At 54.6% G+C, this 114158-nt stretch carries 105 protein-coding genes and 4 tRNA genes (2 of these 109 running past the window's edge); 50 read left to right on the plus strand and 59 right to left on the minus strand.

Annotated features, from left to right (window positions below; genetic code table 11):
- The 3 genes in view from QOT07_RS08850 to lpxK are tightly spaced (at most 35 nt apart) and all read left to right on the plus strand, a layout consistent with a single transcriptional unit that may run on beyond the window.
- Nucleotides 1-887, plus strand: partial view of a ComEC family protein gene (locus QOT07_RS08850; RefSeq protein ID WP_283604331.1) — the 3' end only. It extends 1378 nt beyond the left edge of the window; the window shows 887 of its 2265 coding nt (coding positions 1379-2265); the start codon falls outside the window, past its left edge; it ends in the stop codon at nucleotides 885-887.
- Nucleotides 888-922: 35 nt separating this feature from the next.
- Nucleotides 923-2671, plus strand: a complete 1749-nt coding sequence (gene msbA, locus QOT07_RS08855; RefSeq protein WP_207977616.1) for a lipid A ABC transporter ATP-binding protein/permease MsbA — start codon at nucleotides 923-925, stop codon at nucleotides 2669-2671.
- Nucleotides 2671-3651, plus strand: coding sequence for a tetraacyldisaccharide 4'-kinase (lpxK, locus tag QOT07_RS08860; protein WP_283602943.1), 981 nt, complete (start codon nucleotides 2671-2673; stop codon nucleotides 3649-3651). Before msbA ends, lpxK begins: the two co-directional genes overlap by 1 nt.
- A gap of 1 nt (nucleotide 3652) precedes the next feature.
- Here lpxK and hglS read toward each other — a convergent pair whose 3' ends face one another.
- Nucleotides 3653-5059, minus strand: a complete 1407-nt coding sequence (gene hglS, locus QOT07_RS08865; protein WP_261426944.1) for a 2-oxoadipate dioxygenase/decarboxylase HglS — start codon at nucleotides 5057-5059, stop codon at nucleotides 3653-3655.
- A gap of 527 nt (nucleotides 5060-5586) precedes the next feature.
- Between hglS and cspE the strand changes: the two genes are divergently transcribed.
- The 6 genes from cspE (at nucleotide 5587) to QOT07_RS08895 (ending at nucleotide 9840) form a co-directional block, all read left to right on the plus strand.
- On the plus strand, nucleotides 5587-5796 hold the full coding sequence (cspE, locus tag QOT07_RS08870; RefSeq protein WP_085116076.1) for a transcription antiterminator/RNA stability regulator CspE: 210 nt from the start codon (nucleotides 5587-5589) through the stop codon (nucleotides 5794-5796).
- 221 nt (nucleotides 5797-6017) lie between these two features.
- On the plus strand, nucleotides 6018-6239 hold the full coding sequence (locus tag QOT07_RS08875) for a cold-shock protein (protein WP_006320799.1): 222 nt from the start codon (nucleotides 6018-6020) through the stop codon (nucleotides 6237-6239).
- Nucleotides 6240-6348: 109 nt separating this feature from the next.
- The gene (locus QOT07_RS08880; protein ID WP_283602944.1) at nucleotides 6349-7575 is read left to right on the plus strand and encodes a winged helix-turn-helix domain-containing protein; all 1227 of its coding nucleotides are present in this window, start codon (nucleotides 6349-6351) and stop codon (nucleotides 7573-7575) included.
- 292 nt (nucleotides 7576-7867) lie between these two features.
- The gene (locus tag QOT07_RS08885) at nucleotides 7868-8050 is read left to right on the plus strand and encodes a Trm112 family protein (RefSeq protein WP_006320791.1); all 183 of its coding nucleotides are present in this window, start codon (nucleotides 7868-7870) and stop codon (nucleotides 8048-8050) included.
- Entirely contained in the window at nucleotides 8047-8796 is a 750-nt protein-coding gene (gene kdsB, locus QOT07_RS08890; RefSeq protein WP_085116078.1) for a 3-deoxy-manno-octulosonate cytidylyltransferase, read from the plus strand. The genes QOT07_RS08885 and kdsB overlap by 4 nt, the downstream gene beginning before the upstream one ends.
- A 147-nt stretch (nucleotides 8797-8943) precedes the next feature.
- Entirely contained in the window at nucleotides 8944-9840 is an 897-nt protein-coding gene (locus tag QOT07_RS08895; RefSeq protein WP_085116079.1) for a YcbJ family phosphotransferase, read from the plus strand.
- Nucleotides 9841-9845: 5 nt separating this feature from the next.
- On the opposite strand, the gene elyC is transcribed toward QOT07_RS08895, so the two are convergent.
- On the minus strand, nucleotides 9846-10619 hold the full coding sequence (elyC, locus tag QOT07_RS08900; RefSeq protein WP_085116080.1) for an envelope biogenesis factor ElyC: 774 nt from the start codon (nucleotides 10617-10619) through the stop codon (nucleotides 9846-9848).
- Between the two features lie 150 nt (nucleotides 10620-10769).
- Here elyC and cmoM point away from each other — a divergent pair, with 150 nt between their 5' ends.
- The 7 genes from cmoM to QOT07_RS08935 all read left to right on the plus strand — a co-directional run bounded on the left by cmoM (nucleotide 10770) and on the right by QOT07_RS08935 (nucleotide 21537).
- On the plus strand, nucleotides 10770-11555 hold the full coding sequence (gene cmoM / locus QOT07_RS08905; protein WP_012006149.1) for a tRNA uridine 5-oxyacetic acid(34) methyltransferase CmoM: 786 nt from the start codon (nucleotides 10770-10772) through the stop codon (nucleotides 11553-11555).
- A complete protein-coding gene (gene mukF, locus QOT07_RS08910) occupies nucleotides 11552-12874 on the plus strand; it encodes a chromosome partition protein MukF (RefSeq protein ID WP_099061735.1) in 1323 nt (440 codons plus the stop codon). The genes cmoM and mukF overlap by 4 nt, the downstream gene beginning before the upstream one ends.
- The gene (mukE, locus tag QOT07_RS08915) at nucleotides 12855-13583 is read left to right on the plus strand and encodes a chromosome partition protein MukE (RefSeq protein ID WP_099061734.1); all 729 of its coding nucleotides are present in this window, start codon (nucleotides 12855-12857) and stop codon (nucleotides 13581-13583) included. Before mukF ends, mukE begins: the two co-directional genes overlap by 20 nt.
- Nucleotides 13580-18028, plus strand: a complete 4449-nt coding sequence (mukB, locus tag QOT07_RS08920) for a chromosome partition protein MukB (protein ID WP_261415744.1) — start codon at nucleotides 13580-13582, stop codon at nucleotides 18026-18028. Before mukE ends, mukB begins: the two co-directional genes overlap by 4 nt.
- Nucleotides 18029-18251: 223 nt before the next feature.
- On the plus strand, nucleotides 18252-20093 hold the full coding sequence (ldtD, locus tag QOT07_RS08925) for a L,D-transpeptidase (RefSeq protein WP_099061732.1): 1842 nt from the start codon (nucleotides 18252-18254) through the stop codon (nucleotides 20091-20093).
- Nucleotides 20094-20274: 181 nt separating this feature from the next.
- Nucleotides 20275-20823, plus strand: a complete 549-nt coding sequence (mepK, locus tag QOT07_RS08930; RefSeq protein ID WP_099061731.1) for a peptidoglycan L,D-endopeptidase MepK — start codon at nucleotides 20275-20277, stop codon at nucleotides 20821-20823.
- A 66-nt stretch (nucleotides 20824-20889) separates the two neighbouring features.
- Nucleotides 20890-21537, plus strand: coding sequence for an MBL fold metallo-hydrolase (locus QOT07_RS08935; RefSeq protein ID WP_099061730.1), 648 nt, complete (start codon nucleotides 20890-20892; stop codon nucleotides 21535-21537).
- A 69-nt stretch (nucleotides 21538-21606) separates the two neighbouring features.
- On the opposite strand, the gene QOT07_RS08940 is transcribed toward QOT07_RS08935, so the two are convergent.
- From QOT07_RS08940 to QOT07_RS08960, 5 genes are all read right to left on the minus strand, one after another.
- Nucleotides 21607-22797 (minus strand): amino acid aminotransferase, encoded by a 1191-nt coding sequence (locus tag QOT07_RS08940; RefSeq protein WP_261426939.1) that lies wholly within the window; start codon nucleotides 22795-22797, stop codon nucleotides 21607-21609.
- 244 nt (nucleotides 22798-23041) lie between these two features.
- The gene (gene ompC / locus QOT07_RS08945; RefSeq protein ID WP_099061728.1) at nucleotides 23042-24166 is read right to left on the minus strand and encodes a porin OmpC; all 1125 of its coding nucleotides are present in this window, start codon (nucleotides 24164-24166) and stop codon (nucleotides 23042-23044) included.
- A 302-nt stretch (nucleotides 24167-24468) separates the two neighbouring features.
- Complete coding sequence (gene asnS, locus QOT07_RS08950) at nucleotides 24469-25869, minus strand: asparagine--tRNA ligase (protein ID WP_099061727.1); 1401 nt, start codon at nucleotides 25867-25869, stop codon at nucleotides 24469-24471.
- 224 nt (nucleotides 25870-26093) lie between these two features.
- Entirely contained in the window at nucleotides 26094-27299 is a 1206-nt protein-coding gene (gene pncB, locus QOT07_RS08955) for a nicotinate phosphoribosyltransferase (RefSeq protein ID WP_283602945.1), read from the minus strand.
- Between the two features lie 254 nt (nucleotides 27300-27553).
- Nucleotides 27554-29254, minus strand: a complete 1701-nt coding sequence (locus tag QOT07_RS08960) for a GGDEF domain-containing protein (RefSeq protein WP_219015820.1) — start codon at nucleotides 29252-29254, stop codon at nucleotides 27554-27556.
- 446 nt (nucleotides 29255-29700) lie between these two features.
- On the opposite strand from QOT07_RS08960, the gene pepN reads away from it, so the two are divergent.
- Nucleotides 29701-32316, plus strand: a complete 2616-nt coding sequence (gene pepN / locus QOT07_RS08965) for an aminopeptidase N (protein ID WP_283602946.1) — start codon at nucleotides 29701-29703, stop codon at nucleotides 32314-32316.
- A 31-nt stretch (nucleotides 32317-32347) separates the two neighbouring features.
- Here the strand turns inward: pepN and ssuB are convergent, their stop codons facing one another.
- Genes ssuB through ssuE form a run of 5 tightly spaced genes read right to left on the minus strand, consistent with a single transcriptional unit; the run spans nucleotide 32348 to nucleotide 36661 of the window.
- Entirely contained in the window at nucleotides 32348-33124 is a 777-nt protein-coding gene (gene ssuB, locus QOT07_RS08970) for an aliphatic sulfonates ABC transporter ATP-binding protein (RefSeq protein ID WP_207977633.1), read from the minus strand.
- Entirely contained in the window at nucleotides 33121-33915 is a 795-nt protein-coding gene (gene ssuC / locus QOT07_RS08975) for an aliphatic sulfonate ABC transporter permease SsuC (RefSeq protein ID WP_283602947.1), read from the minus strand. The genes ssuB and ssuC overlap by 4 nt, the downstream gene beginning before the upstream one ends.
- An 11-nt stretch (nucleotides 33916-33926) precedes the next feature.
- A complete protein-coding gene (gene ssuD / locus QOT07_RS08980) occupies nucleotides 33927-35075 on the minus strand; it encodes an FMNH2-dependent alkanesulfonate monooxygenase (RefSeq protein WP_099061720.1) in 1149 nt (382 codons plus the stop codon).
- 16 nt (nucleotides 35076-35091) lie between these two features.
- On the minus strand, nucleotides 35092-36057 hold the full coding sequence (locus tag QOT07_RS08985) for a sulfonate ABC transporter substrate-binding protein (RefSeq protein ID WP_099061719.1): 966 nt from the start codon (nucleotides 36055-36057) through the stop codon (nucleotides 35092-35094).
- Between the two features lie 25 nt (nucleotides 36058-36082).
- Nucleotides 36083-36661, minus strand: coding sequence for an NADPH-dependent FMN reductase (gene ssuE, locus QOT07_RS08990; RefSeq protein ID WP_099061718.1), 579 nt, complete (start codon nucleotides 36659-36661; stop codon nucleotides 36083-36085).
- Between the two features lie 259 nt (nucleotides 36662-36920).
- Here ssuE and pyrD point away from each other — a divergent pair, with 259 nt between their 5' ends.
- Nucleotides 36921-37931 carry a quinone-dependent dihydroorotate dehydrogenase gene (gene pyrD, locus QOT07_RS08995; RefSeq protein WP_099061717.1) on the plus strand — a complete coding sequence of 337 codons (1011 nt, stop codon included), beginning with the start codon at nucleotides 36921-36923 and terminating at the stop codon, nucleotides 37929-37931.
- A 175-nt stretch (nucleotides 37932-38106) separates the two neighbouring features.
- The gene (locus QOT07_RS09000; RefSeq protein ID WP_012006168.1) at nucleotides 38107-38655 is read left to right on the plus strand and encodes a cell division protein ZapC; all 549 of its coding nucleotides are present in this window, start codon (nucleotides 38107-38109) and stop codon (nucleotides 38653-38655) included.
- Nucleotides 38656-38661: 6 nt separating this feature from the next.
- On the opposite strand, the gene QOT07_RS09005 is transcribed toward QOT07_RS09000, so the two are convergent.
- The gene (locus tag QOT07_RS09005) at nucleotides 38662-39765 is read right to left on the minus strand and encodes a YcbX family protein (RefSeq protein ID WP_261415749.1); all 1104 of its coding nucleotides are present in this window, start codon (nucleotides 39763-39765) and stop codon (nucleotides 38662-38664) included.
- 103 nt (nucleotides 39766-39868) lie between these two features.
- On the opposite strand from QOT07_RS09005, the gene rlmKL reads away from it, so the two are divergent.
- The 6 genes from rlmKL to rmf all read left to right on the plus strand — a co-directional run bounded on the left by rlmKL (nucleotide 39869) and on the right by rmf (nucleotide 47919).
- The gene (rlmKL, locus tag QOT07_RS09010; protein ID WP_112350452.1) at nucleotides 39869-41989 is read left to right on the plus strand and encodes a bifunctional 23S rRNA (guanine(2069)-N(7))-methyltransferase RlmK/23S rRNA (guanine(2445)-N(2))-methyltransferase RlmL; all 2121 of its coding nucleotides are present in this window, start codon (nucleotides 39869-39871) and stop codon (nucleotides 41987-41989) included.
- A gap of 5 nt (nucleotides 41990-41994) precedes the next feature.
- Nucleotides 41995-43899 carry an ABC transporter ATP-binding protein gene (locus QOT07_RS09015; protein WP_099061715.1) on the plus strand — a complete coding sequence of 635 codons (1905 nt, stop codon included), beginning with the start codon at nucleotides 41995-41997 and terminating at the stop codon, nucleotides 43897-43899.
- Between the two features lie 74 nt (nucleotides 43900-43973).
- Entirely contained in the window at nucleotides 43974-45290 is a 1317-nt protein-coding gene (pqiA, locus tag QOT07_RS09020; protein WP_099061714.1) for a membrane integrity-associated transporter subunit PqiA, read from the plus strand.
- A complete protein-coding gene (gene pqiB / locus QOT07_RS09025; RefSeq protein WP_099061713.1) occupies nucleotides 45277-46923 on the plus strand; it encodes an intermembrane transport protein PqiB in 1647 nt (548 codons plus the stop codon). The genes pqiA and pqiB overlap by 14 nt, the downstream gene beginning before the upstream one ends.
- The gene (gene pqiC, locus QOT07_RS09030; RefSeq protein ID WP_099061712.1) at nucleotides 46920-47477 is read left to right on the plus strand and encodes a membrane integrity-associated transporter subunit PqiC; all 558 of its coding nucleotides are present in this window, start codon (nucleotides 46920-46922) and stop codon (nucleotides 47475-47477) included. Before pqiB ends, pqiC begins: the two co-directional genes overlap by 4 nt.
- 271 nt (nucleotides 47478-47748) lie before the next feature.
- Nucleotides 47749-47919, plus strand: coding sequence for a ribosome modulation factor (gene rmf, locus QOT07_RS09035; protein WP_013812328.1), 171 nt, complete (start codon nucleotides 47749-47751; stop codon nucleotides 47917-47919).
- A 67-nt stretch (nucleotides 47920-47986) separates the two neighbouring features.
- Here the strand turns inward: rmf and fabF are convergent, their stop codons facing one another.
- The 4 genes from fabF to QOT07_RS09055 all read right to left on the minus strand — a co-directional run bounded on the left by fabF (nucleotide 47987) and on the right by QOT07_RS09055 (nucleotide 52252).
- Entirely contained in the window at nucleotides 47987-49261 is a 1275-nt protein-coding gene (fabF, locus tag QOT07_RS09040) for a beta-ketoacyl-ACP synthase II (RefSeq protein ID WP_099061711.1), read from the minus strand.
- Nucleotides 49258-49785 carry a winged helix-turn-helix transcriptional regulator gene (locus QOT07_RS09045; protein WP_207977636.1) on the minus strand — a complete coding sequence of 176 codons (528 nt, stop codon included), beginning with the start codon at nucleotides 49783-49785 and terminating at the stop codon, nucleotides 49258-49260. Before QOT07_RS09045 ends, fabF begins: the two co-directional genes overlap by 4 nt.
- Nucleotides 49786-49913: 128 nt before the next feature.
- Entirely contained in the window at nucleotides 49914-50432 is a 519-nt protein-coding gene (gene fabA, locus QOT07_RS09050; RefSeq protein WP_012006178.1) for a bifunctional 3-hydroxydecanoyl-ACP dehydratase/trans-2-decenoyl-ACP isomerase, read from the minus strand.
- An 83-nt stretch (nucleotides 50433-50515) separates the two neighbouring features.
- A complete protein-coding gene (locus QOT07_RS09055) occupies nucleotides 50516-52252 on the minus strand; it encodes a Lon protease family protein (RefSeq protein WP_261147964.1) in 1737 nt (578 codons plus the stop codon).
- 209 nt (nucleotides 52253-52461) lie between these two features.
- Here QOT07_RS09055 and matP point away from each other — a divergent pair, with 209 nt between their 5' ends.
- Nucleotides 52462-52920 carry a macrodomain Ter protein MatP gene (matP, locus tag QOT07_RS09060; RefSeq protein WP_099061708.1) on the plus strand — a complete coding sequence of 153 codons (459 nt, stop codon included), beginning with the start codon at nucleotides 52462-52464 and terminating at the stop codon, nucleotides 52918-52920.
- A gap of 113 nt (nucleotides 52921-53033) precedes the next feature.
- Here the strand turns inward: matP and ompA are convergent, their stop codons facing one another.
- Both ompA and sulA read right to left on the minus strand, forming a co-directional pair.
- On the minus strand, nucleotides 53034-54110 hold the full coding sequence (gene ompA / locus QOT07_RS09065) for a porin OmpA (RefSeq protein WP_207977639.1): 1077 nt from the start codon (nucleotides 54108-54110) through the stop codon (nucleotides 53034-53036).
- 357 nt (nucleotides 54111-54467) lie between these two features.
- Nucleotides 54468-54974, minus strand: coding sequence for an SOS-induced cell division inhibitor SulA (gene sulA / locus QOT07_RS09070; RefSeq protein ID WP_099061707.1), 507 nt, complete (start codon nucleotides 54972-54974; stop codon nucleotides 54468-54470).
- 232 nt (nucleotides 54975-55206) lie between these two features.
- On the opposite strand from sulA, the gene QOT07_RS09075 reads away from it, so the two are divergent.
- On the plus strand, nucleotides 55207-55866 hold the full coding sequence (locus QOT07_RS09075) for a TfoX/Sxy family DNA transformation protein (RefSeq protein ID WP_283602950.1): 660 nt from the start codon (nucleotides 55207-55209) through the stop codon (nucleotides 55864-55866).
- Here the strand turns inward: QOT07_RS09075 and yccS are convergent, their stop codons facing one another.
- Nucleotides 55867-58002 (minus strand): YccS family putative transporter, encoded by a 2136-nt coding sequence (gene yccS / locus QOT07_RS09080; protein WP_283602951.1) that lies wholly within the window; start codon nucleotides 58000-58002, stop codon nucleotides 55867-55869. It abuts the gene before it with no gap.
- A 26-nt stretch (nucleotides 58003-58028) separates the two neighbouring features.
- The gene (locus QOT07_RS09085; protein WP_283602952.1) at nucleotides 58029-58481 is read right to left on the minus strand and encodes a YccF domain-containing protein; all 453 of its coding nucleotides are present in this window, start codon (nucleotides 58479-58481) and stop codon (nucleotides 58029-58031) included.
- Between the two features lie 166 nt (nucleotides 58482-58647).
- On the opposite strand from QOT07_RS09085, the gene helD reads away from it, so the two are divergent.
- Complete coding sequence (helD, locus tag QOT07_RS09090) at nucleotides 58648-60702, plus strand: DNA helicase IV (RefSeq protein WP_283602953.1); 2055 nt, start codon at nucleotides 58648-58650, stop codon at nucleotides 60700-60702.
- A gap of 33 nt (nucleotides 60703-60735) precedes the next feature.
- On the opposite strand, the gene QOT07_RS09095 is transcribed toward helD, so the two are convergent.
- Together QOT07_RS09095 and QOT07_RS09100 are read right to left on the minus strand one after the other, a co-directional pair.
- The gene (locus QOT07_RS09095; protein WP_112350356.1) at nucleotides 60736-61194 is read right to left on the minus strand and encodes a methylglyoxal synthase; all 459 of its coding nucleotides are present in this window, start codon (nucleotides 61192-61194) and stop codon (nucleotides 60736-60738) included.
- Between the two features lie 124 nt (nucleotides 61195-61318).
- Nucleotides 61319-61987, minus strand: coding sequence for a DUF2057 family protein (locus QOT07_RS09100; protein ID WP_283602954.1), 669 nt, complete (start codon nucleotides 61985-61987; stop codon nucleotides 61319-61321).
- Nucleotides 61988-62248: 261 nt separating this feature from the next.
- On the opposite strand from QOT07_RS09100, the gene QOT07_RS09105 reads away from it, so the two are divergent.
- On the plus strand, nucleotides 62249-62662 hold the full coding sequence (locus QOT07_RS09105; protein WP_283602955.1) for a CoA-binding protein: 414 nt from the start codon (nucleotides 62249-62251) through the stop codon (nucleotides 62660-62662).
- A gap of 59 nt (nucleotides 62663-62721) precedes the next feature.
- On the opposite strand, the gene hspQ is transcribed toward QOT07_RS09105, so the two are convergent.
- Together hspQ and rlmI are read right to left on the minus strand one after the other, a co-directional pair.
- Nucleotides 62722-63039, minus strand: coding sequence for a heat shock protein HspQ (gene hspQ / locus QOT07_RS09110; RefSeq protein ID WP_085116120.1), 318 nt, complete (start codon nucleotides 63037-63039; stop codon nucleotides 62722-62724).
- A gap of 61 nt (nucleotides 63040-63100) precedes the next feature.
- Nucleotides 63101-64291 carry a 23S rRNA (cytosine(1962)-C(5))-methyltransferase RlmI gene (rlmI, locus tag QOT07_RS09115; protein ID WP_283602956.1) on the minus strand — a complete coding sequence of 397 codons (1191 nt, stop codon included), beginning with the start codon at nucleotides 64289-64291 and terminating at the stop codon, nucleotides 63101-63103.
- Between the two features lie 92 nt (nucleotides 64292-64383).
- Between rlmI and yccX the strand changes: the two genes are divergently transcribed.
- Nucleotides 64384-64662, plus strand: coding sequence for an acylphosphatase (gene yccX / locus QOT07_RS09120; RefSeq protein WP_085116122.1), 279 nt, complete (start codon nucleotides 64384-64386; stop codon nucleotides 64660-64662).
- Between the two features lie 7 nt (nucleotides 64663-64669).
- On the opposite strand, the gene tusE is transcribed toward yccX, so the two are convergent.
- Complete coding sequence (gene tusE, locus QOT07_RS09125) at nucleotides 64670-64999, minus strand: sulfurtransferase TusE (protein WP_261462259.1); 330 nt, start codon at nucleotides 64997-64999, stop codon at nucleotides 64670-64672.
- 111 nt (nucleotides 65000-65110) lie between these two features.
- The gene (yccA, locus tag QOT07_RS09130) at nucleotides 65111-65770 is read right to left on the minus strand and encodes an FtsH protease modulator YccA (RefSeq protein ID WP_004942825.1); all 660 of its coding nucleotides are present in this window, start codon (nucleotides 65768-65770) and stop codon (nucleotides 65111-65113) included.
- Between the two features lie 228 nt (nucleotides 65771-65998).
- Between yccA and QOT07_RS09135 the strand changes: the two genes are divergently transcribed.
- A tRNA-Ser gene (locus tag QOT07_RS09135) sits at nucleotides 65999-66086 on the plus strand.
- 138 nt (nucleotides 66087-66224) lie between these two features.
- On the opposite strand, the gene QOT07_RS09140 is transcribed toward QOT07_RS09135, so the two are convergent.
- The gene (locus tag QOT07_RS09140; RefSeq protein ID WP_085116149.1) at nucleotides 66225-68219 is read right to left on the minus strand and encodes a BCCT family transporter; all 1995 of its coding nucleotides are present in this window, start codon (nucleotides 68217-68219) and stop codon (nucleotides 66225-66227) included.
- Between the two features lie 462 nt (nucleotides 68220-68681).
- Between QOT07_RS09140 and QOT07_RS09145 the strand changes: the two genes are divergently transcribed.
- Nucleotides 68682-68897: a hypothetical protein gene (locus QOT07_RS09145; protein WP_020826186.1), complete on the plus strand. Its 216-nt coding sequence runs from the start codon at nucleotides 68682-68684 to the stop codon at nucleotides 68895-68897.
- A gap of 98 nt (nucleotides 68898-68995) precedes the next feature.
- Here the strand turns inward: QOT07_RS09145 and QOT07_RS09150 are convergent, their stop codons facing one another.
- From QOT07_RS09150 to QOT07_RS09190, 9 genes are all read right to left on the minus strand, one after another.
- On the minus strand, nucleotides 68996-70405 hold the full coding sequence (locus QOT07_RS09150) for a cytochrome c (RefSeq protein ID WP_283602957.1): 1410 nt from the start codon (nucleotides 70403-70405) through the stop codon (nucleotides 68996-68998).
- Entirely contained in the window at nucleotides 70402-72057 is a 1656-nt protein-coding gene (locus tag QOT07_RS09155; RefSeq protein ID WP_283602958.1) for a GMC family oxidoreductase, read from the minus strand. Before QOT07_RS09155 ends, QOT07_RS09150 begins: the two co-directional genes overlap by 4 nt.
- Before the next feature lie 15 nt (nucleotides 72058-72072).
- A complete protein-coding gene (locus QOT07_RS09160) occupies nucleotides 72073-72633 on the minus strand; it encodes a sorbitol dehydrogenase family protein (RefSeq protein ID WP_283602959.1) in 561 nt (186 codons plus the stop codon).
- A 231-nt stretch (nucleotides 72634-72864) separates the two neighbouring features.
- Nucleotides 72865-73662 (minus strand): DNA/RNA non-specific endonuclease, encoded by a 798-nt coding sequence (locus QOT07_RS09165; RefSeq protein WP_283602960.1) that lies wholly within the window; start codon nucleotides 73660-73662, stop codon nucleotides 72865-72867.
- A gap of 167 nt (nucleotides 73663-73829) precedes the next feature.
- Nucleotides 73830-75290 carry a TrkH family potassium uptake protein gene (locus QOT07_RS09170; protein WP_099061691.1) on the minus strand — a complete coding sequence of 487 codons (1461 nt, stop codon included), beginning with the start codon at nucleotides 75288-75290 and terminating at the stop codon, nucleotides 73830-73832.
- A 137-nt stretch (nucleotides 75291-75427) separates the two neighbouring features.
- A complete protein-coding gene (locus tag QOT07_RS09175; protein WP_085116193.1) occupies nucleotides 75428-75739 on the minus strand; it encodes a hypothetical protein in 312 nt (103 codons plus the stop codon).
- 239 nt (nucleotides 75740-75978) lie between these two features.
- Nucleotides 75979-76578, minus strand: coding sequence for an NAD(P)H:quinone oxidoreductase (gene wrbA, locus QOT07_RS09180; protein WP_085116155.1), 600 nt, complete (start codon nucleotides 76576-76578; stop codon nucleotides 75979-75981).
- Nucleotides 76579-76707: 129 nt separating this feature from the next.
- On the minus strand, nucleotides 76708-77181 hold the full coding sequence (locus tag QOT07_RS09185) for a helix-turn-helix domain-containing protein (RefSeq protein ID WP_283602961.1): 474 nt from the start codon (nucleotides 77179-77181) through the stop codon (nucleotides 76708-76710).
- A 130-nt stretch (nucleotides 77182-77311) separates the two neighbouring features.
- Entirely contained in the window at nucleotides 77312-77887 is a 576-nt protein-coding gene (locus tag QOT07_RS09190) for a helix-turn-helix domain-containing protein (protein ID WP_099061687.1), read from the minus strand.
- Between the two features lie 67 nt (nucleotides 77888-77954).
- Here QOT07_RS09190 and QOT07_RS09195 point away from each other — a divergent pair, with 67 nt between their 5' ends.
- Nucleotides 77955-78872, plus strand: a complete 918-nt coding sequence (locus tag QOT07_RS09195; RefSeq protein ID WP_283602962.1) for a DMT family transporter — start codon at nucleotides 77955-77957, stop codon at nucleotides 78870-78872.
- Nucleotides 78873-78900: 28 nt separating this feature from the next.
- Here QOT07_RS09195 and rutG read toward each other — a convergent pair whose 3' ends face one another.
- The 6 genes from rutG to rutA are packed head-to-tail and all read right to left on the minus strand — an operon-like array spanning nucleotide 78901 to nucleotide 83942.
- Entirely contained in the window at nucleotides 78901-80220 is a 1320-nt protein-coding gene (gene rutG, locus QOT07_RS09200; RefSeq protein WP_283602963.1) for a pyrimidine utilization transport protein G, read from the minus strand.
- A 51-nt stretch (nucleotides 80221-80271) separates the two neighbouring features.
- On the minus strand, nucleotides 80272-80817 hold the full coding sequence (rutF, locus tag QOT07_RS09205) for an NADH-dependent FMN reductase RutF (RefSeq protein WP_085116160.1): 546 nt from the start codon (nucleotides 80815-80817) through the stop codon (nucleotides 80272-80274).
- Nucleotides 80818-80832: 15 nt separating this feature from the next.
- The gene (gene rutD / locus QOT07_RS09210) at nucleotides 80833-81636 is read right to left on the minus strand and encodes a pyrimidine utilization protein D (RefSeq protein WP_283602964.1); all 804 of its coding nucleotides are present in this window, start codon (nucleotides 81634-81636) and stop codon (nucleotides 80833-80835) included.
- Between the two features lie 24 nt (nucleotides 81637-81660).
- The gene (gene rutC / locus QOT07_RS09215) at nucleotides 81661-82047 is read right to left on the minus strand and encodes a pyrimidine utilization protein C (protein WP_283602965.1); all 387 of its coding nucleotides are present in this window, start codon (nucleotides 82045-82047) and stop codon (nucleotides 81661-81663) included.
- Between the two features lie 48 nt (nucleotides 82048-82095).
- Entirely contained in the window at nucleotides 82096-82842 is a 747-nt protein-coding gene (gene rutB / locus QOT07_RS09220; RefSeq protein WP_283604334.1) for a pyrimidine utilization protein B, read from the minus strand.
- The gene (gene rutA / locus QOT07_RS09225) at nucleotides 82842-83942 is read right to left on the minus strand and encodes a pyrimidine utilization protein A (protein ID WP_085116164.1); all 1101 of its coding nucleotides are present in this window, start codon (nucleotides 83940-83942) and stop codon (nucleotides 82842-82844) included. The genes rutB and rutA overlap by 1 nt, the downstream gene beginning before the upstream one ends.
- 288 nt (nucleotides 83943-84230) lie before the next feature.
- Between rutA and rutR the strand changes: the two genes are divergently transcribed.
- Nucleotides 84231-84905, plus strand: a complete 675-nt coding sequence (gene rutR / locus QOT07_RS09230) for an HTH-type transcriptional regulator RutR (protein WP_207977665.1) — start codon at nucleotides 84231-84233, stop codon at nucleotides 84903-84905.
- A gap of 47 nt (nucleotides 84906-84952) precedes the next feature.
- Here the strand turns inward: rutR and cycA are convergent, their stop codons facing one another.
- Nucleotides 84953-86353: a D-serine/D-alanine/glycine transporter gene (gene cycA, locus QOT07_RS09235; protein ID WP_099061681.1), complete on the minus strand. Its 1401-nt coding sequence runs from the start codon at nucleotides 86351-86353 to the stop codon at nucleotides 84953-84955.
- A gap of 682 nt (nucleotides 86354-87035) precedes the next feature.
- Nucleotides 87036-87860, minus strand: a complete 825-nt coding sequence (locus QOT07_RS09240; RefSeq protein WP_219015837.1) for an endonuclease — start codon at nucleotides 87858-87860, stop codon at nucleotides 87036-87038.
- Nucleotides 87861-88130: 270 nt separating this feature from the next.
- On the opposite strand from QOT07_RS09240, the gene tolA reads away from it, so the two are divergent.
- Nucleotides 88131-88544 (plus strand): cell envelope integrity protein TolA, encoded by a 414-nt coding sequence (gene tolA, locus QOT07_RS09245; RefSeq protein ID WP_430523271.1) that lies wholly within the window; start codon nucleotides 88131-88133, stop codon nucleotides 88542-88544.
- A gap of 15 nt (nucleotides 88545-88559) precedes the next feature.
- Here tolA and QOT07_RS09250 read toward each other — a convergent pair whose 3' ends face one another.
- Nucleotides 88560-89054 (minus strand): DedA family protein, encoded by a 495-nt coding sequence (locus QOT07_RS09250; protein ID WP_099061678.1) that lies wholly within the window; start codon nucleotides 89052-89054, stop codon nucleotides 88560-88562.
- A gap of 157 nt (nucleotides 89055-89211) precedes the next feature.
- Here QOT07_RS09250 and QOT07_RS09255 point away from each other — a divergent pair, with 157 nt between their 5' ends.
- The gene (locus QOT07_RS09255) at nucleotides 89212-89511 is read left to right on the plus strand and encodes a putative quinol monooxygenase (protein ID WP_283602966.1); all 300 of its coding nucleotides are present in this window, start codon (nucleotides 89212-89214) and stop codon (nucleotides 89509-89511) included.
- 105 nt (nucleotides 89512-89616) lie between these two features.
- Here the strand turns inward: QOT07_RS09255 and QOT07_RS09260 are convergent, their stop codons facing one another.
- The 5 genes from QOT07_RS09260 to QOT07_RS09280 are packed head-to-tail and all read right to left on the minus strand — an operon-like array spanning nucleotide 89617 to nucleotide 95475.
- Entirely contained in the window at nucleotides 89617-90336 is a 720-nt protein-coding gene (locus QOT07_RS09260; protein ID WP_283602967.1) for an enoyl-CoA hydratase-related protein, read from the minus strand.
- Complete coding sequence (locus QOT07_RS09265) at nucleotides 90329-91501, minus strand: MFS transporter (protein ID WP_099061675.1); 1173 nt, start codon at nucleotides 91499-91501, stop codon at nucleotides 90329-90331. Before QOT07_RS09265 ends, QOT07_RS09260 begins: the two co-directional genes overlap by 8 nt.
- A complete protein-coding gene (hemA, locus tag QOT07_RS09270; protein ID WP_099061674.1) occupies nucleotides 91498-92709 on the minus strand; it encodes a 5-aminolevulinate synthase in 1212 nt (403 codons plus the stop codon). Before hemA ends, QOT07_RS09265 begins: the two co-directional genes overlap by 4 nt.
- Nucleotides 92710-92724: 15 nt before the next feature.
- Nucleotides 92725-93936, minus strand: a complete 1212-nt coding sequence (locus QOT07_RS09275) for an acetyl-CoA C-acyltransferase (RefSeq protein ID WP_283604338.1) — start codon at nucleotides 93934-93936, stop codon at nucleotides 92725-92727.
- A 9-nt stretch (nucleotides 93937-93945) separates the two neighbouring features.
- Nucleotides 93946-95475, minus strand: a complete 1530-nt coding sequence (locus QOT07_RS09280) for a 3-hydroxyacyl-CoA dehydrogenase NAD-binding domain-containing protein (protein WP_283602968.1) — start codon at nucleotides 95473-95475, stop codon at nucleotides 93946-93948.
- A gap of 348 nt (nucleotides 95476-95823) precedes the next feature.
- On the opposite strand from QOT07_RS09280, the gene QOT07_RS09285 reads away from it, so the two are divergent.
- Both QOT07_RS09285 and QOT07_RS09290 read left to right on the plus strand, forming a co-directional pair.
- Complete coding sequence (locus QOT07_RS09285) at nucleotides 95824-96540, plus strand: autoinducer binding domain-containing protein (RefSeq protein ID WP_283602969.1); 717 nt, start codon at nucleotides 95824-95826, stop codon at nucleotides 96538-96540.
- A gap of 177 nt (nucleotides 96541-96717) precedes the next feature.
- A complete protein-coding gene (locus QOT07_RS09290) occupies nucleotides 96718-97146 on the plus strand; it encodes a universal stress protein (RefSeq protein WP_085116177.1) in 429 nt (142 codons plus the stop codon).
- Between the two features lie 53 nt (nucleotides 97147-97199).
- Here the strand turns inward: QOT07_RS09290 and QOT07_RS09295 are convergent, their stop codons facing one another.
- The 5 genes from QOT07_RS09295 to QOT07_RS09315 form a co-directional block, all read right to left on the minus strand.
- The gene (locus tag QOT07_RS09295; RefSeq protein ID WP_099061670.1) at nucleotides 97200-98213 is read right to left on the minus strand and encodes an Ldh family oxidoreductase; all 1014 of its coding nucleotides are present in this window, start codon (nucleotides 98211-98213) and stop codon (nucleotides 97200-97202) included.
- 18 nt (nucleotides 98214-98231) lie between these two features.
- Complete coding sequence (locus QOT07_RS09300) at nucleotides 98232-99797, minus strand: APC family permease (RefSeq protein ID WP_085116179.1); 1566 nt, start codon at nucleotides 99795-99797, stop codon at nucleotides 98232-98234.
- 44 nt (nucleotides 99798-99841) lie between these two features.
- A complete protein-coding gene (locus QOT07_RS09305; protein WP_283602970.1) occupies nucleotides 99842-101452 on the minus strand; it encodes an aldehyde dehydrogenase (NADP(+)) in 1611 nt (536 codons plus the stop codon).
- A 57-nt stretch (nucleotides 101453-101509) separates the two neighbouring features.
- On the minus strand, nucleotides 101510-102430 hold the full coding sequence (locus tag QOT07_RS09310) for a dihydrodipicolinate synthase family protein (RefSeq protein ID WP_099061667.1): 921 nt from the start codon (nucleotides 102428-102430) through the stop codon (nucleotides 101510-101512).
- 208 nt (nucleotides 102431-102638) lie between these two features.
- Nucleotides 102639-103484 carry an AraC family transcriptional regulator gene (locus tag QOT07_RS09315; protein WP_099061666.1) on the minus strand — a complete coding sequence of 282 codons (846 nt, stop codon included), beginning with the start codon at nucleotides 103482-103484 and terminating at the stop codon, nucleotides 102639-102641.
- 285 nt (nucleotides 103485-103769) lie between these two features.
- Between QOT07_RS09315 and QOT07_RS09320 the strand changes: the two genes are divergently transcribed.
- From QOT07_RS09320 to QOT07_RS09335, 4 genes are read left to right on the plus strand one after another with little or no spacing between them, the layout of a single operon-like run.
- Complete coding sequence (locus tag QOT07_RS09320; protein WP_099061665.1) at nucleotides 103770-104717, plus strand: 4-hydroxyproline epimerase; 948 nt, start codon at nucleotides 103770-103772, stop codon at nucleotides 104715-104717.
- Nucleotides 104717-105841, plus strand: a complete 1125-nt coding sequence (locus QOT07_RS09325; protein ID WP_283602971.1) for an NAD(P)/FAD-dependent oxidoreductase — start codon at nucleotides 104717-104719, stop codon at nucleotides 105839-105841. Before QOT07_RS09320 ends, QOT07_RS09325 begins: the two co-directional genes overlap by 1 nt.
- Complete coding sequence (locus QOT07_RS09330; RefSeq protein WP_099061663.1) at nucleotides 105838-106098, plus strand: (2Fe-2S)-binding protein; 261 nt, start codon at nucleotides 105838-105840, stop codon at nucleotides 106096-106098. The genes QOT07_RS09325 and QOT07_RS09330 overlap by 4 nt, the downstream gene beginning before the upstream one ends.
- Entirely contained in the window at nucleotides 106091-107353 is a 1263-nt protein-coding gene (locus QOT07_RS09335) for an NAD(P)/FAD-dependent oxidoreductase (protein WP_283602972.1), read from the plus strand. The genes QOT07_RS09330 and QOT07_RS09335 overlap by 8 nt, the downstream gene beginning before the upstream one ends.
- A 101-nt stretch (nucleotides 107354-107454) precedes the next feature.
- Here QOT07_RS09335 and QOT07_RS09340 read toward each other — a convergent pair whose 3' ends face one another.
- The gene (locus QOT07_RS09340; protein WP_283602973.1) at nucleotides 107455-107811 is read right to left on the minus strand and encodes a hypothetical protein; all 357 of its coding nucleotides are present in this window, start codon (nucleotides 107809-107811) and stop codon (nucleotides 107455-107457) included.
- Between the two features lie 411 nt (nucleotides 107812-108222).
- Between QOT07_RS09340 and QOT07_RS09345 the strand changes: the two genes are divergently transcribed.
- Together QOT07_RS09345 and QOT07_RS09350 are read left to right on the plus strand one after the other, a co-directional pair.
- Nucleotides 108223-108579, plus strand: a complete 357-nt coding sequence (locus QOT07_RS09345) for a hypothetical protein (RefSeq protein WP_198404385.1) — start codon at nucleotides 108223-108225, stop codon at nucleotides 108577-108579.
- A gap of 229 nt (nucleotides 108580-108808) precedes the next feature.
- The gene (locus QOT07_RS09350; protein ID WP_207977685.1) at nucleotides 108809-109240 is read left to right on the plus strand and encodes a hypothetical protein; all 432 of its coding nucleotides are present in this window, start codon (nucleotides 108809-108811) and stop codon (nucleotides 109238-109240) included.
- An 86-nt stretch (nucleotides 109241-109326) separates the two neighbouring features.
- Here the strand turns inward: QOT07_RS09350 and QOT07_RS09355 are convergent, their stop codons facing one another.
- Nucleotides 109327-109551 (minus strand): DUF2594 family protein, encoded by a 225-nt coding sequence (locus tag QOT07_RS09355; protein ID WP_006321715.1) that lies wholly within the window; start codon nucleotides 109549-109551, stop codon nucleotides 109327-109329.
- A gap of 764 nt (nucleotides 109552-110315) precedes the next feature.
- Between QOT07_RS09355 and uvrY the strand changes: the two genes are divergently transcribed.
- From uvrY to QOT07_RS09385, 6 genes are all read left to right on the plus strand, one after another.
- Nucleotides 110316-110972 (plus strand): UvrY/SirA/GacA family response regulator transcription factor, encoded by a 657-nt coding sequence (gene uvrY / locus QOT07_RS09360; RefSeq protein ID WP_012006273.1) that lies wholly within the window; start codon nucleotides 110316-110318, stop codon nucleotides 110970-110972.
- Nucleotides 110965-112797 carry an excinuclease ABC subunit UvrC gene (uvrC, locus tag QOT07_RS09365; protein WP_219015849.1) on the plus strand — a complete coding sequence of 611 codons (1833 nt, stop codon included), beginning with the start codon at nucleotides 110965-110967 and terminating at the stop codon, nucleotides 112795-112797. The genes uvrY and uvrC overlap by 8 nt, the downstream gene beginning before the upstream one ends.
- A gap of 58 nt (nucleotides 112798-112855) precedes the next feature.
- Nucleotides 112856-113404 (plus strand): CDP-diacylglycerol--glycerol-3-phosphate 3-phosphatidyltransferase, encoded by a 549-nt coding sequence (pgsA, locus tag QOT07_RS09370; protein ID WP_017892379.1) that lies wholly within the window; start codon nucleotides 112856-112858, stop codon nucleotides 113402-113404.
- 145 nt (nucleotides 113405-113549) lie between these two features.
- Nucleotides 113550-113625: transfer RNA gene (locus QOT07_RS09375), tRNA-Gly, on the plus strand.
- A gap of 57 nt (nucleotides 113626-113682) precedes the next feature.
- Nucleotides 113683-113756 (plus strand) — tRNA-Cys (locus tag QOT07_RS09380).
- 10 nt (nucleotides 113757-113766) lie between these two features.
- Nucleotides 113767-113852, plus strand: a tRNA-Leu gene (locus tag QOT07_RS09385).
- Nucleotides 113853-114102: 250 nt separating this feature from the next.
- Here the strand turns inward: QOT07_RS09385 and QOT07_RS09390 are convergent.
- Nucleotides 114103-114158, minus strand: partial view of a biofilm development regulator YmgB/AriR family protein gene (locus tag QOT07_RS09390; RefSeq protein ID WP_099061659.1) — the final stretch only. 175 nt of this gene lie beyond the right edge of the window; only the last 56 of its 231 coding nucleotides appear in the window; its start codon lies off the right edge, out of view; its stop codon occupies nucleotides 114103-114105.

Raw genomic sequence — 114158 nt, forward strand, 5'->3', positions numbered from 1 at the left:
CCGGTTGGCTGCTGGTGATTTTCTGGCGTTTTCACTGGTGGTGGCGTTATGCATCGGTGCTGGCAACTTTGGCGGTGTGTGGCTTACTGTGGCGCGAGAGAGAGCCCACATACTCTTGGCGTGTAGATATGCTAGACGTTGGGCATGGTCTGGCAATGGTGGTTGAAAAGAACGGTCGGGCAATATTGTATGATACTGGCCCCCGTTGGGGGACAGGGAGTGCCGCTGGTCGGAATATTTTGCCGTTTCTTCACTGGCGAGGATTACCTGTGGAGCAAATCATTATCAGTCACGATCATCTGGATCATATCGGTGGTCTTGAAGAGATGCAGCGGGCATTTCCGCAAGCGGCCGTAAGAAGTCCACGTCTTGATGCAGGTCATTTACCCTGCGTGGCCGGGGAGCGCTGGCAATGGCAATCGTTACAGTTTCAAGTGTTGTGGCCGCCAAAGAGGGTAAAAATGGCAGGAAACGATGATTCATGCGTAATTCGTATTGATGATGGCAAATATAGCCTGTTGCTAACCGGCGATGCAGAAAAAAGGACGGAGGCACAGCTGGTACGGCATCAACGTCCTTTATTGAGCGCTACAGTGTTACAGGTACCGCATCATGGCAGTAAAACCTCGTCCACGCCGCCATTTTTGCGGGCGGTAGCGCCGAAGGCAGCAATAGCTTCGGCATCGCGTTACAATAAATGGCGTTTACCTGCGGTTAAAGTTGTCACCAGATATCTGGCAAATGACATCATATGGCGCGATACTTCGCGCTCCGGTCAGTTATCCGTACTTTTTTTCGACAACGATTGGCAAATTAAAGGCTTTCGTGAACAATTAATGCCCCGTTGGTACCATCAGCGGTTTGGCGTAGAGGGTGATAATGAGTAAAATGGGCCGCTATTTCTTCCGATGCTGGTATTTGCATGATGAATGATAAAGATCTCTCCACCTGGCAGACTTTCCGTCGCCTCTGGCCGATGATCACACCTTTTAAGACCGGACTGATCGTGGCCGCCATTGCGTTGGTACTTAACGCGGCCAGCGACGCCTTTATGTTGTCTTTGCTTAAACCTTTATTGGATGACGGTTTTGGGAAAACGGAAAGCAACATTCTGCTGTGGATGCCATTGGCAGTAATTGGCCTGATGGTGGTGCGCGGGGCGACTGGCTTCGTTTCCAGTTACTGTATCTCCTGGGTATCCGGTATGGTGGTGATGCATATGCGCCGCCGGCTGTTTGGCCATATGATGAGAATGCCGGTATCGTTCTTCGATCAGCAGTCTACCGGGACCTTGCTGTCGCGGATCACCTATGATTCCGAACAGGTCGCGTCATCGTCTTCCAGTGCGCTGGTGACCGTGGTGCGTGAAGGGGCGTCGATAATCGCGCTGTTCACCATGATGTTCTACTACAGCTGGCAGCTGTCGGTGATCCTGATCGTACTGGCCCCTATTGTCTCTATTGCTATCCGCATCGTTTCCAAACGCTTCCGTAATATCAGCAAAAACATGCAGAACACTATGGGACAGGTGACGACCAGCGCAGAGCAGATGCTTAAAGGCCATAAGGAAGTGCTGATTTTTGGCGGTCAGCAGGTTGAAACCGATCGCTTCAATTCGGTCAGCAACCGCATGCGCCAACAAGGTATGAAACTGGTTTCCGCTTCCTCTATATCTGACCCCATTATTCAGCTTATCGCGTCACTGGCGCTGGCCTTCGTGCTGTATGCCGCCAGCTTCCCTAGCGTAATGGCTACCCTGACTGCCGGTACTATCACCGTGGTGTTCTCTTCGATGATCGCCCTGATGCGCCCGCTGAAGTCACTGACCAACGTCAACGCTCAGTTCCAGCGTGGGATGGCGGCGTGCCAGACCTTATTCTCGATTTTGGATATGGAACAGGAAAAAGATACCGGCACCCGTGAAGTTGCACGTGCGAAGGGCGATATCGAATTCCGTAATGTCACTTTCTACTATCCAGGCAAAGAAACTCCTGCGTTGCGCGATATCAATCTGAGCATTTCAGAAGGTAAAACCGTGGCGTTGGTAGGGCGTTCCGGTTCAGGCAAATCGACGATCGCCAATCTGCTGACCCGTTTTTATGACGTCCAGGAAGGCGAGATCCTGATGGATGGTCATGATTTGCGCGAGTACACACTGGCATCGCTGCGTGATCAGGTAGCGCTGGTTTCGCAAAACGTGCATTTGTTCAATGACACTATTGCTAACAACATCGCTTACGCGCGTGAAGAACGTTATAGCCGCGAAGAGATAGAAAAGGCTGCGCGCATGGCTTATGCCATGGACTTCATTGAAAAAATGGAGAACGGTCTGGATACGGTGATCGGTGAGAACGGCGTAATGCTGTCCGGCGGTCAACGCCAACGTATCGCTATCGCCCGTGCCTTGCTGCGTGACTGCCCGATCCTGATCCTCGATGAAGCTACTTCGGCACTGGACACAGAATCGGAACGTGCTATTCAGGCCGCGCTGGATGAATTACAGAAGAACCGTACTTCACTGGTGATTGCGCACCGTCTGTCGACCATTGAGAAGGCTGATGAAATCCTGGTGGTTGAGGATGGCCGTATCGTTGAGCGTGGCGAGCATGCGGTCTTGCTCGAAAAGCGGGGGGCTTATGCCCAGCTTCACCGTATGCAGTTTGGTCAATAATGATTGAGCGCATCTGGTCAGGCAGTTCGCTGGTTTATTTGCTGCTGTTACCGCTGTCCTGGCTGTATGGCCTGGTCAGTGGTCTGATTCGGCTCAGCTACCGTTGCGGCCTGCGTAAAAGCTGGCGCGCACCGGTGCCGGTGGTGGTGGTGGGGAACCTCACTGCCGGTGGCAACGGCAAAACTCCGATGGTGATCTGGCTGGTAGAACAGTTGCAGCAGCGCGGATACCGGGTGGGTGTGGTTTCTCGCGGTTATGGTGGTAAAGCCGAGGCTTATCCGCTGTTACTTAACGCGAGCACGACCACCCAGCAGGCGGGCGATGAGCCGGTGCTGATTTTTCAGCGTACCACTGCACCAGTGGCAATCTCACCCAAGCGTTGTGAAGCGGTTCAGGCGTTGCTTAAGCAGCAGCCACTTGATGTGGTGATTACCGATGACGGTCTGCAGCATTACGCTTTGCAGCGTGATTTTGAACTGGTGGTGATCGACGGAGTACGCCGCTTTGGCAATGGATGGTGGTTACCGGCAGGCCCGATGCGCGAACGTGCTTCGCGGCTAAACAGCGTTGATGCCCTGATTGCCAACGGTGGTGTGGCCCAGCAGGGTGAGATCGCCATGCGGTTGCAGGCACGTGACGCGGTTAATGTTGCCAGCGGTGAGCGCCGCCCGGCAGTCGAACTGCCGCATGTAGTGGCAATGGCCGGTATCGGTCATCCCCCACGCTTCTTCGCCACCTTGGAAAAGCTGGGTGTGGAGGTTGAAAAGGAAGTGGCATTTGCCGATCATCAGGAATATCAGCATGACCCCTTGGCGGCGCTGGTATCTTCAGGGCAAACGCTGTTGATGACTGAGAAAGATGCGGTCAAATGTCGTGCTTTTGCCCAGCCCAACTGGTGGTATTTACCGGTTGACGCGGTACTTCCCCCCGAACAGGCTGAGCAACTGCTGCACAGCATTGAAACTCTGCTAAAAAAATAATTCAGATTGCCAGCGCGTGAAGCCCCAGTGCTTGCGCGCAGGCGTCTATCGAACGCTGTTGCGTTTGCTGATATAACGCCAATTCATCAACCACTTCTGCACCCAACGCCAGTTCAAATGCTGCCCTGCTTGAGGTTGCGTTGTACTGCGTGTGGCCACTGTCGCCCAAATTCGATTGGAAAATGCCTGCGGCACTGACCGGCAGAAAATCTTCATAGACCAGCGGCTGGAAACGGATATATTCCTGAGCGATCAGCTGTTCCAACGTGCTGTGGTGATCCAGAGTTTCTTTAGCTGCCAGCCCACATTCGGTCGGGAAGTAGCGGAACCAGGCCAACTGCTGCTCACGCAGGGTGGCATAGTCATCTGGAAACGCCTGGAAATTTTCCGCCAGTAACTGGTTGTAGCGCTCAGCATTTTTTTCGCTCGGCGGGGCCTGCAAAGCATCATTGGTCGCCTGTAGCAAGCGATCGTACAGTGTACGGCCTTTGGTTGTCAGTGCCACTCCGCGCTGTTCAATTTCGCCGAAGCGTGCCGTGTGATGCCCGGCTACGGCGCTACCATCATGTTCAACAAAATCAACGTTCTCTTCCAGCGCTTTAAAACTGGTTTGGCGCAGCAGGATAGGGCGGCGACGTGGCGGCGGGCCTTCAATCACCGCTTTGGGGGTGATACCCCGGCCGGGCATGGCTTGCTGGACCAAATCGATATCGAGAGTGCGTGGTGTTAAATGGTTAATGTGCGGGCCTTTAAAGGCCACGACATCGGCGATCAAACGGTGCTGGTCATGCAACTGTTGATATTCGGCTGCGCTGACCGTCGCCCGGCTGTGCCAACGGAAGGTTTCCAGCGCCTGTTCGACAAATTCATTTGCCTGGCTGTCATCCAGCCCGCCCTGAGCTTCCTGCAATACGATCAGCTCCAGTGCTCGTTCGGTAAAAATACGGCGACGGGCCAACAGGCGTTGTGCCAGTTCGCGTAACTCTGGGTTTTCAATCAGTTCAAGCCGTAATAATGAGGTGAACACCCGAAATGGACTGATCTGCAGCGCATCTTCGTGTACTGCCCGAAACGCGGTGGAGTGTACCGGGACACCTGCGACGGCCAGGTCGTAGTAGCCGACCGGAGACATGCCCATCACATTAAACAGCCGCCGCAGGGTGGCCAATTCTTCTGAGGTACCCACCCGAATTGCCCCATGGCGTTCCATGGCCAGACGTTCGATTTCGCCGGTAATTTGTAATTGATGAGCCAGTGCGGCATCTTCGCGCAGGACCTGTCGGTTGGTTTCCGCCACCAATTCCAGCAAATCGCCATACAGAGGTACCTCGTTTTGGTACATTTCTGACATGGCGTGGGAGAATCTGGCGCGGATTTCATTCGGTGAGACGAACTGCTGGGCGGTCATGCGCATAGCTCCTTTATTCAGTATAATCTGAAAAATATCATTCTTGGCGGCAAAAGTGCTGGCTGAAAGGCCATTAGCCTTGTTTTCACCTCAAGTTTAGCTATGTCGATTAGGTTTTGTTATAGCTAGGGCAAGCATATTAGATTTTTATGCGTTAGCTCTCATTTGAACAGGAAATAACGGAAAGTACGGCCGTCCGGAAGGCAATGACGCCAAGCGATTCTCGTAAAAAAAGATAAATAAATCCATTAGCAATCATAGATATAAAAACAAATGTGGCCTTATGATAAAAATAAGGCAATAAACCTCTTGTGCAAAAGATAGATTTATGAGTAAATGCAAGTCGGCCTGTGATACAGACCTATTTATGTTCGAGTTTAGAGTTAAGCAGTTCCTCCAAAAACGTTATCATCTGATTCCGCTTCAAAGACGAACCTTCTAAGTATCTCCCATAAGTAATGTTTCTAAGAACGGCCAAAATTGCCTTATGGCAGGTTTTGTATATATATTTAAAAGGTAAATGAGTAATGTCTAAGAAGACGGGTCAAGTGAAGTGGTTCAATGAAAGCAAAGGTTTTGGTTTTATTGAACAGAACGACGGTGGTAAAGATGTATTCGTACACTTCTCCGCAATCGCGACCGACGGTTTCAAAACTTTGGCTGAAGGCCAGCGTGTTGAGTACACCGTAGAAGACAGTCAGCGCGGGCCGGCTGCAGCTAACGTTGTTGCTCTGTAAATAAACAGGGAATAACGTAAAGAGATATTAATACAACCATGATGACGCATTTACGCTGATTCATTGCGGAAGATATTAATTTCAACAAGCCCGCCAGAGTGCGGGTTTTTTATTTTTTGCTCACGAGAGGTTTCTTACGAAAAACTTTAGGATGGGCTGGTAGCGTCCAACAATAATAAAAATGACGTTGTTAAGGATGCTCAAGTAAAAGGATATAAGTTATGTTTAAAAATACTGTGTTACAAATGGGCCGTGTGAAATGGTTTGATCAGGCTGCAGGCTATGGTTTTATTTCACCGGTTGATGGTAGCGACGAAATCTATGTAAGCCGTCGTTCTATCGCCAATACTAAAAATAAATCGTTAAACGAAGGTCAGAACGTTGAGTTCTCGATCTATCGCAGCTCCCACGGGCTGTCAGCGGCAGACGTTATCGCGTTCTGACCCACCCCTTCCTCGCCAGTGCCGGTGCCGCCACCCCAAGCACTGGCGAAGATAAATCTCCCGATATCCACTACTATCAAGCGATTGCTCAATCACTTCGGATGTCAGGATGAACACCCCAGTTATTTCTCTTACTGCCGCCCGTGCGCTTCACCTCGCCGCACAGGGGCTGCTATCCCCGATGAAACGCAAAGCCAAACCCGATGACGTGGTTGCCGCTATTGGGCGTATGGGTTTACTGCAAATCGATACTATCAGTGTGGTCGCACGCAGTCCCTATCTGGTGCTGTTCAGCCGCCTGGGTGACTACCAGCCTGAATGGCTGGAGCAGGCACTGGCGAGCCGCCGGTTGTTCGAGTACTGGGCGCACGAGGCCTGCTTTTTACCCATCGAAGATTTTGGCCTGCTGCGTCACCGAATGCTGCAGCCGCAAGGTATGGGCTGGAAGTATTCCGAAGCGTGGATGCAGGAACATCAGGTGGCAATAGACGCCCTGCTGCAACACATTGAAACCGGTGGGCCGGTACGCTCGGCGGATTTCAGCGCCGAGAAGAAGGGCAACAGCGGCTGGTGGGATTGGAAACCGGAAAAGCGCCATCTCGAAATCCTGTTCACCGCCGGCAAACTGATGGTAGCCGAACGGCGCAATTTCCATCGCGTTTACGACCTGACAGGAAGATTGTTACCCCACTGGGATGATAGCCGGCATGCGTTACCTGTCGAAGATGCACGACAGGAAATGCTTAGCCGCAGCTGCCGTTATCTTGGGATCTTCAGAGCCGAATGGTTGGCGGATTACTACCGTCTGAAGCGGGTGGCGCCGAAAGCGCTACTGACGTCGTTACAACAGCAGGGCGAAGTGCTACCCGTGCTGATCGAGGGTTTGGACGGGGAGTTTTATGTGCACCATTCGTTGTCGGCAGAGCTAAAGCTGGCAGAGCAAGGGGCGTTAAAATCCACCGTGACCACGTTGCTTTCTCCGTTCGATCCAGTGGTTTGGGATCGCCGTCGTGCGCTGGAGCTGTTCAATTTTGATTACCGGTTGGAATGTTACACGCCGAAAGAGAAACGGCAGTATGGCTACTTTACATTGCCGGTGTTGCAGCGCGGCGAACTGATTGGCCGTATTGATGCAAAAATGCATCGCCGACAGGGCATTTTCGAAATTATCAGCTTTCACCCACAGGCGAAGGTACGCTTCGGTAAACAACGGATGCAGGATATTCGGCAAGCAATAACCCGCAGTGCAAAATGGCATGGTGCCAAACAGGTTACTTTGGGTGATATTCCGGCGACACTGGCTATAGAGTGGGGCGCTGGCTGGGAAGTGGAATAACGAACGGCGTTGTCGGCTTGGGTAAAACGAATGTTCAGCGCCGCTCGTTACAATGGGGATGCCTTAGTTGCTGAAGTTGGCAAACAGGGCGATGATTTTGTGAAGACGTTTGATCATGTTAACTGTCTTTTTGTGATTTGCATCACAAAATTCTACGCCTGAGCCGGGGGCAATTCAATCCCCCTCGAAAGATTAAAATGCAGCGACAAAACAGCCGGTGATTAACCTGGCGCATAGCGTTATGCTATCCTCACGCACTTTCCTTACGTTAAATCTCCACCCTGGAGGAAGCATGGATCACCGTTTACTCGAAATCGTTGCCTGTCCGGTCTGCAACGGTAAGCTTTATTTCAATAAAGAAAACCAGGAGTTGGTCTGCAAAGTGGATGGTCTGGCCTATCCGCTGCGTGACGGCATTCCCGTCCTGTTGGAAAATGAAGCGCGAGCGCTGTCATTGGATGAGAAACACGCATGAGTTTTATCGCTATTATTCCAGCCCGTTATGCATCAACCCGTTTACCGGGTAAACCCCTGGCCGATATCCACGGTAAGCCCATGGTGGTGCACGTAATGGAGCGTGCGCGCGAGTCGGGGGCCAGCCGCGTTATCGTCGCGACCGATCATCCGGCGGTGGCCGAAGCGGTTAAAGCGGCAGGCGGTGAAGTCTGCATGACCCGGGCCGATCACAATTCCGGCACCGAGCGTTTGGCCGAGGTGATCGAGCACTATGGTTTCGCTGATGACGAAATCATCGTGAATGTCCAGGGTGACGAGCCATTGATCCCACCGGTGATTGTGCGCCAGGTGGCTGAAAATCTGGCGGGAAGTCAAGCCGGTATGGCCACCCTGGCGGTGCCGATCGAAAGCGCTGAAGAAGCCTTTAACCCCAATGCGGTCAAAGTGGTGATGGATGCGCAGGGTTATGCGCTCTATTTCTCGCGCGCCACAATCCCATGGGATCGTGAACGTTTTGCCCAATCCAAAGAAAACATCGGCGACAGCCTGTTGCGTCACATCGGCATTTACGCCTATCGCGCCGGTTTTGTGCGTCGTTACGTCACCTGGGCACCAAGCCAACTGGAGCAAATTGAGCTGCTGGAACAGTTGCGGGTGCTGTGGTACGGCGAAAAAATCCACGTGGCAGTGGCCAAGGCGATGCCGACGGTGGGTGTTGACACGCCGGAAGACTTGCAGCGCGTGCGCGACAGTATCCAAGGCTGAGCATTGAACGCCGGCGTGTTACACAACGCGCCGGCGATATGATTTCCCTTCTTATATCCCCGTTTTGTTGATCTGCGTTGAAGAATTTTTCTGCTCCCCGTTCGATGATGTCAGCGTCTCTTCCTTTCCTCTTGAGGCCATTTTCTTATGGAGCAGTTACGCGCCGAACTGAGTATTGTGCTGGGTGAGTCCATCAGCCGGCTGGAACGCGTCAGCGAACAACCTTATGCGCACATGTATTCACTGTATGACCAACAGGGCCATGCTATTCCCCTGATGGCAAAAAGTTTTGTCTGTCAGGGCATTGCCCAGCAGGAGGCTTACAAACTGTCGATGCTGTCGCGTGAAGGAGATATTCGCCTGCCGACGGTATATGGCGTGGTCTATACCCACCAGGCTCCCTATAAAGAGATCTTGTTGATCGAACGTTTACGGGGTGTGTCGGTGGAAGCGCCGACGCGTACGCCGAACCGCTGGAATACCCTGATGGAGCAGATTGTCGATGGCGTATTGGCCTGGCACCGCATTGACAGCCACGGCTGTGTGGGCACGGTAGACAGTACTCAGGAGAACGACTGGTTCTGTTGGTATCAACAGCGGGTCGAAGTGCTGTGGTCAACGCTGAGTAATCTCAACTCGCCGCAGCTGACGATGGCGGATCGCCGTTTGTTGTACCGCACGCGTGAAGCCCTGACCCATTTTTTTGTCGGTTTCGACGATCCCTGCGTGCTGGTTCACGGCAACTTGTCATTGCGCAGCATGCTGAAAGATCCGAAAAGCGATCAACTGCTGGCGATGCTCAACCCGGGAATGATGCTGTGGGCACCGCGTGAATATGAGCTTTTCAGGCTGTGTGAGGCGGGAATGCCGAGCCAGTTGCTGTTCTATTATTTGCAACGGGCACCGGTAGCGGAATCTTTCCTGATGCGGCGTTGGTTGTATGTGGTGTGGGAAGCGGTAGGGCGGTTGATTCATACCGGCAAACTGGAGCGGCAGCCGTTTGACTATGCGTCCAAACAACTGCTGCCCTGGCTTGCCGGTTAACCCGGTTAGTCGACAGAAACCTCATCGGCACCTTTCAGCCATTGCCACAGGCTGCCCAGCGTTTCATACCAGGCGCGTTCGCTGTGGCCAAGGAACATGGCAGACGGCACCACGCGATCCCAGATATTCAACCGCGAACTGATGGCCAACTGATTGGCCGGTGCCGGGATCGGGTGCAGCCCCTTGGCTTCAAAGAAGCGCATGGCCCGCGGCAAATGGTTGGCTGAAGTCACCAGAATAAACGGCTGCTGGCCGACCAGCTTCGACACCTGCAATGCCTCCTGCTCGGTATCCATCGGGCGATCCAACAGGACAATGTCACTGCCTGGTACTCCCAGACTTTCCGCCACCCGCGCCGCCGTTGCCGCGTTACTTAGCGTTTTCGGGCCTCCGGCACCGGTGAACACCATTTTCGCCCCAGGGTGAGCGAGATATAAGCGCACGCCTTCCGTGACTCGTGGCAGACTATTGCCGATCAAGTTGGAACTTGGCGCCCAATCCGGATTAAAGGTGTAGCCGCCACCCAGCACCACGATATAATTCACCGGGTCATTGCCACGATAGGTGACATACTCAGATTCGATGGGACGCAGCAACCTGTCGGCCACTGGTTGCAGGCTGAAAAGCAGTAAAAACAGCCAGCTCAGCGTGAAAATGACCTTGCCGCTTTTTTGCCAACGGGTGAACCACAGCAGTAACAGCGCCAGTCCCATCAGTAGCAACATCGCAGGTAACGGCATTAAAATAGCGCCAATGAACTTTTTCAGGTTAAACAGCATCAAAAATCAGGTCCTTTTGGGCGAAAAAACGACATCCGGGCACAATCAGGCCGCAAGAAGATTCATTCTAAGCCAGTCTGTGCCAAAATAGCAGGTTTGAATGGGCTGGCACTTTGCCCCAGCCGGATAAGATCAGCGGAGCCGTTGTCCATGCAGGATCGCAATTTTGACGATATTGCTGAAAAGTTTGCGCGTAATATTTACGGCACCACCAAAGGGAAAATCCGCCAGGCTGTGGTTTGGCAGGATCTGACCACGCTGTTGGCCCAGTTGCCGCAGCGGCCGCTGCGCATTCTGGATGCCGGCGGCGGCGAAGGCCATATGGCCTGCCAATTGGCAGAATTAGGACATCAGGTGTTGTTGTGCGATCTTTCTGGTGAGATGATCCAACGCGCCGCGTTGCTGGCAGAGCAGAAAGGTGTGAGCCAGAACATGCAATTCATACAAAGTTCAGCACAGGACATTGGTCAACACTTGGAACAGCCGGTTGATCTGATATTGTTCCATGCAGTGCTTGAATGGATCGCCGAACCTGAGGCCGCGCTGCAGGCGTTATTTAACTGTTTGCTGCCGGGTGGCGCACTGTCATTGATGTTCTTTAACGCCAATGGCCTCTTGATGCGTAACGTGGTGTTGGGTAATTTCCAACTGGTGAACCCAGAGGTCAGAAGGCGCAGAAAGCGTTCGTTGTCGCCGCAGTATCCACATAGCCCGCCGCAGGTGTATGGCTGGTTGGAGCAACTGGGCATGCGCATCAGCGGAAAAACCGGCGTGCGGGTGTTCCACGATTATCTGCAGAGCAGGCAGCTACAGACACAAAAATTTGAAGAGTTACTGGCGCTTGAACAGCACTATTGCCGGCAGGAGCCGTACGTGAGTTTGGGGCGCTATATTCACGTCATGGCGCATAAACCAAACCTGAAGGACGAACTATGAGTGAATTTTCCCAGACAGTACCCGAACTGGTCGCCTGGGCACGGAAAAATGATTTCTCTATTTCGCTCCCTACGGAGCGTCTCGCGTTTTTGCTCGCTATCGCCACGTTAAACGGCGAGCGGCTGGACGGCGAGATGAGCGAAGGTGAGCTGGTTGATGCATTTCGCCATGTCAGCAAGGGTTTCGAACAGACGCATGAAACGGTGGCCGTCCGCGCCAACAATGCGATTAATGACATGGTGCGCCAGCGCCTGTTAAACCGTTTTATCAGCGAACTGGCGGACGGTAACGCGATTTACCGTCTGACGCCGCTGGGCATCGGTATCACCGATTACTATATCCGTCAGCGCGAATTCTCCACGCTGCGTCTGTCGATGCAGTTGTCGATCGTGGCGCAGGAGCTCAAGCGTGCTGCCGACGCTGCCGATGAAGGCGGTGATGATTTCCACTGGCACCGTAACGTGTTTGCACCGCTGAAATATTCGGTGGCGGAAATCTTCGACAGTATCGATTTGACCCAGCGGATTATGGATGAACAACAGCAAGGCGTGAAGGACGACATCGCCGCATTGCTGAACAAAGACTGGCGTGCGGCGATCTCCAGCTGTGAGATGCTGCTGTCCGAAACTTCGGGCACCCTGCGTGAGTTGCAGGATACGCTGGAGGCGGCGGGCGATAAACTGCAGGCCAACCTGCTGCGTATTCAGGATGCCACGCTGGGTGGGGCAGAACTGGGCTTCGTCGACAAGCTGGTGTTTGATCTGCAAAGCAAGCTCGACCGCATTATCAGTTGGGGCCAGCAGGCGATTGACCTGTGGATTGGCTACGACCGTCACGTGCATAAATTTATCCGTACCGCGATCGACATGGACAAAAACCGGGTGTTTGCCCAGCGTTTGCGTCAGTCGGTGCAAAACTATTTCGACAATCCATGGACACTGACCCATGCCAACGCCGACCGTCTGCTGGATATGCGAGACGAAGAACTGGCGCTGCGCAGTGAGGAAGTGACCGGGGAACTGCCGCCGGATCTGGAGTTCGAAGAGTTCAGCGAAATCCGTGAACAGCTGGCATTGATGATCGAACAGGCACTGAAGATTTATCAGGAACAACAGATGCCGCTCAACTTAGGGGCGGTAATGCGCGATTATCTGGCGCAATATCCGCGTGCTCGTCATTTCGACGTGGCACGTTTAGTGGTCGACCAGGCAGTGCGCCTTGGTGTGGCTGAAGCAGATTTTTCAGGGTTGCCGGCACAATGGCAGGCAATCAATGATTACGGAGCCAAGGTCCAGGCCCATGTCATCGACAAATATTGAACAAGTAATGCCAGTCAAGCTGGCCAAGGCATTGTCTAACGCGCTGTTCCCGGCGCTGGACAGCCAACTGCGTGCGGGTCGCCACATCGGTATCGATGAGCTGGACAACCACGCTTTCTTAATGGACTTCCAGGATGAACTGGAAGAATTTTACACCCGCTACAGCGTAGAGCTAATCCGCGCGCCGGAAGGTTTTTTCTACCTGCGCCCGCGCTCTACCACGCTGATCCCGCGTTCGGTGCTGTCTGAACTGGACATGATGGTGGGGAAAATCCTGTGCTATCTGTACCTCAGTCCAGAGCGTCTGGCCCACGAAGGGATCTTCAGCCAACAGGAGCTGTATGACGAGCTGCTGAGCCTGGCGGACGAGAGCAAATTGCTGAAGTTCGTTAATCAGCGTTCTACCGGCTCGGATCTCGATCGTCAGAAGCTGCACGAAAAAGTGCGTACTTCACTGAACCGTCTGCGTCGTTTGGGCATGGTCTACTTCATGGGCAACGACAGCAGCAAGTTCCGTATCACCGAGGCGGTGTTCCGCTTTGGCGCCGACGTGCGCAGCGGTGACGACCCGCGTGAAGCGCAGTTGCGTATGATCCGCGACGGCGAAGCAATGCCGGTTGAAAACAGCCTGTTGCTGAATGATGAGAGCGATGCAGAAGATTCGCCGCTTGATACCACACCGGACAGTGCAGAGGATGAACAGGAATGATTGAACGCGGTAAATTTCGCTCGCTGACACTGGTTAACTGGAACGGCTTCTTTGCCCGCACCTTTGATCTGGATGAGCTGGTGACCACGCTGTCCGGCGGTAACGGGGCAGGGAAATCCACCACCATGGCGGCCTTCGTCACTGCGTTGATCCCCGATTTGACGCTGCTGCACTTTCGTAACACTACTGAAGCCGGTGCCACCAGTGGCTCGCGCGACAAGGGCCTGCACGGTAAGCTTCGCGCCGGGGTGTGTTATTCGACTCTCGACGTGCTCAACTCGCGTCACCAGCGTGTGGTGGTGGGTGTCCGTCTGCAGCAGGTCGCCGGCCGTGACCGCAAGGTGGACATCAAGCCGTTCGTTATTCAGGGCCTGCCGACCGCAGTGCAGCCGACGGAGCTTTTGACCCAAACGGTGGGTGAGCGCCAGGCACGTGTATTGTCGCTGCAAGAACTGAAAGATCGCGTTGAAGAGATGGAAGGGGTGCAGTTCAAGCAGTTTAACTCCATTACCGATTACCACTCATTAATGTTCGATCTGGGCGTGATCCCAAAACGCCTGCGTTCATCGTCCGATCGCAGCAAGTTCTACCGCCTGATCGAAGCCTCACTGTACGGCGGTATCTCCAGCGCCATCACCCGCTCCTTGCGTGACTACCTGTTGCCGGAAAACAGCGGCGTGCGCAAGGCATTCCAGGATATGGAAGCGGCGCTGCGTGAAAACCGCATGACGCTGGAAGCGATCCGCGTTACCCAATCCGACCGTGACCTGTTCAAACACCTGATTTCCGAGGCCACCTCTTACGTGGCGGCGGACTACATGCGCCATGCCAATGAGCGACGCATTCATTTGGACGGGGCACTGGCACTGCGCAACGATCTGCTGGGTAGCCGCAAACAGTTGGCTGCCGAGCAATACCGCCATGTAGAAATGGCGCGTGAGCTGGCGGAGCAGAGTGGGGCGGAATCCGATCTGGAAACCGACTATCAGGCCGCCAGCGATCACCTGAATCTGGTTCAGACGGCGATGCGCCAGCAGGAAAAGATCGAGCGCTATGAAGGCGATCTGGAAGAGCTGACCTACCGACTGGAAGAACAGAATGAAGTGGTTGCGGAGGCCAGTGAACAGCAGGCCGAAAACGAAGCACGCGCCGAAGCGGCCGAACTGGAAGTGGATGAGCTGAAAAGCCAGCTTGCCGACTACCAGCAAGCGCTCGACGTGCAGCAAACCCGTGCCATTCAATATCAGCAGGCGTTGCAAGCATTGGAACGTGCGCGTGCGCTGTGCCAACTGCCGGAACTGACTGCCGAAAATGCCGAGCATTGGCTGGATACATTCCAGGCGCGTGAGCAGGAAGCGACCGAAGCTTTGCTGATGCTGGAACAAAAACTGAGCGTGGCCGATGCCGCGCACGGTCAGTTTGAACAGGCTTATCAGCTGGTGGGTAAAATCGCCGGTCAGGTCAGCCGCAGTGAAGCCTGGCAGTGTGCGCGCGAATTGCTGCGTGACTGGCCATCACAGCAACACCTTGCCGAGCGCGTGCAGCCTTTGCGTATGCGCCTGAGCGAGCTGGAACAGCGCCTGCGCTCCCAGCAGGATGCCGAGCGTCTGCTGCAGGAGTTCTGCAAACGCCACGGCCAGCAGTATCAGCCGGATGAACTCGATGCCCTGCAACAAGAGCTGGAAGAGCGTCTGGAATCGCTGTCACAAAGCGTCAGCGATGCCGGCGAGCGTCGGATGGAAATGCGCCAGGAACTGGAGCAAATTCAGCAACGCATCCGCGAACTGACCTCCCGTGCCCCTGTCTGGTTGGCAGCGCAGGATTCGCTGAGCCAGCTTGGTGAGCAAAGCGGTGAAGCGCTTGAAAGCAGCCAGCAGGTGACTGAGTACATGCAGCAACTGCTGGAGCGCGAACGTGAAACTACCGTTGAGCGTGACGAAGTGGCTGCCGGTAAACGTGCCGTGGAAGCGCAAATCGAACGTCTCAGCCAGCCTGGGGGTGCCGAAGATCAGCGCCTGGTCACGCTGGCCGAACGTTTTGGTGGCGTGCTGCTGTCCGAAATCTACGATGACGTCACTATCGACGATGCGCCGTACTTCTCCGCCCTGTACGGCCCGTCGCGCCACGCGATTGTGGTGCCGGACCTGTCGTTGGTGCGCGAGATGCTGGAAGGTCTGGAAGACTGCCCGGAAGATCTCTATCTGATTGAGGGGGATCCGCAGTCGTTCGATGACAGCGTATTCGCCGTCGAAGAACAAGACCGGGCGGTGTTGGTCAAAACCGCTGAGCGCCAGTGGCGTTACTCGCGCTATCCGGCAGTGCCTTTGTTTGGTCGTGCCGCGCGTGAGAACCGCCTGGAAATACTGCATGCCGAGCGGGAAAAGCTGGCAGAACGTTATGCCACGCTGTCGTTCGACGTGCAGAAAACCCAGCGTTCGCATCAGGCCTTCAGCCGCTTTATCGGCAACCATCTGGCAGTAGCGTTTGACGCCGATCCAGAAGCCGAAATCCGTGGCCTCAATACCCGCCGCGGTGAAATCGAACGTGCTCTGAATAACCATGAAGCGCAGAACCAGCAGCAGCGTCAGCAGTACGATCAGGCGAAAGAGGGCATCTCTGCGCTGAACCGCCTGATGCCGCTGGTTTCATTGTTAAACGATGAAACCCTGCAGGATCGCGTGGAAGAAATCCGTGAGGAGCTGGAGGAGGCGCAGGATGCCGCGCGTCATATTCAGCAGCACGGCGTTTCCCTGACCAAACTTGAGCCGCTGTTGTCGGTGCTGCAGAGTGATCCGCAGCAACATGAGCAGCTGCAACAGGATTACTCTCAGGCGCAGAGCGTGCAGCGTCAGGCTAAACAGCAGGCGTTTGCCCTGATTGAAGTGGTGCAACGTCGTGCTCACTTCAGCTATACCGATTCCGCCGGCATGCAAAATGCCAATAACGATCTGAACGACAAGCTGCGCCAGCGTCTGGAGCATGCGGAAGCGGAACGTACCCGTGCCCGCGAGCAACTGCGCCAGTATCAAACCCAGTTTACCCAGTACAGTCAGGTGTTGGCATCGCTGAAAAGTTCGTATGACGCCAAGCGCGACATGCTGAAAGAACTGAGCCAGGAACTGGTAGACATCGGCGTACAGGCGGATGCCAATGCCGAAGCCCGCGCGCGTACTCGTCGTGATGAATTGCATGCGGGTCTGAGCACCAATCGCGCACGCCGTAACCAGTTGGAAAAACAGCTGACCTTCTGCGAAGCGGAAATGGACGGCCTGCAGAAGAAACTGCGCAAGCTGGAACGTGATTATTATCAGCTGCGTGAGCAGGTGGTTACCGCCAAAGCGGGCTGGTGCGCAGTGATGCGCCTGGTGAAAGACAACGGGGTTGAGCGTCGTCTGCATCGCCGTGAGCTGGCCTATATGGACGGTGATGAACTGCGCTCAATGTCGGATAAGGCGCTCGGTGCGTTGCGTCTGGCGGTATCGGATAACGAACACCTGCGCGACGTACTGCGCCTGTCGGAAGATCCGAAGCGTCCGGAACGCAAGATCCAGTTCTATATTGCGGTCTATCAGCATCTGCGTGAGCGTATTCGTCAGGATATCATTCGCACCGATGACCCGGTTGAGGCCATCGAACAGATGGAGATCGAACTGGGCCGTCTGACCGAAGAGCTGACTGCGCGTGAGCAGAAGCTGGCGATCAGTTCCAAGAGCGTGGCGAACATCATTCGCAAAACCATCCAGCGCGAACAGAACCGTATCCGCATGCTCAACCAGGGCCTGCAGGCGGTTTCCTTCGGTCAGGTGAAGAGCGTGCGATTGAACGTCAACGTACGTGAAGCGCATGCGACTCTGTTGGACGTGCTCTCCGAGCAGCAGGAACAACATCAGGATCTGTTCAACAGCAACCGACTGACCTTCTCAGAGGCTCTGGCCAAGCTGTATCAGCGCCTGAACCCGCAGATTGATATGGGGCAACGCACGCCACAGACCATCGGCGAAGAGTTGCTGGATTACCGTAACTACCTGGAGCTGGAAGTGGAAGTCTTCCGCGGCTCTGACGGTTGGTTGCGTGCCGAGAGTGGCGCGCTGTCTACCGGGGAAGCGATCGGTACCGGGATGTCGATTCTGGTGATGGTGGTGCAGAGCTGGGAAGAAGAGTCGCGCCGTCTGCGCGGCAAAGATATCTCCCCATGCCGTCTGTTGTTCCTTGATGAAGCGGCGCGACTGGATGCCAAATCCATCGCCACGCTGTTCGAGCTGTGTGATCGTCTGGAAATGCAGCTGATCATCGCGGCACCGGAAAATATCAGTCCGGAAAAAGGCACGACTTATAAGCTGGTACGTAAGGTGTTCCAGAACCATGAACACGTACACGTCGTGGGCCTGCGTGGTTTCGCTAACGAACCCCCGGTACTGGGGATTACGGCGGCAGAAACACCTTAAAGGTGAAAAAAGCCCGCTAATAATCTGAAAATAGCCGCCCTGGGGTGGCTATTTTTTTGTGCGAGTGGATGATAGTCGTGCTTTTTTCTGCGCGGGAAACCGAGTAGCCTGATGAAATACAGTTATTCATAAGTGCCAAAAGGCAAAATGGCTTTTCTGTTCGTATACTGAAACTAATAAGCTGTCTTGGTTATATTTTTTGTGAGCATACAGGGGGCAATGGATGTTGCTTAGAAATGGAAACACTGTACGGCGGCTGGCGTTAAGTTGCGCAATCGCATGTGGTCTTGCGTCGTCGTTACCCGTATGGGCAACCGTTCCTGCGTTTCCGGTAGCGTCATCCGGCATGTCAGTGGCGCAAAGCCGTTCGGAAATACTGGCGGCCTTGCCGAAGGGTATCACACCGAATTACCTTTCGACGCTGGCTCCTTTGTACGCGGCGAACCGTATGCAATTGATGTGGCAAGATCGCGACGCGGTTCAGCAATTCCAGCAGCAACTGGCCGAATTGGCGATGTCCGGCGTACAGCCACAGTTCACCCAATGGGTGAAATTGCTGACCAATCCGGCGATTACCGACGTGGCGCGTGATGTGGTGCTGTCTGATGCGATGCTGGGATATTTACAGTTCGTTTCGTCCATCGGAGCCAACGGTAATAATTGGTTGTACAGCAATATTCCTTACAAGCTCGGCTTGCCGCCGAATACGGTGATTAACCAGTGGCAGTTGGCGGTGCGTCAGGGCAAAACTCTGGCTTATGTCAACACGTTGGCACCGCAGCACCCGCAGTACGCCAAGATGCATCAGGCTCTGCGGGACATGCTGGCCGACGGCCATCCGTGGCCGCAGATGGCCAATGGCCCTAGCCTGCGTCCAGATCAACTGAGTGATGACATTCCGGCCTTACGCGAGATCCTGGCGCGTAACGGCATGCTGTCCACTGCGACGGCACCGGTGGAAGCACAGGATCCCCCTGCGGTATTGACCGGCTCGCGCAATGAGCCCGACGATGGCGGCCTGTCGGTCGATGAAGAAAAAAGTCGTGAGAGCCAGAGTGTCGTAGTCAGTCCGGCCGCCGCGCCGGTGAAAGATCTGGCTCCTTCACCGCAATCGCCATTTTCGCAGCAGCCGGAAAACCCGGTTACCGTCATCGATAATCGTTATACCCCCGATCTGGTGGAGGGGGTTAAGCGCTTCCAGCAATGGCAGGGGCTGAGCGCAGACGGGGTGATCGGCGTGCGCACTCGCGAATGGCTCAACGTGACGCCGCAAATGCGTGCCTCGCTGTTGGCGCTGAATATTCAGCGTTTACGTATTCTGCCCGGCCATGTCGATACCGGCATTATGGTTAACATTCCCAACTACTCATTGACCTACTATCAGAACGGTAATGAGGTGCTTTCCTCGCGGGTGATTGTCGGTCGACCTAGTCGCAAGACGCCGTTGATGAGTAGTGCTCTGAACAATGTGGTGGTGAATCCTCCGTGGAACGTGCCGACCACGCTGGTGCGCGAAGATATCGTGCCGAAGGCGATGCGTGACGGCAGCTACTTCCAGAAGCATGGCTATACCGTACTTTCCGGCTGGAGCAACGATGCCGAAGTGATCAATCCGGCGATGATCGACTGGAACATGGTCTCTGCCCGTAATTTCCCGTACCGGATCCGCCAGGCACCGGGCGCTACCAACTCGCTGGGGCGTTTTAAGTTCAACATGCCGAGTTCGGACGCTATCTATCTGCACGATACGCCTAACCATAATCTGTTCCAGAAGGACATTCGTGCACTAAGCTCCGGCTGCGTGCGAGTCAACAAGGCATCGGATTTGGCGAATATGCTATTGCAGGATGCCGGTTGGAATAACACCCGCGTTTCGTCCACCCTTAAACAAGGGAATACCACCTTCGTCAATATCCGCCAGCATATTCCGGTTAAATTGTATTATTTAACCGCCTGGGTCTCTGATGATGGAAAGCCACAATTCCGTACAGATATTTACAATTATGATGATACGGTGAGATCGGGTGCACAAATTTTGGCTCAGGCCGAAAAATTAATGCAATAAATGCAGTAATTATAAATAAATAACGGTCTGAATATCGGGCCATGATGCAGGCACTCATTACGTGAGTGCCTGCAAACCGCGGGACATCACGGGTTGACTCAGCCAGTGTGGGCGGTTATGGTTCGGGCAGTGCGCTGTTTTGTGCATATATTTTGATATTCTTGCCGGGTTTAACAGAAACATGGACAAAATTGATCATCATCGCCGTAAATGGCTGGCGTTAGGTAGCGCCGCTGTGGGCATAGCGCTGCTCCCTGGGCAAGCCTTTGCCAGTCTTTCTACTTCACGCCCTCGTATTCTGGTTGTAAATAACATGCATACGGGCGAATCGTTGAAAGCCGAATTCTTCGACGGTAAGGGATATAATAAAGACGAGTTAGTCCGTCTTAATCATCTCTTCCGTGATTATCGCGCCAATAAGATTAAGTCGATTGACCCTCGTCTGTTTGATCATCTCTATCGCTTGCAAGGCCTGTTGGGTACCAACAAGCCGGTACAGTTGGTTTCAGGCTACCGCTCGCTGGATACCAACAATGAGCTGCGTGGACGCAGTCGCGGTGTGGCCAAGCACAGCTACCACACCAAGGGCCAGGCGATGGACTTCCATATTGAAGGCATCCAGTTGAGTAATATCCGCAAAGCGGCGTTAAAAATGAGCGCCGGTGGTGTAGGATATTACCCACGTAGCAACTTTGTACACATCGATACCGGCCCGGTGCGGACCTGGTAATCGCTGTGCACCATGAGTGAGTAGCGCCAGCCCGTCAGGGTATGGCGCTGTTGTCGTTGGAGCCTTATGAAATACCATATTATTCCCGTTACCGCTTTCAGTCAGAACTGCAGCCTGATCTGGTGTGAGAGCACCCAGCAGGCGGCGTTGGTCGATCCCGGCGGTGAGCCTGAAAAACTGAAGGCCGAAATAGCCAGACAGGGCGTGACGGTTACGCAGATCCTGCTGACCCATGGTCATCTCGATCATGTTGGCGCAGCGGCTGAGCTGGCAGAGCATTATCAGGTGCCGATCTACGGCCCGGATAAGAGAGATGCTTTCTGGCTGGACGGCTTGCCTGCGCAGAGCCGCATGTTTGGACTGGAAGAGTGCGCACCGCTGACGCCAACCCAGTGGCTGGAAGAAGGGGATAGCGTGCAGGTGGGCGAGATGACGCTCAAGGTGCTGCATTGCCCGGGCCATACTCCTGGCCATATCGTCTTTATTAACGAACAGGCGAGATTGGCGCTGGTGGGTGACGTGCTGTTTAACGGTGGCGTTGGGCGCAGTGATTTCCCACAAGGTGATCACCAGGCGTTAATCAACTCGATCCGTACCAAGTTATTACCGCAGGGTGATGACATGGCGTTCATTCCAGGCCATGGGCCGATGTCTACCTTCGGTCAGGAACGTGAAACCAACCCGTTCCTGCGTGAAGAGCCGGCCATCTGGTAAGGTTATTTCCGGCAGAAATAACTAAGGGGCGCATTGAGCGCCCCTTTTGCTACGTGTCGCGTGCCGGTTTTACAGCACGGCGACGATGGCTTCGCACAACGGCGCCATATTGTCCGGCGTCATGCCGGCAACGTTAACGCGGCCAGAGTTAACGGCGTAGACGCCAAACTCATCACGCAGGCGCAGCACCTGTTCTTTGGTCAGCCCGCTGAACGAGAACATGCCGTTCTGATTGATGATAAAGCTGAAGTCCTGCTCAGCACCTTTCTCCTGCAGGGTATTCACGAACAGCTGACGCATGCGGTGAATGCGTTGACGCATGTCGGTCAGTTCCTGCTCCCACAGCGCACGTAGTGCGTCGTCACCCAGGATGGTCGCTACAACGGCAGCGCCGTGTGACGGTGGGTTGGAGTAGTTGGCGCGAATGGCGGCTTTAACCTGGCTGAAGGCGCGATCGGCGGTCTCTGCATCCGCGGCAACCACAGTACAGGCACCTACACGTTCGTTGTATAGACCGAAGTTCTTCGAGTAAGAGCTGGCAACGATCAGTTCCTGGTGTTTGGCGGCAAAAATACGCAGGCCCTGAGCATCTTCTTCCAGTCCTTTCGCGAAACCCTGGTAAGCAAAGTCAAACAGCGGCAACCAGCCGTTAGCCACAGACAGCTCGGCCAACTGGGCCCATTGCTCCGCCGTTGGGTCAATACCGGTTGGGTTATGGCAGCAGCCGTGGAACAGTACCACATCGCCTGCCTGAGCCTGTTTCAGGCTGTTCAGCAGGCCATCGAAGTCCAGCGCATGATTGGCCGCGTCGTAGTAGTCATATTCCAGCACTTCCAGACCGACAGCCCCGAACACGTTGTTGTGGTTCGGCCAGCTTGGGTTGCTGATCCAGATGCGTTTTGCGCTGGTCTGGTTGGCGATGAAGTCAGCTGCTACACGCAGAGCGCCGGTGCCACCAGGAGTTTGTGCGGTGCGCGCACGCTTGTCGGCGATGATTGGGCTTTGTTTGCCGAACAGCAACTCTTGCGTGCAGTTGGCGAACGCCGGGATGCCTTCAATGCCGAGATAGTTTTTGGTGGTTTCATTTTCCAGCAGATACTGCTCAGCTTTTTTAACGCTGGTCAGCACCGGAGTCTTACCGGTTTCATCTTTATAAACCCCAATCCCCAGGTTGATTTTGTTAGGGCGGGCGTCAGCGCGGAAAATGTCGGTCAGACCCAGGATCGGATCGGCAGGTGCAGCAGTGATTTTTTCAAACATGTCAGGTGCTTCCATGGCTCGGAGTTAAGCAGACAGAAGCATCAGGGTAGCGCCAGTTATGCCCTTTGCCAACCGTTTGCGAGAAAAACACCTCGATCTTGTGAAGGACGCATATTCAGCATAAAAAATGAGGGAGAAGGGGGGATTGGCAGGATAAAAATTCAGGAGAATGCAAAAACAAAAACAGGGCCGAAGCCCTGTTTTTTAACTTGTCCGACGGTGAACCGTCGTTAAGTGTGACAACTTAGAACTGGTAAACCAGGCCTACACCAACGATGTCGTCGGTAGCAGTGCCAGTGGCTTTAGTGAATTCGTTGTCGTCCAGCAGGTTGATTTTGTAATCAACATAGGTAGACATGTTTTTGTTGAAGTAGTAAGTGGTACCAACAGAAACATATTTAACCAGATCCTGGTCAGAACCGGCGCCCGGGACGTTCAGGTTCTTGCCTTTAGACTGCAGGTAAGATACTTCTGGACGCAGGCCGAAGTCGAACTGGTACTGTGCAGTCACTTCGAAGTTCTGAGTTTTGCTGGCGAAACCGCCGCAATCGGTAGACGCATTACAGGTTGAGCTGAAGTTGCCGCCGCCGTATGGGGTCATGTTGCGGGTTTCTGAGTACATGGTAGCCAGGTAAACGTTGTTCGCGTCGTATTTAGCACCTACAGTCCATGCATCAGCCTTGTCACCACGTTCGTTAGAACGCAGTTTCTGATCGTCGGTACGGTTGGAAGAAGCATATGCAGCACCTACGCTGATACCTTCGCCGATGTCATAAGTTGAAGACAGGCCCCAACCGTCGCCGTTTTGTTTCTTAACGTCACGGCCGTCGTTCTGGTTTTTGCCCTGGTACTGAACGGCGAAGTTCAGACCGTCAACCAGACCGAAGAAGTTGTTGTTACGGTAAGTAGCAACGCCGTTGGTACGGCCAGTCATGAAGTTGTCAGTAACAGTGTAAGTATCGCCACCGAACTCTGGCAGCATATCTGTCCAGCCTTCCACGTCGTACAGTACGCCGTAGTTACGGCCGTAGTCGAATGAACCGTAGTCAGCGAATTTCAGACCTGCGAAGCCCAGACGAGTCTTGGTGCCTTCGGTGCCTTGAGATTCAGCGTGGTTAGCCTGAACGTTGTATTCCCACTGGCCGTAACCGGTCAGTTGGTCAGTAATCTGGGTTTCACCTTTGAAGCCGAAACGAACATAGGTCTGATCGCCATCATTGCCTTTGTCGTCTGAGAAGTAGTGCAGACCGTCAACTTTACCGTACAGATCCAGTTTGTTGCCGTCTTTGTTGTAGATTTCAGCAGCGTTTGCTGCACCAGCTGCTAACAGAGCTGGGATTACCACTGCAAGAATGTTGCGCTTCATCATTATATTACCCTCATTGGTGTTATTCGGACACCTTTGCCACTGCCGCCAATAATTCTTTTGAACTATTGTTGATAGATTGGTGTCGTCCTGTGTCTGCACGCAGTGTTCCATTCGTCGCCGGGTTAATCTAGAACGAAAATGCTACCAATGTCCTAATGAGGTTTCAAAAAGAAAGTATTTGTAACAATATGTAATATTCAGGGAACTTTGTGACGTGCGTCAATATTAAAAAATGCGAAAGGCCAGCAAAGCTGGCCTTGGTTTTGTAACTAAATTAATTAGAAAATGGATTATCTGATTAATTAAAAGCTTGCATTACGTGGCGTACGTGGGAATGGAATAACATCACGCACGTTTTGCACACCGGTCACATAGGCGATTAAACGCTCAAAGCCCAAACCGAAGCCGGCATGTGGCACGGTGCCGTAACGACGCAGGTCACGGTACCACCAGTAGTCTTCTTTATTCAGACCCATCGCTTCCAGACGCTGATCCAACACGTCCAGACGTTCTTCACGCTGAGCGCCGCCGATGATCTCGCCGATGCCCGGGGCCAGCACGTCCATCGCCGCAACGGTTTTGCCGTCTTCGTTCATACGCATATAGAAAGCTTTGATGTCTTTCGGGTAGTTTTTCACTACCACTGGCGCTTTGAAGTGTTTCTCGGCCAGATAACGCTCATGCTCGGAAGACAGATCGATACCCCAGGAAACCGGGTTTTCGAACGTCTGGCCGGAGGCGATCAGGATTTCCACCGCTTCGGTGTAATCAACCTGAGCAAAATCGGAAGAAACAAAACGCTGCAGGCGATCAATCGCATCCTTGTCTACGCGCTCGGCGAAGAACTGCATGTCATCCATACGCTCGTTCAACACGGCCTGGAACACATACTTCAGCATTTTTTCCGCCAACTCGGCGATATCTTCGAGATCGGCAAACGCCACTTCCGGTTCGATCATCCAAAACTCCGCCAGGTGGCGGCTGGTGTTGGAGTTCTCGGCACGGAACGTTGGGCCGAAAGTATAAATTTTCGATAGGGCACAGGCATAGGTCTCGCCGTTCAACTGACCGGAAACGGTCAGGAAGGCTTCTTTACCGAAAAAGTCTTCGCTGAAATCGACAGTGCCTTTATCGGTACGCGGCAGGTTTTCCAGATCCAGCGTCGAAACGCGGAACATCTCGCCAGCGCCTTCGGTATCGGAGGCGGTGATCAGTGGGGTGGAAACCCAGAAGAAGCCGTTCTCGTGATAGAAGCGGTGAATGGCCTGCGCCAGCGTATGACGCACGCGGGCAACGGCACCAATCAGGTTGGTACGTGGTCGCAGGTGAGCGACCTCGCGCAGGTATTCGATGCTGTGGCGTTTGGCCGCCATTGGGTAGGTATCTGGATCGTCAACCCAACCCACCACTTTAATCGCAGTTGCCTGCAGTTCGAAACTCTGGCCATCGCCCGGAGAGGCCACCACTTTGCCGGTGACTTCAATTGAACAGCCCGTGGTCAGATGCAGCACTTCATCCTGATAATTCGGCAGAGAATTATTAACGACGGCCTGTAACGGATCAAAGCAGGAACCGTCATAGACGGCCAGGAAGGAGATACCAGCTTTAGAATCTCTCCGGGTACGCACCCAACCGCGTACGGTGACTTCACTGTCAACCGCAGCACGGCCTTGCAGTACGTCGACTACAGGCACAACGCTCATAGATTTCTCTCTTTAATAATTTGGTTTAGAAATAGCTTACAACCCAAGAATATGGGGATGTTGCTATGTTACTTGCCGCGGTGCAGAGCACAAGCAGAAATCGCCGGATTGGTGCAACATTTCTTGGGGCAGAGTGAAAAGGGGGCTGCGGGAAGTGTCTTATAAAGAAGAAAAAAGCCGGCGTGAAGATTTCAGCCGGCTTTTTGGCGTTCGCAGGGCGGGGCTTAGCTCGCTTTTTTCACCAACGGCAGATCGAAGGCTTTGCGCAACGCTTTGACAAAGGCCTGATCCTGGCAGATGGTTTTGCCTGGGCTGTCGGAGAGTTTAGCCACCGGTTTGCCTTTGCATTCGACCAGCTTGATAACGATGTTCAGCGGTTTGACACCGGGAATATCACAGGTCAGACGCGTACCTATGCCGAACACCAGGTTAACGCGTTGGTAGAAGTGACGGTAAAGCGCCAGCGCTTTGTCCAGATCCAGATTATCGGAGAACACCAGCGTTTTGCTCATCGGATCGATACCCAGCTTCTGGTAATGTGCGATGGCTTTCTCGCCCCATTCGAACGGATCGCCCGAATCGTGGCGCAGGCCCTGATAGCGCTGGGCAAACTGCGGACCAAAATCACGCAGGAAGGCATCCATGGTGATGCAGTCGGTCAGGGCGATGCCGAGCTGATCCGGATATTCATCCAACCAGGCCTGTAACGCCGCCCGCTGGCTATTGGCCAGCACTGGGCTGATCTGCTGATGTGCCTGGAACCATTCATGGGCCTGGGTGCCGACCGGCGCAAGGCCAAGCTGATGCGCCAGATCGTAATTGCTGGTGCCCACCAGATACGGGAATTCGTTTTTCAGTGTGCTAACGATCGTTTGCTGCACATCCTGCGAAAAACGACGACGGGTGCCGAAGTCCATCAGCTTAAAGCGCGAAATATCCACGTCGGCACTCATGGCTTTAAACTGTGCGAGCTTGTTGCGCAGGTGGGCTACCGCCATGTCTGGTGTGACATCCGGCGAGCGGTGGCGGTGTACCACTTCGCTAATTACCGCCAGCAGAGGGACTTCCCACATGATCACTTCGCGCCATGGGCTGGCGATACGGATATGCAGTTTGCCCGCGCGGTTTTCGATTTGAACCTGTTTCGGGTCGTAGCGGAAACCGCGCAGCCAGTTCAGATAATCTTCACGGAAGAAGGGCAGTCCTGAGAGATATTGGAACTCAGCGTCTGTCAGCGCCAACTGGCTCATCAGTGCGATTTGCGCACCAATCTCGTCGGCATATTCACCAAGCAGCTCATCACCACGGCAGCGGAATTCCGCCGCCACGCTGATAGCGGGATAGCGATGAAACACTGCTTGCTGCATATGAAGCTTGTAGGCATCAGTATCAAGCAGTGATGTCAAAATCGGGGAGGCGTATTGAGTCATAGCGCGTTACTGCATCCTCGTCAGGCGCGTGTCCAAATCCGGATAATCAAAAAAAGTGGGGGGAGTATACCCGGATTATCCTGTTATTGAAGCTGCATCACACCACAATTCATCGGAGCGGGTCGAGGATTAAACGTGCCTTTATCTCGGCTTGGCATCAGGGGAGCGGCAGAAAAGCCAGATAAGCCTGTAAGGTGAATGACTTAGGTTAATTAGTCATAAAAATTATAATGTTAATTATTTTAAACAGCAATTCAGATAAAACCGAGCGGCGTGTGAATGCCGATCCGGTCCTTGCCGTTATTCTTGCAGAAATAGAGCGCTTCATCCGCCTGTTTGATTGCCGTTGGCAACAGCTGGATGTCGCTCACCTGGGCAATGCCGCAACTGGTGGTGAAACGCACGTTTTGCCCATCGGCTACGGTCAGGGTTAATTGGTGAGTTCGTTCGCGTAGCTTGGACATCACTTCGCGTGCATTTTCCAGCGTGCAGTTGCCGAGGATCACGGCGAATTCTTCACCACCATAACGACAGAAAATATCACTGGAACGGAAGGCACTCTGCAGCAGTTTACCGAATGCTACCAATACAAGGTCACCGATGTGGTGGCCGTAGGTGTCATTGAGGTTCTTAAAATTATCGATATCAATCAGGCAGAAGGCCAGCGGATAGTGACTGGCGGCCAGCGATTCGCACTCGCGGAAAAATTTGCGGCGGTTATAGATGTTGGTTAAAGGGTCAAGAAATGAGGAGGCTTCCAGCTCTTTGATCAGCAGATGTTTTTCATTTTCCAGCGTCACCTTTTCCATCTGATACTGTTTGAGCTGCTTAATCGCATCGCTGATGGCCATTAACTCCTGGCTGTAGAACACCTCATTGCGATCGATGTTCATATTCCCGCGCGACAGTCGCAAAATATTATTATGGGTTTTCGTCAGCCAGCGGCTGATATTTGAACAATAAACCAGCGTTGGCAGAAAAATAAACAGCGCGATCAGACCACCCAGGGAAATCATGCCGTAAATGGCCGTCTGGCTGTTATAGATTTTATGTTGAGAGGCGGCGACCTCCATCTCAAAACTGCGCTGAAAAAGCCGTTGTGACAGCTCGCTGAGGTTTCTACCATATTGATAAATTGAATCGGTCGGGTAGGCGGTATGGGTATCCACGGCGGTATACAGCCCGCTAGTAATAAGGCTGATCTGCCTGGTCGACAATTGCTCAAGGATCTCATTCACCAGGAAGGTGGTTTGCACATCATTGTAGGTCAGCTTTATAAATATCAGCCGGGTGCTCAGCGCGCTCAATACTCCGGTGAGCTGAACGGCTTTCAGATAGGCAGCTTTACGCTCCAGCGGGTTGGTATTGACGTCGATAACCTGATCGATCAGTTCAGTAACGGACATATTCAGTCGGTTATTTAACCGCACGGCTTCCAGAAACAAAAACGAATCAGCATCGACCATACGGTTATCGTAGCTATAGCGATAATAACTTTTGCTGGCCTGAGAAATATAGTAGGCGCTATTGATATTAAACAGATTGGCATTGGCGTCGGTAACATGCGAAAGCTGCAGGTTGTCGTTATTGAGTAATTGCTCCATCAGACTGAGCATGGAAAGCGCCGCGATTTTTTGTCGAATGCCCAGTTGTTGCGATATTTCACTTTCTATATGCGGCCGAAAGCGGGCAATTTTCTCCCGGGCCAGTCGATCGGCGTCCTGCCACTGCTGTGGGGTAATTTTCGAGTCTATCTGGCTCAGGCGCTTTAAGCGGTGGGCCAATAAGGTGGCCTGAAAAGCTTCGGAAATCTCTTTGGCGCGGGTAATTTTGTACAGGTTAAGCTGGTTGTCTCGATAGTCAGTATTGGCCTCAAGCAACTCATCGGAAATGAACAGGGCGAACGAGGACATCAGGGCAAAGGTAAAAAAATAGATCAGATATTTTACTTTCATATGCGCCGCGAGTCCTTGAACCAGAATGGTTAATTATATCATTGCGCCTCCCAGGCTGTCTTAACAATACCCGGTGAGGCCTGGCGGCCCAAAAACGTTGCTGAGCAGCAGCTAACAGCCCGCAGGCTCTGAGAAGATCGCACTTTTTATCCAGGTATGAAGCCTGGGAACAGGAGTCCTACGAAAGGTATTTTTTAGCATTAAATGCTGATTTCTACGCTGCATCAGGTGAAGGAGCCTGACTGGGTGGGCAATTCGTCGACAATATTAGGATCCACCTCCGATTTCTCCGCTCTGGAGGCCCGGCATCTCTGGGTTTTTTTTGTAGCTGTGATACAGTTTATTTACAATCAGGCTCATCGAAATTTCTGCTCTTTCCCCACGGCGAAATAAGCCCATGATGAAAGCCTGGCACCTGTAACTCACTGAGACGTCAAAGGGTTTTTATGACACAACAGCCACAGGCGAAGTATCGCCACGATTATCGCGCGCCAGATTACACCATCACTGACATTGACCTGGATTTTGAGCTGGACGCAGAGACAACTCGCGTCACCGCCGTTAGCAAGATCAAACGCCAGGGCGCTGCCGATGCGGCACTGGTGCTGAACGGTGAAGATCTGACGCTGGTAAGTATTGAGATCGACGGTCAGCCGTGGACGGCCTATCAGTTGCAGGATAACAAACTGGTTATCGAGAAACTGCCGGCACAATTTACCATGACCCTGGTTAACGATATCCACCCGGCGAAAAATACCGCGTTGGAAGGGCTGTACCTGTCTGGCGAAGCGCTGTGCACCCAGTGTGAGGCCGAAGGCTTCCGCCACATTACCTATTATCTGGATCGCCCGGACGTGCTGGCCCGCTTTACCACTCGCATCGTGGCTGACAAGGCGCGTTACCCATTCCTGTTGTCGAACGGTAACCGTGTAGGCCAGGGCGAGCTGGAAGACGGGCGTCATTGGGTACAGTGGCAAGATCCGTTCCCAAAACCTTGCTACCTGTTTGCGCTGGTGGCCGGTGACTTCGATGTGTTGCGCGACAGTTTCACTACCCGTTCCGGCCGTGACGTAGCGCTGGAGCTGTTCGTTGACCGCGGTAACCTGGATCGCGCCGATTGGGCGATGACCTCGCTGAAGAATTCGATGAAATGGGACGAAACCCGTTTTGGGCTGGAATACGATCTCGATATTTATATGATCGTGGCGGTTGACTTCTTCAACATGGGGGCGATGGAGAATAAAGGGTTAAATATTTTTAACTCCAAATACGTGCTGGCAAAAGCCGAAACCGCCACCGACAAGGATTACCTGAACATCGAAGCGGTGATTGGCCACGAATATTTCCACAACTGGACCGGTAACCGCGTGACCTGCCGCGACTGGTTTCAGCTCAGTCTGAAAGAAGGGCTGACGGTATTCCGCGATCAGGAGTTCAGTTCAGATTTGGGTTCACGCCCGGTTAACCGCATCGATAACGTGCGCGTTATGCGCGGCGCGCAGTTCGCCGAAGACGCCAGCCCGATGGCGCACGCCATTCGTCCGGACAAAGTGATCGAAATGAACAACTTCTACACCCTGACGGTGTATGAGAAAGGGTCTGAAGTGATCCGCATGATGCACACGCTGCTGGGTGAAGAACTGTTCCAGAAAGGTATTCAGCTGTATTTCGAACGTCATGACGGTAGCGCGGCTACCTGCGACGATTTCGTTCAGGCGATGGAGGATGCTTCCAACGTCGATTTGTCATTGTTCCGCCGCTGGTACAGCCAGTCCGGTACGCCGTTACTCACCGTTCGCGACGAATACGACGCCGAGCACCAGCAGTATCGCCTGCACGTCAGCCAGAAAACCGAGCCGACCGCCGATCAACCCGAGAAGCTGCCACTGCATATTCCGCTGGATATCGAACTGTACGACGCACAAGGTAATGTGATTGCGCTGCAGAAGAACGGTTCAGCGGTCAATAACGTGCTGAACGTCACCGAAGCGGAGCAGACTTTCGTGTTCGACGGCGTAGCGCACAAGCCGGTACCGTCCCTGTTGCGTGAATTCTCTGCGCCAGTGAAGCTGGACTATCCGTACAGCGATCAGCAACTGACTTTCCTGATGCAGCATGCGCGCAATGAATTTGCCCGTTGGGATGCGGCCCAGAGTTTGCTGGCCACCTATATCAAACTGAACGTGGCCAAACATCAGCAGAAACAGCCGTTGTCGCTGCCGCTGCACGTTGCCGATGCGTTCCGCGCGGTGCTGTTGGACGAGACGCTGGATCCGGCATTGGCCGCACAGATCCTGACGTTGCCTTCAGAAGGCGAAATTGCCGAGCTGTTCGCCACCATCGATCCCGAAGCGATCGCCGCGGTGCACGAAGCTATCGTCCGCTGCCTGGCGAAGGAAATGGCCGACGAGTGGCTGGCGGTTTATAACGCCAACAAAACCGACGGTTACCGGGTGGAGCACGCGGATATCGCCAAACGTTCGCTGCGCAATGTGTGCCTGGGCTATCTGGCCTTCGGCGACGAAGCGCTGGCCGATCGCCTGGTGACCGAGCAGTTCCGTCAGGCAGACAATATGACCGATTCTCTGGCGGCGCTGGCGGCAGCGGTAGCGGCACAGTTGCCTTGTCGCGACGCGCTGCTGACGGCCTTCGATGAGCGTTGGCACCAGGATGGCCTGGTGATGGACAAATGGTTCGTGCTGCAGGCGACCAGCCCGGCGGCAGACGTGTTGACCAAGGTGCGTAGCTTGCTGAAACATCGCTCATTCAGCCTGAGTAATCCCAACCGCACACGTTCGTTGATCGGTGGTTTCGCTTCCGCTAACCCCGCAGCGTTCCACGCAGCAGACGGCAGTGGTTATCAGTTCCTGGCGGAGATCCTCAGCGATCTGAACCAGCGCAACCCACAAATTGCTGCTCGTCTGATCGAGCCGCTGATCCGCCTGAAACGTTATGATGCTTCGCGTCAGGCGTTGATGCGTAAAGCGTTGGAACAGTTGAAAGGGCTGGAAAATCTGTCCGGTGACATGTTCGAGAAGATCACCAAAGCGCTCGACGCATAAGCCTAAAAAGGGACGGCATGCCGTCCCTTGTTTAATTTGCTACCCGACGTGAGGCTTCAGCCTGTGGCGGGGGCGGAGACAGTACCCTGTCCAGCACCTCGGCTTCCAGTTCCGCCAGTTTGGTTGATCCCTTCCGGCGTGGCCGCGGCAGGTCAATGGTCAGGTCCAATCCGATACGGCCTTCTTCAATCAGGATCACCCGATCCGCCAGCGCAATAGCCTCACTGACATCGTGGGTCACCAGCAGTACGGTAAAACCATGCTGTTGCCACAGCCCTTCGATAAGCCCCTGCATTTCAATCCGCGTTAATGCATCAAGCGCCCCCAGGGGTTCATCCAGCAGCAGTAAGCGTGGCCGATGGATCAGCGCGCGTGCCAGCGCCACCCGCTGTTTTTGCCCGCCGGACAACGCCGCAGGCCACTCATTGGCGCGATCGGCCAGCCCGACGGCTTCCAGCGCTTGCAAGGCATCGGCACGCCAATGACCGCGCAGACCGAGGCCGACATTGTCGATCACCTTCTTCCACGGCAGCAGGCGTGCATCCTGAAACATCAGGCGAGTATCGTCTCTGGCACTGGCGAGAGGGGCATTTCCGCTTAATAACGCGCCGCTGCTGGCATGTTCCAGCCCGGCCATCAGACGCAGCAAGGTGCTTTTGCCGCAGCCACTGCGACCGACCACGGCGACAAACTGCCCGGCGCTGATACGTAACTGGATATTGTCGAGTACCGTGCGGTTACCGTATCGCTTGGCAATCGACTCCAGCGTGACCGGGGTACCCTGGGGAATGCGTGCGGGAGCCGTCATAGCGCTTCTCCTTGTTTCAGTTGATAGGCCGGATGCCAGCGCAGCCAGACTCGCTCCAGCAACCGGGCGCTGACGTCCGCCAGCTTGCCGAGCAGCGCGTACAGCACAATCGCCACCACCACCACGTCGGTCTGCAAGAATTCACGGGCATTCATCGCCAGATAACCGATCCCCGAGTTGGCAGAAATGGTTTCGGCCACGATCAGCGTTAGCCACATAAAGCCCAACGCAAAGCGTACGCCGACCATGATCGAGGGGAGGGCGCCCGGCAACACCACCTGGGCAAATAACTGGAAACCACTGAGTCCGTAGCTGCGCGCCATTTCAAGCAGGTCGGGATCGATATTCTTGATGCCGTGGTAGGTATTCAGATAGATAGGGAACAAGGTGCCCAACGCCACCAGAAAAATCTTGGCGGATTCGTCAATGCCAAACCACAGGATCACCAGTGGGATCAGCGCCAAATGCGGCACGTTGCGGATCATCTGCATGGAACTGTCCAGCAGACGTTCACCCCAGCGTGACAGGCCGGTGATAAAGCCCAACGCCAGCCCAATGCTGCCGCCGATGCTAAAACCGATCAGCGCGCGCCAACTGCTGATAGTCAGGTGTTGCCACAGTTCGCCGCTTTTGGTCAGTGTCCAGAAGGCGGTCACCACCGCGCTCGGGGCCGGCAGAATACGGTTCGATAGCCAGCCGGCCTCCACAGAGATCTGCCAGATAATCACCAGCGCTACCGGCAATGCCCAGGGGGCTAACCGGCGCAGGATCCGTTGTGTCCCCTTTGCCATAGTGCGACTCCTCAGCTTTGCGACGCTTGTTGCGGAATATAAATATTGGCCACCACTTCGCCCTGTGCTTTGACCGGTCGCCGCTGAACCGGCGCTTCGTTTTCCACCAGGTCAAGATGGGGGAACAACAGCTCGCCAACGCGATAAGCTTCTTCAAGATGCGGGTAGCCGGACAAAATAAAGGTATCGATGCCCAGGTCGGCATATTCCTGCATGCGGGCTGCCACTGTCGGGCCATCGCCAACCAGGGCGGTACCGGCACCGCCACGGACCAGGCCCACCCCGGCCCACAGGTTGGGGCTGATCTCCAGGTTATCTTTCTTACCGCCGTGCAGCGCCGCCATCCGCCGTTGCCCAACGGAATCAAAGCGGGCAAAGGCCTTCTGTGCATCGGCGATGGTCTTTTCATCCAGATTGGCGATTAGCCGGTCGGCAGCTCGCCAGGCTTCTTCTGTGGTTTCACGCACAATCACGTGCAGGCGAATGCCGAAGCGTACCTGGCGACCTTTGGCTGCCGCCTTAGCGCGCACCTCGGCAATTTTTTCTTTTACCTGTGCCGGTGGCTCGCCCCAGGTGAGATACATTTCAACCTGTTCGGCAGCCAGATCCTGTGCGGCGGCGGAGGATCCGCCAAAATACAGCGGCGGACGGGGTTGTTGCACCGGCGGGTACAGCAGCTTTGCTCCCTTCACCTGGATATGCTTGCCGTTAAAGTCGACGGTTTCTCCTTCCAGCACCTTGCGCCAGACGTGGGTGAACTCCGCCGAGGCCTCGTAACGTTCTTCGTGGTTCAAATGCAGCCCTTCCGCTGCCAACTCTTCAGGATCGCCACCGGTGACCAGATTAAATAACGCCCGGCCGTTGGAAAGGCGATCCAGCGTTGCCGCCTGGCGAGCCGCCAGCGTGGGTGAGATAATTCCGGGGCGCAGGGCTACCAGGAATTTCAACCGTTGGGTAACCGGGATCAGCGAGGCGGCCACCAGCCAGGAGTCTTCACATGAACGGCCGGTGGGGATCAACACGCCACCAAAACCCAACCGATCGGCGGCCTGGGCGATTTGCTGTAAATAGCCGTAATCAACGCTGCGGGCCCCTTCGGTACTGCCAAGATAGTGGCCGTCTCCGTGGGTGGGTAAAAACCAGAATACGTTCAGGCTCATTGTCAGTTCTCCAAAATTAGGGGGCGCTCGGGTGCCAGATGCGTTGTGAGATATCGACCTTCACCGGCACCAGACGATTGGCATAAAACAGATCGGCAGTTTCCTGTTGAGCGGCAATGGTGTGTGCGTCTAAAGGTTTAATGGCCGTCGGCGGGCGATGATCCAGATAGGTCGAGATCACTTTCTCCGGCAAGCCCATGGCATTCGCCAGCAGTGTGACGCTTTGCGCGCGGTCGCTCAGGGTTAACGCATCGGCCTGTGTCAGGGTATCGAGCACCTGTTGAATAAATGGCCCATTGGCCTCGGCATAGGGGCGTACCGCCAGATAGAAGGAGCCGGTTTGGTTCAGATCGGTGCCGTCACCCAGCACCCGCACGCCGCCCTGCAACAATGCCGCGGAATAGTAGGGATCCCAAATAGTCCAGGCATCGACATTCCCCTGCTGGAAGGCGGCGCGGGCATCGGCCGGGGTCAGATAGATCGGTTGAATATCGGTGAATTTCAGCCCCGCTTTTTGCAGCGAGCGCAGCAGCAGGTTGTGCGAGCTGGATCCTTTCTGGAAGGCAACCTTGCGGCCTTTTAGCTCTGCGACGGTTTTTATCGGGCTGTTTTCCGGCACCAGGATCACTTCGGCCTTGGGTTTGGGGGGTTCTACACCGACATACAACAGATCCGCCCCGGCAGCCTGAGCGAAGATCGGCGGAATATCACCGGTGCTGCCCAGATCGATACTGCCGACGTTCAGCGCTTCAAGCATTTGTGGGCCTGCTGGGAATTCTATCCAGCTGATTTTGGTATTGGGAAAACGCTGTTCTAGCAGCCGGTGGGTTTTTGCCAGGACCAGACTGATCGATCCTTTTTGGTAGCCAATGCGAAACTGCGCAGGATCCTGTGCGCTGGCGGTATTGATCCACACCAGCGAGATGATGCCCGCCAATGCGCCGGCACCCAGCCAACGTCTTAGTAAAGAAGGTCGTTTCATGCTTATCTCCTTATAGGCTGTGCCGTCAGGCGGTTTGGCGGGCAAACAGAGACGGGTTGGTGGTGACTCTCGGCGGTTTACGGCGGCCTAGCGCCAGATAAAAGCTTTCTAAAGCCTCTTCCAGCCGGCCGGCCAGGTTGTCGGACAGCGTGATGGCTTCCCCGTCCAGCACCACCTGGCTGTCATCGGCAAACACCCCGTGCAGGACTTCCTGCGCTTTCAATGCTGCCAGGACTGGCTTGAGGGCGTAGTCCACCGCCAGCATATGACCAATGGAGCCGCCGGTGGCCAGCGGTAACACCACCTTATGATCCAGCGCTCGTTCGGGCAGTAGATCCAGCAGGGTCTTCAGCGCGCCGGAAAACGAGGCTTTATACACCGGCGTAGAGACCAGCAGGCCATCGGCCTGGGCCAGTTGTTCGGTAAAGGCCTTGATCGCCGGGCTGTTAAAATTGGCGTACAGCAAATCTTCGGCATCAAAGTCATGCAAGGTATAGGAAATCACTTCCACGCCTTGCTGCTGCAACCAGTTTTTACTCAGGGAAAGCAGCGCCGCTGAGCGCGATGGGATACGAGGGCTGCCGGCCAGTGATATAACGCGCATTACCACTCCTTATAACTAAAAGTTAGGTTTAATCAGAAAATGGTCGAGAAGTGTTTTAAACCTATCAGCAAAGAGGCGGGTTACTTAAATCTCATTTTTCGATTTTGATATGCGCAAATGCGGATTGGCGGCGGTTTGAGTCCAGACCGGGGGAAACGATTGCGTAAAAAACGCTTTTTTTGCTTTTAATCAATTCCAATTGGTCAGGGGATACCGGATAATACGCCCCCGGTTTGCAACCGGGAAATCAGGAGAGTACATGTACTACCCCCTCATCAGAAAAGCGTTGTTCCAGCTCGATCCCGAGCGTGCGCATGAATTGACTTTTCAGCAGCTCCGCCGTGTCAGCGGCACCCCGTTAGAATTTCTCATTCGTCAGTCTGTGCCGACCAAGCCGGTAAGCTGTATGGGGCTCTCTTTTAAAAACCCATTGGGTTTGGCCGCCGGTCTGGATAAAGACGGCGAGTGCATCGATGCGTTTGGCGCCATGGGTTTTGGCTCTGTCGAAGTGGGCACCGTGACGCCGCGCCCGCAGTCGGGCAATGACAAACCGCGTCTGTTCCGTATTGTGGAAGCAGAAGGTCTGATCAACCGCATGGGCTTTAACAACCTGGGCGTGGATAATCTGGTTGAAAACGTTAAGAAATCCCATTTCGGCGGTATTCTGGGGATTAATATCGGCAAGAATAAAGATACCCCGGTTGAGCAAGGAAAAGACGATTATCTGATCTGCATGGATAAAGTTTATCCGTATGCCGGTTATATCGCGATTAACATTTCGTCACCTAATACTCCGGGATTACGATCCTTACAGTATGGTGAGGCGTTGGACGATCTTCTGGCTGCGATTAAAAATAAGCAGCAGGAATTACATGAGCGTCATCACAAATATGTGCCGGTAGCAGTAAAGATCGCGCCGGATCTTTCAGAAGAAGAATTGATCCAAATAGCCGACAGCCTGGTGCGTCATAATATAGATGGCGTGATCGCGACCAATACCACGCTGGATCGTAAATTGATCCAGGGGCTGAATTATTGTGAGCAAATGGGGGGCCTGAGTGGTCGTCCGTTGCAGGCAAGCAGCACCGAAGTGATCCGCCGTCTGTCGCTGGAGTTGCAAGGGCGCTTGCCGATTATCGGCGTCGGCGGAATTGATTCCCTGATGGCGGCGCGGGAAAAAATGGCGGCCGGGGCTTCATTGGTGCAAATTTATTCCGGATTTATCTTCAAAGGTCCGCGCCTGATTAAAGATATCGTTAACTACATCTAATATTTTTCCTTTCATTTTCCGCCGGGGGTTTATTTCTTCCCCCGGCTCGTCTATATTTTGTCCACTAGCATAAATATCGTTCGCGGAATTATCCGATGTTTAAGCGACTTTAGTGGTGATAAAATCACCTTTTAGGGTAAATATTGCGTGGCATGGGCAGCGAGAAGGATAAGAGATGAAGATAAAACCTGACGATAATTGGCGTTGGTATTTTGACGCTGAACACGATCGGCTAATGCTGGATTTAGCCAATGGGATGATCTTTCGCTCGCGTTTCCCAGCCAAAATGTTAACCCCGGATGCTTTTGATGAATGCTCTTTCTGTGTGGATGACGCGGCGCTTTATTTTAATTATGAAGAGCAGTGCAAGCAGATAAAACTTAGCCATGAGCAACGCGCTGAACTGGTATTAAATGCCCTGGTGGCCTATCGCTTCCTGAAACCGCTGATGCCGAAAAGCTGGCATTTCTCTCAGCAACATTATCCGTTGCAGCCGAAGAACGGCGAACTGGCGGCGGTAAAGGTGATGGAAAGCGGGATTGAAGCTCGTTTGCTGGTGGTGGAAGCCGGCGATAACGCCAGCCTTTGCCTGCTGGCGCAAAATCAGCTTTCACTGGCTGGCCGCACCATGGTGCTGGGTGATGCGATCAAAGTGATGCACGATCGCCTTAAACCCTGTGCGCAAGATGAAGCCTCTGCCCCGGCTTACGACAGGGCGATGTAAGGCTCGTTACGCCAGCGTCAAATCGCTTTTTGGAATACAGCTGCAGGAGAGGATGGTGCCATTGTTGGCCACTGCACTTTTCTTCAGCGGCGCCACTTCGCCACTGACCAAGGTTATACGACAGCTGCCGCAAATCCCCGCACGGCACGAATAAGGCACACGGAGCCCTTGCTGTTCCAACTGCTCCAACAAAATCTGCTGATTATTGCCGGTAAACACCGTTCCCGCGTAGTCGATGGTCACGCTTTGCGTACTGTCCTGCGGCGCCTGCACGCTCTCAACCACTTTGCCTGCGCTATAAGGGCGTGGCGGCTTGGTGGATAACACTTCCACTGCATCGCCAACGCGGATAATCCCGCTGTTACGTGCCACCATATTCTGGCCAAAATCGACATCGCCGTTATCGGCGGTGCGGAATTTCTGCAGGGTGCTCAGCGGTTCGCCACTCGGGTGCTTGCGTCCACGTTCGGTGCTGACGGTGGTCAGCACACAGCGGCTGCAGGGCTTCACCAGGTCAAACATCACGTCACCGACACGGATCACCTGCCAGCCATCTTCGGCCCAGGCGCTGGCACCGGTCACCACCAGATTAGGCCGGAATTGTTCCAGCTTGATACTGCCAGGGCAGCGTTGCTGCAAGTCATTGAATGAGGCTTCGTTAATCAGCAGATAAGGGTAGCCGTCGGCGAAAGACAGGGGAATTTCCGGGTGCTTTTTAACGCGACGGGTCAGTTCCGGGCCGAGCCAACGCAATTGTACTTCACGCTGGAAATAGCCGCTCAGCCAGCTATTAATCGCCTGCGGTGCAATCAGGGCGGTAAAATGATTGCCCCAAACTTCGGTTGGTTGCGCCTCGGCGGCGAAATCGCTGAAGCGGATGGCGGCGCTTTCTCCGTCCGGCGCGGTCAGGAACAGACCGTCTGCCAACAGTGCCGGGGTGAACAGCACCATTTGTGGATATTGGCGCGCAGTAATAAAGGTGCCATCCGGTTCGGTGATCATAAAGGTACGATCGAAAGCCAGGCCACTACTGGAAACCTGAGCGTGAGAAAGCTGCAAACCTCGAAGCGATTTAACCGGATGAACGTAAAGTTTGGCAAGCGTAATCACCCTGATCTCCGCGCGAATATTAAATAGAAGGGAGCAACTTTATGACAAGCGGTCTGGATTAGCTATAATGCGCAACAATTTTCTTTTTGGTGATAAGTACGATATGAACTCTCTGTTTGCCAGCACGGCGCGTGGACTGGAAGAACTGTTAAAAAGCGAACTCGAAGCGCTGGGCGCTCACGCCTGTAAAGTCGTACAGGGTGGGGTACATTTTCAGGGTGACGATCGTCTTCTGTACCAAAGCTTGCTGTGGAGCCGTTTGGCCTCACGTATCTTGCTGCCGCTGAACGAATTCCGCGTACACAGCGATCTGGATCTGTACCTGGGTGTACAGGCGATCGACTGGACCAGTATCTTTGGTGTGGATAAAACCTTCGCCGTACACTTCAGTGGTGTTAACGAAGAGATCCGCAACAGCCAGTATGGCGCGCTGAAGGTCAAGGATGCCATTGTCGACAGCTTTACCCGCAAGATCGAACAGCGCCCGACGGTGGCGAAGCAGCAACCGGACATTCGCGTCAATGTGTTCCTGCAGCGCGATATGGCCAGCGTAGCGCTTGATCTCAGCGGTGAAGGCCTGCACCAGCGCGGTTACCGTGACCTGACCGGTCAGGCACCGTTGAAAGAAAGCCTGGCTGCGGCGATTGTGCAGCGTTCTGGCTGGCAGCCGGGGACGCCAATGCTGGATCCAATGTGTGGTTCGGGCACCCTGTTGATCGAAGCGGCGATGATTGCTTCTGACCGCGCACCGGGCTTGCACCGTCAACACTGGGGCTTTACCGCCTGGAATGGTCACAACGTCGATCTGTGGCGTGAAGTGATCACCGAAGCACAGGAACGTGCCCGCAGCGGCCTGCAGGAAACCACCTCGCGTTTCTTCGGTTCTGATATTGATCGTCGGGTGATTGAAATGGCACGCGGTAACGCCCGCCGTGCCGGCGTCGCCGAACTGATTACCTTTAACGTCAATGACGTAGCCAAACTGACCAACCCACTGCCGGAAGGCCCGACGGGTACCGTAGTTTGTAACCCGCCGTACGGTGAGCGTCTGGAAAGTGAACCGGCGCTGATTGCCTTGCATAATATGCTGGGCCGTATCATGAAGAGCGCTTTTGGTGGCTGGCAGTTGTCGTTGTTCAGCGCCTCACCGGAGTTGCTGAGCTGCCTGCAGTTGCGTGCCGATCGCCAGTTCAAAGCCAAAAACGGTCCGTTGGACTGCGTGCAGAAAAACTACCAATTGGCGGAAAACCCGCTGGGTGCCGGTGGTGTACAGGTGGCGGAAGATTTTGCCAACCGCCTGCGCAAAAACCTGAAGAAGCTCGATAAGTGGGCCAAACAGCAGGGCATTGAGTGCTACCGTTTGTACGATGCCGACCTGCCGGACTATAACGTGGCGGTGGATCGCTACGGCAGCAAGGTGGTGGTACAGGAATATGCGCCGCCGAAAACCATTGATGCACAGAAGGCTCGTCAACGTCTTTTCGACGTGATCAACGCCACGCTGGCGGTGCTGGAATTGCCGTCCAACCAGCTGATCCTGAAAACCCGTGAGCGCCAGAAAGGCAAAAACCAGTACGAAAAACTGGCGCAGAAGGGCGAGTTCCTGCTGGTGGAAGAATTTAACGCCAAGCTGTGGGTTAACCTGACCGATTATCTCGATACCGGTCTGTTCCTTGATCACCGCATTGCCCGTCGCATGCTGGGTGAAATGAGCAAAGGCAAAGACTTCCTCAACCTGTTCGCCTATACCGGTACCGCCAGTGTGCATGCCGGGCTGGGGGGCGCGCGTAGTACCACTACCGTGGATATGTCGCGTACCTATCTGGAATGGGCGGAGAAAAACTTGCGGGTTAACGGTTTGACGGGCAAACAGCACAGATTGATCCATGCGGACTGTCTGTCATGGATGCAAAATGCCGACGAACAATTCGACGTGATCTTTATCGATCCGCCGACCTTCTCCAACTCCAAGCGTATGGAGAACACTTTTGACGTTCAGCGCGATCACCTGGCGCTGATGCAAGATTTGAAACGGTTGCTGCGTCGTAACGGGACCATCATGTTCTCGAACAACAAGCGCGGTTTCCAGATGGATATGGCCGGCCTGAGCGCATTGGGTCTGGAGGCGAAAGAAATCACCGCCCAGACGCAGTCACAGGACTTTGCCCGTAACCGTCAAATTCATAACTGCTGGCTGGTCACCCACGCCGGCGAAGGAAAATAATTACTATGTCGTTAATTAGCATGTCCGGTGCCTGGCTGTCCTTCAGCGATGCACCACTTTTAGACAACACCGAAATTCATATTGAAGACAACGAACGCGTTTGTCTGGTTGGGCGCAATGGCGCCGGTAAATCCACGCTGCTGAAGATCCTCGGTAAAGAAATTCCGTTGGATGATGGCCGGGTGACTTACGAGCAAGATCTGATTGTGGCGCGTCTGCAACAGGATCCCCCGCGCAATATCGGCGGTACGGTGTTTGATTTTGTGGCCGAAGGGGTAGCCGAACAGGCAGAACACCTGAAAGCGTATCACGCGATTTCGCATCTGGTGGAAACCGACCCAAGCGAAAGAAACCTGACGCGCATGGCGCAGATTATGGAGATCCTCGATCACCAGGGTCTGTGGCAGCTCGATAGCCGCATCAGCGAAGTGTTGTTGCAGTTGGGCCTGAACGGGGATGCAGAGCTTTCCTCGCTCTCCGGCGGCTGGTTGCGTAAAGCGGCACTGGGCCGCGCGCTGGTCAGTTCTCCGCGCGTATTGCTGCTCGACGAACCGACCAACCACCTGGATATTTCAACCATCGACTGGCTGGAAGGCTTCCTGAAAGAGTTCCAGGGCAGCATCGTGTTCATTTCCCACGACCGTTCCTTTATCCGCAACATGGCGACGCGCATTGTCGATCTCGACCGCGGCAAGCTGGTGTCCTGGCCGGGTAACTACGATCTGTACCTGCTGAGCAAGGAAGAAGCGCTGCGGGTGGAAGAGCTGCAAAACGCCGAATTCGACCGCAAGCTGGCGCAGGAAGAAGTGTGGATCCGCCAGGGCATCAAGGCGCGCCGTACCCGTAACGAAGGCCGTGTGCGTGCCCTGAAGGCATTGCGTAACGAGCGTTCGGAACGCCGTGAAGTGATGGGCACCGCCAAAATGCAGGTGGAAGAAGCCGTACGCTCCGGCAAGATCGTGTTTGAGATGGAAGACGTTAACTATCAGGTTGGCGGCAAAGTGCTGGTGCGCGATTTTTCCGCCCAGGTTCAGCGTGGCGACAAAATTGCCTTGGTCGGCCCGAACGGCTGCGGTAAAACGACTCTGCTGAAATTGATGCTCAGCCAGTTGAAAGCCGACAGCGGCCGCGTGCATTGTGGTACCAAGCTGGAAGTGGCCTATTTCGACCAGCACCGCGCCGATCTGGATCCGGAACGTACCGTGATGGACAACCTGGCGGAAGGTAAGCAGGAAGTGTTGGTCAACGGCCGTTCCCGTCACGTGCTGGGTTATCTGCAGGACTTCCTGTTCCACCCTAAACGGGCGATGACGCCGGTGAAAGCCTTGTCAGGCGGTGAGCGTAATCGCCTGTTGCTGGCTAAGCTGTTCCTGAAACCGAGTAACTTATTGATCCTCGATGAACCGACCAACGATCTTGACGTCGAAACGCTGGAATTGCTGGAAGAGCTGATCGACGGCTATCAGGGTACCGTGCTGTTGGTGAGCCACGATCGTCAGTTCGTCGATAACTCGGTGACCGAGTGCTGGATCTTTGAAGGCAACGGTGCGATCAGCACCTTCGTCGGCGGTTACTACGATGCGCATCATCAGCGCGCGACGGCAAAACCGATCCGTCAGGCAGCGGCCGATCAGAACAAGCCTGCAGTAGAAAAAAAGGCTGAACAGCCAAAGAAAACAGCGGCTAAACTGAGCTATAACCTGTTACGTGAGCTGGAGCAGTTGCCGCAACGTCTTGAGCAGTTGGAAGCGGAAATTACGGCGCTGCAGGCGCAAATGAGTGATGCTGAGTTCTTCACGCGTCCTCACAGTGAAACGCAACAGGTGCTGACTGCGCTGGCCACAGCCGAAGGGGCATTGGAAGAAGCCTTTGCCCGTTGGGAAGAGTTGGAAGCGATGAAAAACGGCTAACCGTTGAGAATACCGCCCGCGCGCTGCTGCGGGCGGTATTGCCGTACCGGTGAGCAACGTTGTTAAGGAGGAATATGGTGTGTTCCCACGAGAATCACGAGCAGCACAGTCATGCAACGCACGCAACACAGCAACAGGACAATCTGATGTTGTGTCCGCAGTGCGACATGCTGGTGGCATTGCCGCCGCTGGCATATGGTTCAAAAGCGGTATGCCCGCGTTGTAAAACGACCCTCAGCTCCCGCTGGGAAGAACCGCGTAAGCGGCCGATCGGTTATGCCCTCAGCGCCCTGTTTATGCTGCTGCTGGCGAATATTTTCCCGTTTATCAATATGCGCGTTGCCGGACTCGGTAACGAAATCAAACTGATCCAAATCCCGCAGGTGATGGTGGCGGAAGACTACGCCAGCATGGCCACGCTGTTTATGGTGTTTGTTCAACTGATCCCGGCATTCTGCATGCTGGCCATTATTCTGCTGTGCGCCAAAGTGCCTATCCCCAAGGGGCTGAAAGAGTGGATGGCCAAAATGCTGTTCCAGTTTAAAACCTGGTGCATGGTGGAGATTTTCCTGGCCGGGGTGCTGGTCAGCTTCGTTAAGCTGATGGCTTATGGCGATATTGGTGTCGGCAGCAGCTTTGTGCCGTACTGCCTGTTTTGCCTGCTGCAGGTGCGCGCCTTCCAGTGTGTCGATCGCCGCTGGCTGTGGAATGACATTGAACCGGCCCCGCGCCTGGATCGTCCCATGCAAGTAGGGCGTACCGGGTTGCGTCAGGGGCTGCGCTCCTGCCAATGCTGTACGGCGATTTTGCCGGCGGAACTGACCCGGTGTCCGCGCTGTCATTCCCGTGGTTATGTGCGCCGCCGTCACAGCCTGCAATGGACGCTGGCGCTACTGCTCACCTCTATCCTGCTGTATATTCCGGCTAACCTGATGCCTATCATGGTCACCGAGGCACTGGGCAATAAATTGACTTCCACCATCATGGCCGGGGTGATCCTGCTGTGGGGGGAAGGATCTTACCCGGTGGCGATGGTGATCTTCATCGCCAGTATTATGGTGCCTTCGCTGAAAATGATGGCGATTGGCTGGCTGTGTTGGGATGCTAACGGCACCGGTAAAGCCCGGGCCGACAGCGAACGTATGCACCTGATTTATGAAGTGGTTGAATTTGTTGGCCGCTGGTCAATGATTGATGTGTTTGTTATTGCCGTGCTTTCGGCATTGGTACGGATGGGACAATTGATGAGCATTTATCCTGACATTGGCGCGCTGTTGTTCGCCATGGTAGTGATCCTCACTATGTTTGCAGCCATGACGTTTGATCCCCGGCTAACCTGGGATCGCGTAAACGAAACAATAAAAAAGGAGCCGCAAGGTGACGGAAAATAATCATAGCGTCGCGGACGTTGAGAAGATCAAACGCTGGTCGCCAGTGTGGATCATCCCGATTGTCACCGCACTGATCGGCGCCTGGATCCTGTTTTACCATTTCAGCCACCAGGGGCCGGTAGTCACCCTGGTGACCACCACCGCAGAAGGGCTGGAAGCGGGTAAAACCAAAATCAAAAGCCGCAGTGTTGACGTCGGGGTCGTGGAAACGGTGACTCTGAGCGAAGACTTGAGCAAGGTGGTGGTAGAGGCGCGCCTTAACACCGGCATGGAGAAGCTGTTGCGTCAGGACTCTGCCTTCTGGGTCGTGAAGCCGCAGATTGGCCGTGGGGGCGTTTCCGGATTGGGTACGCTGCTTTCCGGTGCCTATATCGAACTGCAGCCGGGTAACAAAGGCAAAACAGGCAAGGGCGACTATCAACTGCTGGATGCACCGCCACTGGCCTCTCCGGATGCCAAAGGGCTACGCATTGTGCTGGACAGCGAAAAGTCCGGCCAGTTGAATGCCGGCGATCCGGTGCTGTTCCGCGGTTACCGCGTCGGTTCGGTAGAAACCAGCTATTTTGATCCGAAGATGCGCGCGATGCGTTATCAGTTGTTTATCTCCGCGCCTTACGATCAGCTAGTGACCAACAACATTCGATTCTGGAAAGACAGCGGTGTGGCATTCGACATGTCGGCGCAAGGAATGCGGGTGGAAATGGGCTCGTTGGCGACCTTGTTCAGCGGCGGCGTCAGCTTTGACGTACCGGAAGGCTGGGAGCGCGGCGAACTGGCGAAACCGAAGGCGGAATATCACCTGTTCGACAACCAGCGCAGTATCCAGGATTCGCTGTATACCGTTCACCAGGATTACCTGATGTTCTTCTCCGATTCGATTCGCGGCCTGCAGCCTGGCGCGCCGGTGGAGTTCCGTGGTATCCGTCTGGGTACGGTATCGCAGGTGCCGTTCTATAAAAAAGGCATGATACAGCGTCTGGACAATGACTACCGTATTCCGGTGCTGATCCGCATCGAACCCGATCGCTTCCAGAAGCAGTTGGGTGGCAGCTTCGACTTTGAGAGTCATTTGAAAGACGCCGAGTCGCGTGGCATGCGTGCCGCTTTGAAATCCGCCAATCTGCTTACGGGTTCGCTGTATATCGATCTGGATTTCTATCCGCAAGAGAAACCTTACAAAGGGCCACGTGAGTTGTTTGGTTATCGTCTGATGCCAACCACCAGTGGCGGTTTGGCGCAGATCCAGCAGAAACTGATGCAGACGCTGGATAAAATCAACTCGATGCCGCTGAATCCGATGATCAATGAAGCGACCAAAACGCTGGCAGAAAGTCAGAAGACCATGCAGACGACGCAGAAAACCATGCAGTCGCTGAATGACATCATTGCCAGCAGAGAGATGAAGGCGCTGCCGCAGGATATGCAGAAAACCTTGCAGGAACTGAACCGCAGCATGAAAGGGTTCCAGCCTGGTTCTCCGGCCTACAACAAGATGGTTGGCGATATGCAACGTCTCGATCAGGTACTGCGTGAACTGCAGCCGGTGCTGCGTACCCTGAACGAAAAGAGCAACGCGCTGGTATTTGAAGCCGCGGGCAGTAACGATCCTCAGCCGAAGAAGGCCAATAAATGATGAAATGGATTCCGGTAGCCCTGGCGCTGTTACTCAGCGCCTGTAGCAGCACCCCACAGAAGACCTACTATCAACTGCCGGCGTTGGGCACGCCGGCGCAGGTCAGCGGCAGTACGACGTCGCGCCAGCTTTGGCTGGAGCACGTTAGCGTGGCGGATTACCTGGCGCAAAGCGGTGTGGTTTATCAGACCAATGACGTGCAGTACGTTATTGCCCAGAACAACCTGTGGGCCAGCCCGCTTGATCAACAGTTGCAGCAGACGCTGGTCACCAACCTGAGCAGTGCGCTGCCGGGGTGGGTGGTGTCCTCGCAGCCGATGAGCAGCGAGCAGGATGTACTGAACGTCACCATCAGCGGCTTCCATGGCCGCTTTGACGGCAAGGCGATCATTCGCGGCGAGTGGGTGCTGAATCATCAGGGCAATCTGACCAAACGGCCGTTCAGCCTGGAACTTAAGCAGGGTGAAGACGGCTACGATGCTTTGGTGCGGACATTGGCACAAGGGTGGCAGCAAGAAGCCCAGGACATTGCCGCACAGGCGGGGCGTTTTTAGAAATAATTTGTACTAAAACGATCTAACCCCTTCCGGTGAGAAACAGTGAAATTTCTCGTCGCAAGGGGTTTTTATTTAATTTCAATAAGTTAACTTATCTCCTGCCTATCAGCCACTTAGCAAATTCTTCGGGCGTAGCTCACAAATATGACATTGGCGTGAATTTTGCGCATTGATCTTCCCGCCATTTAGCGCTATTGCTTAAATGTGGCTGCACAAAAAGCAGCCATTGTTTTCTTTCCACCAGACCAAAAATTGAGGGAAACGAGGCATGAAGAGACAGAAACGCGATCGTCTGGAAAGGGCGCATTCGAAAGGTTATCAGGCAGGTATTTTAGGACATCCGAAAGATCTTTGTCCTTATAAAACGACTGTGGACAGCCGGTCTCAATGGCTGGGAGGTTGGCGAGAAGCCATGGAAGACAGGGCTGTGACCGCTTAAGCGGCTCCCTGTCAAAAAAAGGAATAACCTCCGCCCAGCGCGGAGGTTTTTGTTTAAGGCTGTACGACTACCCCTGCCAGCGTTTCAGCAAAATACTCGCATTGACACCGCCAAAACCAAAACCGTTCGACAGTGCATAGTTTATGGTCATAGGCTCAGCTTTGTTCGCTACCAGGTGCAGCCCTTCGGCCGCCGGATCCGGACTTTCCAAATTCAGCGTTGCCGGTGCAATCTGATCGCGCAGCGCCAGTGCGGTAAAGATGGTTTCCAGCCCGCCGGCGGCACCCAGTAAATGGCCGGTCGCTGATTTGGTCGACGTCACCGCTACACCCCCGTTGGTACCAAACAGATGCTTGATGGCATTAATTTCCCCCAGGTCACCTACGGGTGTCGATGTCGCATGGGCGTTCAGGTGTTGTACCTGCTCTGGGGTTACGCCAGCCTGTTTAAGGGCAATCTTCATGGCACGATAGGCACCGTCGCCATCCTCGGCACCCGAGGTCATGTGGTAAGCGTCTGCGCTGGTGCCATAACCCACAATTTCCGCCAGTGGCGTTGCCCCACGGGCCAGAGCATGCTCCAGTGTCTCAATCACCAGCATACCGGCACCTTCACCCATAACGAACCCGTTACGTGCGCTGTCAAAAGGCCGTGAGGCTGTTGCCGCGGCCTCTGCCGGCGTCGTGGACATGGCGCGTGCTGCCGCAAAGCCACCCAGACTAACAGTGTCGATAGCCGCTTCTGTACCGCCACACAGTGCGATATCTGCCTCATCGTTACGAATCATGCGCACGGCATCGCCGATGGCTTGTACGCCTGCGGCACAGGCCGTCACGGGGGCGCCAATCGGGCCCTTGAACTGGTGTTTAATCGATACATGACCGGCGGCCAGATTAACCAGGAAAGAGGGGATGGTGAAAGGTGACAGGCGTTTGGCACCGCGGCTGTCGGTGGTGCGTACCGCATGAGCGATAGCCGGGAAACCGCCAATACCGGAAGCGACCACGGTTGCGGTGCGTTCCTGTTTATCTTCCGTATCTGCGACCCAGCCGGCCTGGCGGATGGCCTCATCGGCTGCAGCCATGGCGAGCAGGATAAAGCGGTCCATTTTCTTCTGGTCTTTGGGGGCAACCGAAAGATCGGGATCGAAACCCGCTTCGGCATCCTGTTCCAATGTAGGTACCTGACCACCGATTTTCACCTGCAGGTCGGCAACGATCTCTTCTGGCAATGGACGAATGCCGGACTGGCCGTTCAGCAGACGCTGCCAGATAGCCTCTACGCCGCATCCCAGTGGCGAAACGGCGCCCATGCCGGTAATGACTATACGACGAGTGTTCATAGTGACTCCTTGGATGATTCAGGGGGAAATGCAGAAAGGTTCTGCTGCATCAGGGCTGCACGCTGGCGCATACCGTCGGTCGCTGCCGGCCCTGGTGCTAACGTAATATTATGCAACGCGATGGGTTGCTGAGTAATGCTGTCGATCAGTTGCGGGCGTATAACTTGCCCGGTACGACGATCGACCAATTCGGCGCTAATGCCGTCATCGGCCAAGTGGGTATTACCCCAGTGAAAGAGGGCCGCAAGTACCGGGAAAAAATCTTTGCCACGCTCAGTGAGCAAATACTCGTAGCGTGCCGGCCGTGTTTGATAGCGCTGTTTATGCAAAATGCCGCTTTCTACCAGATACTTCAGGCGACGGGTCAATATGGTGGGCGAAAGCCCCAGGCTTTGCTGGAACTGATCAAACCTGGACAAGCCATGAAACGCATCGCGAAGTATCAGGATACTCCACCATTCTCCGACGCGGTCCAGTGAGCGAGCTACCGGGCATGGCATGTTATCAAAACGGGTTTTTTGCATGACACACCTCTTGGTGACTACAATAATTGTAGTCACTTTTTAGCCGCTACGAACCTGAGTATTACAGGCACGACAGAATAACGGCGGGGAAAAATAAACGGCGACCGGAAAGGTCGCCGTGGCTGCAGTTAGAACGCAGCAGTGTCCTTGAACAGGCCCACTTTCAGATCGCTGGCGGTGTAAATGACCTGACCATCGACCAGGACTTCACCGTCAGCCACACCCATAATCAGTTTACGGATGATCACACGCTTGAAGTTAATGCGGTAGGTGACTTTCTTCGCGGTTGGCAGTACCTGGCCGGTGAACTTGACTTCACCCACGCCCAGCGCACGACCTTTACCTTCGCCACCCAGCCAGCCGAGATAGAAACCTACCAACTGCCACATCGCATCCAGGCCCAGGCAGCCCGGCATCACTGGATCGCCGATAAAGTGGCAACCAAAGAACCATAGGTCCGGATTGATATCCAGTTCCGCTTCCACATAACCCTTGTTGTGGGTACCACCGTCTTCGGTCATTTTGACCACGCGGTCCATCATCAACATGTTACCTGCCGGCAACGGCGGGCCACCGGCGCCAAACAGTTCGCCACGGCCGGATGCTTCGAGGTCTTCTTTCGTATAGGAGTCGCGTTTTTCTACCATGTTCTCAGTAAACCTTATTTTATTGAAGGGCGCATCTTAGCTTACACGTGTACGCTGAACAAGTCCGATCAGCCGTGGCTGAATCAGTTGAGCCAACGAAGTGGCCACGGCCAGCGCCGGCGTTCCTGCGGATTCACCAGTGCAATCCGTTCCTGAATGGCAGCTAACAAGTTCGGCTGCTGTTCATCAGAGTAGGGATAACCGGTGAGTAATGGCAAGGCCTCTGCGGCGCTGTTGACGGCCCACAGATGGAATTGCCCCTCGCGCACCGCATCGACCACGTCCTGGCGCAGACACAGGTGGCGCACGTTGGTGGCGGGCAGAATGATGCCCTGTTTACCCGTCAAACCGCGACGTTGGCAAACTTCAAAAAAGCCTTCGATCTTCTCGTTGACGCCACCAATCGGCTGTACATTACCGAATTGGTCAACGGAGCCGGTTACCGCAATCTGCTGGGTGATCGGCTGCAGCGACAGTGCGCTGATGAGTGCACAGAGCTCAGCCAATGAGGCGCTGTCACCGTCCACTTCGCCATAAGATTGCTCAAACACGATGGAAGCGGAGAAGGGCAGCGGTTGGTCCAGTTCCAGTTCGGAAATCAGGAACGCCTGCATAATCATCATGCCTTTGGCATGCAGATTACCGCCAAGCTCGGCCTTGCGTTCAACGTCGGTGAATTCACCATCGCCAAGATGCACGACACAGCTGATACGGGAGGGTTCGCCGAAGCTGCGCGGGTGACCTGGGTATTCCAACACAGACAGGCCGTTGATCTGACCGACGACTTCGCCTTCGGTTTCAATCAGGATTTGGCCCAGTTCAATCTCATCCTGCATCCGTTCGGCAAGGTAGCTTTCACGCCATTCGCGAGCATTCAGTGCCGCTTCAAACGCTTTGGCGGTGATGCTTTCTTCTTCGACATACAGCGCGGCTTCAGAAAGTTGCTGGCCGAGCCAGAGTGGGGACAACGGCAGGTTGCCCTGATCACCACTGTGACGGACCGCCTGGATCATTAACGGGTACCAGGCATCGGCTGCCAATGGCGGCAGTTGCTTCTCATCAATAAGAGTATTGACGTAGCCACACCATTGCACCATGTCATCGATTTCGGTGAGTTGCAGATCTTCTTCGTATTCGCCGTAGACCGCCTGTTCACACAGTTCCGGCTCAATATCATGGAAATCGGCAAGACCGTGACGATCGCCCACCACGATCAGTCGCAACTCCAGCGGCATGGCTGGAATAGTGATCGGCAGAGGACGTGTTTCATCCGGGGAAACCCAGTGGAACTGACGTTGGGTGATCATCTGCTTCAGGCGCAGCCACAGCAGCGGCTGAGCCAGCAGAGAACGTGCAGACAGGATCAGTACGCCCCCGTTGGCCTGATGTACCAGACCGGGCTGCAGGTTGATCTCATCATTGTGGATCCGGACGCAGCCAAACAGCTGTTCTGGTTCAACCCACTCTTGAAACACACAGGCACCACCGGCGGCAAAGGGTTCATCACCCTGGCTGGCGGGTTCTACGCTGACCTTGCTGCCCTGGATCACATAATGACTGCCCTTGAACGCGGTATTCTGCGGCTGCAGTTGTTCAACTGCATGGGCGATCAGCGCCAGATACTCACGCGTTTCCTGCGCTTTCAATAACATGAAACGCGGTGGTGACTGTGGATGGCAAAACAGCGTCAGTGCGTTTTCCAGCCGAGGCTGAATAGAGGCAAAGGACACGGGTGCCAACTGCGCGGCGGTATCAAATATCGCTTGATAAGGCGTAACGTCCGGCAACAGTGATTGCCATTCAAGTCGGTTATTGGTCAAAGTGTTAGATGCAATCGTCAAAAAGGGAAAGGGCGATTATACAAGAATAACGGCAGCTTGATAGATGCAGAGTAACAGTTGATGTCAGGGAGTTTGACATCGCGCGATGACTGTGCAAAAAACAGTCTAAAACGGGGTGTAATTGGCGGGGAAATTCGGCGTAAAGCTGTTATGCTTAATAAAGTTACGCGGTCACTGAAGAGCTCACGATGAAATATCAGCAACTGGAAAATCTGGAGAGCGGTTGGAAATGGAAGTACCTGGTGAAAAAGCACCGGGAAGGGGAAGCTATTACCCGCCACATTGAAAACAGCGTCGCTCAGGAAGCCATTGACGAGCTGCTGAAGCTGGAAAATGAGCCGGTAAAAGTGCTGACGTGGATAAGCCATCATATGAATCCGGAACTGGATAACCGGATGAAGCAAACTATCCGCGCACGGCGTAAACGTCATTTTAACGCAGAACACCAACATACGCGTAAAAAATCTATCGATCTGGAGTTTCTGGTTTGGCAGCGGTTGGCTGCGCTTGCCCGTCGTCGTGGGGTGACGCTGTCAGAAACCGTGGTGCAGTTGATCGAAGACGCAGAACGTAAAGAGAAGTACGACAGCCAGATGTCGTCACTCAAGCAGGATTTAAAAGCCATTCTCGGTAAAGACAAAGAGTAAACCTACCAGCCAGCCCCGACTTTGTAAGGGGCTCTTTGTTGCTAATGCCAACGTCACTTAATTTGGCCGAAAAAAAACCCCGCATTGCGGGGTTTTTTACTAAGAGTGGTAGCTTAGCCTTGTGGCTGAGTTACAACGTCTTTGATACCTTTAACTTCGATCTCTACGCGACGATCTGGTGCCAGGCAATCGATCTGTGCTTTGGTAGCACGGCCAGCTTTGTAGCCACAGGTGTTACCAGTGACTGAATCAGCTTCGCCCATACCACGTGCAGAGATTTTATCTGAAGGAATACCTTTAGATACCAGGTAATCAACAACGCTTTGAGCGCGTTTTTCAGACAGTTTCTGGTTGTACTGGTCAGAACCAACGGCGTCGGTGTAACCCAGAACTACAACAGAACCATCTTTAGGATCCATGGAGCTCAGCTGAGTGTACAGCTGGTCCAGAGCCTGTTGGCCTTCTGTTTTCAGAGTAGATTTGTTGAAGTTGAACAGCACGTCAGACTTCAGAGTGAAACGCTTGGTTTCAACAACTGGAGCCGGAGCTGGAACTGGTGCTGGAGCAACAACATCATCCTGACCGAAACGGTAAGAAACACCCAGGCTCAGCATGGTGTTGTCTGGACGTGCGCCGACAGTACCTGCATCACCGATGTTGCTAACGAATTGGTAGTCCAGGCGAGTAGCCCAGTTTTTGGTCAGTGCGTATTCAACACCAACTGCTGCCAAAGGAGAAACGCCGGTGTCGTGGTCGCTCAGACGAGTGCCATTACCGTAGTTAGCTTTGGAATCAGCACGCCATACCATGCCGCCCAGACGAGTGTAGATGTCCAGATCGTCCATGATTGGGTAGCTCAGTTTAGCGGCCAGTTGAACGCCCTGCGCTTTGAAAGCACCGTTGTTCACGCTGCCTTTGTAAGGCATACGGCCAAGCCAGTCATAGCCCAGCTCGAAGCCCAGGTATTGGTTCGCCTGGTAACCCAGGAACGCGCCAGCACCCAGTTGATCTTTATGGGTCGGACCATTGCCGATACCATTCTGGTAACCGTTGCCGTAGAAACCAGTGTCATGGTACTGGGACCAGCCCAGTTTAGCACCAGTGTACCAGGTATTATCTTTTGGGGCGGCTTGCGCTACTGTTGCGAAACCTGCCAGTGCCACTGCTAATGCGATAGCTGTCTTTTTCATTTTGCGCCTCGTTATCATCCAAATAGGCAATGAGCTTTAAAGCTGTTTAAGCCCTTGGTTAAATTCCTTCGCCAAGGTTTGAGCCCTCGTTTGTTACTCGGCCAGTTTATCTGGCGTTATAGAGCAACCTTGGCGATGTAAAGTCTACAACGTGGCGCGAAAGTTACAAGTGTGATGTGATAAAGCTCTAAAAAAAAACGCAGAAACATACATATTTACTAACATTAACCGGCAAAAAAGCGAGCATTTTGACCTTGGATTTAGGTCGCGGAACCGCAGCCGCACTCGCTTTGTCCCTGATCCCATAAAGGTTCCCTTGCAGGGAGATGAAAATGATGGGAAAAATCCTAAATTTACTTAATGATACAAAGAAGAGTGAATTTTTAGGGTGGAACAGTGTCCGTGAATCGGGTTTATGTCACGTTGAGGACGCATTATGAACCCATAAGCGTTACCTAATTCTGCCGCACGCCTTAATTTTAGACGATCTTCTTCTGTAAGATCGGGCAGCCATCCAAGAACTACACTGTAGTTACCCGTCAGCAGCGCTTTTTCCATCGCTTCAACCGTGTCCAACGGATGAATTTGACTCAGTTGCACCACTTTCCCCACCGGCAAACCGGATTGCTGTAGCCACAACTTACTCAGTTTTTGCTGTGGGGTCAGCCATAACAGCCAGCGTGACTGCATACCCAACTGCTGCAACAGTGGCAGCAATAGTTGCGCCACTGCGGGCTGATGCTCGTTGTAAACAAGTTCACTGATAAGGCCATTCTCTTTGCCGGCATCCGTGCTTTCTGCAGCATTATTCACCGCAAAAGAGCTGTGGCTGAAATTGGTTTTGTAGAGTGATTGAGTACGCATAAAGTATCCCGCCCGTAGTGTTACTGTATGTTTATACAGTACATCCTGTTGTGATTAAGATCAACCCAAATCTTCGTGGTACCTCGCATAATTGCGATTATTTTTTATACGACGGGCTTTTGTGATTGGCATGACTGCGGATAGTGCGTATTTTTCTAATTACTTGTTCACGTTACCTTTATTTCATTGATGCGAGGAATAATAGAAGGGTAACCTACACCAGGAGAACGCTATGAAAGGGACATCAACGGGAAGGATCGTACAGGCCAAAGCTTATTTTTACGCATTAGGTGGCATCACTACACGCTCACAATTCGGTGGGTACGGGATACTGGCCGATGGCGTCATGTTCGCTGTGATTGCCGAAGGGGAGCTGTATCTTCGCGCGACGGATAGCTTGGAGCCAGCCTTCCGCGAACGCGGAATGGTTAATATGGTTTACTCCAAGCGTGGAGTACCCATAACCATGCGTTATTACTGGGTTGATGAAACGCTATGGCGGGATCGTGGAGAACTTGTAGGGTTAGCCTGGCAGGCAATTCGGGAAGCACGCCAGGAACTTAAGGTGAAAACGGATAACCAGGGGCGTCTGAAGGCCTTGCCGAACATTGACATCAATATGGAACATTTACTCTGGCGGGCGGGCATTCGCAATGTTTATGATTTACGTCTGAACGGTGCCAAGCGCAGCTATCTCCGTTTGTTGCAGCAGCAACACAATTTGGGCCTACGGGTACTGCTTTCTCTGGGGGGAGCCATTGCCGGTTATCATCATGCTGCCTTACCCTCGGAAATGCGTAGTGAGCTGACTCATTGGTTTGAGCGAACCATGTCGTTGCTTAGCCACGGACATAACCCGGGAGTTCGGGGCCTGATAAAAGGCCCCGGGTGATTAGGCCGATTTGCCAATTTGCGCATTGAGCATCGTGAGTTCCGGAAGCAATTCAATCACCAATCCAATCTGCTGTAATACCAATTGATCTTTGCTTTCCGGTTCCGGCGCTGCGTGCTGAATACGTTCTGCCAGACTTTCCAACGCCTGAGTGATGCGTTGTTCGTCCTGTTCTTCCCAATGCAGGGCGCCATCGACATAACAAACTGCATCATTCAGCAGATCCAACGTAGCAGGGTTGTTCAGGCGCTCACGGTGGGCGCCCAGCGCAGAGATATAACTCAATAAGGTGTGGTTTAAACACAGCAGGCGAAAGGCGGCTTCCTGAACTTCCTTATTGGCTTTTGGGTCGGCAGACATGTTGGATATCACCGAAGCCAACTCTGCATCACTGTTGTGTGCATCCCGACGAGCGATACGATAAGGAAGGCCATTATCTTTGCCCTGATGGTATTGCACCAGAATGGCATCCAGATAACGGCAGTTGGCGTTCAGCGTTTTGCTGACGACTGCCGGCAGTTGGCGGAATTTCCAGTCTGGCCAGATAAAACTGACTGCCGCCCAAGCGATGGCACACCCTAAAATCGTGTCGTAAACGCGAGGCGCGGCGACTTCAAAACCTTCACCCAGCAGGTTAAAGCACAGCAATACCAGTAGGGTAATAAACATGGTGGCGTGTGCATATTGCACGGTTCGAAAAGCAAAAAACAGCACGCCGCTGATAACAATCAGCACCATCTGGCCTTCCAGTGAAGGCACAAAATAGAGGATCGGCAGACCGATAAGAATACCAGCAAGCGTGCCGATAATTCGAAGCGCCAGCCGGCGACGCGTGGCATTGTAATTCGGTTGGCAGACAAACAGACTGGTTAACAGGATCCAATAACCGTGCTGCATGCCGGTAAACTGAATAAAGGCATAACCCACGCACAACACCGCTGACATGCGGATGGCGTGGCGGAATAAGGCCGACTGAGGTGTCAGATGGCGGCTGATACGCAAGCGGATGTCGCTCCAGCCGGTGATCCGGTCATCCGACAGGCTATTCTCTTCCACCTGACCGTTGGCCAATGCCTGTTCGGACTCAATATTCGCCAATTGTGCGTCAATCGCGCGTAAGTTTTTTAACAGGTGTGACAGCGCTTTGGTTAACTCACGATTTTCCGGGGTGATGGCGATGCGAGTCAGAGCTTCTTCAATACGGGCAAAGGCCGGTTCAAAGCGAGGGTTGTGCTGATACTTCTGCCGCAGCAAAATCGACTGTGCCAACTGCTGACAGGCGCGTGCTTGCATGCTGAGCAAACGCTGGAATCGGAACAGAATATCACTGTGGCGGAATTGTCGGCTCAGGGCCTGATATTGAACGTGAGAGGAACTGGCGCGCTCATGGATATCCTGGGCAACGAAATAATAATGCAACGTGCGGCGGGTACCGCGTTGACCTCGATCGCCTTTTAACCGCGTCAGCAATGAAACTTTGGTCTGGTTCAGAATGGTCACCAGCGCACTGTTGGCCATGGCAACATCCATCCACGGCAGGTCTGAATCATGCTCGACGTCGGGATCAAACAGGTTGGCTTTGGCATCCAGATAATTCGCCAACTGATTGTAACAACGTGCCAGGTTTTCCTGCAATGGGCGGATAGGGAAGATCAGGTGTCCAATCAGCGTCAGCAGGTTGTACCACAGGGCACCGATGATCAGCAGCATCGGTTGTTGATACCAGGCGTCGTACATTGAAGTGCCGAGCATGGTATAGACCGCGATCAGCAGAGCACCAAACGCAATGGTGGCGTAGCGTTGCCCGAGCGCACCCAGCAAAATAAAACCGCAGGTGGAAGTGGTCAGGCCGAGCGCGAACAGCCAGGGATAAGGGAACAGCAGTTCAATGGAGGCGGAGGCGACAAAAAAACACACCAACGTGATCAGCAGATTGCGCAGTCTGCCAGTCAGGCGATCATCAAGATCGGTCAATGCCGCTGCCACCACCCCCAAAGTCAGGGGAATGGTGAGCTTGGGAATGGCGAGCCACCAAGGTACGGCGGCAGCGCCGGCCAGCGCAATAAAAATACGCAGGTCATAAAGCAGATTGCTGTTGTAGGCATAACGGCGTATTGCTGGTGCAAAAGAGAGCACGAAAAACTCCTCAGGCGGAGAAAAAATTAACGCTGCTGGTACTGACGTCGGGCATTTCCAGTTCTGGCCTGTTGCGCCATCTCAACGGACACCACACGGCGTCCAACCGGCCACAGGGCAATAGCGGCGATTTTGAAATTGGCTATGCCTACCGGAATGCCAATAATCGTCACGCACTGCACAATACCGGCAGCAATATGTGACAGGCACAGCCACCAGCCGAACAGGATCAGCCAGACAATATTCAGCACTGAACCGCTGGCGGAAAGCAGCGCGTTGCTTTTTTCCGGGTACAATTCATTAACGTGAATAGCTTCGTTGCCGAAAGGCAGTAACGATAGTTTGGTGATTTCCCAGCAGGAGCGGGTTAACGGTAGGGTGATGATCAGCAGCACGCTAAACACCGTTGCGACCAGCCAGCCAAGGGTGGTGAAAAAGCCGCCTAACACAAAATTAAGAATATTCAGTACAGTACGCATAGTCGTCATTCTGCTCTAATGATGGCCAAACCGCGATGCGGTTGCGTTTGCTATCAAAACGCAAAATCTATTCTACCCTTTTTTTAGCGCTAGAGTGTCACTGCTTATCACAGGTAAACTGGCAGATATCCGTTATTTAATCTCAACATAGTCATGGCGCGAAGATATGGAACTTAAAGCGACATCGCTGGGGAAACACCTGGCTCAGCATCCTTATAACCGTGTGCGGTTGCTGCACGCCGGTGTCGAGGTGAGCGGTGAAAAACATGAATATCTCATTCCTTTCAATCAGTTGATTCATGTCAGGTGTAAGCGAGGCATCGTCTGGGGCGAGCTGGAGTTTGAGCTGCCGGATGAAAAAGTGGTGCGCTTGCACGGTACCGAATGGCAGGAAACTCAGCGCTTCTATCATCATCTCCAGCAGGCCTGGCAACAGTGGAGCGCCGAGATGAGCGAAGTCAGCGCCGGCGTGTTGCGCCAGCAGGTTGAACATATTCAGCGTATTGAACAGCAGGATAAGTGGTTTAAAAAATCCGAACTGGGTAAGTTGCAGCAACAAATCCGCGAGTCTTTCGGCGCCTTACCCATGCCGGTGGCACGGTTGGATCAATTCGACAATTGCCGGGATGATTATCAGCTTTGCCAGCAATGGCTGCAGCAGGGGTTGCGCAGCGTAGGGCAGCGTAATCAGCAATGGACCGAACGTATGCTGGAGACCTACCATGATTTCTTCCAGAGCATCGAAACCTCACCGCTGAACGACTCGCAAAGCCGCGCAGTGGTCAATGGCGAAGACTCGGTGCTGGTGCTGGCTGGGGCTGGTAGCGGTAAAACCTCGGTGCTGGTGGCGCGAGCCGGCTGGCTGCTGCGTCGTCAGGAGGCTGAACCCGGGCAAATACTGTTGCTGGCATTTGGTCGTCAGGCGGCGAAAGAGATGAACGAGCGTATTCAGGAGCGCTTGGGTAGCGTGGCGATTCAGGCCAAAACTTTCCACGCGCTGGCGCTGCAAATTATTCAGCAGGGTAACCGTAAAGTGCCGGCGATCAGTAAGCTGGAAACAGACAGCAAGGCTCGACGAGCTTTGTTGATAGCGCATTGGCAGCAGCAGTGTGCCGAGAAAAAAGCCCAGGCCAAAGGGTGGCGGCAATGGCTGACTGAAGAGCTGGAATGGGAAGTGCCGGAAGGCGACTTTTGGCAAGACAAACGCCTGGCTGAACGGTTGGCAGGTCGTCTCGAACGCTGGCTGGGGCTGATGAGGATGCACGGCGGTAGCCAGGCGGAAATGATCGAACAGGCAGATGAAGAGATCCGTGACCTGTTCTCAAAACGTATCCGGCTGATGGCACCCTTGCTCAAGGCCTGGAAAGGCGCGCTGAAAGAGGAAGGGGCGGTTGATTTCTCCGGTCTGATCCACCAGGCGGTCAATATTCTGGAGAAAGGGCGTTTTGTCAGCCCGTGGAAGCACATTCTGGTGGATGAGTTTCAGGATATCTCACCACAGCGTGCGCAATTGCTGGCGGCGCTGCGTAAACAAAACAAGCAAACCTGTTTGTTTGCGGTGGGTGACGACTGGCAGGCCATTTACCGCTTCAGCGGTGCCGAACTGACGTTAACCACGGCGTTTGCCGATAACTTTGGCGAAGGTGCCCAGTGCGCGCTTGATACGACTTACCGCTTCAATGAGCGCATCGGTGAGGTGGCAAACCGCTTTGTACAGCAGAACCCGCATCAGTTGAAAAAACCGTTGAACAGCTTGAGTAAAGGTAATAAGAAATCGGTAGTTCTGTTACCGCATGAACAGCTTGAAAATTTGTTGGATAAGCTAAGCGGTTATGCCAAGCCGGAAGAAAGGATCCTGGTGCTGGCGCGTTACCATCATCTGAAACCGCAAGTGTTGTCAAAAGCGGCGACCCGCTGGCCTAAATTGACCATTGAGTTTATGACCATCCACGCCAGCAAAGGGCAGCAGGCTGAGTATGTGATTATCGCTGGTTTGCACGATGGCAACGACGGCTTCCCCGCGGTTGCGCGTGAGTCGGTATTGGAAGATGTGCTGCTGCCGCAACCGGAAGATTTCCCGGATGCAGAGGAGCGGCGCTTGCTGTATGTGGCGCTGACTCGCGCCAAGCATCAGGTATGGCTCTTACAGGATCGCGAGCGTCCGTCGGTGTTCGTGGAACAACTGCAGGATCTTGGCGTACCGTCGCAGAAAAAACCCTGAACTTAAGGCCTGGCGGAAACCAGGCCTTAAGGGTTATTTCAGGCGATCCTGCAAATAGCGTTGGTAGTCAGGGATGGCGATTTCTACTTCGCTTTTGAACAGTGAAGAGCCAATCAGAAAATCTGCGGTTGAGCGGTTGGTGGCGACGGGGATATTCCACACGGTCGCCAGGCGCAGCAGGGCTTTCACATCAGGATCATGGGGGACCGCGTTCAAGGGATCCCAGAAGAAGATCAGCATATCGATTTTGCCTTCGGCAATCAGTGCACCAACCTGCTGGTCGCCCCCCATCGGCCCGCTCAGCATGCTATGCACCGGAATACCACTGGCTTGTTGCACCAGGTTACCGGTGGTGCCGGTGGCATAAAGTTGGTGTTGTTCCAGCACGGCCTTATTGTCTTCTACCCATGCCAGCAGGGCTTGTTTACGGTGATCGTGCGCCACCAGCGCAATGTGTTTGCGCGCGGCGATAGTGCGGGTGGTAAATTCCATCTGGATTTCCTTCGCTAATCAGGGGATGTGCGACAGATTACTGAAACTGCTTTTCACTGCCTAGCGTTTACACCTGAAAATGCGAAGAAAGCGCGCCTTTAAATAAAGGCGTCGGCAATCTTACTTAACGCACTGCCTGTTTATTGGCCCAGTGGAGAAAACGCTTCTGCGTTTCTTTGTCCGCCTGCTGATACCAGTATTGCAGCATCTGTTCGGAAACGTTTTCACCTTTCAGCGTCACCGTGGGGGAGTTTAACACTGCGCTACCCAGTGAGGAGGAGGCAGTGGAGCGTGCGTGGGTGAAGGCCGCTACGGAAGCGGGGCGTTTCTGACTGTTGTAATCCGCCATCACCTTTTCCAGGTCGACGCTGAGCGTGACGCTATCGGGGTGCAATACATCGTGTTTCATCACCAGCGCGTTGCCGTTTTTATCAATCACCTGATAATTTAGCGTCTTGTCAAATCGCTGACCGTCCCGAACATTTTCAATGCGCGGCAGCTCAATGGCGACGGAGCTGACATTTTGCGTATTGAAGGTGGCGATCAGCGGTGGTGAAGTATAGGCCGTTTGATCGTTTTGCCCTGAGCGTACAGATTTGACCACTTTAAACAGCAACTGATGTTGCCCGCCATCCAGCTCCAGGCTGTCGGCGCCTTTTAACAACGATCCTGTCATTTTCTTGCCGTCGACCACCAGCAGGTCGATGTCAGGGGAGAGTTTCAGGGTCGTAGCCACGGCAGGCATGCTGATACTGATGCTGAGCAGCCCCGCAACCATCAGACCAAATTTCATTGTTATCTCCTTATAAGTAGCATCGTTATCAGTGTTGAACACGCCACAGGTTGTGTCAAAGTTTTTCAGCATCATGGTTTAAGTTACAAATGTACACACTCATATTCATTTTGACACTTTTTAAACCGGCATATGCTGGCAGTGACAGCATCAGACCGCAAAAGTCGCCGGGAGTTTCCGGGACCCCAGGTTTAGCCGATTTAAGGTCAATGGGTTACACTCGAAATAGGGAAATCCCCCGTTGATCATTGGGAGCGGAAAATGCAAGACAACGAGATTGCCGGCCTGTTGCAGCAGGTGAAAACCATTGCGCTGGTGGGTGCCAGTGACAATCCGGCACGACCCAGTTTTGGTGTGATGGCCTATCTGCTTGCACAGGGATATCAGGTTATGCCGGTCAGCCCAAAACTGGCCGGAAAAACGCTGCTAGGTCAGCAGGCCTATGGCACATTGAAAGATATTCCGCGTCCGGTGGACATGGTTGACGTGTTCCGTAATTCAGAAGCGGCATACGCGGTAGCGCAAGAGGCCATTGCGATCGGTGCCAAGGCTCTGTGGCTGCAAATCGGCGTTATTAATGAACAGGCAGCGGCATTGGCAAGCGAAGCGGGGTTGAAGGTGGTGATGGATCGCTGCCCTAAAATCGAAATCCCGCGTCTGGGGCTGGAGCGCTGAAAAATAAAAAGCCTGGCATAGTGCCAGGCTCTTATCGGGTGTTTCTCAGGCCTGGCGCATCAGTTGCGCAGGCGTGGGGCTTGTAGCTGGTGTCGGATAGACTCCGCCAATTCGTCCAGCGATGGTTGTTCAGGATGAGCGTCCTGGGCTTCCCCATCTAACTGTGCTTCCGCCAGATAGGTATGCACCGGTTGGCCTTCTTCGTCTTCCATCACCACGTGGTACCAAGGAGCGAACCGTAGATCGGTATTCGCCGCTATTTCGTCAGCTTTAGGCTGGTCCATAGAGTATTCAGGGTCGATATCAATCACCACCCCCAAATACCCCAGCAGCTTATGCCGAACCTGTTGTCCGATACCGAATTTGCTGGCAATCATGATGACCTCCTGAGAAACAGTGCCTTGCTCTCTATATGAGGGCAAAACAGCGTATTTCAAGTTACATCACCCGACACGCAAACCCTTTCAAATACAGCCCTTCAGGATAAGTCGCGATAACCGGGTGATCGGCAGCCTGACGATACTGCTCTATAAATTGTACATCACGCCCGGCGTCTACAGCGGCATCGGCTAAAATTTTCTGGAATAAATCGGTTGGCATCAGGCCGGAACAAGAGAAGCTGAGTAAAATACCGCCCGGGTTCAGCAACTGCAGCGCCAACATGTTGATATCTTTGTAGCCGCGGCAAGCACCGGCCAGTTGGTTCTTGTTTTCGACGAACTTCGGCGGATCCATAATGATCAGGTCGAATTTCTCACCCTGAGTACGGTAGGCGCGCAGCAGTTGGAACACGTCATCACGGACAAATTCGGCTTTGCTCAGGTCTAACTTGTTCAGCTCGACGTTCTGTTTGGCGATATCCAATGCGGCTTGCGACGTATCAACGCTGATCACCTGCGTACAGCCACCCATCAGGGCAGACACGGCGAAGGCACCGGTATAGGAGAAGCAGTTCAGTACGCGACGGCCGGCGGAGTAATTACGTGCTGCCAGACGGCTGTCGCGCTGGTCGAGGTAAAAACCGGTCTTATGGCCTTGCTGAATATCTACCAGCAGCTTCATGCCATGTTCGGTAATCGGCAGCAGAGCAGGGGGCAGATCGCCCAGCACCTGGCCTTGGGCTAACGGTAAACCTTCTTTTTTACGCACTGCTACGTCTGAACGATCGTAGATGGCACATTCCGGGTAACAATGCTGCAAAGCGGTAATCAACGCGGCACGCTGATATTCAGCACCGGCGGACAGTAACTGCAGCACCAGGAAGTTCTGGAAGCGATCGATAGTGATGCCCGGCATGCCGTCGGATTCACCGGCAATCAGACGGTAGCTGTCCAGCCCATCACGTTTGGCAACCCAATCACGCCAGGTTTGCGCCTGTTGTAAACGGCGGATGAAGAATTCGATGTTAATCTCTTCTTCTTGCTGGAAAGTCCAGACGCGGGCGCGGATTTGCGACTCCGGCGAGTAGGCACCGCGTGCCAGCCATTTGCCCTGGGCGTCGTGAATATCGATGGTTTCGCCAGAAAGGGCTTTACCTTCAATATGTTGAACAGCGCCGGAAAATACCCATGGGTGGCGACGGAGTAAGGACTTTTCACGTCCTTTGGCGAGATACAGGCGTACGGTCATAATTAAGAATGCTGCCAGCTAGATAAAAAGAGTGACATCGCCGTGCAAACGCACAGGCAATACCATAAATGTAAGTCGATAAGGGGGCGATTATGACACAAGTTTGCATTGCTGCGTATGTCTATGGCGTAGTGCAAGGGGTTGGGTTTCGCTATAACACCCAGCATCATGCGACGGCGTTGGGATTGAGCGGTTACGCACGTAATCTTGATGACGGCAGCGTAGAAGTGGTGGCCTGCGGCGAACAACCTCAGGTGGATAAACTGGTGGAATGGCTGAAAAATGGCGGCCCGCGCAGCGCACGTGTTGATCGCGTGCTGGTGGAACCGCGAGGCACCGCCGATTATCAAGGCTTCAGCATTCGCTATTAGCCGGGTATCAGATGCATTTTACCGGTTTCGGCAGGCCGGCAATTTTGGTGGCCTGCTTGGCCGGACCTTTGGGGAACAGGCGGTAGAGATAACGGCTGTTGCCTTTCTCTTCGCCGTATTTCTGTGCCATGGCTTTGACCAGCATGCGGATCGCTGGTGAAGTATTAAATTCCAGGTAAAAGCCGCGGACGAAACGCACCACTTCCCAATGTGCCTCGGTCAGTATTATCTCTTCCTGTGCGGCCAGCAGCGGCGCCAGGGCCTCATGCCAGTCCGCGCTGTTTTTCAGGTAACCCTGTGCGTCGGTTTCAATAACCTGACCTTCATACTCCAACATGCTGCCTCGGTAACGGGTAATTCAGAACGGCCGCCAGTTTAGCAAACTTTTGTCGCTGCAAAAAATAAAGCCCCGCCGGAGCGGGGCTTTGGGTATTTCTCAGACGTTGAATCAGTTGCTGCGCGCGAAGCCCAGAATGCTCAACAGGCTGATGAACATGTTGTACAGCGATACGTACAGACTGACGGTGGCGCGAATGTAGTTAGTTTCGCCGCCGTGGATAATGTTGCTGGTTTCCCACAGGATGGCACCGGCGGAGAACAGGATAAACAGCGCGCTAATGGCCAGATGCAGGGCAGGGATCTGCAGGAACAGGTTGGCGATGACGGCAACCAGCAGCACCACAAAACCGGCCATCATCATCCCGGACAGGAACGACATATCCTTGCGCGTGGTCAGCACGTAGGCCGAACAGCAGAAGAACACCACCGCGGTGCCACCCAGTGCCAGCATGATCAGGTCGCCGGCTCCGGTATTAATGAACGAGCTGAGGATCGGCCCCAGGGCGTAACCCATAAAACCGGTCAGCGCGAAGGCCGCCAGAATGCCCGCTGGGCTGTTCGCCAGCTTATGGGTCAGGAACATCAGCCCATAGAAACCGACCAGCATCAGCAACAGGCCTGGCGCCGGCAGCCCCAGCATGGTGCTGGCCGTTGCGGTAAGCGCAGAGAAAGCCAGCGTCAGCGAAAGCAGGAAATAGGTGTTACGCAGAACCTTATGTGTACTCAGTAACGAGTCACGCGAGGAGGATGAGACGACAATACGGTCCATAATGATCTCTCTTATCAGGTCATCACAAAATTAGTGACGATGATAGGCAGCGCAAGCATTTGATTAAAGTTTGTTTACCAATCTTTACCCTTAGTCATCATTGCTGCAACATTGAACCGGCGTTGGTGGTTTCTTCAACGCTTGCACGACAGTTGCTGTTTTTTCGCTCGATTGAACGGTAATGGGCTTTACAAGCGGATCAGCTGTGTTTATAGTTCGGCTCGTTGCGGAGGGGTGGCCGAGTGGCTGAAGGCAACGGTCTTGAAAACCGTCGACGGGAAACCGTTCCAGAGTTCGAATCTCTGCTCCTCCGCCATAAATTATGACCCCGTGCTCTTAGAGCGCGGGGTTTTTTTATGTCCTAAAAATGGCTTGTTGCGCTGATGTCATAGTGCTTATGGCATAAAAAAACCGCCCCGGATGGGGCGGCTGAATAGAACAGTAGCGCAGGGAACTAGCGTACCAAATGCAGGAAGTGCAGGTGTTTCTCGTACTGGTCGAGAATATCGTGGATGATCTGTTCTTGCGTCCAGCCCATCACATCGTAATCCTGGCCCCCTTCCTTCAGGTGGACTTCACCCCGGTAGTACTTATGTTCTTCATCACGTTCTTCGTCTTTCAACCCGGCCAGGGCAAAGGCCGGTTGAATGTAAGCCCGCAGGCGCACCTCATAGACAAAGTTCAGGTCTTCACCCAAATCGACTTCGAAACGGATGCGATCGTCCTGCGAATCATCAATCGAGGACGTGGTGTTTTGCTTGGCTAATTCTGCTTCTACCAGCGTCATGGCCGGTTGAACCACTTCACCGACAAACCGTTTTACCTGAGAGCGTTTAGGGAAGTAGGCGATATTACGTAAGCGCCGTTGCCATGAGATCGGATTGCGTGCGGCAGTCGGTGCAATAGTGGTCATCACCTGGCTGTCGCGCTTATAGGCGTCGATACGCAAGGCCTTTAATAGCCCGTAGATCGACACCAGCAAGATCATCGAGAACGGCAGGGCACTGGCGATGGTCACGGTTTGCAGCGCGCTTAGCCCACCGGCGAGCAGCAGGGCAATGGCGACCAGACCCATCATGGCGGCCCAGAAAATCCTCTGCCAGACCGGCGTTTGGTCGGTACCACCGGAAGCCAGGGTATCTACCACCATCGCCCCCGAATCCGCCGACGTGACGAAGAACACCACCACCATCGCCATGGCGATAAATGACAGAATATTAGAGAACGGGAAATGTTCCAGGAAGTTGAACAACGCCAGTGCTACGTCATTTTGGACCGTGTCAGCCAGATCGCGCGCCCCTTCGGCCATGATCAGATTAATGGCACTGTTACCGAACACCGTCATCCACAGCAGTGTGAAACCTGCGGGAACGAACAGCACACCGGTGACGAATTCACGGATGGTACGTCCGCGTGAAACGCGGGCGATAAACATGCCGACGAAAGGCGACCAGGACAACCACCAGCCCCAATACAATAGCGTCCACCCGCCCAGCCAGTTACTGGATTTTGGCTCGTAGGCATACAGGTTAAAAGTCTTGCTGACGATGTCAGAAAGATAACCGCCGGTATTTTCTACAAAGGATTTTAGCAACAGCACGGTTGGGCCGAGCGCAGCCACCAGGACCAGCAGCAGCACCGCCAGGCCGAGGTTCAATTCGGACAGAATGCGGATGCCTTTATCCAGCCCGGACACCACTGACAGCGTCGCCAGGCCGGTGATCACCACGATCAGCACCACCTGTACCGTGGCGTTGATCGGCAAGCCAAACAGGTGGTTAAGACCGGCATTAACCTGTAAGACGCCGTAGCCCAATGAGGTGGCGACGCCGAACACGGTGCCGATCACCGCAAAAATATCTACCGCGTGGCCAATCGGCCCATAGATGCGATCGCCAATAATCGGGTACAGCGCGGAACGCAGCGTCAGCGGCAGGCCGTGACGATAGCTGAAGAAGGCCAGAATCAACGCCACGATGGCATAAATCGCCCAGGCATGCAGGCCCCAGTGGAAGAAGGTTAGGCGCATGGCCTGTTTAGCCGCTTCCACTGTTTCCGGCGTTCCGACAGGGGGAGAAAGGTAATGCATCACCGGTTCGGCGACGCCAAAGAACATCAGACCGATGCCCATCCCGGCGGAAAATAGCATGGCGAACCATGAAACATAACTAAAGTCGGGTTGGGCGTGATCCGGCCCAAGCTTGATATTGCCGTAACGCGACAAACCCAGATAAGTCACGCTCAGCAGGATCAGTGCGACCGCCAGAATGTAAAACCAGCTGGCGTTGGTGAAAATACCCTGTTGCAACGCTTTGAATTTGCGATCGGCTAACTCGGGGTACAGGGCGGCAAAGGCCACCAGGATGATGATTAAAGCGGCAGAGATAAAAAATACCGGAGGATTGATATGGCTACGACGTGCCACAATTTCAGTGTCGTTTTGGCTCATAGAATACCTTCTAGCTAGTCCGTTAGGGAATGGGGGTTAATCCTTTAAAACAGCTCCATAAAAAGTGGGCGAACAGCTGCCCGAGAAATTTAACTCGGCGAGTATAGCGAAAAAACGAGGTAATTGACATTTTTTGGTTAAAACGGCTATTTTAAGTGGTTTTGTTAGATGTTTTAGCTATATGAAAAGAGAGCGCTCAGAAAAGACAATTCACTCTTTTCGAAGGGATAAGACAGCCTGGCCGAGTAATGCCTGTATGTACATCAACACCGCAGCAGACTGCGGCTGTCGGGCGTCAGTGGTAGGAAAGGAGCTTTTAGCGGCGGGGTAGAGCAGATCATGAGAGAAACCCCTATAACAGCGGCTTGAACCAGAGGGATGTGCCGTTGGCGCTTGATCAGAGTCATACAGAGGGTAAAATAGAGCGACGCGATCGCGCTTAACGCTTTCATGGAGATAGAGATGAGCTGGTATCAAATAGCATTGTGGACCATGATTTTTCTGAAGTCCGGTGCGTTTCTGGTGTTCGTTTGGTGGTGGATGTTCAAACGTGCCACTAAACCTTACGTTCGCCCGCAAGATGTTGTCATTGACGAAACGCCGGATGATGACAATCTGACCATGGAAGAAGTGATGAAGAAACACGGCATCACCCGTGTGGAGAATCAAACTCAATAACCGCGTCCTACGCCGGAATAAATGCAGAAACTATCCCTGTGCGACTTGCGGTCATGCCTGCAGGCCAGGGGTAGCTCCCCAGCCTGCAGGCACAGTATTTAACGCCGTTTTCTCCCTACCCGCCATACCAGAATCAACAACGCCAGTACCGCAATGCCGATTGCAGGAGCCATATAAGGCTGCAACCGCGCCAGCATTGGGATCGGGCCGCCTTGGCGCAATATGGCGACGTCCGCGGCGCTGACTTTAACCGCCGGGTTGCCATACTGTTGCAGGACAAAGTTGCTGATAGCGGCGATCTGTTGATCGTTCAGTGGATTCACATACGACTGTGGGCCAAAGTTTGGCATCAGCACGTGTTGATCGCCGACCCTTCGCTCGACGCCAAACAGCATGGCCGAAATCAGGTTAGCCGGGTTGCCGGCACCGGTGGCAGTATTGTTGAACAACGAAGGGTAAGCCTGATTTTTACTGCCGCTGCCGTCCGGCTGATGGCAACTGGCGCAGTTGCCGCTGAACAGTGCGGCGCCGTCGGTCAGGGTATTATTCGCCGTGGCGGGGTGTAACCCGCGCAACTGAGGCTCAACACTCGATGGCTTGCCATAGCTGTCGGCAGCCTGGCTGTCGTTGAAGTCGCGGATCGGCGTGGTGCTTTTCAGATAAACGGCGATGGCCGATAGATCCTCATCGGAAAAATACTGCAGGCTGTTTTCGATAGCCTCTGCCATACCGCCCGCCGCCTGATTCTTGCCGGCCACCTGGCCCGTTTTCAGGTACTGGACCAATTGCTGCTGGCTCCAACCGCCGATGCCGCTGATCGGATCTGAAGTGATGTTGGGGGCATACCAACTGCCCACCATACCGCCTGCCAGCGCCTGGCTATCGTCTTCAGCCATCAGCAGGTTGCGTGGGGTGTGGCAGGTGTCGCAGTGCCCCGGACCATTGACCAGATAGGCCCCGCGGTTCCATTGTTCGCTCTTGTTGGCATCGGGCGCAAAGCGACCGTCTTTCAGGAACAACAGATTCCAGGCGGCCATGCTAAAGCGCAGGTTGAACGGGAATGGCAGGTCAGTCAGCGTATTTTTCTGATCGACCGGTTTCACGCCGTGCATAAAGTAGGCATACAGCGCCGTGATATCCGCGTCGCTCAACCGGGTGTAAGAGGTATAGGGCATGGCGGGGTAGAGGTGGGTGCCATCGGCACGAATACCGTCCCTGACCGCGCGGGCAAACTGCTGTTCGCTATAACTGCCAATACCCTCGACGTTGGACGGGGTGATATTAGTGGCGTAAATCACCCCCATGGGGGAACTGATACCATAGCCGCCGGCAAACGGCGTACCGCCTTCCGGTTTGGTATGGCAGGCCTGGCAGTCGGAGGCGATGGCAATCTGTTCGCCTTTCTTAATCAACGCCACGCCGCTCAGGTCAGCTGCGTTTGCCGCCTGTGCGGCGCTGCTGCCGAGTAACAGCAGAGATAGCAGCGTCAGTCTCGCCTGTTTTCTCATGACTTCACCGCCAGCTTGCGCGCAATGTCATCGGCGGCCTTGATGCCCAACGCCGCCATGGTCAGGGTACTGTTCACCACGCTGGCGGAAGGAATGGCACCGCCGCCCGGCAACCAAAGATTGGCATGGTCATGAGTCCGGCAGTTACCGTCCACCACCGAATCTTCAGGGCTGTGGCCCATGATGGTGCCGCCCATAATATGGTTGTTGGCGTTCAGGCTGGTGGTGATATTAAACTCATCGGCGTCAAACAGCTGACCAATGTGCTCCAGTTGTTTGTGCGCGGCCTCTGCACCTTTACGCACATAGTCGCCAACGTCGTAGTGGATGTCCGGGCAAGGCAGGCCATGGGCATCTTTGCGGGTTTTACTCAGCGTCAGGCGGTTATTCGGGTCTGGTAACGGTTCCAGACTAATGGACAAATCGACGCCATAGGCGGCGCGACGGCGGATCTCGGCATCTAACTCTTTGCCGACCAACCCTTTTTCCAACGCCTGTTGGGTTGCAGGTACCACCCGGTTGATGTTGTTGAGGATCATTTTATTGGCCGAGTAGTCTTTACGGAACTCGCCATCACGCGGGCCAACCAGACAGCTGCTTTGCGCCGGACCACGGCCCAGCCACAGAGGTTCTTTCGCCAGGAAAGTGCAGTGAAAACCTGAATGGTCCATCATGTTGCGGCCCACCTGATCGGAAGCGTTGGCGATGCCGTTCGGATTGCGCTCATTGGCGGCCATCAGCAGCAGGCGTGGGGTTTCTATGCCGTTACAGGCCAGCGCAAAAGCCTTGGCCGTGGCCTGATGGGACTGTTTTTTGCTGTCCAGCCAATGTACCGCAGTCACCTGATTCTGTTCATCGGTGTCGATTTTGTACACCACTGCTTCCGCCAGCACGACCGCGCCTTTCATCTCTGCGCGTTCAACGTGATGAATACCGTTGTACATGGCGCCTATCGGGCAGATAGGCTGGCAATTGTTGTTACCACAGCAGGTCGGACGGCCTTTCCACGGATGGGTACTGCGCCCCTGCGGGATCGGAACCGAGCGGTAGCCGTGCGGGTTGACCACTTCGGCAAAGCGGATATCGCCGTGAGCCCAGGGCACCATATCCATTGGGTAGGGTTTACTGCGTTCAACCGGAGATTGCTGTTGCGGATTGTTAGGGCCGGCTACGCCAATTTCTTCTTCGGCCCGGCAATAGTAGGGCTCCAGCTCGTCGTAGGAGATCGGCCAGTCGCGGCCCACGCCATACAGGGTTTTCATTTGGAAATCGCTGGGCAGGTGGCGCCAGCAGGAAGCCGCCCAGTGCCAGGTGGTGCCGCCGACGGTACGCAGATAACCCTGCTTGAAACTGCCTGCGCTGGGGCCACTCAGGGCCACATAGTTGTTTTCCGGGAAGTAGAGCGGTGCGGTGGCGAACTCCGATTGCGGATACAGCCCCTGGTAATCAGAGCCGGCGCGGTTGTCAAAAGGCATATTGCGCCAGTTCTCTACCGCCTGGCCGCGTTCGATGCGCAGGCCTGCCTCCAGTACCAGCACAGAATACCCCTGGCTGACCAATTGATCGGCCATCATGCCGCCGACAATGCCGGAACCCACGATCACAATATCGGCCGAGGCGTTGCCATCGGCGGTAAATACAGGTTTTTTCATCAGAAGGCTCTCAGATCACAGGGAAACATTGACGGCAGGCGGAGCCGCGGTCCACCACAGCGGGCCATTGCCGCAGTAAGTGGGAACGATCAGCGCGTCGCTGGCGGGGCGATACATCAACGCATCTTTGTAGGCAATCAGCTGCGCCGTTTGGCCATGGCCGACGGTGCCGGTATACCAGGCGGTGATAATCGCGGTGATCACTTCCTGCAAGCCGGCCTGGATCGCCTGCTGCTGCAACTGTTGCGCACTTTGGCCCGCTTGTAACAGACCTCCGAGTTGCTCAACCTGTGCAGTGAACTGGGCATTCTGATTATGCAGCGCAGTAAAAATACGCGCCGACATTCCCTGATCGATATCCTGATGTTCGGTCAATGTCTGAGATATTTTGAAGAAGCGAGCAAACTGCAAGGGGTTGGCTGCAGCGGTTTGTTGTTCAGCCAGGCTGAGGAAAGGATAACTGAGCAGCGAGCCGGCCAGCAGGGTTGAGGCCAGCCCCAGCAGCACTTCACGTCGACTGAAACCGGTTCCATTTTTGGCTGGTAGCCCACCATCGTCTGATAACAAATTTTCCATGTGTTTTTCTCACAACAGGTGTTAGTGCCGAATAAGGCAAAAGGGAGCGGGTAAAGAGGGATAAAAAATAGTCAACAATGGAATAACTCCATTGCTTATGGTTTTGTATCTAATAATTTGGCGGGATATTAACTTGGCGATAACTTTCCAGCAATAAACTTGCTTAGATGCCATGACAAAACAGCACGTAAAGAATAAAAAACCCGCCGCAGCGGGTTTCCGGTTTATGCATTAACTCTTGCAACCCATCAATTCCGGCAGCACGCCCGGTTTAGCCTTCAGCGACGCCTGGACGTCCTCTGGCAGACCCGCCCAGATAATCAACCCGGTGCGTTTCTCGATTTCACTGACCGTTACGCGGTAATGACAGAAATCGGCGCTTTTCGGGGTGTTTTGATCAAACAGAAACGCCGCATAGTGGTTCACTTCCGGGCTGTTGTTAATAAAAATCACCTTCCAGTAAGCGCTGGGAATGGTGTGCGCTTTTTGGGTGCCTGGCAATTTGCCCATATTGCGTTCGTACAACGGCCCGGTCACGGTATACACCGAACTGATGTCTGCGCGGTCAATCAGCTTGCGTTCCTGATCTTCCAATCGCGCCCAGGAGCCCTGGTTCAGGTCGGCCATCTGAGGCGTGATGTTGGAAAGGTAGTTCAGCGACTCCCAGTCAGACACGCCCGCCAGTGAGGCCAGCGGTGCCTGATGCCCACGGTCAACCTTCAGCGCCGCATTGGCACCGGTGTAGTCTGCCGGGATCAGGGTATCCGCCGGGTTCAGCGCCGGATCGGTCTTCCAGTTGCGGGTTTTACCGCTGGCCGGTGTGTCTTTGGTGATGTGATAAGCCACCCAGTTGGCAAACTTGGTGGTGCTGTTGTTGTTCAGCGTATAAGCGTGGCGAACGATCGACACGTTGCTGCTGCCGCCGGTTGGGCAGCCGACCGCACAGTTGTCGATGGACTCCAGTGCTTCGGCCGAAGCCTGAGCGGTAAACAACAAAGTGGCCAGAACTAACATCTTGTTAAAGCGCATATTCATATCCTCAATAAGCTAAAAGTACTGTATGTATTTACAGTGGCGTCAACTTATCGCAATGAAACGAATACAACAATGCAACACATTCACGTTACGAATGTGTCAGCAGTGGTACAGCAAAGCGGAGTAAAAAGAGCCTGTGCCGTGCAAGGGCAGCGCAGGCTTTAAAAACGCCAAAAAGCGCGTGAGCACAGGATCAGCATGGGGTAGATCTCAAGACGGCCAAGCAGCATTGCTGAGCACATCAACCATTTGGCCGCATCGCTGAGCGTGCCAAAACCGGCGGCGGTTTCACCGAACCCCAGCCCCATATTATTGATACAGGCGGCAACGGTCGCGAAGGAAGTTACCAGGTCATAGCCCATCAGATTCAGCAGCCAGACAAAAAAACAGCTGAAGAAGACGTAGAGAAAGAAGAAGCTCCAGACCGAACGCAACACCCGATCCTGAATCGGCGCGTTGCCGACCTTGATGGTGAAAATGGCGTTGGGATGGACCAGTTGGTTGATCTCATGTCGGCTCTGCTTGTACATGATCAGAAAACGCAGTGCCTTGATACCGCCGCAGGTTGAACCGACGCAGCCACCAAAAAAGCTCGCCGCCAACAGCAGCATAATGGTGTGGGAGGGCATTTTGGCATAGTCAGCGGTGGCCAGCCCGTTATCGGTCATCATCGAACTGGTGAGGAAAAAACCGTGTACGAAGGAGTCTTTGGCACCGTACATGCCGGAGCGGTACAGCTCGAAACAGACAATGGCCACGATAATCGCCAGCACCAACAGGAAAAAACGCAGTTCCGGGTTTCTATACAGCGGCTTCAGGCTGCGGCGGCCCACGGCGACGAAATACAGGGTGAAATTCACTGCGGCCAGAATCGAGAAGATCCCGCCGACCATTTCCACCGCCGAGCTATCGTAAAAGCCCAGGCTCTCATTGCGGGTGGAAAAACCCCCGAGCGAAACGGTGGAGATCCCATGGCAGAGTGCATCAAACCACGGCATGCCCGCAATACGGAACGCCACCGTACAGGCCAACCCCAGGCCAAGATAAATCAGCCACAGGTTTTTCGAGGTGTCGGCCAGCCGCGGAGTCAGACGTTCTTCTTTGAACGGTCCGGGCATTTCCGACTGATAAAGTTTGGCGCCACCAATGCCCAGCAGCGGCAGCACCGCGACGGCCAACACAATGACGCCGAGGCCGCCGATAAAATTGAGCTGGGAGCGGTAGTAGAGAAAAGACTTAGGTAAACCGGAGACATCATTAAGTACCGATGCGCCGGTGGTAGTGATGCCGGAAACGCCTTCGAACATGGCATCGGTCAGGCTGATATTAAGCGTGTCATCCATCCACAACGGCAGGGCGCTGACCATAGAAAACAGCAGCCAGAACAACACAATAATCAGAAAACCGTCCTGTGTGCGAAGCTGCACCTTGGACTGCCGCGTGCTGAACCAGCCCAATCCGCCGAGAGAGCCGGCAATCACCAGCGTATAGAAGAAGGAAAAAACGCTTTTTTCTTTATACAACAACGCCACCAACAGGGGGGGAATCATTGACAGGCTGTAAAGGAAAACTAAAAAACTGCAAAGATGAATAACGACCAGGATCTGTTTATTCTTGACCATACTTGCGCCCGAGTTGCCAGTCGGCAATGAGTCAATTTATTCTTTAAGTATATAAAGAATAAGGCAGACGATATAAAAAAAGCGTAAAAATTCATATCGTCTGCGAAGGTTGGCACGTTTTTTAACCGTGGTGGTGATTATTCCAACAGATTGTTTACGGTGCGACGCACGTATTGCGTCATCTGCGCCAGGTCCTCGGGTGACACCGGTCCGCCACCGGCATGGACGACCTGCTGTTCAATCTGGGCAATTTCCTGCTCGACCTTATTGGCAATCTGCACCTTGACGATTTTATCCACCGACGAGAGCAGTACCTTCAACACCACTTTCAGCGCCACATTCTCGCAGAACGAATCGTAGTGATGGACCGCAGGCGGCGCCGCGGGTGGCTCGGGTGCGCGCGGGGCCATAGCCTTGAAACTGTCTACATTTTCAATAATAAGATCCAGGTCTCTTATTAGTTCATCAAAATCTTTAGACACTGACTTATTTCCCTTCGCTATGCGCAAAAACAGAACGCCCGTCATCAGGGCACAGGCCGGTGATTGACGGGCAGAACGAATTTCGACCGTGACGTTCAGGTAGTGAATGGCAGGCTGAGCGGCATTTTAACCTTGCTGCGGGTTGGCAACAAGATGGGGCCGAAGGAATCAACGGCCCCAGAGGGCAGGTAACTGAAGGTTATCGCTTAACTTTTCAGCTTGGCGGTGATTTTCGCCACGTGCTCACCCTGATAACGGGCAATGGTCAGCTCTTCCGGGCTGGGTTGGCGTGAACCGTCGCCGCCGGCGATGGTGGTTGCGCCATAAGGGGTACCGCCGCGGGTTTGCGAGACATCAAACAGTTCCGGGGTGGCATAACCGATCGGCACAATAATAAAGCCGTGGTGCGCCAGCGTGGTCCAGGTGGAGGTGATGGTGTGCTCCTGACCGCCGCCGGTTCCGGTCGAGGAGAAGACGCTGCCCACTTTGCCGTACAGTGCACCGGAAGCCCACAGCCCACCGGTTTGGTCGAGGAAGGTACGCATTTGGCCGGCCATATTGCCAAAGCGGGTCGGGGTGCCGAAGATAATGCCGTCGTAATCGGCCAACTCCTGCGGGCTGGCTACCGGTGCTTTTTGATCTTGTTTACCGCCGGCTTTGGCAAAGGCCTCTGCCGGTATGGTTTCCGGCACGCGTTTCAGGGTCACTTCAACGCCACTGACCCGGCGAGCGCCTTCCGCTACCGCCTCTGCCAGGGTTTCAATATGTCCGTACATTGAGTAATAAAGGACCAGTATTTTCGCCATGTTCCATTCTCCGCTCTGGTGATTGCAAGATATGCCCCCCTAAGCATAGGAGTGAATGAAGAACTTATCCTCGCGGTTTTATTTTATTCCGGCCATCGCCAGCAGTGTGCCGAAGGCTCCGTCGACAGCTTACGGCATGCGCCTGAGTTTTTCTGCCAGGCGTTGTTGTTGCCAGCGACTGAAAACATCACGTAACAGCAGAGTACGGGTGGCACGCATGACCAGTGCGATGCTCATGCCGCCGATGGCCCACAGCGACCACAGATATTGCGGATGGGTAAACCAGTTGATGGCAAACAGCAGCAGGCCGATGCAGGCAAACCGTACCGCCATACTCAACAGCTTGGTTTCCGCCGCGACCTGCCGGCGAATGGCCTGTTCTGCCTGATGATTATTGTCAGCTTTTTCCTGCTGTGTCGGCTGGTAAAGATCGCTGACCTGCAGCCCCATGGCTGCGGCAATGGCGGTCAGGGTCTCCAGACTGGCCTGTTCACCATTTTCAATACGTTGAACCGTGCGGGTACTGAGGCCGGCAATGGTGGCCAATTGCTCTTGTGACCAGCCCTTTTCCAGCCGTAATGGCCTGATGCGGTAAGTTTGCATTGCGTTCTCCAAAATGAACCCTCAATGACACAAAGTGTAGGGGCTGGCAGCGTCGACCGCCACGACACTAGCATGACATGTGCACGACAGACGGGTGACAGCCCACTGAAAATGCGGGCTGTTGTGGCGACTAGAAGGTGACGTTGCGGATAAAACGTAAGGGTTGCTGGCTGTGGTTAGCGTAAGCGTAGTGTTGATCGCTGTTGAACACCTGGGTTTGGCCAGCTTCCAGCGTCAAGGTTTGTTGTTCCAGTACCAGCGTCAGGCTCCCGGCGATGACGTAGATAATTTCGCTCCAGCCTTCGGCATCCGGCACCGAGTCGTAGTGCTCGCCCGGCATCAGCGTCCATTCCCAGAGTTCAACCCGCTGGCGCGCAGGCACGCTGGCGGCGAACAGTGCCTGACTTGCCGGTTGAACCCCTTGCCAGGCCAGTTCACCCACCAAATGGTTGCCACGCGCTTCGGGTGCCTGGATAAGATCGGTGAAGGCGATATTCAACGCATCGGCCAGTTTGTCCAGCACCGCCAGGCTGACGTTACGGTCACCGGCTTCAATGCCGGCCAGCATGCGGCGGCTGACGCCGGATCTTTGTGCCAGCGCCACCTGACTGAGCCCCGCCTGTTGGCGATAACCGCGCAGGTTACTGCTCAGGTATTGCAGCACCTTGGGCGCTTCATGTTTGCCGCTGTTCACTGTATTGCTCATCCGCAGGCTTTACCTCATACTGGCAGGATCTGTGCATTATATTGCACCCAGCAGGAAGGGCAAGCCGGTGTCCGCAGTAAAAAAATCCTTTATTTCCGCCTTCATTCCCAAGATAAAACGACAGGAAGCGGTGCTGATTTTCATCACCATGATCTGGGGCGGCACCTTTTTGGCGGTGCATCTTGCCATGCAGGTCAGCGGGCCGTTCTTTTTCGTTGGTTTGCGTTTCGCCGCCGCCACGCTGGTGCTGATGTTGTTTTCGCTGCGCAGTCTGCGCGGGCTAACCTGGTATGAACTGAAAGCAGGCGTGTTTATCGGCGTGGCCATTATGTTCGGCTATGGTCTGCAAACCGTGGGGCTACAAACTATCAGCAGCAGCCAGTCGGCGTTTATTACTGCCATGTATGTGCCTATGGTGCCGCTGCTGCAGTGGCTGGTATTGGGGCGTTTTCCCGGCGTGATGGCCTGGGTCGGTGTGTTGCTGGCATTCAGCGGCCTGATGCTGCTGGCGGCGCCGAGCAGCACCGATATGACGCTCAGCGTGGGTGAGATACTGACGTTGATTGGTACGCTGGGTATGGCCGCCGAGATCATTTTGATTGGCGCTTATGCGGGTAAGGTGAATGTTAAGCGGGTGACGTTGGTGCAACTGGCGACCGCCTCGCTGGCCTCGTTCCTGATGATGGTGCCGACCGGTGAGTCGGTGCCGCCGTACAGCAGCTATCTGTTATACAGCGCGATCGGTCTGGGGATGGCCAGCGCCATTATTCAGGTGACGATGAACTGGGCGCAACGCAGTGTTTCACCGACGCGCGCCACGGTCATCTATGCCGGCGAGCCGGTCTGGGCCGGGTTGGTCGGACGTATTGCCGGCGAACGTTTGCCCGGCATAGCCCTGTTAGGCTGTGCGCTAATCGTGTTGGGAGTACTGGTTAGCGAACTGCGCATCCGTCGCAAGGGAAAAGCGGCGGCGCTGGCCGAATAAGGCCCGATTACCGGGCCTTTGCGATGGATTAACGTACGGGACTGTCTGCCAGCGGCAGTGCTTTGCGCTTGCGCAGCAGGGCATTGAGGATAATGGCACCGAAAGTGGCAGTGCCGATCCCGCCCATGGTGAAGTTGCCAATGGTCAGTGCAAAATCCCCCGCACCCAGTACCAGCGTGACCGCCACCATAATCAGGTTGCCGTTATCACCCAGATCCACCTTGTTCTGCACCCAAATGCGCGCTCCGGCGACGGCGATCAAACCGAACACCACTACCGAGGCACCGCCCAGCACCGGGCCGGGAATGGTGTGGATCAACGCGCCGAACTTTGGTGAAAAGCCCAACACAATCGCCACCACCGCCGCCGCGACAAACACCAGCGTAGAGTAAATCTTGGTCACCGCCATCACACCGATATTCTCAGCATAGGTGGTCACTCCGGTACCGCCCACCGAGCCGGAGAGCATGGTCGCCAGACCGTCCCCGACGAAGGCGCGGCCGATATAAGGGTCGAGATCGCGGCCGGTCATGCCCGCCACCGCTTTGACATGCCCGAGGTTTTCCGCCACCAGAATGATCGCCACCGGGGCAATCAGCAGCATGGCGTGCAGGTTAAACACCGGCGCGGTGAACTGCGGCAGACCGAACCAGGCCGCCTGGCTCAGTACGCTGTAATCCACCGGTTTGCCAAGCCCCAGGCCGTTGGTCGCCACCACGTAAATCAAATAGGCGGCAATCAATCCCACCAGGATCAACAGCCGCTGCATCAGCCCACGGGTGAATACCGCTACCGAGCCAATACACAGGATGGTGACCACCGCCATCCAACTGTCGAAGTTGGAGGCCGAGACGCTGCGTACGGCGATCGGGGCCAGGTTCAGGCCGATCGCCATCACCACGGCACCGGTCACCACCGGCGGCATCAGACGTTCGATCCAGCGGGTGCCGACGCTCATCACCACAAAGCCGATCAGCAGATACACCAGGCCGCAGGCGATGATGCCGCCGAGCGCCAGCGCGATATTCGGGTTAGCGCCCTGGCCACTGTAACCGGTCAGGGTGATCACCAGCCCGACAAACGCCGCGCTGGAGCCGAGGTAACTCGGTACCCGGCCGCCAACCACCAGGAAAAACAGCAGCGTGCCGATGCCGGACATCAGAATAGCCAGATTGGCGTCAAAGCCCATCAGCAGCGGCATCAGTACCGTGGCACCAAACATCGCCACCGCATGTTGCAAACCCATCACCAGCGTCTGCGCCAGTGGCAATCGTTCATCGGGCGCGACGATCGCGCCATCCAGATTGCCTTGTTTCATACGCCATTGGGGAAACCAGGTATTCGCCATCGTTATCTCCAAAATGTTGAGTGCAGGTTAGGGTGACTGGTGAGTGCGTGTTTAGCGATTATCCGTCGCTGCCTGCTTTGGCAACGCGTGATAGCGTCGGTCGAAGTAGGCCAGGCCATGGCTGTCGTCATTACGCGTCAGCGCTACCGCCTGACAGAACAGAATGTCGTGAGTGCCGACGCTAACAATCTGACTGATCTGGCAGTCGAACGAGACCACCGCACCGTGCAAAATGGGGGAGCCGGTCGCCAGCGTAGACCAGCGCGCGGCAGAGAAACGCAGGTCCATCGGCGTTTTTCCGCCAAACAAATTCGACAGCGACTCGTGCTCCGCCGCCAGGGTATTGACGCACAGCGTCTGGTTTTGCTTAAACACCGAATAGACCGAGGCGGATCGATTCAGGCACACCAACAGCGTTGGCGGCGTATCGGTGACGCTGCATACCGCCGAGGCGGTAAAGCCGGCACGGCCGGCGGGCCCATCGGTGGTGATGATATTGACCGCCGAACCCAGGCGCGCCATGGCGTCGCGGAAATCCTGTTTTTCTACGTACGGTGGCGCTAGTGGCGCATCGGCAAGCAGCGTTTGGCTTTGCATGAGGTGTCTCCGGGTCTAGGATGCAAGACGGGTGTTGGCGTGCGGTGTTTTCAACAGCCAGCCCAGCAAAATGCGGTTAAAGTTCTCTGTGTCGGTCACGCTCATGGCATGGCCGCCGTACGCCATCTCTGCCAGTTCGCCGTTCGGCAGACCGGCCGCCAACTGATGTGAGCAGTGATAGGGCACCAGCAGATCGTCGCGGGAGCACAGCGCCAGGGTCGGCGTGGTGATGTCCGCCAAATGCGGGCGGAAATCGGTATTCATCAGCGCATTCAGACGGCGCAGCAGGTTTTCGGTACCCTGAAAATGCGCGGTCTGGTGCTGCAGTTCTTCATCGAGCAAGGCCTGGTGTTGCGACAGCCAGTCGGCGGGGAACAGGAACAGCGGTTGGGCACGCACGTAGGCTTCCACGCCGCTGTTGAGCAACAGATCCTGACGCACTTTGAAGCAGCGCTGGGTCTGGCTGTCCAGCGTCGGCCAACCGTTGACCACCACCAGTTTTTCGATCAACTGCGGGTACGTGAGCGCCAATTGCAGGCCAATCATGCCGCCAAGGGCATGGCCGACGAAATAACAGCGTTCTACGCTGAGTGAATGCAGCAATTGCGCCACTTCATTGGCCATATCGACCATGCTGTAGCCGTCCGGTACCTCACCTTTGCTGTGTGCGGTACCGACGTGATCGTAAACCACCACCCGGAAATGCTCGCTCAGCGCGTTAATCTGCGGTTGCCAAAAACTGCTTGCGCCACCCAGCCCGGCGGAGAGTACCAGCGTGGGCGCCAGCGGTGTGTCTTTCCCCAAAATCTCAAAATACATGCTCGATCCTCAGCGAATAATGACTCAGCGGCCGATATGGGCCACGGTGGCGATTTCAATCAGGGCGTCCGGCTTCACCAACCCGCACTGAATGCAGTAGCGTGCCGGTTTGTCGCCGGGGAAATACTCCGCATACACCTGATTGACGGCGGCATAGTTTTGCCAGTCGGTGAGGAAGATCGAGTTAAAGGTCACGTCGTCCATGTTGCCACCGGCGGTTTCGATCACGCTTTTGATGGTTTCCAGCACGTGGCGGGTTTGCGCCGCCGCGTCACCGACGTGTACCACGTTATTGTCTTTATCGAATGCCAGCGTGCCCGAGACGTAAACCACGCCGCCGGCCAGGGTGCCGGGCACGAAAGGGGCCAGTGGTTTGCCGGTGCCCGGCGGAGTAATGATTGTTTTTGGCATAGTGGTGCTCCTGGTGAAAATTTAATATTTGGTGAATAAAAGCAAAACTCATGCCGTCTGGCTGAGTGGGGCGGCTAGCACGTCACAGAAGCTGTCAACGTCCGACACCCAGCCAAAGAAGGTTTCGATGTTGTACAGCGCCGCCTGCTGGGCGAACTGCGGCCCGGCCTGGTGAGTGGCGTCGGCCAGCACGATGCCGAAATACTCGAGGAAAAAACCGTCGCGTAGCGTGGACTCGACACAGACGTTGGTGGCGATACCGGTAAACACCAGATGATGAATGCCATTCGAGCGCAGCAGGCTGTCGAGCTGGGTGTTAAAGAAGCCGCTGTAGCGCGGTTTCGGGATCACAATATCACCGGGTTGTGGCTGCAGTTCGTCCACCAGATCGTAATCCCAGTCGCCCTTGGCCAGCAGCTTGCCCATCAGTTCCGGGCGTTTACGCATGGTTTTCAGCGCGTTGGATTTATGCCAGTTGGGGGAACCCTGGCCGCCGGCCTCGACGTACTGGTTGTCCCAACCGTTCTGGAAGAAGATCACCTTGATACCGGCGGCACGGGCAGCGCTGATAGCGCGTTTGATGTTGGCGATCACCGGGGCGGTGGCCGAAACATCAAACCCGGCGAGATCCAGATAGCCGCCCTGCGAAGCGTAGGCATTTTGCATATCGACCACGATCAAGGCGGTTTCCTGCGGCGCAAAGGCGATAGCCTCCGGACGGGCGGGAAGGGTGACGGTAACCTCGGCCTGCGGTGACTGGCGGCGCACCACCGCTTGGTTTTCAACAATTTTCATCATGCCACCTCGCGGCTTGCAGCGGTTTGTGGGCAAACGTCGGCACGGCTTTTCATCAGCGGCTGGATGCGTTCGCCAAAGTCTTCCACCCCTTTGACAAAGTCATCGAAGGTCAGCAGCACGCCTTCGGTACCGGGGACGGTGGCGATTTCATCCATCATGCGCGCCACGTTGGCATAGGAGCCGACCAGCGTACCCATGTTGATGTTGACGGCTGAGGTGGGATCCGCCATCTGGCGCACGTTGGTGTCGGCGCCGGATTTGGTGTCCTTGCCGCTTTGTTCGGTCAGCCAGGCCAGGGCTTCGGTATCGGCCCCCGCTTTATAACTTTCCCATTTGGCGCGGGCGGCCTCGTCGGTTTCATCGGCAATGATCATAAACAGCACGTAGCAGGCCACGCTGCGGCCTTCGCTATCCGCCGCAATTTTCAGGCGAGCCGCCGTCGGTGCAAAGGCAGTCGGGGTGTTGACGCCCTTGCCAAAGCAGAAGTTGTAATCGGCATATTTGGCCGAGAAGGCCATGCCTGCATCACTCTGCCCGGCGCAGATCACCTTGATGTCCGCCTGCGGTTGCGGGCTGACGCGACAGTCGTCCATCTGGAAGAACTCGCCTTTGAAATCGGATTTACCGGTGCCCCAGAGATCGCGCAGCACATTGACGTACTCCGCCAGATAGTCGTAACGGCGACCGAAGTAATCGTCACCCGGCCACATGCCCATTTGCTCGTATTCCGGTTTTTGCCAGCCGGTGACCACGTTCAGGCCAAAGCGACCGTTGGAAATGGAGTCGATGGTGGAGGCCATACGGGCGACGATCGCCGGTGGCATGGTCAACGTGGCCGCCGTGGCGTAGATCTTGATGCGTGAGGTGACGGCCGCCAGCCCGGCCATCAGGGTGAAGGATTCCAGGTTGTGGTCCCAGAACTCGGTTTTGCCGCCGAAGCCGCGCAGTTTGATCATCGACAGCGCGAAGTCGAAGTTGTAGTGCTCGGCCTTCTGCACGATGGTTTTGTTGAGTTCAAACGTCGGTTGGTACTGCGGGGCATTGCTGGAAATCAGCCAGCCGTTGTTGCCGATAGGAATAAATACGCCAATTTTCATTTGAACACCTCGGGTCTGCGAATGGGACGGTTCATGTGCTGCCTGAATGCTTCTCGCCGGACAGCGCTGGATACGACGGCTATTGCAAGTGGAGTGCCAGTTTTTAAAATGGCTTATTTATCAACAAATTGTTTTTGAGGTGTAATTTTTTTGTTGAGTGAATGGTCCAAAACAGACCATTTGGTCAAAAATGGCTGCACAAAAAACAGGCGCGACTGCGCGTTAAAGGTGCAAAGAATCACTCGGAAGGGGTAGGCAAAAGCGTGGGTTTCACCCAATGGCTTTGTTATGCTGGCTCGAATCAGGTTGCGCCAAGGAGTCGCAGTGAAGCCACAAGCCGTTAACCCCCCCACGCGCCGCTCGCGTGCGGTGGCTGCAAAACGCAGCACCATCATGGATGCGGCGCTGGAATTTTTCTCGCTGTACGGTATTCATGGCACCAGTCTGGATCAGGTGGCGGAACGTGCCGACGTCTCCAAAACCAATCTGCTGTATTACTTTCCTTCCAAAGAAGAGCTGTACGTGGCGGTGCTGAAAGGCATTCTTGAGGTGTGGCTGGCACCGCTTAAAGCGCTGCGTGCCGATCAGGAACCCTTGCAGGCCATTCGCGAATATATTCGGCTGAAGCTTGAGGTATCCCGTCATCATCCGCAGGCTTCACGGCTGTTTTGTCTGGAGATGATCCAGGGGGCACCCTTGTTGAAACTGGAGCTGCAGGGCGGATTGAAGGCGCTGGTGGACGAGAAGTCCGCCATGATCGAGCGCTGGATTGCCGAAGGTCATATCGCGGCGGTAGAGCCACACCATCTGATCTTCATGCTGTGGGCAACCACTCAGCATTACGCTGATTTTTGGGTGCAGGTGGAAGCGGTGACCGGCAAGACCCTGGACGATGAGGCGTTTTTTCAGCAGACAGTGGAGAACGTGCAGCGGGTGATTATCGAGGGTATTCGGCCGCGCTAAGCGCCAGGAGTGGGAAGGGGGATAGCGGACTATCCCCCAGCAGCATATTAAGCGGTTTTCTTCTTGCGCAGGAACACGTAGGACAGGCCGAGCACCACAAACCACAGTGGCGTGACGATCAGCGCCTGGCGGGTATCTTCGCGCAGCGTCAGCAGCACCAACACAAAGGCGAAGAACGCCATACAGACCCAGCACATCAGTTTGCCGGCCGGCATCTTGTAGATCGATTTCTGGTGCAGCGCCGGGCGTTGCTTACGGTAAACCAGATACGAGCACAGGATGATGGTCCAGACAAACATAAACAGGATCGCCGAGACGGTGGTCACCAGCGTGAAGACTGTCATCACGTTCGGGATCAGGTAAATCAGCACCACCCCACCCAACAGACAGATACAGGAGAAGGTCAGGCCATTAGCCGGTACTGCCCGCTTGGACAGGTGGGCGAACGACTTGGGTGCATCGCCTTCCTGCGCCAGACCGAACAGCATACGGCTGGTAGAGAATACGCCACTGTTGGCGGAAGAGGCGGCGGAAGTCAGTACCACAAAGTTGATCACGCTGGCTGCGGCAGGCAGGCCAATCAGCACGAACAGTTCCACGAACGGGCTCTTGTCGGCGACCACTGAACTCCATGGCGTGACCGACATAATCACGATCAGGGCGAACACGTAGAACATGATGATACGGATAGGAATCGAGTTAATAGCGCGTGGCAGCACTTTTTCCGGATCTTTGGTTTCAGCCGCAGTGGTGCCTACCAGCTCAATGCCGACAAAGGCGAACACTGCAATCTGGAAGCCGGCGAAGAAGCCGCTGATGCCTTTCGGGAACATACCGCCGTCATTCCACAGATGTGAGAACGACGCGACGGTACCGGTAGGCGACTGGAACTGCATGGCGATCATCACCAGCCCGGCGATGATTAGCCCGACAATGGCGACGATTTTGATCATCGCGAACCAGAACTCCATCTCACCAAACATCTTCACCGTCGCCAGGTTCAGGCCCAGCAACAGCAAAATGCACAGCAACGAGGCGATCCACTGCGACAGCCCGGGGAACCAGAACTGCGCATAGGCGGTTATCGCCACCACGTCGGCAATACCGGTGACCACCCAACAGAACCAGTAGGTCCAGCCGGTGAAAAATCCGGCCCAGGGGCCGAGCAGATCGGCGGCAAAATCGCTGAAGGATTTGTATTCCAGATTAGAGAGCAGCAGCTCGCCCATGGCGCGCATCACGAAGAACAGCATAAAGCCGATGATCATGTACACGAAGATAATGGAAGGGCCGGCCAGGCTGATGGTTTTGCCAGAACCCATAAACAGACCTGTACCAATAGCACCGCCGATGGCGATCAGTTGAATATGTCGGTTAGTGAGGTTTCTACGTAGATGATCTTCTGATTCGGGCGACGCCTCTGCGGCTATTTTAGAGTGATCTACCATCTTATGATGTCCTGTTTTACCTGTCATGAGTGAAATAGCGAGCTCTGAAGTGGCTCTTTTTTATACGATTATCCGGTCGTGCCAGATTTAGTAAGGTAGAGCAATAACGCCACCTTTGTGCAACATGTTTACAACATTTATGCGAGGGATAAAAGTCGATTGTTCTTTACACTGCGGAGGCAAATCGGACGTCTTGGGGGCGGAAGATTACTCTGGGTTCTGGCAGATTAATAGCCCTGCTGCGGCTTATCTTATTGATAAAACAGGGTGTTAAAAATACCGCATGAGAAAAACTAATGAGTGTAAGCGTTTGACATTCAGGGGGCGGAAACAAAAACGCTAACTCCCTGGAGCGTTAGTTCAACGGACAGAGTTGCTGACGCTTATTCAATTGATTACAGGGACGAAAGTAGCGCTTCCTGTTAACTAAATCAATGTGTTAGCGGTTATTTTTTCTTGATGGTTTTTTAAGATTAATACCTGATTGAGACCCACCCCACAAAAAATGCATTCCCCCGCGTGAATATTCAGTTAAGTGATCTGGCGCAAACTGAGCCTACCGACAGCCGATTTATCTCGAACTCTAAACGTAGATTTCCTACAAAATTGGTAATGGGACTTTTGGCGGGATGAACCAACGGACTCAGCCGTACCTTAAGGCATGAATATGCTTACGTACGGGTCAGGGTGTATCAATCAGGTGAATGTGCTCACGGTTTTCATGGAATAGCCGTCGACAAAGAATACGGTAACAGTCGCGGTCGAACTCATCGGCCGGGAGACTGAGTGCTTCTGCTGCATGCAGAGAGGGGGCGGTACCAAGGTAGAACCAATTACTGATGACGTGGAAGGCCTTAAGTTGGCCCTGTCGTTCCTCGATGGCGATCCTGCCGGGGAAGGGCCAGTGTCGCACCTGGGCCTGTGTCAGGGCACCAAGCAGTCTTGTTTGGTGTGCTTGTGGGGTCTCCTTCCCGCAGCAGACTCCGGCGCACTTGCCTAACTGGTGGCGAAAACAGGGTTGTCCCGGACGGCCCTTTTCAATATCCAGATACGTCAGGCAGAGCCGTTCCCGATCGGCAATGTCGAGTAGAAAGTCGACGGCCGCCGCGCGCCGTAGAAACAGGCCGTACAAGTCCGGTGTTCGCGAGAAATCCAGCGCGTCGCTGTAGACGATACGCGTTTGGGAGTCCTGGACCTGCAAGGCACAGAGCCGACGAATTTTACGCAGTCGCTTGTTGTAAAGCGGGCTTTGTTGTTTAACCAGGGATGATTCAAGCAGTAGCGCGCCAATCTCACCCACCGTCTCGATGAAGGTGATGCGACGGGTGGCGGAAAGCAACCGAGCTTCACGTGGATTACGCAGGTGAGACTGTACCCGGCGGCGAATGTTGACGCTCTTACCGATGTATAGCGGGTGGGCACAGTTCTCCCCGTGAAAGAGATAGACCCCGCAGGTCTGCGGCAGGTTGGCGACCTCTCCGGTCAGATGTTCAGGGTATTGATACATGGACTATCAGAAACTCATGGCTTTTGGAGACGTGGCGGATCCCGCCAAAGATAATATTTTCTTATTATAAGCCGCATCAGCCTGGCGGGTAATGCCAAAATTCGCTGCAAAGCGTATTCGCTTAACTTCACGGTAGTTATCAAACAGGCCTCTGACGCTTTTCGACCCCGGTCCACAAGGTCTGTTTTTGCTTTCAGACTCCTGCTTTATCTCGTAATCTCGTTATTGAGATTTGTTATTTTTTTAAGTTTTACCTATAGGGATATAGATATGCGTAAATCGCTAATAGTTGCTCTGGGCGTGATGATGCTGGCGGGGTGCTCGAAGAGCCATCCAGAGATGAAGTCAGGGGCGTCTGGAGAGGGTGTTGATGATCTTTTTGCTACTTTGGAAGGCAAAACAGCGCCTGTATCTGCGGACGGGGTCAATGCGTATGCCATGCAGATCAAGTCTGCTATTCAAAGTCATTTGCACGATGCCGGTTTATACGCCGGTAAAGAATGCTCTTTAAGGATCACGCTGGCTCCGGATGGCATGCTTATCGCCGTCCGGGCGGAAGGTGGTGATCCTGCTCTTTGCCGCGCAGCGATAAAAGCAACCACAAACGCCCGCTTTCCCAAACCGCCGTCACAGGTTGTGTATGGTGATTTTAAAAATGCCGTATTGGAGTTTCGCCCCCAATAACCCGATGCTGGCGATTTAAAATACCCGGCTAACCCACATCAAAGCCATGGCCCAAATCCCGGCGGACAGTGCGCTGGCGCAATAAACCTGCTTGAGCGGCAGTGCAATGATACCGGCGACCAAGGGCACGGTGTAGCGCATCACCGCCAAAAAACGTGACATAAACAGCAGTGGCATGCCTTTCTTCTGCAGTGCGGTTTGTGCCCGGTGCAGAGGGGCCTGAAATCGGATCGGCAACCTTTTGAGCGATCCCCGACGGCAGAACAGCGCGCCGCAATGGAAGGATAAAACGGAGCCAAGCAGGGCGCCCAGGGTAATCGCCGCCCAAACATGGATGTCGGAAAGTACCGGTTTACCGGCAACGATACCCAGCATCAGTGTGACCGATGCTGGTGGCAGCAGCGAGGAAATGAAAATCACTGACTTGCCCAGCGAAAATAAGAAGATAATCAACAACAGGAATTCAGGTTCCGGACTGTATTTGGCGATCATTTGTGTGAGTTGTTCCATCGGCCACCTTGAAAAATTTGTCGTCAGGTGACCAGTGTCCCATTCGTAACTTCAATAAATGGTCAATTAGGTTTTATTAGCTGAATAGGTTCATCATGCTGAGAGGCCGCGACCGAGCGTCGCGCGACACTTGGTAAAACAAACAGGGAAGCTAACAATGTTAAAAGTGATTGCTGAAGATTTTATCAAGCTCGATTGCGTTGAAACGGTGATGCCGTTGTATCAGGAACTGGTGGAGAAAACCCGGCAGGAGCCGCTTTGTCTCTCCTATGAGCTGTTTATCGATCATCAGGACCCAGGGCATTTTATTTTCGTCGAGGAGTGGCCCGATCGCGCCGCGCTGGATGCACATTGCCAAACGGAACATTTCAGGCGTCTGGTGCCGTTGATTAACCAGAATCAAAGTAAACCCTGCACCTTCCTGTTTATGCAGCCATTTGCCTCGGTGAAGGGTTAAGGGAGCAAAAAAATCCCCGCAGAGCGGGGTTAATGGCTTCTCAAACACTGTCTTGTAGTGATTAAAAATTAGACTGCGAATGATTACCATTCATTAAGAATGTTCTTAAAAGGATATTGTCGCCTGACGCACCCGGTCTACCCAACTTTGTTGGTAGTCAAAGGTGGGGGCTTCGTGTCGGTTTAATCCATGGCGGACGATGGCCTTCACCGCCTGACTTGCCAGCGGATTTTTCTGCGCAATCTGCCGGGCGAGATTCAGCGATTCCTCGTATGCGCTGCCCTCGCTGATGCGGGAAATGGCACCCTGTTGCCAGGCTTCCTGTGCGGTGATGATTCGGCCGGTGAGTAACCAGTCGAGAGCGATATAGGGGGAGATCCGCGCTGGCAGCCGTGAACAGCCTCCTTGCGCGGCAACCAGCCCCAGCCCGGTTTCCGGGAAACTGAACTGTGCGTTACGGCTGGCGACGATCAGGTCGCAGGCCAGCGCTATCTCGAAACCGCCGCCGAAGGCGATGCCATCCACCGCGGCAATAATGACCTTGGTGAGTTGGGCATGCACCAGCCCGCCAAATCCCCCCGGTTCGACCACCGGCAGTTCACCCTGCTGGAAGGCCCTGATGTCCATGCCGGCGGAGAACACCTGCGGCAGGCCGGTCAGTACTATTACCCGAATTTGCTCATCCTGTTCGGCCCGTAGCAGATAGCTCTGGATCAGTTGCGCCATCGCCAGATTGATGGCGTTCTTTTTTTCCGGCCGGTTCAGGGTGATCACGGCAATGGCGTCATCTTGCTGATACTGCACGGGGAGTGGCTGGTCAGTCATTGGCTTTTTCTCCCTGGAAAAAGAACAGCGTCAGCAGCAGGGCGATGGCTCCCAACGGCAGCGAAAACAGCGGGAGATAAAACGCCGGCAGGCTGTACAGCGTCAGGCCACCGAGCATGCCACCCGCGGCGATGCCGGCATAGAGTACCGAGCTGTTGAGTGAAACGGTCAGCGCGCCAAAGCGCTTTGACAGTGACAATAAGTGGTGCTGGATCGGCACCAGATACATCCAGCCGGTAATGCCCCAGACCAGAAAGATTGCCAGTACCCACCAGGGGGAACTGACGTAAAAAGTCAGCAGGAACAGCGAAACGGTTTGAATCGACACCGAAAACAGCAAAACAAACTTGCTGCCGAAGGTATCGGTGAGCAGGCCGGAAACGAAGTTGCCGATCACGGCACCGATACCGAACACCAGCAGCGCGATCGGCAAAATAGCCTCCGGGCCAAACTGGGTATTTTTCAGCAGTACGCTCACATAGCTGTAAACAATATGCTCGGAGCAGACGGCGAAAAAGGTGATCAACAAGGTGGTCAGCACCGCTTTTTGCCGCAGCGGGGCAAGCCGTTCTTTCAGCGTATGTTTACCCGGTGCCGCGATGGCGCTCAGCGCCAGCGAAAGCCCCAGCAGTGAGACCGCGCCTAACAGGGCAATCAGCAAAAAGATTTCCCGCCAGCCAATCAACCTGGCCAGGAAGGTGCCGAAGGGAATACCGAGGGCGATGGCCAACGTCATGCCGCCGTAAACAATCGATATCGCCAGCCCGCGGCGTTTTTCCGCTACCAATCCAACCGCTGCCGCCGCGGCCTGTGGCGTATAGCAAGCCGCGCCCAGCGCCGCCAGCACGCGCCCGGCAGACATTTGCAAAAAGCTGTCGGCGTAGGCACAGACCAGATTCCCGGCGATAAATAACACCAGGGCCAACTGCAAAATATGCTTGCGGTTGAGATTACCCAGCAGCCAGGCAGTTAGCGGAGCAAACAGCATATAGGCCAGGGCAAAGATTGAGATTAACTGCCCCGCCTGCGCGGGGCTGACGGCAAAGGTGCCGGAAATCTCGTCGAGTATGCCGGCGACGATAAACGCATCGGTACCGATGGCGAAGGTGCCGGTCGCCATCAGACACAGCGTAAGAAAATGGCCGTTATAGTCCGTCAACTTCATCCCGCTCTCCGTAACTGGTTGGCGGTCCAGACTTTGCTTAATGCCGCCAGGAAATATTCCACGTCCTCATGAGTATGGGCAGAGGTCGGCGTAACGCGCAAACGCTCGCTACCGGCCGGAACCGTTGGGGCGTTCACCGGCTGTACGTAAATATCGTATTCATCGAGCAGCTGCTTGCTGATGTGCTTGTTACGGTGTGGATCGCCGACCAGTATCGGCAGAATATGGCTGTCCTCCGAGACCAGCGGAATGCCGGCGGCGCGCAGACCGGATTTCAAATGGTCGATAATCGCCAGCAGGTGTTTGCGTTGGTTGTCATGCTCCAGGTTGTATTTGAAGCTGGCCAGCGCGGCCGCCACCACCGGTGCAGGGGATGAGGTGCTGAAGACAAACGCCGGCGACCAGCTACGCACCGCCTCAACCACCACGCGGGGGGCGGCGATGTAGCCACCGGCCGCGCCGTAAGATTTGCCAAAGCCGCCCTGGATAATGGTGATTTTGTCCAACAGGCCAAGCTGTTCGGCATAGCCCAGCCCGCGATGACCGTAAACGCCGGCGGAGTGGATCTCGTCCAGATAGGTCAGCGCCTGATATTGCTCAGCCAGTTCCACAATTTGCGCCAGCGGCGCAAAGTCACCGTCCATCGAATAGAGCGACTCGAAGGCGATCAGTTTGGGCCGATGCGGATCCGCCGCCTGCAGCAGTTCAGCCAGATGCGCTACGTCATTGTGGCGGAAGATTTTTTTCTCCGCCTTGCTGTAGCGGATACCGTAAATCATCGAGGCGTGGTTCAGCTCATCGGAAAACACAATCAGATCGGGAATGGCGTCACACAGGGTGGACAATGTGGCGTCATTGGCACCGAAACCGGTGGTAAACAGCAGCGCGGACTCTTTGCCATAGGCGCTGGCCAGCAGAGTTTCCAGCTCGCTGTGGTAGATCGAGGTGCCGGAAATACTGCGTGCGCCGCAGGTGCCCAGACCGACGCGGTTTACCGCCTCAGTGGTGGCCAGAATGACTTTGGGATGATGGCTCATCGCCAGATAGTCGTTGGAGCACCAGACGTTCAGACGGCGTTCCCCATCCTGACCGTGGCTGGTGGCCCAGGGTTTATCCAACACGCTGCGTTCCAGATTAAGGAACTCACGGAACCGGCCCTGTTTTTTGGTTTCGGCCAGTTTTTCTTCAAGAATGTTCAATACGCTCATACGAAGTTCCTTGCATTAGAGGGCTTTAATAACCAATGAAACACCCTGGCCGACACCGACACACATTGTCACCAGCGCATTGTTTAATTGCCGGGTATGTAGCTCCAGCGCGCTGGAAAGCACCAGCCGCGCGCCGGACATGCCCAACGGATGCCCGAGGGCGATGGCGCCACCGTTCGGATTGACCCGCGTATCGTTGAAGTCGATACGCCAGCCTTGCAGCGTCGCCAGCACCTGTGCGGCAAACGCCTCATTAATTTCAATCACGTCAAAATCATTCAGGGTAAAGCCGGTTCGTGCCAGCAGGCGGTCAGTAGCGGCGAGCGGCCCAATGCCCATCAGTGAAGGGGCGACGCCGGCGCTGGCGCTGTCGCCAATCTCGGCCAGCGGTTGCAGCGACTTGCGTTTCACATAGCGGCCGCTGGCCAGCAGCAACACCGCGGCACCGTCATTGATGCCGGAGGCATTACCGGCGGTGACCGAACCCTCTGCGGTAAAGGCCGGCTTCAGCGCCTGCAATTTTTGCAGCGTGGTCTGTCGTGGGAACTCATCCTGTTCGAAGGTTTTGCGGGTTTTACGATCGGCCTGCACCTCAAGCGGGGTTATCTCCCTGGCTAAACGGCCATTTTCAATCGCCCGCCAGGCCTTCTGCTGCGAGGCCAGGGCAAAGGCATCCTGATCTTCGCGGGAAATCCTGTACTGCTGCGCGACGTTCTCCGCCGTTATGCCCAGCGGATCGCTGCCATAGCGCTGCGCCAACTGCGGATTGACAAAACGCCAGCCCAGCGTGGTGTCGTACAGTTTGACTCCCTTGTCGAAAGCCGTTTCGCTTTTGCCCATCACGTAGGGCGCGCGGCTCATGCTCTCCACACCACCGGCCAGTACCAGATCGCTGAGGCCGCTTTTTATTTTTGCACTGGCGTAGATCACTGCATCCAGCCCGGAAGCGCACAGGCGGTTAAGGGTAATCGCCGGCACTGCCTGATCCAGGCCGGAAAGCAGCGCCGCCATGCGGGCAACGTTACGGTTGTCTTCACCGGCCTGATTGGCGCAGCCGAGGATCACTTCATCAATATCCGGCTCCGTTTCAGGATGCCGTCGCAGCAGCGCCCGGATAATAGAGGCCGCCATGTCGTCCGGACGGGTTAACGCCAGGCTGCCGCCATAGGCACCGATTGCGGTGCGGGTGCCGTCGATCAGATAGACCCCATCGTCTTTAATCGTCATCATTTTTCCTTACGGCGCGACGGCCAGTTCGGGCCGGGGGGCATTCAGCAATGAGTAATGCGGGTAATAGCGGGCGGAATGCAGCAGTTGCGCCATATTATCCAGCGTTGATTTCACGTTTTTTTGCCCGAGCTGCGTCAGCCAGGCAAAGATGCCATCGGCATAGTTAACGCCCGCCACGGCGGCAATATCGATATCTGCCCGGCTGCAAACCCCGCTCTCCACCATGATCACCGACTCATTGATCAGACTGCTCAGAACCCGGGCGACGATCAGGCCTGGAGAGTCTTTAATAAACTCCACCTGTGGGATCAACGTTTGCAGCAGCGACAGAAACAGCGCTTTATTGGCCTCGGCGGCGTCCTGATTGTGGGCGGCCACCAGATAGGCGGTATCGCTGTAATTCAGTGCGGCGTCGATCACAAAGGTGTCGAGATCGGTCAATTCAGCGAGCAGATTGGCGGTGCGACCATCGGTGATTTTGACGGCCAATGCGTCATTCACCCGGATAAAGCGTCCCAGCGTCGGCCGTTCCGGCTGGTGAATAATCTGCAGCGTTGGCCAGATAGCCAAGGCGCGCTGTTGCAGCAGGTCAAACAGGGTATGTTCGCCATAAAAATGCAGGGAAGTCAGCGTGCCGTTGCCTGCGTCGAGGGGGTTGGATTCGGCTGCAGGGGCAGCAAAAAAGGATCGGCCGTTTTTCTTCCCCAATAACCCGGCATCCACCAACGAACGTTGCAAATGACCGGGGGTATAGCGGGGGTCGTACTGCATGTCCTGCCAAATCTGGCTGCTGACCTGATAGTTAATATCCTGGCCGATAAAGTCGGTCAGCTCCAAAGGGCCCATGCGAAAGTGGCCACCGGCCTTGAGGGCACGGTCGATCTGCGGTGCCAGCGCCACGTTTTCTTCCAACAACCGGAATCCTTCCAGATAAAAAGGCCGTGCCATCCGGTTGACGATAAAACCCGGTGTGGCTTTGCAGACCACAAACTGTTTGCCTAGCGCCGTCACCAACTGCTGGCAGCGCAGGCTGGTGGCCCGGCTGGTAAAATAGGACGGAATAATCTCGATCAGTTTCATCAGCGGGGCCGGATTGAAGAAGTGCAGGCCGATAAAACGGGCGTTGTTTTCGACGCCTGCCGCCAGCTTATTCAACGACAGCGATGAGGTGTTGGTGGCGATAATGGCCTCTTGTTTCACCGTGGCCGCAATCGCCGCGAGGATTTCATGCTTGGTGGTCTCATGCTCCGCGATGGTTTCAATCACCAGGTCGCTGTCGGCGATAGCGTCGAAAATGGGAGAGAAAACCAGGTTGGCCAATACTTCGCCTTTTTTCTGTGGGCTTATTTTCCCGTTGTCTATTTTCTTATCCAGGTCACGGATAATATAGTCGCGGGCCTGATCCAGATTATTACCGCTACGATTATAAAGCAGGGTTCGTATGCCGTTCTGCGCCAGAAGATAGGCAATACCTCTGCCCATGGTTCCGGCACCAATAACAGCGACCGAATGGATTGCCGAATTATTCTCTGCCATAAAAATCCCCGTGAGTATTTTTCTGCCTTGCGAAATTCGCAATTGCTTATTATTTATTCGGATTTAAAAAGCACCAGGTGCCTATGGCGAAGGTAATGGGCGGCGCTGTCAGTGTCTAACGGTAGAAGTGACAGGTTTACAATAAATCGGCTTTATGTTATTCGCGTAATTTCTGGAATTAACGCCATTTAAAGGGCGTTATTTATTCATAATCGAGGGGGAATAGCTGTTTTTGTTATAGCCATGGAATTTTTTATACTATGAAACGGCTGTTGTCACCCTGAGCCCTCCACTATAGTTAATCTTACTTATCGATAACCCGGTGCGGCTTTCTGGAGAACCTGTTTTATGGACAACCACCTTCAGCCTTTGATGGAAGCCTTACTGACCCGTCTGCCAGACCGCGAGGCTTTTTTAAGCCAACTGGAACCTTGTGCCCAGGCGTTGGGTTTTGAATACTTTTCTTACACAGTCTTTTCCTGCTACCCGGCCAGCCGCCCCAAAATGCTGATAGAGGGGAATTTCCCCGAGTCCTACCTGGAGGACTACCGCAAGCTGCGGGTCTACCTGCAGGATCCGGTGATTGAGCAGGCCCATCACTCTACGCTGCAATTTCATTGGGATGAACGCTTCTACCAGGACAAGCCGGAGCTGTGGTGGCGCATGGCGCAGTTTGGCATCCGTGAAGGCTGGTCACAGTCAATCAAGGATTGCTATGGCCGGCTGGGGATCCTCACCTTTGCCGGCAAAAGTATTCCCGTTCAGTCACCACAGGCCAGCGCACGTAACGAAACTTTCTTCTTGTGGCTGGCGCAGATTGTTCATAAAACGCTGCGTGAAGCATTAATATCGGTGAACGACGAGGCGATCAAAGATGTGCTGACACTGCGCGAGAAGGATATTTTACGTTGGTGCAGCGAAGGCAAAACCTCAGAAGAAACCGCTCTGTTAATGGGGCTGAGTGAGCGTACAGTGAATTTCCACATTGGCAATTCGATTAAAAAGCTGTCGGTGGCCAATAAAACTGCCGCCACGGCGAAAGCGGTGTATTTACAGCTTATTTAACCCGGTTTGAAATAATTAAGCGGCTAGCCGTTAGACATGTGATGTTTATATTTTGTTAAATAAGGAATTATCCTAACCAGTATTTACCGCCGATCACAAAAGCGCGAGAAAGCGGTTCACCCTTATCCTTCCCGGCAGTACCCTGTAGTCACCAAGGTGACATAGAAGGGATGTGATATGTACAAGACCATATTAGTGCCGATAGATATTGAAGAAGATCTGTTGACCGAGCATGCGCTGGAACATGTTGAGTACCTGGCGAAAATATCCGGTGCCAAAGTGCATTTCTTCCATGCGTTGCCGGATGCCTCGGCATTCGTTACCGCTTATTCTTTCGGTATCAAGGAGTTTGAGAATCAGGCGGAAGTGAAGGCGGTGGATAAACTCAAGAAGATCATGTCAGAAATCGACATTCCGCTGGATCGTTTGGATTACACCGTCAGCTTTGGTTCGCCGCGCGATGAAGTGCTGGTGCTGGCAGAGGAAATCGAGGCCGATCTGATCATCATCGGCTCACGCCGCCCGAGTGTGAAAACCTACCTGCTGGGCTCCAACGCCGCAGCCATTGTGCGTCACGCCAATATCTCGGTGATGGTGGTCAGGTAATCTTTTAGACGTAGCTTAGGTGAGAGCCCCCTCTCCCAAAGGAGAGGGGGCTATTAGCGGCAGAGAGCCACAATCTCGTCATACAGCGTCTGCGGTAAGCTAATACCGTGCTGCTCGCTGTACTGCCGCCGCTGAAAACGCCGTTCTCCCGGAATACGCGCCCCTTGCTCGCTCATATCCGCAAATAAGGCTTCCGCCCTGGCCAAATGCAGCGCTTTGTCCGCCCCCAGGAAACGATCGGGATCCATCGCGATGATCAGCTCGCCACCGTAAGGGGAGGAGCCGGTTTGCCGATCGTAGGCCAGCGATTCCTTACTGGTCATATCACCAATCAACGGCCCGGCGATCAGCTCAACCATGGCCGCCAGCGCCGACCCCTTATGACCGCCAAAGGTCAGCATTGCACCCTGCAACACGCTGGCAGCATCGGTAGAAGGTTCCCCCTGTTGATCGATGCCCCAACCCGGCGGCAGTGGTGTCCCTGCGCGGCGATGCAGCTCAATCTCGCCGCGTGCCGCCGCGCTGGTGGCCATATCGAAAATAAAAGGTGGAAGCTGCGGACGCGGCCAGCCGAAGGCAATCGGATTGGTGCCAAACAGCGGCCGGGTTCCCCCCGCCGGCGTCACCCAGGCATGGCTCGGAGTACAGGCCAGTGCCACCAACCCCCGATCGGTCAGGGGCTCGATATCGGCCCACAGCGCGGAGTAATGTACGCAGTGATTAATCGCCAACGCGGCGATGCCGTTAGTGCGCACCTTATCAATAAACGCCGGTAGCGCGGTACGGTAGGCCAGCAGCGAAAAGGCGTCGTGGGCATCTACCCGCAGGATGGCCGGGGCTTGATCGACCAGCGTCGGGCGCGCATCGGCGGACACCTTGCCGGCCAGCAGCGAGCGCACGCAGCCAAGCACCCGGTACAGACCGTGCGATGCGCAGCCGTCGCGTTCACCGGCCGTCACATTCTGCGCAACGGCATCGGCATGTTCGGCGCTGAAACCGTTGCTGCGCAGTGCGCGTAGCGCAAGATCATAGGCCTCTTTCAAGCTCAGGCTCTGGGTTTGTGTCATCAGCTATCTCCTTTGCGGTTACTCTTCTTCATCACCGGCAAAATTCGCCTGAGGTAAACAGGTATAGGCGCCCCAGTAATAGATTGCCAACGCAATGACCGCCACCGTGATGGTGTCCCACGGGTGGCCAATGGCATTAATGCCACCAAAACTGCCGAGGTAGGACGCGACAATGATCAAGGCGTAGAAGGCAATCAGCCACAGCGACGACCAAATCTGTTGCTTCAGGCTGACGGCGTGGGTCGGTACCTTATTTTTGAACAGGATATAAACCACAAACATCAGGATCTGCAGGCCGAGCAGCCAGGACACGGTATTCCAGCCGGACCAGTATACGATCAGCGCTGAAATGATAAATGATACCGGCCCGAGTACGCAGAACCCGCGCACGAAGAAGGGACGCGGCAGATCCGGCGCATTGCGCCGCAGACCGGCAGCGGTGACCGGTGCAATGGCGTAACTCAGCACCAGCGCGGCGGAGACTACACCGATCAGCTTCTCCCAGGAGGGGAAGGGCAGCGTCCAGAAGATCGACAGTGCAAAGGTCAGCCACAGTGCAGGGCGTGGAATACCGGATTCACCGTCGACGCGGGTAAAGATCTTGAAGAAGGTACCTGCGCGGGCCCAGCCGTACACCACGCGTGGGGTGGCGTTCATGTAAATATTGCCGGTGCCGCTCGGTGAGATAATCGCATCGCTCACCACCAGAAACGCCAGCCAGCCCATGCCCAGGGTGATGGCGATGTCACGATAAGGCAGGGAAAATTGCTGGCTGATACCGGCCCAACCGCCACTCAGCATTTCGCTGGGAATACTGCCTAGGAAGGCCACCTGCAACAGCACGTAAATGATGGTGGACAACACCACCGACAGGATCAGCGCGATAGGAATGGTGCGCTGCGGATTTTGCACCTCGCTGGCGACCGAGATGATCGGCGTCAGACCCAGATAGGCGAAGATAATCCCCCCGGCGGAAATGGCCGCTTCCACCCCGGCGGAGCCAAAGGGCGCAAACCCCTGACTGTGCAGATTTTCGGGTTTGAAGAAGCTGAACAACACCACAATCACCAGCAGGGGTACCACGAATTTAATCACGCTGATCAGATTGTTGGATTTGGCAAAAGTTTTGACGCTGTAGTAATTCAGGGCGAAGAAAAAGCACAGCAGCAGGAGCTGGACCAGCCAGCCGATCAGCGTCGGGTTACCGGAGCCGGGCTGGCTCAGAAAGGGAAACCAGGCGGCGGCGTACTGGCGGGCCGCGACGATCTCAATCGATATCAGGCTGGAGAAGGCGATCAGGGTAATAAACCCCAGCAGATAGCCCATCAGTTCGCCGTGGGAGAACACCGGGTAGCGGATAATGCCGCCGGCGCGGGGCAGCGCCGCACCCAGTTCACAGTAAACAATGCCCAGCAACAGCACGGCTAAACCGCCGATCAGCCAGGAGTAGATGCCGGCGGGACCGGCGATGGAAGAGACGTGGCTGGCAGCGAACAGCCAGCCGGAACCAAAAATTGCGCCCAGGCCGATAAACGTCAAATCGGTGAGCGTAAGCTGCTTCTTGAATTTGCCTTGGGTTGTCATGGGTTTACCCTTTTGTTATTAGGTGGCATGCAGATGCGGCCGGGCTAGTTGCTGGCAGGTGAGTGGATCGGATCTCGGGTGTAAATACCGTTAACCAGCCTCAGCAGGCCAAGCGGATTACTGTCTTGCAACGGTGGCGGCAATAATGCAGCCGGGTAATTTTGCAGGCAGACCGGGCGCAGGAAACGCTCAATGGCCAGCGTACCGACCGAGGTGCCACGGGCATCGCTGGTGGCCGGATAAGGGCCGCCGTGAACCATGGCGTCGCACACTTCCACTCCGGTCGGGTAGCCGTTGAACAGCACTCGTCCGGCTTTACGGGTCAGCAGTTGCGCCAGCGGCGCGGCGTCGGCCAGATCGTCAGCGTCGGTCAGCAGCGTGGCGGTCAGTTGCCCTTGCAGGCTTTCCAACGCGGCGGTCAGTTGCTGGTGGTTTTCTACCGTCACCACAATGGCTGCCGGGCCAAACACTTCTTCCTGCAACAGCGGATCCCCGCTGAGCAGTAAATGACTGTCGGCCTGATACAGTTGTGGCGCCGCCAGATGAGGCCGATCCTCAGGATCACCGGCCAGATGGCAAATGCCCTGGTGCTGATCCAGTGCCGCCAATCCGCTGCGGTAATGTGCCAGCGTGCCGGCATTGAGCATCGGTTGCGGGGCGGCGGCGTTCACCCGCTCGGTTAATTCACGGATAAACTGGCTGAATGCTTCGCCGCGTTGGCCGATGATCAGCCCCGGCTTGGTACAGAACTGGCCGCAACCCAGCGTGAAAGAGGCAACCAGATCGCGTGCGATCTGTTGCCCACGTTGGGCTAATGACTGCGGCATGATGATCAGCGGGTTGATGCTCGACATCTCGGCAAAGACCGGGATGGGGTGCGGACGGCGCATGGCCAGATCGAACAAGGCTCTGCCGCCGCGCAGCGAGCCGGTAAAGCCCACCGCCTGAATGGCCGGGTGCTGTACCAGTTCCGCGCCAATGCGGTCGCCGTAAATCATGTTGAATACCCCGGCCGGGATCTGTTGCTGTTCTCTGGCCCGTTCAATCGCCTGTGCGGTCAGCTCGGCGGTGATCATATGGCCACCGTGCGCCTTGAACACCACCGGGCAACCTGCGGCCAGTGCGGCGGCGGTATCACCGCCCGCGGTAGAGAAGGCCAGTGGGAAATTGCTGGCGCCAAACACCGCCACCGGACCGAGTGCCGTGCGGTATTGGCGTAGATCCGGACGGGGTAGCGGCATCCGCTGGGGTAACGCGCTGTCGATACGCACAGCATGCACATCACCACGGCGTAACAGGGTGGCAAATAACCGCATCTGGCCACTGGTTCTGGCACGTTCACCGCTCAGCCGCGCTAATGGCAGGGCGGTTTCCTGCATGGCGAAGGTAAAGAATTCCTCATCCAGTGCATCCAACTGCCCGGCAATCGCCTCAAGAAAGTCAGCCCGGCGTTCGGCACTGAGTTGAGAATAGGCGGTGAACGCCTGTGCGGCGGCATCGGCGGCGGCGGCGGTTTCTGCGATGCTGGCCGAGAAAAAACGGTGTCCGGTCGGCTGGCCGTTATCGGCGCGCAGGCTGACCAGTTCGGCCTCACCGCTGGCGCGGCGTTGGCCGCCAATAAACTGTTGACCGCTGATGGTATGGGCGTTGGGCATGGGTTCCCCCAATAGGCAAGTGGCTGGGCCCGGCAGGTGGCCGGGCGAGAGTGGCAATTACAGGCCGACGTCCGGCAGCGCAGGGCGGTTTGCCAGCGCTTTTTTAACCACGGCGGTGACTTCGGCCAGCGTATCGCCCTGCAACGCCAGGCGGGGTGGACGGGTGATGGCGCTGCCGCGACCTACCAGCTCTTCACACAGCTTGATGCACTGCACCAGGTCCGGCCGCGCATCCAGATGCAGCAACGGCATAAACCAGCTATACAGCGCCAGTGCTTCCTCAAAGCGTTTTTGCTTCGCCAGACGGAACAGGGTTTCGCCTTCACGCGGAAAGGCGTTGGACATGCCGGAGATCCAGCCTTCGGCGCCGACGGCGATGCTTTCCAGCACCACGTCATCGAGCCCGGCGAACAGCACAAAGCGATCGCCGACCTCGTTACGCAGGTCGATAAAGCGGCGGGTATCGCCGGAAGAGTCCTTGAAGCACACGATATTTTCGCAGTCGACCAACGACGTCAGAATGTCCGGCGTCACGTCGTTTTTGTAAATCGGCGGGTTGTTGTAGACCATGATCGGCAGATCGGTGGCCGTGGCGACGCTGCGAAAGTGGGCGGCCGTTTCGTGAGGTTTGGCGGAGTAGACCAGCGCAGGCATGACCATGATGCCGTCGACGCCGACCTTTTGCGCTTCACGCGCCATGTCACGGGCAAAGGCAGTGGTGAATTCGGCAATGCCGGCAATCACCGGGACCTTGCCTTGCGCCGCATCGCGCGCCACTTCAATCACCGAGAGTTTTTCCTGAACGGTCATCGAGGTGTTTTCGCCCACGGTGCCGCATACCACCAGGCCAGATACGCCGTCTTTGACCAGGTTTTTGATCACCGTATGAGTGGCGTCGAGATCCAGAGAGAAATCGCTACGAAACTGAGTGCTGACCGCCGGGAATACGCCGCTCCAGCTAATGGCTTTATGGCTCATAGTGTTTGTCCTGTCGTCCAAGTTTGTTAATCAATGGTGAATTATTGGTAAAATCCAATCACAGATTGACCTGTATTGTTCGCAGGGGCTTGACGGTTTTCTCCGAATGCCATGACGAAATTGGCACAGTGGCACCACGCATCAGGCGGCGAAAAGCCTGACCTTAAAAGCGCCGAAGTGAAGTTTGTTAATAAATTAAATCATAGGGTTAAGGTGATAGGGTGGTGCGGAAGTCGCGCGGTGTAGACCCGGTCATGGCTTTGAATTGGCGGCTGAATGCGCTGTGATCGGTGTAGCCGCACTGCAGGGCAATGTCGGTAATCGGCAAGTCGCCTGCCAACAGTTCGGTGGCTTTTTCCAGCCGAACCTTGTGGATCATCTGGCGTGGCGTGAGGTGAAAAATACGTTTGCAGTAACGTTCGATCTGCGCCACGGAAAGGGCAGTGAGTGCGGTTAATTCCTCAAGGGCAATCGGTCGGGCGTAATGTTGACGAATATAGACGTCGATCGCCGCCAGCCGCTGATAGGCAGGGTGGTTGGCTTTGGCCTCCTGCAGATCGTGCGAGATGCCCGCCATGCCGATGATTTTGCCCTGCGCATCGAACAACGCCAGTTTTTGCGTCAGGCACCAGCCGGTCTCGCGCCCACTGTACAGGTGCATCTCCAGTTGGTCCTGGATCAGCACGCCGTTGCGCAGCACGCGCAGATCCTGCTCGGTATAACCTGACCCTAATTGGGTCGGAAACACGTCCGCCGAGGTTTTCCCCAGCAGCGGGGTGACGGTTTTAAAGCCGCAACGTTTGGCCAGCGTCAGGTTGGCCAGCAGGTAACGCGCTTGCAGGTCTTTGATGAAGAACACCACGTTGGGAATGGCGTTGAGCAGCGGTGCAATCAAAGCCAGTGAATTTAGCAGATCGTGCAGGGTGTTCGGACGTTGTTGCGCCAGTCCATCACACCAGCGGGACAGTTGTTCTACGGCAAAAATGTCCTCTTCCGGTTCCTCGATAAGGGGGAGAGGAGCCGTAACAACCTGATGATCCTGGGCTAAACGCATAGCATTACCTTTTCCCGCTGGGTGACTCAGAGTCTGAGGCGGCCGGACAGGCCGTTTTTGGCGCGCTTAATCAATATTAACTTTCTTATAACTTTTCAAGCTTAGCTGCCAATTATGCGGATGACCGCATACTTTTGTTCCCTGGGGTGTACCGGCCCGGCACCATCCCGCCTGGAGGATTGTGCCGATTTCTGCATTTGCCACGCCGAAATCCATCAAGCCGCCGTCAGCATATTCGGTCAGTCTAGCCCCATCGGTAACATTTCATTAACCCAGGAGACTCCGATGGCACTTTCTTCGCATTTCACCGCGCTGCGGGCGATCGATTCCCATACCGCCGGGGAACCCACCCGACTGATTGTCGAAGGATTCCCCGATTTGGGCACCGGCAGCATGGCTGAGCGCAAGGCGCTGTTTGCACAGCAGTATGACGACTGGCGTAGCGCGATCATTCTGGAACCTCGCGGCAACGACGTGCTGGTGGGGGCCTTGCTGTGTCAGCCCTGCTCACCGCAGGCCGCCGCCGGGGTGATTTTCTTCAACAACAGCGGTTATTTGGGGATGTGCGGTCATGGCACCATAGGTCTGGTGGCCTCACTGGCCTACATGGGGCGAATTGGCGTCGGTGAGCACCTGATAGAAACCCCGGTGGGTACGGTGAACGCCACCTTGCACCAGGACGGCAGCGTGACGGTGGAAAACGTCCCGGCCTATCGGTATCGCCAACAGGTCAGGGTTGAGGTCAGCGGCTATGGGCTGGTGGTGGGGGATATCGCCTGGGGCGGTAACTGGTTTTTCCTGATCGGTGAGCATCATCTGGCGATCAATACGCAAAATCTGGAGGCGCTCACCGCCTTTAGCTGGGCGGTGCGTCAGGCGATCGAGAGCGCAGGGATTTATGGGGAAGACGGCGGTGTTATCGATCATATCGAACTCTTTTCTGATGACGCGCAGGCCGACAGTCGCAACTTCGTGCTGTGTCCTGGCAAAGCTTATGATCGCTCGCCTTGCGGTACCGGCACCAGCGCCAAACTGGCCTGTCTGGCGGCCGACGGCAAATTGCAGCCGGGTGAGATCTGGCACCAGGCGAGCGTGATTGGCAGCCAGTTCAGCGGCTATTACCAACGCAGTGGCGATCGCGTGACCCCCTTTATTCGCGGTCAGGCCTACGTGTGTGCCGACAGCCAACTGCTGCTGGACGAGCGCGATCCCTTCGTTTGGGGGATCCGCTGATGGTTGCCGACAGGCGGGCAGATGCGATAGTGGTGGGCGCCGGTATCATCGGTGCCGCCTGCGCCTGGCAGTTGGCGCAGCAAGGGTTACAAGTGCTGCTGGTGGACAACCAGCGTGCCGGGGCGACGGCGGCGGGTATGGGGCACCTGGTTTGCATGGACGATAATCCCGCCGAGTTGGCTTTAAGCGCCTATTCATTGCAACTGTGGCGCAACCTGGTGGATCGCATGCCGGAAAACTGTGCCTGGCGCGGCTGCGGTACGCTGTGGTTGGCGGAGCGGGACGATGAAATGGCGATTGCCGAAGGTAAACTGCAACGCATGGCGGAATACGGTGTGGCGAGCGAAGCACTGAGCGCCGCGCAGGTTGCTGCTCATGAACCCATGCTGCGGCCCGGACTGGCCGGTGGCTTGCGTGTACCAGGCGACGGCATTGTTTATGCGCCCAATGTCGCCTGCTGGTTAGTGGCCGACGCCGGACCGGCGGTCAGGGTGGTTGTGGGTGATGTTACCGCGTTGGAACAGCAGGCGGTGGCGCTGACGGGAGGCGAACGGTTGACGGCACCGGTGGTGGTGGTGGCCTGTGGGTTACAGGCTGACAAGTTACTGGAACAACCCTTGCTACGCGCCAAGAAAGGGCATCTGGCGATCACCGATCGCTATCCGCAACGGGTACGTCACCAGTTGGTCGAGCTGGGGTATGGTGCCAGTGCTCACGCCAGCGACGGTACCTCGGTGGCATTTAACGTTCAGGCCAGGCCAACAGGCCAACTGTTGATCGGCTCTTCCCGCCAGTTTGATGCCCCCGACAGCAGCATCGATATGCCGTTACTGGCCGCCATGCTGGCACGGGCTACCACTTTTTTGCCCACATTGGCGCAGATGAACATTATCCGCTGCTGGACCGGCCAGCGCGCCGCGTCTGCAGACGGTTTGCCGTTACTCGGGCCGCATCCACAACATCGCTGGCTGTGGCTGGCCTTGGGGCATGAAGGCCTGGGCGTCACCACCGCGCTGGGCAGTGCTGCGCTGATTACGGCGCAGATCCATAACCATCGACCGGCGATTGACGATACCCCTTATCTGGCGGCACGAATGTTCCGTAAGGAGGCCTTGCCGGTATGAGCCAAAAACAGAATTTACTGACATTGACCCTTGACGGTGAAAGCCTCTGCGTACCTGAGGGTTCCAGCGTGGCCGCGGCGCTCAGTCTGAGCGGGCGGGATAGCTGCCGCATCTCGGTCAATGGGCAACCCCGCGCGCCGTTTTGCGGCATGGGCATCTGCCAGGAATGCCGCGTCACGGTGAATGGTGTGCGGCGTTTGGCGTGCCAGACGTTGTGCCAGCCTGGCATGCGTATTGAGAGGACAGAAAATGAGTGATCTCGCGTGCGATGTGCTGATTATCGGAGCCGGCCCGGCAGGGTTGGCGGCAGCCGGTGCTGCGGCAGAGAGTGGTCAGTCGGTGTTGGTGCTCGACGATAACCTGCGCCCCGGTGGGCAGATCTGGCGTGACGGGCCGAACGTGGCATTGCCGGCACTGGCTCTGCAATATCGGCAGGTTGTCGGGGGGCTGGATAATGTGACGCTGCTTAACGGCGTGAAGATTGTCGCCCAGTGCGGGCCGCAGAAAATTCTCTATGAAGATGCGGCGGGCAGCGGGACGGTGGATTATCAAGCGTTGATCCTGTGCTGTGGTGCCCGGGAACTTCTGCTGCCATTTCCCGGCTGGACACTGCCAGGGGTGACCGGGGCCGGTGGATTGCAGGCGCAGATTAAGCAAGGGTTGTCTATCAAAGGGGAGCGGGTCGTCATTGCCGGTAGTGGGCCACTGTTGTTGGCCGTGGCTGCCAGCGTAGTGAAAGCTGGTGGCGAAGTGGTGATGTTGGCGGAACAGGCCCCTGTCGCTCGGTTGGCGGCCTTTGCCGGTGGTTTGTGGCGCTGGCCGGTGAAACTGCGTCAGTCCTTTAGCCTGTTCAACCGGCATTATCGTCCTGACAGCTACGTGCTGGAAGCGTTGGGCGAACAGCGACTGACGGCGATTCATATCCAAAAAGGGGCTCGTGAGGTCACGCTAGATTGCGATCGTCTGGCCTGCGGTTTTGGGTTGGTGGCGAATATCGAACTGGCGATGTTGTTGGGGTGCCGTATCCAAAATGACGCGGTTGCCGTGGATCTTTACCAGCAAACCAGTCAGCCACAGATTTATGCAGCCGGTGAATGTACTGGGATCGGCGGCAGCGAGTTGGCGTTGACGGAGGGGGCGATTGCCGGCTATGCCGCAACCGGCAACCTGGCGCAGGCACAAGCCTTGATGGCGCAATGCGATAAGTGGCGGCGATTTGCCGGTGCGGTGGCGCGAACCTTTGCGCTCAATCCAGTGCTGAAAACGCTGGCGACACCGGAAACGCTCTTGTGTCGTTGTGAGGATGTGTCTTTGCATCAGTGCAGTGAATTTGCAGATTGGACAGCGGCCAAGTTGAGCAGCCGCTGCGGTATGGGCGCTTGCCAGGGCAAAATCTGTGCGACAGCGGCACGCCATTTACTCGACTGGCCACTGCCGGCTCCGAGGGTCCCGCTGACGCCAGTCAGGGTCGCCACTCTGGCCCGTTTGGGGCGCAGCGAGACTGACGGATAAGCCAACTAACTGCACTCAGGCACGCCGCACGGTGATGATGAGTCATCTCCGGCGGCAAGTTGTGCTAACGGGCCCAGACACCAAGTCCGTTGTTGCTCCTGTTACTGTGGCCAGTAATAGGTTTTCTCATGCCAGCCTTTGCCATACATACAGGCTTCGATGGTCGCCGAACGGGCACCTTCATTGCGATCATTTTGCACCGTTTTAAACGAAGGTTGTTTATCGTAACGGTAGCCTTTCGGGCAGTCTTTCTTGTCTTTCTCACAGCTATGGTATTGGTTTTCGTAGCTAAACTCGAAATCTCTCACCACATCGGGGGGGAAACGTTCGTAGCCTCGTCCCTTGCACTCCGCATATTCCGCCTCGCGTGTGGCGTTCCCGGCACCGGCTCTCTCCCATTGAGTGCAGGCCGCCAATGTAACTAATGGTAATAAAATCAAAAATCTATACGTCTTCATGATATCCCTAACTCTTCATTTCATCCTAAAAGCACTCGCTAAGAATCTTCCTAGGCGAGGTGGGGCGTGAGTGTAATAAACTGAGGCAAAAATTGGAAATGATAATAGTTATTGTTTAGAAAAGGTTGAGGTGACGGGTAGCAAGGATGAGTATCTGGAAGTGAAATAATACTTATTTGTTATCATATTCGTGCTAAGTTTTTTCTGATGATATATCCGACTTATTCCTTAAGATATTTACCTAAGGATTTTTTCTTATTATTGGCTGCAAAAGGATATTTATTCAGTGGGGAATTAAAGTTGGGATGTTTATATTGCTTTTTCAAAATAATCACAATTAAAGCCATTATTGAATTCGCCGGTAATACGATTGCAATTTATGTACAAATTTTTTAGATTCAGCAAGGATGAGTGATTCATCATGATGATGAAGAAATTAAAGGGAGTTTTATTTTGGCGAATAAATCAGAGATACCTAAAGACAGTGGTGATTTACCTTCATTATCAGATGATTGTGACAGGTTGAGAAACCTTTCTGATGTCGGTGATTCATTTGGCTATGGCCGCACTCGCTTTTATCAATGGTGCCGAGGACGCGGTTTTCTTACCCTTATGAATGCACCTTCTACGGAGATGATTAACGCCGGTTATATGGTGACGACGCTGTCAGAAAACGGCTACTCGCGGGTCTATGTGACTGAGGATGGCTTTAACTATGTGGGCAGTGTATTTCGTGATGACATCAAAAAACGCATGGTTAAGCTTTAAGAAATCATAAAAATCTTACTCATTTCAATACGCTAACCACAGAATCTTCTTATGGTGGTCGGTTGCCTTGCCTGACAGGCAAGGCGGTCGGCACCGAGGTATTGTTACCTCCCAGAATTTCTCCAGCTCACTGGAAGTTATCCTAATTTTTCATTGATGATGTCCCGACGCTACAGTCAGTGGCAGTTCTCTTGCTAGTATGAGGATGGGTTTATTTCAGGAGTTCAGGATGAAGCATTACGCCGCGTTATTCGTTACCACCGTGCTGTTGTCTGGTTGTGCCACTCAGGCGGTTCCCTTACAGCAGGCTGAATCACCGCCTCCCAGCCGGTTGATGCTGTATCAGAATGTCCCGCAAACGCCTTTTGCCACGGTAGTGGTAGTGCGCGACAGTGGGATGCTGGCAGGAAGTTGCCGGACCGGGGTTTATATCAACGGAGAATTTGCCGCATCGCTGGCATCCAAAGAAAAGGCCGAGTTCCGGGTGCCGGTAGGCAATAATGAAATTAGCATTGGGCAGGATATGATCGAAAATAGCCTGTGCATCTGGCGTGATACCAGCGGGCGCTTGCCAATGACGCTGCGCGCCGGTGAGAGTCGCTATTTCCGCATTGCGGGTGATATGCAGCGCGGCTTTGTGTTGCAGGCCGGTAAGCCGTAATTCAGGCGGGGCGCAATCAACGCCCTTGCCACCATCCCCGCAGAGGAAACGGGCCCGCAATGACGGCAGGCCGGAAGGGCGACAGATTATTGACGGTAAGCGTGCTTAATCTGTTGGATGCTGTTTTTAAAGATTTCGGCCTGGGCCGGATCTTCAATCTGTGCGATAAAGCGTTCCATGTTGATAATGACTTTCCCGGCATCGGCCTGACCGATCGATTTCAGGATCAGCGTCAGTGTGGCTTTAAGGCAGGCAACTTCTGTCGCCAGCGTTTCCGGGTTTGCAGACGTAGTGAAATCAACGTTGCTCATTTTCTCTCCTGATTTTTGAGGCCGAAGCCTGAAGCAATGTACATTTTTATGCGCACCCACACCGATGTCATTCACTCGGACCTGCAGATGCGTATTTAACTGGGCGCGGAGTATAGCATAGCATGCAGGTATCCATCTGCACTGATAGCGCTGGATCGGGGCCGTGGTGGTTAACCTGGTATCTATCCGGGATTTAACCGATTTCACATTATAGTGCATACTCACTATTGATTAATTAATCAGCTTGCCAAACAATACCGCCAGGTTATTTTTTCTGTGTTAATAAGTATTTGTCCGCCTGTTTATTGTTTACTTGTTCCGATTATTTAAATGATCAACATTAGCCTCTTGCCTGACGTTGCCCGGACGCGGGGTGAATAATTTCTTTTGCAATGGTTTTAGCCCTGTGAGATAAAGGCAAAGTTACCATATTGTTTTGTTTCAATGGATTACAATCACATTGAGTGGCATTACTATTATTTGTGTTGCGATTGCTTACACTGATTTTACCTGCGGTTTAGGGTAGACGCACTATCATAAGGTCAGGACTGCACATGGTAATATTTCCATCGTCGGCTTTTCCTCTGCAATCCATGGTTTTATCGGGCTGCATTGGGCGGCTAAAATTCAAAAATCAGGCCCATTCCGCAAAGTTAATCGGGAGTAAGTATTAATCTGTGTTCATTCTTGTCTGAAAAACAAGTAATATCTCAGGCTATAACAGAGGCTGATTGCGTTACTCCCTTCTTTTTGGAGATTTTTCCTTGATTAGCGTTCTTCTTGTTGATGACCACGAACTGGTGCGCGCAGGGATACGACGCATTCTTGAAGATATCAAAGGTATAAAAGTTGTCGGGGAGGCCCAGTGCGGTGAAGACGCCGTGAAATGGTGCCGTGGCAATGCTGTAGATATCGTTCTTATGGATATGAACATGCCGGGTATTGGCGGGCTGGAAGCCACGCGCAAGATTGTGCGTTATGCGCCCGACGTGAAAGTTATCATGCTGACTATTCATACCGAGAACCCATTGCCTGCCAAAGTGATGCAGGCTGGGGCCGCGGGCTACCTGAGTAAGGGCGCTGCACCACAGGATGTGGTCAATGCCATTCGTGCGGTACAGGCCGGACAGCGCTATATCGCGTCCGATATTGCCCAGCAAATGGCGTTGAGTCAGTTGGAGCCGCAGACGGAAACGCCGTTTAGCTGCCTTTCTGAGCGCGAGCTGCAGATTATGCTGATGATCACCAAAGGTAAAAAGGTTAACGAGATCTCGGAACAACTGAGTCTCAGCCCTAAAACGGTGAACAGTTATCGCTACCGTATGTTCAGCAAGCTGAATATCAGCGGTGATGTTGAATTGACCCACCTGGCTATCCGACACGGATTGTTCAATGCGGAGACGTTGTTAAGCAGTGAGTGACCGTTTTGATGCCAAAGCATTTCTAAGTACCGTAACCAGCCAGCCTGGCGTCTACAGAATGTACGACGCTACTGGCACGGTTATCTACGTCGGTAAAGCCAAAGATCTGAAAAAACGCCTCGCCAGTTACTTCCGCCAGCAGGTGGGTAGCCGTAAAACTGAGACGCTGGTTAAAAATATCGCTCAAATAGACGTAACTGTTACGCATACCGAAACAGAGGCGCTATTACTGGAACATAACTACATAAAGTTATACCAGCCGCGATACAATGTTCTTTTGCGAGACGATAAATCTTATCCGCTGATTTTCCTCAGTGCGGACAGCCACCCACGGCTGGCCGTACATCGTGGTGCCAAACACGCCAAGGGGGAGTATTTCGGCCCATTCCCCAATTCCTATGCCGTGCGTGAGACGCTGGCGCTGCTGCAGAAACTGTTCCCGATACGTCAGTGTGAGAACAGCGTGTATCGCAACCGCTCGCGCCCCTGTTTGCAATACCAGATCGGTCGTTGCCTGGGGCCCTGTGTCGCCGGGTTGGTGAGTGAAGATGAGTATCGCCAGCAGGTGGATTATGTGCGCCTGTTTCTGTCCGGCAAGGATCAACAGGTGCTGCATCAGTTGATTGAACGGATGGAAAACGCCAGCAAGATATTGAACTTTGAAGAGGCCGCGCGGATACGCGATCAGATCCAGGCAGTACGCAGAGTGACGGAGCGTCAGTTCGTGTCCGGTAACAGCGACGATCTGGATGTGATCGGTGTGGCATTCGAGTCTGGTATGGCCTGCCTGCACGTATTGTTTATTCGCCAGGGTAAAGTGTTGGGCAGCCGCAGTTACTTCCCCAAAGTGCCGGGCGGCACCGAAATGAGCGAAGTGGTACAGACATTTGTCGGTCAGTTCTATCTACAGGGCAGCCAGATGCGTACCTTGCCGGCAGAAATCCTGTTGGATTTCACCTTGCCGGAGAAAGACCTGTTGGCCGAGTCGCTCTCTGAACTGGCCGGTCGTAAAATCCAGATCCAGAGCAAACCGCGAGGGGATCGCGCACGCTACCTCAAACTGGCGCGTACCAATGCAGCGACTGCCTTGACCACCAAGCTTTCTCAGCAGTCGACCATTCATCAGCGATTGGCAGAATTGACGAAGGTACTGAATCTTTCCGAGATTAACCGCATGGAGTGCTTCGACATCAGCCATACCATGGGTGAGCAAACCGTCGCTTCTTGCGTGGTGTTTGACGCGAATGGGCCGCTGCGTTCTGAGTATCGGCGCTATAATATCACCGGTATTACACCGGGGGATGACTATGCGGCGATGGCGCAAGTGTTGAAACGCCGCTATGGTAAGGCTCTGGAAGAGAAAAAAATCCCCGACGTTATCTTTATTGATGGCGGTAAAGGGCAGCTAGGTATGGCGATTGATGTGTTTAATTCGCTGAACGTGAGCTGGGATAAAAACAAACCCTTGCTGATTGGCATCGCCAAAGGCGCTGACCGCAAAGCCGGGTTGGAGACGTTGTTCTTTGTGCCGGAAGGTGAGGGCATTGCCCTGCCGTCGGATTCACCGGCGCTGCATCTGATCCAGCACATCCGCGATGATTCGCATAACCACGCGATCACCGGGCACCGTCAGAGAAGGGCAAAAGTAAGAAATACCAGCGCGTTGGAACTGATCGACGGCGTTGGACCAAAACGGCGACAGGTGCTGTTGAAGTATATGGGCGGACTTCAACCATTATTGAACGCCAGCGTTGAGGAAATTGCAAAAGTGCCGGGTATTTCACAAGCATTGGCAGAAAAGATCTACAATGCATTGAAACACTGAGGGCAATGTAGCAACATACTCTTAATTCCCACTCCAGCCAGATAGTTACCGTAGCATTATGCAATTGAATATACCGACTTGGCTTACTCTGTTTCGCGTAGTTCTGATCCCATTCTTTGTTCTGGCATTTTATCTGCCGTTCACCTGGGCTCCGATGGTTTGCGCCGTCATATTTGTGTTTGCTGCCATAACCGACTGGTTTGATGGTTTCCTCGCCCGTCGCTGGAAGCAAACTACCCGTTTTGGGGCGTTCCTCGACCCGGTGGCGGACAAGGTGATGGTGGCTGTGGCGCTGGTACTGGTGGCAGAACACTACCATGTCTGGTGGATTACCCTGCCTGCGGCGACCATGATTGCCCGTGAAATTATCATCTCGTCACTGCGTGAGTGGATGGCGGAGATCGGTAAGCGCAGCAGCGTGGCGGTGTCCTGGATTGGTAAAGTGAAAACCATGGCGCAAATGATGTCGCTGGTCGGGTTGCTGTGGCGCCCGGACCGGACCGTTGAGTATGTGTCCTTTGGTTTGTTGTACATCGCGGCGGTGCTGACTTTCTGGTCAATGTTCCAATATTTGAACGCTGCCCGCAAAGATTTGCTGGAACCCTGATCAAAGCGCTGCAAAAATCGTCAAACAAACGTAATGAGCCAACAATTTTATTGACTCATTACGTCAGGTAAGTAGAATGCATCGCATCAGACGGCAGCAGTGATTTGCCGAAAGATAGCAAAAGAATCAGTAAGTTCTGATTAATGCGGGAATAGCTCAGTTGGTAGAGCACGACCTTGCCAAGGTCGGGGTCGCGAGTTCGAGTCTCGTTTCCCGCTCCAAATTTAATAAAGCTGGTGTTTTACGAGCTTTAGCCTGTAAAAGGCAAATAGAATTTAGGCGCGTTAACAAAGCGGTTATGTAGCGGATTGCAAATCCGTCTAGTCCGGTTCGACTCCGGAACGCGCCTCCAATTTTCCCGAGCCCGGGTGGTGAAATCGGTAGACACAAGGGATTTAAAATCCCTCGGCTTATGGCTGTGCGGGTTCAAGTCCCGCCCCGGGTACCAGGAAAATAAATTCAAGAATAACAAAGTAATAAGTAGTAATGTCGTAGCCGCCGTGAGGCGGTTTTTTTGTTTCTGACCCTCCCTTCGCCATACCCTCCTGATATCCCTTTACCCTATTCAAACGCCAAATCATTCCCTGACGGCCAAACGACAATCATCATTCTGGCCTGGCGAAACTACCCGGCCGTTGAGCCGGGGTTGTGCTTATCTGTGGCGGTGATGGAGATGATGGTACTGCATATGCCGTTCCTTAGCGGCCAGTGACGCCAATGACTTCGATTGCCGCTCGGTGCAGCTTTTGGCCGT

Source organism: Serratia proteamaculans (assembly GCF_949794035.1).
GTDB classification, from domain to species: domain Bacteria; phylum Pseudomonadota; class Gammaproteobacteria; order Enterobacterales; family Enterobacteriaceae; genus Serratia; species Serratia proteamaculans.

What these genes read in the sequence shown, in the direction of transcription:
- ompA (WP_207977639.1), bottom strand. Translation starts at nt 54,110, where the DNA reads ATGAAAAAGACAGCTATCGCATTAGCAGTGGCACTGGCAGGTTTCGCA.
- QOT07_RS08885 (WP_006320791.1), top strand. Translation starts at nt 7,868, where the DNA reads ATGGATCACCGTTTACTCGAAATCGTTGCCTGTCCGGTCTGCAACGGT.
- fabA (WP_012006178.1), bottom strand. Translation starts at nt 50,432, where the DNA reads ATGGTAGAAAAACGCGACTCCTATACGAAAGAAGACCTCGAAGCATCC.
- QOT07_RS09355 (WP_006321715.1), bottom strand. Translation starts at nt 109,551, where the DNA reads ATGAGCAACGTTGATTTCACTACGTCTGCAAACCCGGAAACGCTGGCG.
- QOT07_RS09320 (WP_099061665.1), top strand. Translation starts at nt 103,770, where the DNA reads ATGGCACTTTCTTCGCATTTCACCGCGCTGCGGGCGATCGATTCCCAT.
- tolA (WP_430523271.1), top strand. Translation starts at nt 88,131, where the DNA reads ATGCGTAAATCGCTAATAGTTGCTCTGGGCGTGATGATGCTGGCGGGG.
- hspQ (WP_085116120.1), bottom strand. Translation starts at nt 63,039, where the DNA reads ATGATTGCCAGCAAATTCGGTATCGGACAACAGGTTCGGCATAAGCTG.
- QOT07_RS08875 (WP_006320799.1), top strand. Translation starts at nt 6,018, where the DNA reads ATGTTTAAAAATACTGTGTTACAAATGGGCCGTGTGAAATGGTTTGAT.
- QOT07_RS09335 (WP_283602972.1), top strand. Translation starts at nt 106,091, where the DNA reads ATGAGTGATCTCGCGTGCGATGTGCTGATTATCGGAGCCGGCCCGGCA.
- QOT07_RS09105 (WP_283602955.1), top strand. Translation starts at nt 62,249, where the DNA reads ATGCAAGACAACGAGATTGCCGGCCTGTTGCAGCAGGTGAAAACCATT.
- rutA (WP_085116164.1), bottom strand. Translation starts at nt 83,942, where the DNA reads ATGAAAATTGGCGTATTTATTCCTATCGGCAACAACGGCTGGCTGATT.
- mukE (WP_099061734.1), top strand. Translation starts at nt 12,855, where the DNA reads ATGTCATCGACAAATATTGAACAAGTAATGCCAGTCAAGCTGGCCAAG.
- QOT07_RS09265 (WP_099061675.1), bottom strand. Translation starts at nt 91,501, where the DNA reads ATGAAGTTGACGGACTATAACGGCCATTTTCTTACGCTGTGTCTGATG.
- QOT07_RS08985 (WP_099061719.1), bottom strand. Translation starts at nt 36,057, where the DNA reads ATGAAACGACCTTCTTTACTAAGACGTTGGCTGGGTGCCGGCGCATTG.
- QOT07_RS09260 (WP_283602967.1), bottom strand. Translation starts at nt 90,336, where the DNA reads ATGACTGACCAGCCACTCCCCGTGCAGTATCAGCAAGATGACGCCATT.
- QOT07_RS09075 (WP_283602950.1), top strand. Translation starts at nt 55,207, where the DNA reads ATGAAAGGGACATCAACGGGAAGGATCGTACAGGCCAAAGCTTATTTT.
- fabF (WP_099061711.1), bottom strand. Translation starts at nt 49,261, where the DNA reads ATGAACACTCGTCGTATAGTCATTACCGGCATGGGCGCCGTTTCGCCA.
- QOT07_RS09165 (WP_283602960.1), bottom strand. Translation starts at nt 73,662, where the DNA reads ATGCGCTTTAACAAGATGTTAGTTCTGGCCACTTTGTTGTTTACCGCT.
- QOT07_RS09330 (WP_099061663.1), top strand. Translation starts at nt 105,838, where the DNA reads ATGAGCCAAAAACAGAATTTACTGACATTGACCCTTGACGGTGAAAGC.
- cmoM (WP_012006149.1), top strand. Translation starts at nt 10,770, where the DNA reads ATGCAGGATCGCAATTTTGACGATATTGCTGAAAAGTTTGCGCGTAAT.
- pepN (WP_283602946.1), top strand. Translation starts at nt 29,701, where the DNA reads ATGACACAACAGCCACAGGCGAAGTATCGCCACGATTATCGCGCGCCA.
- QOT07_RS09095 (WP_112350356.1), bottom strand. Translation starts at nt 61,194, where the DNA reads ATGGAATTTACCACCCGCACTATCGCCGCGCGCAAACACATTGCGCTG.
- wrbA (WP_085116155.1), bottom strand. Translation starts at nt 76,578, where the DNA reads ATGGCGAAAATACTGGTCCTTTATTACTCAATGTACGGACATATTGAA.
- QOT07_RS09155 (WP_283602958.1), bottom strand. Translation starts at nt 72,057, where the DNA reads ATGAAAAAACCTGTATTTACCGCCGATGGCAACGCCTCGGCCGATATT.
- rutG (WP_283602963.1), bottom strand. Translation starts at nt 80,220, where the DNA reads ATGGCGAATACCTGGTTTCCCCAATGGCGTATGAAACAAGGCAATCTG.
- QOT07_RS08940 (WP_261426939.1), bottom strand. Translation starts at nt 22,797, where the DNA reads ATGTTTGAAAAAATCACTGCTGCACCTGCCGATCCGATCCTGGGTCTG.
- QOT07_RS09315 (WP_099061666.1), bottom strand. Translation starts at nt 103,484, where the DNA reads ATGCGTTTAGCCCAGGATCATCAGGTTGTTACGGCTCCTCTCCCCCTT.
- mepK (WP_099061731.1), top strand. Translation starts at nt 20,275, where the DNA reads ATGGACAAAATTGATCATCATCGCCGTAAATGGCTGGCGTTAGGTAGC.
- QOT07_RS09285 (WP_283602969.1), top strand. Translation starts at nt 95,824, where the DNA reads ATGGACAACCACCTTCAGCCTTTGATGGAAGCCTTACTGACCCGTCTG.
- QOT07_RS09170 (WP_099061691.1), bottom strand. Translation starts at nt 75,290, where the DNA reads ATGGTCAAGAATAAACAGATCCTGGTCGTTATTCATCTTTGCAGTTTT.
- pncB (WP_283602945.1), bottom strand. Translation starts at nt 27,299, where the DNA reads ATGACTCAATACGCCTCCCCGATTTTGACATCACTGCTTGATACTGAT.
- QOT07_RS09325 (WP_283602971.1), top strand. Translation starts at nt 104,717, where the DNA reads ATGGTTGCCGACAGGCGGGCAGATGCGATAGTGGTGGGCGCCGGTATC.
- mukF (WP_099061735.1), top strand. Translation starts at nt 11,552, where the DNA reads ATGAGTGAATTTTCCCAGACAGTACCCGAACTGGTCGCCTGGGCACGG.
- rmf (WP_013812328.1), top strand. Translation starts at nt 47,749, where the DNA reads ATGAAGAGACAGAAACGCGATCGTCTGGAAAGGGCGCATTCGAAAGGT.
- QOT07_RS09140 (WP_085116149.1), bottom strand. Translation starts at nt 68,219, where the DNA reads ATGAGCCAAAACGACACTGAAATTGTGGCACGTCGTAGCCATATCAAT.
- QOT07_RS09045 (WP_207977636.1), bottom strand. Translation starts at nt 49,785, where the DNA reads ATGCAAAAAACCCGTTTTGATAACATGCCATGCCCGGTAGCTCGCTCA.
- rlmKL (WP_112350452.1), top strand. Translation starts at nt 39,869, where the DNA reads ATGAACTCTCTGTTTGCCAGCACGGCGCGTGGACTGGAAGAACTGTTA.
- QOT07_RS08895 (WP_085116079.1), top strand. Translation starts at nt 8,944, where the DNA reads ATGGAGCAGTTACGCGCCGAACTGAGTATTGTGCTGGGTGAGTCCATC.
- cspE (WP_085116076.1), top strand. Translation starts at nt 5,587, where the DNA reads ATGTCTAAGAAGACGGGTCAAGTGAAGTGGTTCAATGAAAGCAAAGGT.
- rutC (WP_283602965.1), bottom strand. Translation starts at nt 82,047, where the DNA reads ATGCCAAAAACAATCATTACTCCGCCGGGCACCGGCAAACCACTGGCC.
- QOT07_RS09000 (WP_012006168.1), top strand. Translation starts at nt 38,107, where the DNA reads ATGAAGATAAAACCTGACGATAATTGGCGTTGGTATTTTGACGCTGAA.
- QOT07_RS09185 (WP_283602961.1), bottom strand. Translation starts at nt 77,181, where the DNA reads ATGCAAACTTACCGCATCAGGCCATTACGGCTGGAAAAGGGCTGGTCA.
- rutB (WP_283604334.1), bottom strand. Translation starts at nt 82,842, where the DNA reads ATGAAAATTGTTGAAAACCAAGCGGTGGTGCGCCGCCAGTCACCGCAG.
- QOT07_RS08935 (WP_099061730.1), top strand. Translation starts at nt 20,890, where the DNA reads ATGAAATACCATATTATTCCCGTTACCGCTTTCAGTCAGAACTGCAGC.
- rlmI (WP_283602956.1), bottom strand. Translation starts at nt 64,291, where the DNA reads ATGACCGTACGCCTGTATCTCGCCAAAGGACGTGAAAAGTCCTTACTC.
- QOT07_RS08960 (WP_219015820.1), bottom strand. Translation starts at nt 29,254, where the DNA reads ATGAAAGTAAAATATCTGATCTATTTTTTTACCTTTGCCCTGATGTCC.
- QOT07_RS09305 (WP_283602970.1), bottom strand. Translation starts at nt 101,452, where the DNA reads ATGCCCAACGCCCATACCATCAGCGGTCAACAGTTTATTGGCGGCCAA.
- QOT07_RS09085 (WP_283602952.1), bottom strand. Translation starts at nt 58,481, where the DNA reads ATGCGTACTGTACTGAATATTCTTAATTTTGTGTTAGGCGGCTTTTTC.
- cycA (WP_099061681.1), bottom strand. Translation starts at nt 86,353, where the DNA reads ATGGTAGATCACTCTAAAATAGCCGCAGAGGCGTCGCCCGAATCAGAA.
- ompC (WP_099061728.1), bottom strand. Translation starts at nt 24,166, where the DNA reads ATGATGAAGCGCAACATTCTTGCAGTGGTAATCCCAGCTCTGTTAGCA.
- QOT07_RS09150 (WP_283602957.1), bottom strand. Translation starts at nt 70,405, where the DNA reads ATGAGAAAACAGGCGAGACTGACGCTGCTATCTCTGCTGTTACTCGGC.
- QOT07_RS09145 (WP_020826186.1), top strand. Translation starts at nt 68,682, where the DNA reads ATGAGCTGGTATCAAATAGCATTGTGGACCATGATTTTTCTGAAGTCC.
- QOT07_RS09250 (WP_099061678.1), bottom strand. Translation starts at nt 89,054, where the DNA reads ATGGAACAACTCACACAAATGATCGCCAAATACAGTCCGGAACCTGAA.
- QOT07_RS09290 (WP_085116177.1), top strand. Translation starts at nt 96,718, where the DNA reads ATGTACAAGACCATATTAGTGCCGATAGATATTGAAGAAGATCTGTTG.
- pqiA (WP_099061714.1), top strand. Translation starts at nt 43,974, where the DNA reads ATGGTGTGTTCCCACGAGAATCACGAGCAGCACAGTCATGCAACGCAC.
- QOT07_RS09160 (WP_283602959.1), bottom strand. Translation starts at nt 72,633, where the DNA reads ATGGAAAATTTGTTATCAGACGATGGTGGGCTACCAGCCAAAAATGGA.
- yccA (WP_004942825.1), bottom strand. Translation starts at nt 65,770, where the DNA reads ATGGACCGTATTGTCGTCTCATCCTCCTCGCGTGACTCGTTACTGAGT.
- msbA (WP_207977616.1), top strand. Translation starts at nt 923, where the DNA reads ATGATGAATGATAAAGATCTCTCCACCTGGCAGACTTTCCGTCGCCTC.
- tusE (WP_261462259.1), bottom strand. Translation starts at nt 64,999, where the DNA reads ATGTTGGAGTATGAAGGTCAGGTTATTGAAACCGACGCACAGGGTTAC.
- QOT07_RS09255 (WP_283602966.1), top strand. Translation starts at nt 89,212, where the DNA reads ATGTTAAAAGTGATTGCTGAAGATTTTATCAAGCTCGATTGCGTTGAA.
- sulA (WP_099061707.1), bottom strand. Translation starts at nt 54,974, where the DNA reads ATGCGTACTCAATCACTCTACAAAACCAATTTCAGCCACAGCTCTTTT.
- helD (WP_283602953.1), top strand. Translation starts at nt 58,648, where the DNA reads ATGGAACTTAAAGCGACATCGCTGGGGAAACACCTGGCTCAGCATCCT.
- QOT07_RS09280 (WP_283602968.1), bottom strand. Translation starts at nt 95,475, where the DNA reads ATGGCAGAGAATAATTCGGCAATCCATTCGGTCGCTGTTATTGGTGCC.
- QOT07_RS09295 (WP_099061670.1), bottom strand. Translation starts at nt 98,213, where the DNA reads ATGACACAAACCCAGAGCCTGAGCTTGAAAGAGGCCTATGATCTTGCG.
- ssuE (WP_099061718.1), bottom strand. Translation starts at nt 36,661, where the DNA reads ATGCGCGTTATATCACTGGCCGGCAGCCCTCGTATCCCATCGCGCTCA.
- kdsB (WP_085116078.1), top strand. Translation starts at nt 8,047, where the DNA reads ATGAGTTTTATCGCTATTATTCCAGCCCGTTATGCATCAACCCGTTTA.
- QOT07_RS09275 (WP_283604338.1), bottom strand. Translation starts at nt 93,936, where the DNA reads ATGACGATTAAAGACGATGGGGTCTATCTGATCGACGGCACCCGCACC.
- elyC (WP_085116080.1), bottom strand. Translation starts at nt 10,619, where the DNA reads ATGCTGTTTAACCTGAAAAAGTTCATTGGCGCTATTTTAATGCCGTTA.
- pyrD (WP_099061717.1), top strand. Translation starts at nt 36,921, where the DNA reads ATGTACTACCCCCTCATCAGAAAAGCGTTGTTCCAGCTCGATCCCGAG.
- QOT07_RS09015 (WP_099061715.1), top strand. Translation starts at nt 41,995, where the DNA reads ATGTCGTTAATTAGCATGTCCGGTGCCTGGCTGTCCTTCAGCGATGCA.
- lpxK (WP_283602943.1), top strand. Translation starts at nt 2,671, where the DNA reads ATGATTGAGCGCATCTGGTCAGGCAGTTCGCTGGTTTATTTGCTGCTG.
- ldtD (WP_099061732.1), top strand. Translation starts at nt 18,252, where the DNA reads ATGTTGCTTAGAAATGGAAACACTGTACGGCGGCTGGCGTTAAGTTGC.
- rutF (WP_085116160.1), bottom strand. Translation starts at nt 80,817, where the DNA reads ATGCAAAGCCAAACGCTGCTTGCCGATGCGCCACTAGCGCCACCGTAC.
- matP (WP_099061708.1), top strand. Translation starts at nt 52,462, where the DNA reads ATGAAATATCAGCAACTGGAAAATCTGGAGAGCGGTTGGAAATGGAAG.
- ssuC (WP_283602947.1), bottom strand. Translation starts at nt 33,915, where the DNA reads ATGGCAAAGGGGACACAACGGATCCTGCGCCGGTTAGCCCCCTGGGCA.
- rutD (WP_283602964.1), bottom strand. Translation starts at nt 81,636, where the DNA reads ATGTATTTTGAGATTTTGGGGAAAGACACACCGCTGGCGCCCACGCTG.
- QOT07_RS09300 (WP_085116179.1), bottom strand. Translation starts at nt 99,797, where the DNA reads ATGACAACCCAAGGCAAATTCAAGAAGCAGCTTACGCTCACCGATTTG.
- QOT07_RS09190 (WP_099061687.1), bottom strand. Translation starts at nt 77,887, where the DNA reads ATGAGCAATACAGTGAACAGCGGCAAACATGAAGCGCCCAAGGTGCTG.
- rutR (WP_207977665.1), top strand. Translation starts at nt 84,231, where the DNA reads ATGCTGGCTCGAATCAGGTTGCGCCAAGGAGTCGCAGTGAAGCCACAA.
- QOT07_RS09240 (WP_219015837.1), bottom strand. Translation starts at nt 87,860, where the DNA reads ATGTATCAATACCCTGAACATCTGACCGGAGAGGTCGCCAACCTGCCG.
- QOT07_RS09340 (WP_283602973.1), bottom strand. Translation starts at nt 107,811, where the DNA reads ATGAAGACGTATAGATTTTTGATTTTATTACCATTAGTTACATTGGCG.
- asnS (WP_099061727.1), bottom strand. Translation starts at nt 25,869, where the DNA reads ATGAGCGTTGTGCCTGTAGTCGACGTACTGCAAGGCCGTGCTGCGGTT.
- ssuD (WP_099061720.1), bottom strand. Translation starts at nt 35,075, where the DNA reads ATGAGCCTGAACGTATTCTGGTTTTTACCCACCCACGGAGACGGCCAC.
- yccX (WP_085116122.1), top strand. Translation starts at nt 64,384, where the DNA reads ATGACACAAGTTTGCATTGCTGCGTATGTCTATGGCGTAGTGCAAGGG.
- pgsA (WP_017892379.1), top strand. Translation starts at nt 112,856, where the DNA reads ATGCAATTGAATATACCGACTTGGCTTACTCTGTTTCGCGTAGTTCTG.
- QOT07_RS08880 (WP_283602944.1), top strand. Translation starts at nt 6,349, where the DNA reads ATGAACACCCCAGTTATTTCTCTTACTGCCGCCCGTGCGCTTCACCTC.
- hemA (WP_099061674.1), bottom strand. Translation starts at nt 92,709, where the DNA reads ATGAGCGTATTGAACATTCTTGAAGAAAAACTGGCCGAAACCAAAAAA.
- mukB (WP_261415744.1), top strand. Translation starts at nt 13,580, where the DNA reads ATGATTGAACGCGGTAAATTTCGCTCGCTGACACTGGTTAACTGGAAC.
- hglS (WP_261426944.1), bottom strand. Translation starts at nt 5,059, where the DNA reads ATGACCGCCCAGCAGTTCGTCTCACCGAATGAAATCCGCGCCAGATTC.
- ssuB (WP_207977633.1), bottom strand. Translation starts at nt 33,124, where the DNA reads ATGACGGCTCCCGCACGCATTCCCCAGGGTACCCCGGTCACGCTGGAG.
- pqiC (WP_099061712.1), top strand. Translation starts at nt 46,920, where the DNA reads ATGATGAAATGGATTCCGGTAGCCCTGGCGCTGTTACTCAGCGCCTGT.
- QOT07_RS09310 (WP_099061667.1), bottom strand. Translation starts at nt 102,430, where the DNA reads ATGAGCCATAAAGCCATTAGCTGGAGCGGCGTATTCCCGGCGGTCAGC.
- QOT07_RS09350 (WP_207977685.1), top strand. Translation starts at nt 108,809, where the DNA reads ATGAAGCATTACGCCGCGTTATTCGTTACCACCGTGCTGTTGTCTGGT.
- QOT07_RS09100 (WP_283602954.1), bottom strand. Translation starts at nt 61,987, where the DNA reads ATGAAATTTGGTCTGATGGTTGCGGGGCTGCTCAGCATCAGTATCAGC.